General features: G+C 41.2%; 114 protein-coding genes, 1 pseudogene and 1 other annotated feature (1 of these 116 running past the window's edge). Of the genes and pseudogenes, 23 read left to right on the plus strand and 92 right to left on the minus strand.

Going from position 1 to position 115,343, the window contains the following annotated elements; translation table 11 throughout:
- Nucleotides 1-264 precede the first annotated feature (264 nt).
- The gene (locus tag DW152_RS04295) at nucleotides 265-1,395 is read left to right on the plus strand and encodes an ROK family transcriptional regulator (protein ID WP_118288060.1); all 1,131 of its coding nucleotides are present in this window, start codon (nucleotides 265-267) and stop codon (nucleotides 1,393-1,395) included.
- On the opposite strand, the gene DW152_RS13245 is transcribed toward DW152_RS04295, so the two are convergent.
- The 9 genes from DW152_RS13245 to DW152_RS04335 all read right to left on the minus strand — a co-directional run bounded on the left by DW152_RS13245 (nucleotide 1,382) and on the right by DW152_RS04335 (nucleotide 10,694).
- Nucleotides 1,382-1,522: a hypothetical protein gene (locus DW152_RS13245; protein WP_158570018.1), complete on the minus strand. Its 141-nt coding sequence runs from the start codon at nucleotides 1,520-1,522 to the stop codon at nucleotides 1,382-1,384. The two genes, DW152_RS04295 and DW152_RS13245, sit on opposite strands and share 14 nt — an antisense overlap.
- A gap of 104 nt (nucleotides 1,523-1,626) precedes the next feature.
- On the minus strand, nucleotides 1,627-2,781 hold the full coding sequence (locus DW152_RS04300; RefSeq protein WP_118288061.1) for a sugar ABC transporter permease: 1,155 nt from the start codon (nucleotides 2,779-2,781) through the stop codon (nucleotides 1,627-1,629).
- A 12-nt stretch (nucleotides 2,782-2,793) separates the two neighbouring features.
- On the minus strand, nucleotides 2,794-4,344 hold the full coding sequence (locus DW152_RS04305) for a sugar ABC transporter ATP-binding protein (protein ID WP_021861524.1): 1,551 nt from the start codon (nucleotides 4,342-4,344) through the stop codon (nucleotides 2,794-2,796).
- Nucleotides 4,345-4,370: 26 nt separating this feature from the next.
- Nucleotides 4,371-5,513, minus strand: coding sequence for a substrate-binding domain-containing protein (locus DW152_RS04310; RefSeq protein ID WP_118288062.1), 1,143 nt, complete (start codon nucleotides 5,511-5,513; stop codon nucleotides 4,371-4,373).
- Nucleotides 5,514-5,721: 208 nt separating this feature from the next.
- Nucleotides 5,722-6,858, minus strand: coding sequence for an ROK family transcriptional regulator (locus DW152_RS04315; protein WP_118288063.1), 1,137 nt, complete (start codon nucleotides 6,856-6,858; stop codon nucleotides 5,722-5,724).
- 133 nt (nucleotides 6,859-6,991) lie between these two features.
- Entirely contained in the window at nucleotides 6,992-8,017 is a 1,026-nt protein-coding gene (locus DW152_RS04320; RefSeq protein ID WP_021861521.1) for a threonine aldolase family protein, read from the minus strand.
- 203 nt (nucleotides 8,018-8,220) lie between these two features.
- Nucleotides 8,221-8,598, minus strand: a complete 378-nt coding sequence (rplL, locus tag DW152_RS04325; RefSeq protein ID WP_021861520.1) for a 50S ribosomal protein L7/L12 — start codon at nucleotides 8,596-8,598, stop codon at nucleotides 8,221-8,223.
- A 38-nt stretch (nucleotides 8,599-8,636) separates the two neighbouring features.
- Nucleotides 8,637-9,170, minus strand: a complete 534-nt coding sequence (rplJ, locus tag DW152_RS04330) for a 50S ribosomal protein L10 (protein WP_021861519.1) — start codon at nucleotides 9,168-9,170, stop codon at nucleotides 8,637-8,639.
- A 44-nt stretch (nucleotides 9,171-9,214) separates the two neighbouring features.
- Nucleotides 9,215-9,359, minus strand: a sequence feature (ribosomal protein L10 leader region).
- An 87-nt stretch (nucleotides 9,360-9,446) separates the two neighbouring features.
- Nucleotides 9,447-10,694 (minus strand): aminotransferase class I/II-fold pyridoxal phosphate-dependent enzyme, encoded by a 1,248-nt coding sequence (locus tag DW152_RS04335; protein ID WP_118288064.1) that lies wholly within the window; start codon nucleotides 10,692-10,694, stop codon nucleotides 9,447-9,449.
- A gap of 159 nt (nucleotides 10,695-10,853) precedes the next feature.
- On the opposite strand from DW152_RS04335, the gene DW152_RS04340 reads away from it, so the two are divergent.
- Nucleotides 10,854-11,807, plus strand: a complete 954-nt coding sequence (locus tag DW152_RS04340) for a LysR family transcriptional regulator (RefSeq protein WP_021861517.1) — start codon at nucleotides 10,854-10,856, stop codon at nucleotides 11,805-11,807.
- Nucleotides 11,808-11,907: 100 nt separating this feature from the next.
- Here the strand turns inward: DW152_RS04340 and DW152_RS04345 are convergent, their stop codons facing one another.
- The 7 genes from DW152_RS04345 to DW152_RS04375 all read right to left on the minus strand — a co-directional run bounded on the left by DW152_RS04345 (nucleotide 11,908) and on the right by DW152_RS04375 (nucleotide 16,421).
- Nucleotides 11,908-12,642: a DUF975 family protein gene (locus DW152_RS04345; RefSeq protein ID WP_118288065.1), complete on the minus strand. Its 735-nt coding sequence runs from the start codon at nucleotides 12,640-12,642 to the stop codon at nucleotides 11,908-11,910.
- Nucleotides 12,643-12,858: 216 nt separating this feature from the next.
- Complete coding sequence (gene rplA, locus DW152_RS04350) at nucleotides 12,859-13,551, minus strand: 50S ribosomal protein L1 (RefSeq protein ID WP_021861515.1); 693 nt, start codon at nucleotides 13,549-13,551, stop codon at nucleotides 12,859-12,861.
- A gap of 44 nt (nucleotides 13,552-13,595) precedes the next feature.
- On the minus strand, nucleotides 13,596-14,021 hold the full coding sequence (gene rplK, locus DW152_RS04355; protein ID WP_021861514.1) for a 50S ribosomal protein L11: 426 nt from the start codon (nucleotides 14,019-14,021) through the stop codon (nucleotides 13,596-13,598).
- 96 nt (nucleotides 14,022-14,117) lie between these two features.
- Nucleotides 14,118-14,633: a transcription termination/antitermination protein NusG gene (nusG, locus tag DW152_RS04360; RefSeq protein ID WP_021861513.1), complete on the minus strand. Its 516-nt coding sequence runs from the start codon at nucleotides 14,631-14,633 to the stop codon at nucleotides 14,118-14,120.
- Between the two features lie 28 nt (nucleotides 14,634-14,661).
- Complete coding sequence (gene secE, locus DW152_RS04365; protein WP_021861512.1) at nucleotides 14,662-14,859, minus strand: preprotein translocase subunit SecE; 198 nt, start codon at nucleotides 14,857-14,859, stop codon at nucleotides 14,662-14,664.
- Nucleotides 14,860-14,883: 24 nt separating this feature from the next.
- Entirely contained in the window at nucleotides 14,884-15,033 is a 150-nt protein-coding gene (rpmG, locus tag DW152_RS04370; RefSeq protein WP_117537725.1) for a 50S ribosomal protein L33, read from the minus strand.
- A 152-nt stretch (nucleotides 15,034-15,185) separates the two neighbouring features.
- A complete protein-coding gene (locus tag DW152_RS04375) occupies nucleotides 15,186-16,421 on the minus strand; it encodes a threonine/serine ThrE exporter family protein (protein WP_021861511.1) in 1,236 nt (411 codons plus the stop codon).
- 249 nt (nucleotides 16,422-16,670) lie between these two features.
- Between DW152_RS04375 and DW152_RS04380 the strand changes: the two genes are divergently transcribed.
- The 3 genes from DW152_RS04380 (at nucleotide 16,671) to hcp (ending at nucleotide 20,662) form a co-directional block, all read left to right on the plus strand.
- Nucleotides 16,671-17,810 (plus strand): glucose-1-phosphate adenylyltransferase, encoded by a 1,140-nt coding sequence (locus DW152_RS04380; protein ID WP_021861510.1) that lies wholly within the window; start codon nucleotides 16,671-16,673, stop codon nucleotides 17,808-17,810.
- A gap of 1 nt (nucleotide 17,811) precedes the next feature.
- Complete coding sequence (gene glgD, locus DW152_RS04385; protein WP_118288066.1) at nucleotides 17,812-18,927, plus strand: glucose-1-phosphate adenylyltransferase subunit GlgD; 1,116 nt, start codon at nucleotides 17,812-17,814, stop codon at nucleotides 18,925-18,927.
- Nucleotides 18,928-19,096: 169 nt separating this feature from the next.
- Nucleotides 19,097-20,662, plus strand: coding sequence for a hydroxylamine reductase (gene hcp / locus DW152_RS04390; protein ID WP_334294652.1), 1,566 nt, complete (start codon nucleotides 19,097-19,099; stop codon nucleotides 20,660-20,662).
- Between the two features lie 76 nt (nucleotides 20,663-20,738).
- On the opposite strand, the gene DW152_RS04395 is transcribed toward hcp, so the two are convergent.
- The 8 genes from DW152_RS04395 to DW152_RS04430 all read right to left on the minus strand — a co-directional run bounded on the left by DW152_RS04395 (nucleotide 20,739) and on the right by DW152_RS04430 (nucleotide 31,043).
- Entirely contained in the window at nucleotides 20,739-22,622 is a 1,884-nt protein-coding gene (locus DW152_RS04395) for an ABC transporter ATP-binding protein (RefSeq protein WP_118288067.1), read from the minus strand.
- Nucleotides 22,615-24,348: an ABC transporter ATP-binding protein gene (locus DW152_RS04400; RefSeq protein ID WP_118288068.1), complete on the minus strand. Its 1,734-nt coding sequence runs from the start codon at nucleotides 24,346-24,348 to the stop codon at nucleotides 22,615-22,617. Before DW152_RS04400 ends, DW152_RS04395 begins: the two co-directional genes overlap by 8 nt.
- Nucleotides 24,349-24,406: 58 nt before the next feature.
- On the minus strand, nucleotides 24,407-24,910 hold the full coding sequence (locus DW152_RS04405) for a MarR family winged helix-turn-helix transcriptional regulator (RefSeq protein WP_118288069.1): 504 nt from the start codon (nucleotides 24,908-24,910) through the stop codon (nucleotides 24,407-24,409).
- Between the two features lie 322 nt (nucleotides 24,911-25,232).
- Nucleotides 25,233-26,543, minus strand: a complete 1,311-nt coding sequence (grdF, locus tag DW152_RS04410; RefSeq protein WP_118288070.1) for a sarcosine reductase complex component B subunit beta — start codon at nucleotides 26,541-26,543, stop codon at nucleotides 25,233-25,235.
- 14 nt (nucleotides 26,544-26,557) lie between these two features.
- The gene (gene grdG, locus DW152_RS04415; protein WP_117537719.1) at nucleotides 26,558-27,844 is read right to left on the minus strand and encodes a sarcosine reductase complex component B subunit alpha; all 1,287 of its coding nucleotides are present in this window, start codon (nucleotides 27,842-27,844) and stop codon (nucleotides 26,558-26,560) included.
- Between the two features lie 90 nt (nucleotides 27,845-27,934).
- Nucleotides 27,935-28,324, minus strand: coding sequence for a GrdX family protein (locus DW152_RS04420; RefSeq protein WP_021861500.1), 390 nt, complete (start codon nucleotides 28,322-28,324; stop codon nucleotides 27,935-27,937).
- A 568-nt stretch (nucleotides 28,325-28,892) separates the two neighbouring features.
- Entirely contained in the window at nucleotides 28,893-29,882 is a 990-nt protein-coding gene (locus tag DW152_RS04425; RefSeq protein ID WP_021861499.1) for a relA/SpoT domain protein, read from the minus strand.
- 147 nt (nucleotides 29,883-30,029) lie between these two features.
- Nucleotides 30,030-31,043, minus strand: a complete 1,014-nt coding sequence (locus DW152_RS04430) for a hypothetical protein (protein WP_117537718.1) — start codon at nucleotides 31,041-31,043, stop codon at nucleotides 30,030-30,032.
- Between the two features lie 278 nt (nucleotides 31,044-31,321).
- Here DW152_RS04430 and DW152_RS04435 point away from each other — a divergent pair, with 278 nt between their 5' ends.
- Nucleotides 31,322-32,122, plus strand: coding sequence for a LytTR family DNA-binding domain-containing protein (locus tag DW152_RS04435; protein ID WP_118288071.1), 801 nt, complete (start codon nucleotides 31,322-31,324; stop codon nucleotides 32,120-32,122).
- Here the strand turns inward: DW152_RS04435 and DW152_RS04440 are convergent.
- Together DW152_RS04440 and lepB are read right to left on the minus strand one after the other, a co-directional pair.
- Entirely contained in the window at nucleotides 32,088-33,023 is a 936-nt protein-coding gene (locus DW152_RS04440) for a DMT family transporter (RefSeq protein ID WP_118288072.1), read from the minus strand. The genes DW152_RS04435 and DW152_RS04440 overlap by 35 nt on opposite strands.
- 74 nt (nucleotides 33,024-33,097) lie before the next feature.
- Entirely contained in the window at nucleotides 33,098-33,655 is a 558-nt protein-coding gene (lepB, locus tag DW152_RS04445; RefSeq protein WP_117537715.1) for a signal peptidase I, read from the minus strand.
- A gap of 303 nt (nucleotides 33,656-33,958) precedes the next feature.
- Between lepB and DW152_RS04450 the strand changes: the two genes are divergently transcribed.
- From DW152_RS04450 to DW152_RS04495, 10 genes are all read left to right on the plus strand, one after another.
- A complete protein-coding gene (locus DW152_RS04450; protein WP_117537714.1) occupies nucleotides 33,959-34,660 on the plus strand; it encodes a GGDEF domain-containing protein in 702 nt (233 codons plus the stop codon).
- Between the two features lie 4 nt (nucleotides 34,661-34,664).
- Nucleotides 34,665-35,258: an RNA polymerase sigma factor gene (locus DW152_RS04455; protein ID WP_242992918.1), complete on the plus strand. Its 594-nt coding sequence runs from the start codon at nucleotides 34,665-34,667 to the stop codon at nucleotides 35,256-35,258.
- Nucleotides 35,251-35,988, plus strand: a complete 738-nt coding sequence (locus tag DW152_RS04460) for a hypothetical protein (protein WP_021861492.1) — start codon at nucleotides 35,251-35,253, stop codon at nucleotides 35,986-35,988. The genes DW152_RS04455 and DW152_RS04460 overlap by 8 nt, the downstream gene beginning before the upstream one ends.
- Before the next feature lie 28 nt (nucleotides 35,989-36,016).
- Nucleotides 36,017-36,952, plus strand: coding sequence for a transglutaminase domain-containing protein (locus tag DW152_RS04465; RefSeq protein ID WP_243059790.1), 936 nt, complete (start codon nucleotides 36,017-36,019; stop codon nucleotides 36,950-36,952).
- A 64-nt stretch (nucleotides 36,953-37,016) separates the two neighbouring features.
- The gene (locus DW152_RS04470) at nucleotides 37,017-38,063 is read left to right on the plus strand and encodes a type II secretion system F family protein (RefSeq protein WP_118288073.1); all 1,047 of its coding nucleotides are present in this window, start codon (nucleotides 37,017-37,019) and stop codon (nucleotides 38,061-38,063) included.
- 76 nt (nucleotides 38,064-38,139) lie between these two features.
- Nucleotides 38,140-38,478 (plus strand): hypothetical protein, encoded by a 339-nt coding sequence (locus tag DW152_RS04475; RefSeq protein WP_118288074.1) that lies wholly within the window; start codon nucleotides 38,140-38,142, stop codon nucleotides 38,476-38,478.
- Nucleotides 38,478-38,993 carry a DUF4860 domain-containing protein gene (locus DW152_RS04480; RefSeq protein WP_117537710.1) on the plus strand — a complete coding sequence of 172 codons (516 nt, stop codon included), beginning with the start codon at nucleotides 38,478-38,480 and terminating at the stop codon, nucleotides 38,991-38,993. The genes DW152_RS04475 and DW152_RS04480 overlap by 1 nt, the downstream gene beginning before the upstream one ends.
- The gene (locus DW152_RS04485) at nucleotides 38,990-39,499 is read left to right on the plus strand and encodes a PulJ/GspJ family protein (protein ID WP_117537708.1); all 510 of its coding nucleotides are present in this window, start codon (nucleotides 38,990-38,992) and stop codon (nucleotides 39,497-39,499) included. Before DW152_RS04480 ends, DW152_RS04485 begins: the two co-directional genes overlap by 4 nt.
- A 5-nt stretch (nucleotides 39,500-39,504) precedes the next feature.
- The gene (locus DW152_RS04490) at nucleotides 39,505-40,044 is read left to right on the plus strand and encodes a hypothetical protein (protein ID WP_118288075.1); all 540 of its coding nucleotides are present in this window, start codon (nucleotides 39,505-39,507) and stop codon (nucleotides 40,042-40,044) included.
- Nucleotides 40,045-40,061: 17 nt separating this feature from the next.
- The gene (locus DW152_RS04495) at nucleotides 40,062-41,123 is read left to right on the plus strand and encodes a type IV pilus twitching motility protein PilT (RefSeq protein ID WP_118288076.1); all 1,062 of its coding nucleotides are present in this window, start codon (nucleotides 40,062-40,064) and stop codon (nucleotides 41,121-41,123) included.
- A gap of 56 nt (nucleotides 41,124-41,179) precedes the next feature.
- On the opposite strand, the gene DW152_RS04500 is transcribed toward DW152_RS04495, so the two are convergent.
- From DW152_RS04500 to DW152_RS04510, 3 genes are all read right to left on the minus strand, one after another.
- The gene (locus DW152_RS04500) at nucleotides 41,180-42,040 is read right to left on the minus strand and encodes an Ig-like domain-containing protein (protein ID WP_118288077.1); all 861 of its coding nucleotides are present in this window, start codon (nucleotides 42,038-42,040) and stop codon (nucleotides 41,180-41,182) included.
- 81 nt (nucleotides 42,041-42,121) lie between these two features.
- Nucleotides 42,122-42,472, minus strand: coding sequence for an Ig-like domain-containing protein (locus DW152_RS04505; protein WP_118288078.1), 351 nt, complete (start codon nucleotides 42,470-42,472; stop codon nucleotides 42,122-42,124).
- 88 nt (nucleotides 42,473-42,560) lie between these two features.
- Nucleotides 42,561-43,901, minus strand: coding sequence for an MATE family efflux transporter (locus DW152_RS04510; RefSeq protein WP_117537698.1), 1,341 nt, complete (start codon nucleotides 43,899-43,901; stop codon nucleotides 42,561-42,563).
- 194 nt (nucleotides 43,902-44,095) lie between these two features.
- Here DW152_RS04510 and DW152_RS04515 point away from each other — a divergent pair, with 194 nt between their 5' ends.
- On the plus strand, nucleotides 44,096-45,010 hold the full coding sequence (locus DW152_RS04515; protein ID WP_158570019.1) for a DMT family transporter: 915 nt from the start codon (nucleotides 44,096-44,098) through the stop codon (nucleotides 45,008-45,010).
- A 326-nt stretch (nucleotides 45,011-45,336) separates the two neighbouring features.
- On the opposite strand, the pseudogene DW152_RS04525 reads toward DW152_RS04515, so the two are convergent.
- The 3 genes and pseudogenes from DW152_RS04525 to DW152_RS04535 all read right to left on the minus strand — a co-directional run.
- Nucleotides 45,337-45,504, minus strand: a pseudogene (locus tag DW152_RS04525) (ATP-binding protein); the annotation flags it as partial.
- On the minus strand, nucleotides 45,492-46,082 hold the full coding sequence (locus DW152_RS04530; protein ID WP_118288081.1) for a cytidylate kinase-like family protein: 591 nt from the start codon (nucleotides 46,080-46,082) through the stop codon (nucleotides 45,492-45,494). The gene DW152_RS04530 and the pseudogene DW152_RS04525, both read right to left, overlap by 13 nt.
- Before the next feature lie 13 nt (nucleotides 46,083-46,095).
- Nucleotides 46,096-47,463 carry an MATE family efflux transporter gene (locus DW152_RS04535; protein WP_118288082.1) on the minus strand — a complete coding sequence of 456 codons (1,368 nt, stop codon included), beginning with the start codon at nucleotides 47,461-47,463 and terminating at the stop codon, nucleotides 46,096-46,098.
- A gap of 408 nt (nucleotides 47,464-47,871) precedes the next feature.
- Between DW152_RS04535 and DW152_RS04540 the strand changes: the two genes are divergently transcribed.
- On the plus strand, nucleotides 47,872-48,312 hold the full coding sequence (locus DW152_RS04540) for a nitroreductase family protein (protein WP_243059792.1): 441 nt from the start codon (nucleotides 47,872-47,874) through the stop codon (nucleotides 48,310-48,312).
- Nucleotides 48,313-48,368: 56 nt separating this feature from the next.
- Here the strand turns inward: DW152_RS04540 and DW152_RS04545 are convergent, their stop codons facing one another.
- The 15 genes from DW152_RS04545 to DW152_RS04610 all read right to left on the minus strand — a co-directional run bounded on the left by DW152_RS04545 (nucleotide 48,369) and on the right by DW152_RS04610 (nucleotide 59,128).
- On the minus strand, nucleotides 48,369-49,469 hold the full coding sequence (locus DW152_RS04545; RefSeq protein WP_243059794.1) for a PDDEXK nuclease domain-containing protein: 1,101 nt from the start codon (nucleotides 49,467-49,469) through the stop codon (nucleotides 48,369-48,371).
- Nucleotides 49,470-49,494: 25 nt separating this feature from the next.
- Nucleotides 49,495-50,058 carry a hypothetical protein gene (locus tag DW152_RS13790; protein WP_330416720.1) on the minus strand — a complete coding sequence of 188 codons (564 nt, stop codon included), beginning with the start codon at nucleotides 50,056-50,058 and terminating at the stop codon, nucleotides 49,495-49,497.
- A complete protein-coding gene (locus tag DW152_RS13795) occupies nucleotides 49,985-50,467 on the minus strand; it encodes a hypothetical protein (protein WP_199663802.1) in 483 nt (160 codons plus the stop codon). Before DW152_RS13795 ends, DW152_RS13790 begins: the two co-directional genes overlap by 74 nt.
- 472 nt (nucleotides 50,468-50,939) lie before the next feature.
- Nucleotides 50,940-51,467: a type II toxin-antitoxin system PemK/MazF family toxin gene (locus DW152_RS04555; RefSeq protein ID WP_243059796.1), complete on the minus strand. Its 528-nt coding sequence runs from the start codon at nucleotides 51,465-51,467 to the stop codon at nucleotides 50,940-50,942.
- 105 nt (nucleotides 51,468-51,572) lie between these two features.
- On the minus strand, nucleotides 51,573-52,160 hold the full coding sequence (locus DW152_RS04560; RefSeq protein ID WP_118288083.1) for a sigma-70 family RNA polymerase sigma factor: 588 nt from the start codon (nucleotides 52,158-52,160) through the stop codon (nucleotides 51,573-51,575).
- A gap of 311 nt (nucleotides 52,161-52,471) precedes the next feature.
- On the minus strand, nucleotides 52,472-52,720 hold the full coding sequence (locus DW152_RS04565; RefSeq protein WP_002594701.1) for a hypothetical protein: 249 nt from the start codon (nucleotides 52,718-52,720) through the stop codon (nucleotides 52,472-52,474).
- Complete coding sequence (locus DW152_RS04570; protein WP_008789352.1) at nucleotides 52,717-53,442, minus strand: ImmA/IrrE family metallo-endopeptidase; 726 nt, start codon at nucleotides 53,440-53,442, stop codon at nucleotides 52,717-52,719. Before DW152_RS04570 ends, DW152_RS04565 begins: the two co-directional genes overlap by 4 nt.
- 130 nt (nucleotides 53,443-53,572) lie before the next feature.
- A complete protein-coding gene (gene lexA / locus DW152_RS04575; protein ID WP_015530046.1) occupies nucleotides 53,573-54,148 on the minus strand; it encodes a transcriptional repressor LexA in 576 nt (191 codons plus the stop codon).
- Between the two features lie 185 nt (nucleotides 54,149-54,333).
- A complete protein-coding gene (locus tag DW152_RS04580) occupies nucleotides 54,334-54,750 on the minus strand; it encodes a YjdF family protein (RefSeq protein ID WP_117805306.1) in 417 nt (138 codons plus the stop codon).
- 187 nt (nucleotides 54,751-54,937) lie between these two features.
- Nucleotides 54,938-55,147: a hypothetical protein gene (locus DW152_RS13710; protein ID WP_117805307.1), complete on the minus strand. Its 210-nt coding sequence runs from the start codon at nucleotides 55,145-55,147 to the stop codon at nucleotides 54,938-54,940.
- Nucleotide 55,148: 1 nt separating this feature from the next.
- Nucleotides 55,149-56,249 (minus strand): PDDEXK nuclease domain-containing protein, encoded by a 1,101-nt coding sequence (locus DW152_RS04590; protein ID WP_243002124.1) that lies wholly within the window; start codon nucleotides 56,247-56,249, stop codon nucleotides 55,149-55,151.
- A gap of 31 nt (nucleotides 56,250-56,280) precedes the next feature.
- Entirely contained in the window at nucleotides 56,281-57,264 is a 984-nt protein-coding gene (locus DW152_RS04595; protein WP_117805309.1) for a helix-turn-helix transcriptional regulator, read from the minus strand.
- Between the two features lie 38 nt (nucleotides 57,265-57,302).
- A complete protein-coding gene (locus DW152_RS04600; protein WP_117805310.1) occupies nucleotides 57,303-57,623 on the minus strand; it encodes a TfoX/Sxy family protein in 321 nt (106 codons plus the stop codon).
- Nucleotides 57,624-57,658: 35 nt separating this feature from the next.
- On the minus strand, nucleotides 57,659-58,291 hold the full coding sequence (locus DW152_RS04605) for a GyrI-like domain-containing protein (protein ID WP_117805311.1): 633 nt from the start codon (nucleotides 58,289-58,291) through the stop codon (nucleotides 57,659-57,661).
- Nucleotides 58,292-58,333: 42 nt separating this feature from the next.
- Complete coding sequence (locus tag DW152_RS04610; protein ID WP_199608709.1) at nucleotides 58,334-59,128, minus strand: hypothetical protein; 795 nt, start codon at nucleotides 59,126-59,128, stop codon at nucleotides 58,334-58,336.
- Nucleotides 59,129-59,173: 45 nt separating this feature from the next.
- Here DW152_RS04610 and DW152_RS13435 point away from each other — a divergent pair, with 45 nt between their 5' ends.
- Nucleotides 59,174-59,878: a hypothetical protein gene (locus DW152_RS13435; protein ID WP_243059798.1), complete on the plus strand. Its 705-nt coding sequence runs from the start codon at nucleotides 59,174-59,176 to the stop codon at nucleotides 59,876-59,878.
- On the opposite strand, the gene DW152_RS04620 is transcribed toward DW152_RS13435, so the two are convergent.
- The 8 genes from DW152_RS04620 to DW152_RS04655 all read right to left on the minus strand — a co-directional run bounded on the left by DW152_RS04620 (nucleotide 59,857) and on the right by DW152_RS04655 (nucleotide 68,575).
- Nucleotides 59,857-60,405, minus strand: coding sequence for a restriction endonuclease subunit S (locus DW152_RS04620; RefSeq protein ID WP_118288084.1), 549 nt, complete (start codon nucleotides 60,403-60,405; stop codon nucleotides 59,857-59,859). The genes DW152_RS13435 and DW152_RS04620 overlap by 22 nt on opposite strands.
- Nucleotides 60,406-60,417: 12 nt before the next feature.
- The gene (gene xerA, locus DW152_RS04625) at nucleotides 60,418-61,401 is read right to left on the minus strand and encodes a site-specific tyrosine recombinase/integron integrase (protein WP_117805313.1); all 984 of its coding nucleotides are present in this window, start codon (nucleotides 61,399-61,401) and stop codon (nucleotides 60,418-60,420) included.
- Nucleotides 61,402-61,517: 116 nt separating this feature from the next.
- The gene (locus DW152_RS04630) at nucleotides 61,518-62,633 is read right to left on the minus strand and encodes a restriction endonuclease subunit S (RefSeq protein ID WP_118288085.1); all 1,116 of its coding nucleotides are present in this window, start codon (nucleotides 62,631-62,633) and stop codon (nucleotides 61,518-61,520) included.
- On the minus strand, nucleotides 62,626-64,260 hold the full coding sequence (locus DW152_RS04635; protein WP_199608713.1) for an HsdM family class I SAM-dependent methyltransferase: 1,635 nt from the start codon (nucleotides 64,258-64,260) through the stop codon (nucleotides 62,626-62,628). Before DW152_RS04635 ends, DW152_RS04630 begins: the two co-directional genes overlap by 8 nt.
- Nucleotides 64,261-64,271: 11 nt before the next feature.
- On the minus strand, nucleotides 64,272-67,457 hold the full coding sequence (locus DW152_RS04640; RefSeq protein ID WP_199608715.1) for a type I restriction endonuclease subunit R: 3,186 nt from the start codon (nucleotides 67,455-67,457) through the stop codon (nucleotides 64,272-64,274).
- A gap of 17 nt (nucleotides 67,458-67,474) precedes the next feature.
- Nucleotides 67,475-67,681, minus strand: a complete 207-nt coding sequence (locus DW152_RS04645; protein ID WP_008789334.1) for a helix-turn-helix domain-containing protein — start codon at nucleotides 67,679-67,681, stop codon at nucleotides 67,475-67,477.
- A gap of 187 nt (nucleotides 67,682-67,868) precedes the next feature.
- Complete coding sequence (locus tag DW152_RS04650; RefSeq protein WP_002594687.1) at nucleotides 67,869-68,084, minus strand: hypothetical protein; 216 nt, start codon at nucleotides 68,082-68,084, stop codon at nucleotides 67,869-67,871.
- 155 nt (nucleotides 68,085-68,239) lie between these two features.
- Nucleotides 68,240-68,575: a helix-turn-helix domain-containing protein gene (locus tag DW152_RS04655; protein ID WP_002594686.1), complete on the minus strand. Its 336-nt coding sequence runs from the start codon at nucleotides 68,573-68,575 to the stop codon at nucleotides 68,240-68,242.
- Between the two features lie 226 nt (nucleotides 68,576-68,801).
- Here DW152_RS04655 and DW152_RS04660 point away from each other — a divergent pair, with 226 nt between their 5' ends.
- Nucleotides 68,802-69,254: a hypothetical protein gene (locus tag DW152_RS04660; protein WP_008118497.1), complete on the plus strand. Its 453-nt coding sequence runs from the start codon at nucleotides 68,802-68,804 to the stop codon at nucleotides 69,252-69,254.
- Between the two features lie 64 nt (nucleotides 69,255-69,318).
- On the opposite strand, the gene DW152_RS04665 is transcribed toward DW152_RS04660, so the two are convergent.
- The 31 genes from DW152_RS04665 to DW152_RS04820 form a co-directional block, all read right to left on the minus strand.
- On the minus strand, nucleotides 69,319-71,022 hold the full coding sequence (locus tag DW152_RS04665; RefSeq protein ID WP_117805316.1) for a lysozyme family protein: 1,704 nt from the start codon (nucleotides 71,020-71,022) through the stop codon (nucleotides 69,319-69,321).
- 39 nt (nucleotides 71,023-71,061) lie between these two features.
- The gene (srtB, locus tag DW152_RS04670; RefSeq protein WP_117805317.1) at nucleotides 71,062-71,829 is read right to left on the minus strand and encodes a class B sortase; all 768 of its coding nucleotides are present in this window, start codon (nucleotides 71,827-71,829) and stop codon (nucleotides 71,062-71,064) included.
- Between the two features lie 6 nt (nucleotides 71,830-71,835).
- On the minus strand, nucleotides 71,836-72,237 hold the full coding sequence (locus tag DW152_RS04675) for a DUF6075 family protein (protein ID WP_002594682.1): 402 nt from the start codon (nucleotides 72,235-72,237) through the stop codon (nucleotides 71,836-71,838).
- A 13-nt stretch (nucleotides 72,238-72,250) separates the two neighbouring features.
- On the minus strand, nucleotides 72,251-74,581 hold the full coding sequence (locus DW152_RS04680) for a VirB4-like conjugal transfer ATPase, CD1110 family (protein ID WP_002594681.1): 2,331 nt from the start codon (nucleotides 74,579-74,581) through the stop codon (nucleotides 72,251-72,253).
- Nucleotides 74,574-74,939 (minus strand): PrgI family protein, encoded by a 366-nt coding sequence (locus DW152_RS04685; protein WP_015530025.1) that lies wholly within the window; start codon nucleotides 74,937-74,939, stop codon nucleotides 74,574-74,576. The genes DW152_RS04680 and DW152_RS04685 overlap by 8 nt, the downstream gene beginning before the upstream one ends.
- Before the next feature lie 135 nt (nucleotides 74,940-75,074).
- Complete coding sequence (locus DW152_RS04690; RefSeq protein ID WP_002594677.1) at nucleotides 75,075-75,911, minus strand: hypothetical protein; 837 nt, start codon at nucleotides 75,909-75,911, stop codon at nucleotides 75,075-75,077.
- A 73-nt stretch (nucleotides 75,912-75,984) separates the two neighbouring features.
- On the minus strand, nucleotides 75,985-76,347 hold the full coding sequence (locus DW152_RS04695) for a hypothetical protein (protein WP_015512775.1): 363 nt from the start codon (nucleotides 76,345-76,347) through the stop codon (nucleotides 75,985-75,987).
- A gap of 19 nt (nucleotides 76,348-76,366) precedes the next feature.
- Complete coding sequence (locus tag DW152_RS04700) at nucleotides 76,367-78,175, minus strand: VirD4-like conjugal transfer protein, CD1115 family (protein WP_117805318.1); 1,809 nt, start codon at nucleotides 78,173-78,175, stop codon at nucleotides 76,367-76,369.
- Nucleotides 78,162-78,365 (minus strand): hypothetical protein, encoded by a 204-nt coding sequence (locus DW152_RS04705; protein WP_008789327.1) that lies wholly within the window; start codon nucleotides 78,363-78,365, stop codon nucleotides 78,162-78,164. Before DW152_RS04705 ends, DW152_RS04700 begins: the two co-directional genes overlap by 14 nt.
- 12 nt (nucleotides 78,366-78,377) lie before the next feature.
- Complete coding sequence (locus tag DW152_RS04710; protein WP_117805319.1) at nucleotides 78,378-79,262, minus strand: LtrC-like protein; 885 nt, start codon at nucleotides 79,260-79,262, stop codon at nucleotides 78,378-78,380.
- 6 nt (nucleotides 79,263-79,268) lie between these two features.
- The gene (locus DW152_RS04715; protein WP_066517854.1) at nucleotides 79,269-80,063 is read right to left on the minus strand and encodes a PcfB family protein; all 795 of its coding nucleotides are present in this window, start codon (nucleotides 80,061-80,063) and stop codon (nucleotides 79,269-79,271) included.
- On the minus strand, nucleotides 80,047-81,432 hold the full coding sequence (locus DW152_RS04720) for a relaxase/mobilization nuclease domain-containing protein (RefSeq protein ID WP_117805320.1): 1,386 nt from the start codon (nucleotides 81,430-81,432) through the stop codon (nucleotides 80,047-80,049). Before DW152_RS04720 ends, DW152_RS04715 begins: the two co-directional genes overlap by 17 nt.
- Nucleotides 81,423-81,764, minus strand: coding sequence for a plasmid mobilization protein (locus DW152_RS04725; protein ID WP_002594670.1), 342 nt, complete (start codon nucleotides 81,762-81,764; stop codon nucleotides 81,423-81,425). The genes DW152_RS04720 and DW152_RS04725 overlap by 10 nt, the downstream gene beginning before the upstream one ends.
- On the minus strand, nucleotides 81,727-81,885 hold the full coding sequence (locus tag DW152_RS04730) for a DUF3789 domain-containing protein (protein ID WP_087203228.1): 159 nt from the start codon (nucleotides 81,883-81,885) through the stop codon (nucleotides 81,727-81,729). Before DW152_RS04730 ends, DW152_RS04725 begins: the two co-directional genes overlap by 38 nt.
- A 135-nt stretch (nucleotides 81,886-82,020) precedes the next feature.
- The gene (locus DW152_RS04735; RefSeq protein WP_087203227.1) at nucleotides 82,021-82,440 is read right to left on the minus strand and encodes a DUF3846 domain-containing protein; all 420 of its coding nucleotides are present in this window, start codon (nucleotides 82,438-82,440) and stop codon (nucleotides 82,021-82,023) included.
- Nucleotides 82,437-83,399 (minus strand): DUF3991 and toprim domain-containing protein, encoded by a 963-nt coding sequence (locus DW152_RS04740; protein ID WP_055056983.1) that lies wholly within the window; start codon nucleotides 83,397-83,399, stop codon nucleotides 82,437-82,439. The genes DW152_RS04735 and DW152_RS04740 overlap by 4 nt, the downstream gene beginning before the upstream one ends.
- 20 nt (nucleotides 83,400-83,419) lie before the next feature.
- A complete protein-coding gene (locus tag DW152_RS04745; RefSeq protein WP_117805321.1) occupies nucleotides 83,420-90,682 on the minus strand; it encodes a DEAD/DEAH box helicase family protein in 7,263 nt (2,420 codons plus the stop codon).
- A 25-nt stretch (nucleotides 90,683-90,707) separates the two neighbouring features.
- Entirely contained in the window at nucleotides 90,708-90,986 is a 279-nt protein-coding gene (locus tag DW152_RS04750) for a hypothetical protein (RefSeq protein WP_117805322.1), read from the minus strand.
- Between the two features lie 12 nt (nucleotides 90,987-90,998).
- Complete coding sequence (locus DW152_RS04755) at nucleotides 90,999-91,295, minus strand: hypothetical protein (RefSeq protein WP_092071888.1); 297 nt, start codon at nucleotides 91,293-91,295, stop codon at nucleotides 90,999-91,001.
- 161 nt (nucleotides 91,296-91,456) lie between these two features.
- Nucleotides 91,457-95,707 (minus strand): SpaA isopeptide-forming pilin-related protein, encoded by a 4,251-nt coding sequence (locus DW152_RS04760; RefSeq protein WP_117805323.1) that lies wholly within the window; start codon nucleotides 95,705-95,707, stop codon nucleotides 91,457-91,459.
- A 285-nt stretch (nucleotides 95,708-95,992) separates the two neighbouring features.
- Complete coding sequence (locus DW152_RS04765; RefSeq protein WP_117805324.1) at nucleotides 95,993-96,931, minus strand: ParB/RepB/Spo0J family partition protein; 939 nt, start codon at nucleotides 96,929-96,931, stop codon at nucleotides 95,993-95,995.
- Nucleotides 96,888-97,712, minus strand: a complete 825-nt coding sequence (locus DW152_RS04770) for a ParA family protein (RefSeq protein WP_117805325.1) — start codon at nucleotides 97,710-97,712, stop codon at nucleotides 96,888-96,890. The genes DW152_RS04765 and DW152_RS04770 overlap by 44 nt, the downstream gene beginning before the upstream one ends.
- Before the next feature lie 169 nt (nucleotides 97,713-97,881).
- Nucleotides 97,882-98,010, minus strand: a complete 129-nt coding sequence (locus DW152_RS13565) for a hypothetical protein (RefSeq protein ID WP_255601781.1) — start codon at nucleotides 98,008-98,010, stop codon at nucleotides 97,882-97,884.
- Between the two features lie 236 nt (nucleotides 98,011-98,246).
- Nucleotides 98,247-98,426: a hypothetical protein gene (locus tag DW152_RS04775; protein WP_002594660.1), complete on the minus strand. Its 180-nt coding sequence runs from the start codon at nucleotides 98,424-98,426 to the stop codon at nucleotides 98,247-98,249.
- The gene (locus DW152_RS04780) at nucleotides 98,423-99,808 is read right to left on the minus strand and encodes a zinc-ribbon domain-containing protein (protein ID WP_117805326.1); all 1,386 of its coding nucleotides are present in this window, start codon (nucleotides 99,806-99,808) and stop codon (nucleotides 98,423-98,425) included. Before DW152_RS04780 ends, DW152_RS04775 begins: the two co-directional genes overlap by 4 nt.
- Nucleotides 99,809-99,949: 141 nt before the next feature.
- Nucleotides 99,950-100,468, minus strand: coding sequence for a ClbS/DfsB family four-helix bundle protein (locus DW152_RS04790; RefSeq protein WP_055264514.1), 519 nt, complete (start codon nucleotides 100,466-100,468; stop codon nucleotides 99,950-99,952).
- A 54-nt stretch (nucleotides 100,469-100,522) separates the two neighbouring features.
- Nucleotides 100,523-101,125 (minus strand): Type 1 glutamine amidotransferase-like domain-containing protein, encoded by a 603-nt coding sequence (locus DW152_RS04795; protein ID WP_077326061.1) that lies wholly within the window; start codon nucleotides 101,123-101,125, stop codon nucleotides 100,523-100,525.
- A gap of 62 nt (nucleotides 101,126-101,187) precedes the next feature.
- Nucleotides 101,188-101,634: a hypothetical protein gene (locus DW152_RS04800; RefSeq protein ID WP_005330834.1), complete on the minus strand. Its 447-nt coding sequence runs from the start codon at nucleotides 101,632-101,634 to the stop codon at nucleotides 101,188-101,190.
- Nucleotides 101,635-101,846: 212 nt separating this feature from the next.
- Nucleotides 101,847-103,787, minus strand: coding sequence for a lysine--tRNA ligase (gene lysS / locus DW152_RS04810; protein WP_118288086.1), 1,941 nt, complete (start codon nucleotides 103,785-103,787; stop codon nucleotides 101,847-101,849).
- Nucleotides 103,788-103,856: 69 nt separating this feature from the next.
- Nucleotides 103,857-104,339 carry a transcription elongation factor GreA gene (gene greA / locus DW152_RS04815; RefSeq protein ID WP_021859512.1) on the minus strand — a complete coding sequence of 161 codons (483 nt, stop codon included), beginning with the start codon at nucleotides 104,337-104,339 and terminating at the stop codon, nucleotides 103,857-103,859.
- Nucleotides 104,340-104,674: 335 nt separating this feature from the next.
- A complete protein-coding gene (locus DW152_RS04820; RefSeq protein ID WP_243059800.1) occupies nucleotides 104,675-106,759 on the minus strand; it encodes an ATP-binding protein in 2,085 nt (694 codons plus the stop codon).
- Nucleotides 106,760-106,981: 222 nt separating this feature from the next.
- Between DW152_RS04820 and DW152_RS04825 the strand changes: the two genes are divergently transcribed.
- From DW152_RS04825 to DW152_RS04835, 3 genes are all read left to right on the plus strand, one after another.
- On the plus strand, nucleotides 106,982-107,479 hold the full coding sequence (locus DW152_RS04825; protein WP_264291385.1) for an RNA polymerase sigma factor: 498 nt from the start codon (nucleotides 106,982-106,984) through the stop codon (nucleotides 107,477-107,479).
- Entirely contained in the window at nucleotides 107,476-108,759 is a 1,284-nt protein-coding gene (locus tag DW152_RS04830; RefSeq protein ID WP_118288088.1) for an anti-sigma factor C-terminal domain-containing protein, read from the plus strand. Before DW152_RS04825 ends, DW152_RS04830 begins: the two co-directional genes overlap by 4 nt.
- Before the next feature lie 183 nt (nucleotides 108,760-108,942).
- A complete protein-coding gene (locus tag DW152_RS04835; protein WP_118288152.1) occupies nucleotides 108,943-110,037 on the plus strand; it encodes a glycerol dehydrogenase in 1,095 nt (364 codons plus the stop codon).
- A gap of 86 nt (nucleotides 110,038-110,123) precedes the next feature.
- Here DW152_RS04835 and DW152_RS04840 read toward each other — a convergent pair whose 3' ends face one another.
- The 6 genes from DW152_RS04840 to DW152_RS04865 all read right to left on the minus strand — a co-directional run.
- A complete protein-coding gene (locus tag DW152_RS04840) occupies nucleotides 110,124-110,615 on the minus strand; it encodes a DUF2798 domain-containing protein (RefSeq protein ID WP_021859517.1) in 492 nt (163 codons plus the stop codon).
- Between the two features lie 290 nt (nucleotides 110,616-110,905).
- Nucleotides 110,906-113,032, minus strand: a complete 2,127-nt coding sequence (locus tag DW152_RS04845) for a CocE/NonD family hydrolase (protein ID WP_118288089.1) — start codon at nucleotides 113,030-113,032, stop codon at nucleotides 110,906-110,908.
- 22 nt (nucleotides 113,033-113,054) lie between these two features.
- Nucleotides 113,055-113,297, minus strand: a complete 243-nt coding sequence (locus tag DW152_RS04850) for a winged helix-turn-helix transcriptional regulator (RefSeq protein WP_118288090.1) — start codon at nucleotides 113,295-113,297, stop codon at nucleotides 113,055-113,057.
- Nucleotides 113,298-113,715: 418 nt separating this feature from the next.
- Entirely contained in the window at nucleotides 113,716-114,834 is a 1,119-nt protein-coding gene (locus DW152_RS04855) for a sulfate/molybdate ABC transporter ATP-binding protein (RefSeq protein WP_118288091.1), read from the minus strand.
- Nucleotides 114,831-115,307, minus strand: a complete 477-nt coding sequence (gene moaC / locus DW152_RS04860; protein WP_117537598.1) for a cyclic pyranopterin monophosphate synthase MoaC — start codon at nucleotides 115,305-115,307, stop codon at nucleotides 114,831-114,833. Before moaC ends, DW152_RS04855 begins: the two co-directional genes overlap by 4 nt.
- Before the next feature lie 2 nt (nucleotides 115,308-115,309).
- A protein-coding gene (locus DW152_RS04865; RefSeq protein ID WP_118288092.1) for a hypothetical protein crosses the window boundary here: on the minus strand, nucleotides 115,310-115,343 show its end. Its footprint extends 203 nt past the window's final position; the window shows 34 of its 237 coding nt (coding positions 204-237); its start codon lies beyond the right edge, outside the window; its stop codon occupies nucleotides 115,310-115,312.

Raw genomic sequence — 115,343 nt, forward strand, 5'->3', positions numbered from 1 at the left:
TCTCCAGGTGCATACGCAACGATTGCTTTCATTTTCTCTGGTAAATTGCTCATTTCTTTTCCTCCTTGATTCAAATCTTCTTCGTCACTTTTTTAATTTACTTCTGTAAACCTCTTTTACATAAGTGTATTTCTTTTTTCTATTTTTGTCAATTATCACAAATTTACTATTATTTTTTTCATTTTTTATGCACTTTGCACTATCATTGTCCATCTAATTTTGTGATATACTTCCTTTAAGAACGAATTTGAATGAGGTGCGATTATGAGTCCAATGACAACATCTGATGTAAAAAAGAATAACAAGCAGGCACTTCTCCGCCATATTTATGAAAACGAATCCAGTCAGCAACAGGTTTTATGTGAATTGCTGCATCTGAGCCGTCCGACCGTGATCAATCTGATCCGTGAGTGTTCCGAAGAAGGGCTGATTGAGAAGAGCGGCTATTACAAATCCACCGGCGGACGAAAAGCGAATGCGATCGTATTTATCCCGGATTCTAAGATCTCCATCGGTGTCGAGTTACTGCAGGACTCTTATGAAATTACGGCAATTGACCTGTACGGGAATACGATCTGCACGGCATGCTATGAAATTGGTTTTGTCAACGAAGATTCTTATTTCCGGAATATCTGTAACAGCATTACACATTTTATTAACGGAAATAAAATTGACCATAAAAAAATCCTTGGAGTCGGCATTGTACTCCAGGGACTGATTTCTGCAGACGGAACGACTGTCACTTACGGTAAGATTTTAAATTGTACAGGACTTCATATTTCTGTATTTACAGATCATCTGCCGTACCCGTGCAAATTTTTCCACGATGCGGAAGCTGCCGCGCAGTTTGAACTGTGGTCTCATCCTTCTTTGAAGGACTTCATTTACCTGAATATCCGCAGTCATCTAAGCGGTGCACTGATTGTAAACCGTAGCTCTCTTAAAGGCACAGATCTGAAGAGTGGTGTCTTTGAGCATATGACTCTGATTCCGAATGGTCGCCCATGTTACTGCGGCCGCCGTGGCTGCATGGAAACTTACTGTTCTACACAGCCGCTTATTGACGTGACCGGGCATCTGCATACATTTTTTGAAGAATTAAGAAAAGGCAACCGCACTTGTCAGGAATGTTGGAATACCTATCTCCTGAATCTTGCGGCTGCCATTAATAACCTGCGTATGTTTATTGATTATCCGGTACTGATCGGCGGTACGCTCTCTCCGTATCTTACGGAAGAAGATATCGATACTCTGCACCGTTATGCATCTGAAAAATCTGCCTTTCCTACGGAACAGCGTTTTATCCGTCAGGGACAGAATCAGAAAGCGCTCCGATGCGAGGGCGCCGCGATCAGTTATGTCAAAGAATATCTGCATGAAATTATGAATCTGTAGTCTCCCTCACAAGTTCTTCCAGATAACTGTCCGTTTCTTTCGTATTCCATCCCAGATATGCGTCCAGTCCCAGACAATTCAGAATTACATAAATATCTTTTCCGCCAATCCGGTAATAGTCGGACACCTGCTTCAGCGGATCAAAATTTTTCTCCTTATAAAATGCCGGAGTCTTTCTCTTCTCATTCTGAAAGAGAAAGACTCCGGCATTTTATTTCCTATTATTCCGTTTTATGCTTTTCCTGTTTTCTTATTAGAAACTACATCGAAAATTACAGCAGCAAGAAGTACAACTCCTTTTACTACATACTGCCACTGATCTGGCAGTCCGTAAATTGACATTCCCTGATTGATAACACCCAACAGAACGGCACCGACCATAACTCCTCCGACAGTTCCTGAGCCACCATATGCAGAAGCTCCTCCGATGAAGCAAGATGCGATGGCATCCATCTCATATGTATTTCCCATGTTTCCATCTACAGAACCGATTCTGGCAGCTACCAGCAGACCAGACAGACCAGCCAATGCACTCATCAGGAAGTAAGCCCAGAAATACACTCTTCTAGGATCAATTCCTGAAAGCTTTGTCGCCTTCTCATTTCCACCAACTGCATAGAAATAACGTCCAAATACAGTAGATGAAGTAACAAAAGCGAAGATAATTACAACTGCAAGAATCCAGAGTAACATGACCGGAATTCCTTTGAACTGTGAAAGTTTCCATCCATATATAACAATTAATGCATCAATAATGATCAATTTGATTAGCATGGAAATAAATGGTTTCGTTTCATAGCCATGTTTTTTCTTTCTATAATAACTAAAGAGCATACAAGCAGCAATAACTACTGCAACAATTACTGCAACGATCAGAGAGGAAGTACATGCTCTTGGTTTTTCACCTGGCATTCTTAAGTATGAAGAGAAAATATCCAGGAATTTTTCATTTGTAATACCACATGTTTTGGAATCCAGTACCGCACGTGCCAGACCTCTGTATAAGAACATACCTGCCAGTGTACAGATAAACGGAGGAACATGGACATATCCAATTAAAATACCCTGAAACAGTCCGATAACCAGTGCAGCAGCCATTGCCATTATGATCGCAACAACCGGTGATTTACCGGACTGCAATGCTGTTGCTGCCAGCGCAGCGGAGAGACATAAGGTTGCTCCTACTGACAGATCTACGTTACCACCTGTTAAAATACATAAAAGCATTCCACATGCCATTACCATTACATATGCGTTCTGCAAAAGCAAGTTGGAGATATTCTGTGCAAGAATCAGTCTCCCCCCTGTCAATACTGTAAAAAATATAAATACAATAACCAATGCAATAACCATGGTATATTGTTTTAATGTTGACTTCAGTTTCATGCCGTTACCTCCTTAGTTTTCCTTTTCATCATTTGAGGAAAGAATCTTATCCATGATTCGCTCCTGCGTTGCTTCACTGGCTTCTAACTCTCCCACCAGTCTTCCTTCGTTCATAATATAAATTCGATCACACATTCCAAGAAGTTCCGGCAGTTCTGAAGAAATCATAACAACTGCTTTGCCTTCTTTTACCATTTCATTCATAATGCAGTAAATCTCATATTTTGCTCCTACGTCAATACCTCGTCCCGGCTCATCCAGGAATAAAACATCCGGTTCTGCGAACATCCATTTTGACAGGAGTACTTTCTGCTGATTTCCTCCTGACAGGTTACCGGCTTTCTGGAAAATCCCCGGTGTCTTTGTACGCATCCTTTTTACATACTCTTCGGCAACTTTATTCTCTTTATCTACATCGATCACACCAAAGCGATTAGATATTTTTTCCATTCTTGCCATTGTTGTATTCCGTGCAATTGTGTCACTTAGAATCAATCCGTTTGTTTTCCGGTCTTCCGTTGCATATGCCAGTCCATGTAAAATTGCATCTTTTTCATTTTTCAAATGAACTTCTTCACCTCGGATAAACTCCTGTCCGGAAATATGGCTTCCATAATTTTTTCCAAATAAAGACATTGCAAGTTCTGTTCTTCCGGCGCCCTGAAGCCCGGAGAATCCTACAATTTCTCCTCTGTTTACATGAAAGTTCACATGATCTACCATACATTTTTCTGTATAAACCGGATGATAAACAGTCCAGTCTTTCGCCTCAAAAAGTACTTCATCACTAATGTTATGCTCACGCTGCGGATAACGGTTGGACAATTCTCTTCCGACCATTCCCTTGATGATTCGTTCTTCATCTATGTTGTGATCTTTATTATCCATAGTTTCGATTGTTGATCCATCACGGACTACCGTAATCTTATCAGCAACATAAGCAACTTCGTTCAATTTGTGGGTAATGATGATCGCCGTCATTCCCTCTTCTTTGAATTTTAAAAGCATATCCAGAAGCATCTTGGAATCTTTTTCGTTTAAAGATGCTGTAGGCTCATCCAGAATCAGAAGTTTTACATCTTTGGAAAGTGCTTTTGCGATCTCAACTAGTTGCTGTTTTCCGGTTCCGATATCTTTAATCAACATGGAAGACTGTTCTTTTAAGCCTACTTTTTTCATATTTTCATCAGCCTGTTTGTACGCTTCATTCCAGTTAATTTTTCCGAATCTGTTTTTCCGTTCATTTCCAAGAAACATATTCTCCGCAATTGTCATTTCAGGAATCAACGCAAGTTCCTGGTGGATAATTACGATTTTTTTGTCCTCACTGTCATGAATATTATGGAACTGACAAACTTCTCCATTATATACAATATCTCCGGTGTATTCCCCGTAAGGAATCGTTCCGGAAAGAACATTCATAAGCGTTGATTTTCCGGCACCATTTTCACCGACCAGTGCATGAATCTCTCCTCTTTCGACTTTGAGATTTACATTGTCAAGCGCTTTTACTCCCGGATAAAGCTTTGTAATGTTCTTCATTTCCAGAATATAATCAGCCATCTCTTTCTTCCTCCCGTCTCATCAGGTTAATTTGCATTCTTCGGATATCCCTTCTTATCCAGTTTGTAATATCCTGTATCAATCAATTCTTTTTGAAGATTATCTTTTGTGACAACCACCGGAGTCAGCAGGTAAGACGGAACAACCTTTTTACCGTTATCATAAGTCTTTGTATCATACTTACATGAAAAATCCCAGTTGGCTTTTTTTATCAAATTCGCATCTGGTTTTTCTCCATTTAAGATTGCTTTTCCTACATCAATGGCTACTTCTGCTTCATTTGCTGATGTTTTGTAAATAGTCATCGTCTGTTTTCCATCTACAATCTTTGCAAGATTGGCTTCGTCCGCATCCTGTCCGGTAAGCAGTACTTTATTATCTCCGGCATAGTCCGAATCAATTGCCTGAAGTACTCCTAATGCTGTTGCATCATTGGAACATACCACTGCATCCAGTTGTTTTCCTTTGGAATAGTTAGATCCTAAAATATTCTGGAATCTGGTCATCGCAGTTGCCGTATCCCAGGCTTTTGTTGCAACCTGATCAAACTTTGTCTGTTTAGAAGGAACTTTCAGGATTCCTGCATCCAAGTAAGGTTTTAATGTGTCATAAGCACCATTAAAGAAATATGTCGCATTATTGTCTGCCGGATCACCTGCTGTAAATTCAATGTTATAACTCTTTGATTTGTCCTTCAGATCCAGTCCGAATTTGTCAATTACAAATTGTCCCTGCATCTGTCCAACCTTGTAATTATCAAAGGAAACATAATAATCAATTGCATCCGATTCACGGATCAGACGGTCGTATGCAATTACAGGAATTCCCATATCCTTTGCATCTCTTAATACTTGCGTCATAGACTCACCGTCGATCGTTGCTACCAGAAGCAGATTCACATCATCTGCGATCAGACTTTCTATATCCTTTACTTGCTGATCGATCTTGTTATCCGAATAAGTAAGCTCTACATTATACCCGGCATCTTCGAACTTCTTTTTCAGGTATGCACCATCACGGTTCCATCGTTCCAGTGTCTTTGTCGGCATCGCAATTCCAACCGTCTTCTTTCCATCATTCTTCTTTGGTTCCATGATGCCGCTGCATGCGGTAAGCGAGAAGACCATTGCTACTGCCAGCAGTCCTGACAATATTCTTTTCACCTTCATCTCGTTCCTTCCTTTCTTTTCCTACTTTTGTAATTACTTATGAAATTATTTTTGTAAAACAACTTTCATAAGTAGAATATACCTGTATTCTACTTTTTTTTCAATAGCTTTTTGCTTTTTTGTTGAAAACAAACAATACCTTTTTTATTTTTTGTGCACTTTATATAATCAAAAAATGTGCTGAAGCCTTTCGTACTCCGATACATTTTTATATATTTTCTATATATTCATTTGTAAAATGCCATGCGACACCCATCATGACAGCCCGTCTTGGGTATTGACCTATCTTAATATACTCTGCATCTTCCCCGAAAATACTCAGATCAGCAACCATCTCTTTTAATTTCCCCATATATGGCTGCAAATAGTATGACAGAAAACCGCCAAGTACAACATCACAGTCGAATGCGAGTCTTAAATTATTAATACCGACTGCCAGATGTTCCAGAACATCCTCCCAAATTTTCTGATATTCCGGATTATCTTCCAGATCTTCAAAGAATTTATCTATCGTGATTCCCAGCTCTGTGCTCAGTCTCAGTGCACTGCAGTAGGCTTCCAGACATCCTCTCTTTCCGCAGTTACAGATTTTCCCATTAGATTCTACTTTCATGTGTCCAAACTCAGCACTTCTGTGTGAAACTCCGTAAAAAGGTGCTCCATTTAAAAAAATAGCTCCCCCTACTCCTTCTTCCAGGAATAAATACACAAAATCCTTCTTTTTCTCTTCGGCATCCCGCGAAAGCCATTCTGCGACGCCACCACTAATTCCGTCATTTTCAAAAAACAGCGGATATGGAATTTTTTTACGGATCTCTTCTATACGAAAATCTTTTAGTTTTATTGTTGGTGAAAGTATTAGATTCTTGGTATTTTCATCAAATACTCCTGGTATTGTGATTCCGACTCCCAACAGGCGTTTCCGGTCTACATGATTTTCTGTGAGAAATACTTCAAGCTGTTCTTCTGTAATCGCAAATACATCTGAATCTGTCTGATACTCCAGATCTATCTCTTTATATGCCAGTACATTCTGCTTCAGATCCGAGAGCAGAAATTTGAGTTGATTTGCTGACAGCGACACACCAAGCGCCATCTTAATATCCCCCTTTGCCACATAAGCTGCCGGTGGTCTTCCTCCCTGGGATTCTCTGATTTCTGCCATTTCTACCAGACCGGCCTCTTCTAACTCCAGAAGATTCTGGAGCACTGTTGGACGGCTGACATTCAGTGCATTTGCAATTTGTTGCTTGCTGACCGGTTCTTTGGAATAAAAAATATAGCGGTAGATATCATTTCTCATCTGCCGTCTTCTTTCTGTTGCCACAGGTTTTAACTTTTCCAAAACTATATCCTCCCTGTTGTATGACTGCAATTTATTATATACTCCGCAAAAAAACGTGTCAACTTGTCCATTGCAGCCTAGGAGAACGTCCTTTACAGGTGTATCGTTGAAATGTCACATATTTTCTGCAACTTTACAAAGCCGCGATTAATTTATCAACCTCTTCTTCTGTGCTGCTCCAGCTTGTACAGAAGCGCACGCAGATACGTTCTTCATCTACTACATGATCAAATTCATAAGTAAACTCTTCTGCAAGTTCGTCTGCCTTTTCATTTGTCAGAATTACAAATAACTGATTTGTAGGGCTGTCCATGTACAGCGGGATCGAAGCATCGGCAAATCCCTGTTTCAGTTTTGCTGCCAGATCATCTGCATGTTTTGTAAGTTCAAAATAAAGTCCATCTTTAAACAATGTATAGAACTGCACACCGAGCAGCCAGCCTTTCGCAAGAATTCCACCGCTCTGTTTCATGTAAGTGCGAAAATGGTCGCGCAGGTTTTTATTTACAATTACAAGCGCTTCTCCAAATAAAGCGCCGCACTTCGTTCCACCTATGTAAAATACATCCGCGATCCGTGCAAGATCTTCCAGCGTCACATCACATGCACTGCATGAAAGCCAGTAACCAAGTCTTGCACCGTCCACGTACAGATACATATTGTACTGATCGCATACTTTCCGAATCTCTAAAAGCTCTTTCTTACTGTAGATAGTTCCATATTCGGAAGGCGAAGATAGAAATACAATCTTCGGAGCAGTCAGAAATTCCACCTGTCCGTGATCGTAATAATGTGCGGCTGTCTCTCTGACTGCTTCTGCCGTTAATTTTCCTTCTTTCGCAGGAACTGACAATATCTTATGTCCGGTATGTTCAATAGAACCTGCCTCATGGTGATTGATATGTCCGTTTTCTGCACAGATCACACTCTCATAAGGACGTAAGGCAGCAGTCATTACGGTAATATTCGCCGGTGTTCCCCCAACCATAAAATGAATATCTACATCTGCACCGCCAAGATATTTCCGGATCTCGTCGGCTCCTTTCTGACACCACTCATCTTCTCCATATCCCGCATAAGATTCTGTATTGATCTCACCAATCGCCTGAATAATCGCATTATGCGCGCCATGATTGTAATCATTGTTAAAACGTATCATTTGAAAACCTCCTGTTAAGTTTTGTGCTATTTCACTTTTATAACATATTCCTCAAACAAGTTCAACAGAAACTTGTTTGTATCATATTACTCAAATAAGTTAAGTTCAAACTTATTTATAACATATTACTTAAACAAGTTTCATATAAAAAAGAGTCCGCATAATGCGAACTCTTTTTACACTCAGTGTATGAAAACTCAAAATTATTTAAGGTTAACTTCTGCACCTTCACCCTCAAGTTTAGCTTTGATTTCCTCAGCCTCAGCTTTAGAAGCGCCTTCTTTAACTACCTTCGGAGCTCCGTCTACTAATTCTTTAGCTTCTTTTAATCCAAGTCCTGTGATCTCACGAACAACTTTGATTACTTTTACTTTAGAAGATCCAGCAGATACTAATTCTACGTCGAACTCATCTTTCTCTTCTGCTGCTCCTGCTCCGTCAGCTCCTGCTGCTGCAACTACTACACCTGCTGCTGCAGAAACACCAAATTCTTCTTCACATGCTTTTACTAAATCATTTAACTCTAATACTGATAACTCTTTGATTGCATCAATAAATTCAGCTGTTGTTAATTTTGCCATTTTATTATCCTCCATTTTTTAATATTTGTTATAATTGATTACTCCTCTGTCGGAGCTTCTTCTGCTGCTTCTTCAGCCGGAGCAGCTTCGCCTCCCTGCTCTGCGATCTGATTAAGAACACGAGCAAGATTGGTGATAGGTGACTGTAAGCTTCCAAGTAACTTGGACAGTAACTCTTCTCTTGAAGGAACTTTGGAAAGTTCTGTAAGTCCTGCTACATCGTAAACTGTACCTTCAACAACACCAGCTTTTAATTCAAGTGCTTTTGCATCTTTTGCGAATTTGCAAAGGATTCTTGCAGGAGCTGTAGCGTCATCTTTAGAAATTGCGATAGCGCTTGGACCTTCCAAGTGTTCATCTAAAGCTGCAAAATCAGTTCCTTCAAAAGCTCTTTTCATCATTGTGTTTTTACAAACTTTGTAGACGATACCAGCTTCTCTTAACTGTTTACGAAGAGCAGTGTCCTCTGCAACAGTCAGTCCACGATAGTCAACTAAGACAACGCTTGCTGCATCTTTGATATCTTCTGCAATAGCCTGTACGATTGGTTGTTTTAATTCAACTTTTGCCACGAATGGTGCACCTCCTTATAGATTTTGAGTTTTACACCGCCGATAGATAAAAAATAAAACCTCTACATCCTAAGACATAGAGGTTGTAAAGTCATACATTTTGTATCGATCTTTCCTCGGTAGGCGTCTGAATCTCATCCTTACATTCTTGCGAATACCTACTGTCTTCGGCAGTCCTTGAACAGATTATCACACCTGCATGTATTTGTCAATACTTTTTTGTATTTATCCGTTATTTTTTATGACCATTTTTATAATCTGTTTTCACGATCTGTTTTACGCAGATTTTCTCTCTATTTTAAAGGACTTTCTCTGGTCATAACCATCCAGGAACTCTCCCATACGTTTCATCGCATCAGAGAGAACTTCTGCCTGTGGAAGCATAACCAGACGGAAGTGATCCGGTCTGTGCCAATCAAATCCGCTTCCCGGTACAAGCAGAATATTTGTCTCATGAAGCAGATCACTTGCAAACTGCTTGTCATCCGTAATGTGGAACTTATCTGCATCCATTTTCGGGAAGATATAGAATGCACTGTTGTTCTTTACAAATGAAAGTCCGTCAATCTTCTCAAGCTCACGGATCGTTGCTTCTCTCTGCTCGTAGATTCTTCCACCCGGGCGAACCATGGACATCGGTGTCTCCATATCATCAAGTGCAGCCGGGATAACAATCTGTCCCAGTGTATTTGCGCACAAACGAAGAGATGTAAGCTGTACGATTCCCTGTTTGTAATCTTCTGTCAGTGCTCTCGGTCCGCTGATGATCATCCATCCACATCTGTATCCACACAAGCAGTGGGATTTGGAAAGTCCGTTCAGCGTTACCATCGGCACATCATCCGCAAGTGATGCGATCGATGTATGCTCCAGTCCGTCCATTACAAGGCGATCGTAGATTTCATCGGCAAATACCATGATTCCGGCTTCTCTTGCGACTTCAACGATCTGTTCCAGAATCTCTCTTGGATATAACATTCCAGTCGGATTATTCGGATTGATCACAACGATTGCTTTTGTTCTGGATGTGATCTTAGAACGGATATCGTCGATATCCGGATACCAGTTTGCCTTCTCATCGCAAACATAGAACACCGGTTTTCCTCCTGCAAGATATACAGAATTTCCCCAAATTGAATAACTCGGTGTTGGTACAAGCACTTCATCGCCATCATTTAAAAGTGGCATTAATGCAAACGAAACAACCTCACTGACTCCATTACCAATAAATACATCATCAGCTGTTACGCCTTTGATTCCTTTTGATCTGTGATATGAGCTAATCGCTTCACGGGACTGCGGCATCCCCCTGAAATCACAATAGCCTACCCCATCAGCTGTGTGATGCCCCAGTGCATCTTCAATGCTCTTCGGCTGTTTAAAACCAAATGTTGCCGGATTACCGGTATTCAATTTCAGCACGTCGATTCCCTTTGCCTGCATGTTCATAGCTTCAATAAATAATGGTCCTCTGATATCTGAGTGTACATGTTCCATTCTCTTTGCTCTTAAGATTTTATTCATTGTATTCCCCACCTTTATATTTTATATCATTAATTGTTTATCTTTCTCCTGTTTTGTTTATCTTTCTCTTGTTGCTATTATCATAACGCAGTAGTATACTATATTCAAATACTTATAATTATATAAATGTTATATCATTTTAACTATAAGGAGAATTTTATGTTTACGTGGAAGAAATATATTTATGAAGTTTACAGAGAAAAGAGCTTTTCAAAAGCCGCGCAGAACCTTTATATCAGCCAGCCTTCTTTAAGCGCCCGTGTAAAGAAAGTAGAGAAAGAAATCGGGTTTCCTTTGTTCGACCGCAGCACCAGCCCACTGCAGCTTACAGAAGTCGGGGAAGTTTATATAAAAGCTGCGGAAGAGATTTTCCAGATTGAGCAGCGGGTGGAAAATTACATCAACAATCTGACTACACTGAAAACCGGAAGTCTGTCGCTTGGCGCCAGCACGCTCTTCGCCGGTTATGTTCTGCCACCGATCGTCACAGATTTTAAGAAAAAATTCCCTGACGTTGACATCCAGATCACAGAGGGAAATACAACGCTTCTGGAATCTTTGCTCAGCAATAACTCCGTTGACTTCGTAATCGACAACTATCATTATGACAGTACACTTTACAGCCGTGAACTCTACTGTATGGAAAATATTTTTCTCGCTGTCCCACGTCATTTCCGCGAAAACGAAAAGCTTGAATCATACCAGTTATCTCATGAATCAATCCAAAACAAGGACTATCTGAAAGGTACCTGCCCTGCTGTGCCACTGGAACATTTTTCAAAGCTTCCTTTTATCACTCTTGCACCGGGAAATGACACAAGGATCCGTGCAGACAGGCTGTGCCGCGAAGCAGGCTTTCATCCACATATTATTCTGGAACTGGATCAGCAGTCCACCGCCTACATGGCTGCATCCACACAGCTCGGTGCCACATTTATTAGCGATATGCTTGTAAGACAGCTCCCGGCATTTGAGCATTTCGTTTATTACAAATTAGCCGGTGACAGCGCCCACCGTCAGGTTTATTTCTACTACAAGAACCACAAATATAAAACAAGAGCTATGGAAGAATTTCTCTCCATGACTCATCTTCAGAATCTGCCATCTGCATAATTGCCGACTTCATTGCTGTAGCAGAAAGCTACTATACAAAAACAGGCTTGCAAATACTTCATAATAGACTTTGCAAGCCTGTCAGCTTTAATATTCCGTTCTAATGAATCCATCCCTGCTGGAATGCTTTTTCTTTATTATATGCGTACAGTTCAGCATACGTTGCATATACATATGGATATACATAGAAAACACCTGCAATTCCACATGTTATAATAGTTAAAATATCCCAACCAATAAAGGACAGTCCCAGCATAAATGCATTTGCTTTCTCTCCGTCCATCATCTGTTTACTCAATGCAAATGCCTCTCTACTGTCCATACCCGGATTTTCCGCAAGAATATACGGAACCATCAGGTATTCAAAACTCTTTACAATCCCCGGAATGATCAGCAGTAATGTCCACAGGAAAGTATATAAGTCTTTCAGAAACATTGTCTTTACAATATTCAGATAATTGCCAGACTTGAATCCGTCAAAAATTGTTCCGACTGTCGGCGCTGAATCTCTGTTCTGGATAAAGAAGCGGTCTCCACCAACTTCCATTACATTACTGACAAATAAGCTAAACAATACTGCAAGGATAGCTACTACTCCCAAGATGCTGACTGCCATTCCTGCAAGCCCTGTTGGAATGCTCATAATGTAGTCTGTAGCAGATGTTGAACCCGAAAATGTATTCGTCGCCAGGCTCGACACATCTGATGCATTACTGGCTACAGATGTGCCACCCCCTGTAAGTAAACTAACCACAAGCGTTGCCCCGACACACGGCCAGTAATTTCTACGGAAAGCATTCTTTCCATTCATTTTCAATTCTGTGTTTAAATACATAACCCTCGTCCTCCTTCTCATCTTCAGTATGCAGAAACGCTGCAAGCTGTTACATTCTGAAAGATAATCCCATCTTACTATCTTTCGACACGAAACACAAGGTTCTTCATAAATTCTTAATCTTTCCTTCAACGCTAAAACAAAAAAGAGCCTTCGCTCCGCGGATGAACACTTCATCCGTTTTGCAAAGACTCCATGATATTATTCTGCCTTTAATTAAGCAAGTTTCATTGGGTTAACCTTAACACCAGGTCCCATTGTAGATGTCAGAACAACACTCTTTAAGTACTGTCCTTTAACAGCTGCTGGTCTTGCTTTGTTAATTGCATCGATAAGCGTCTGGAAGTTGTCCGCAAGTTGTTCTTCAGTAAAGGATGCTTTACCTACTGGCACATGGATAATGTTTGTTTTATCAAGTCTGTACTCAATCTTACCGGCTTTGATTTCCTGAACAGCTTTTGTAACGTCCATAGTTACTGTACCAGCCTTCGGGTTCGGCATAAGTCCTTTTGGTCCAAGTACACGACCAAGACGACCAACAACACCCATCATATCTGGTGTAGCTACTACTACGTCAAATTCGAACCAGTTCTCGTTCTGGATCTTCGGAATGAGTTCTTCTCCTCCAACATAATCAGCTCCAGCTGCTTTAGCTTCTTCAGCTTTAGCATCTTTAGCAAATACTAAGATACGAACTTTTTTACCTGTTCCGTGTGGCAGTACAACTGCTCCACGAATCTGCTGGTCAGCGTGACGTCCGTCACATCCGGTTCTGATATGAGCTTCGATTGTTTCATCGAATTTTGCTACTGCAGTTTTCTTTACTAATGCTACTGCATCAGCAGCATCATACAGAGTTGCTCTGTCGATTGCTTTTGCAGCTTCAACGTATTTCTTTCCTCTTTTCATTCTAAATAAACCTCCTTGTGGTATTATCGGGAAAACCCTCCCACTTATTCTTCAACTGTTACACCCATGCTGCGGCAAGTTCCTGCGATCATGCTCATAGCAGATTCAACAGATGCAGCATTTAAGTCCGGCATCTTAAGCTCAGCGATTTCCTGAACCTGTGCTTTTGTAATAGTAGCAACTTTCTTCTTATTCGGAACGCCTGATCCAGATTTGATGTTGCAGGCTTTCTTAATCAGAACTGCTGCCGGTGGTGTCTTTGTGATGAAGCTGAAGCTTCTGTCATTATAAACAGTAATTACTACAGGGATGATCATATCTCCCTGATCTGCTGTCTTAGCGTTGAACTGTTTTGTAAATTCAACGATGTTTACACCGTGCTGACCAAGAGCTGGTCCAACCGGTGGTGCCGGAGTTGCTTTTCCAGCAGGAATCTGTAATTTAATGTAACCTTGTACTTTTTTTGCCATTTCAATTACCTCCTTGTGGTGATTGCGGGACTTATGTGTACCCTCCCACATCTTCTTCTAACTTTCGTAATGGGTACAGAATAAATCTCTGTGCTCTTACATCTTTTTAACTTCTGCGAAACCAATTTCTACCGGCGTTTCGCGGCCGAACAGTTCAACATTGATCGTCAGGCTCTGCTTCTGCGGGTTAATCGTCTGAATAACACCAACAGTGTCAGCCCATGCTCCGGCGATAACCTGAATGGTATCTCCTTCTTCAAAATCTACCACAATGTTGTCCTGTGCAATTCCAAGTGGAGCCATCTCAGCATCTGTAAGCGGAACCGGTTTTGATCCAGGTCCGACAAATCCTGTTACTCCTCTTGTATTACGCACAACATACCAAGTGTCGTCATTCATGATCATATGAATGAGCACGTATCCCGGAAACATCTTCTTCTGAGTTGCTTTCTGCACTCCGTTCTTGAGTTCCACTACATCCTGCATCGGAACACGAACCTCCAGGATCTGATCTTCCAGATGTCTGTTTTCAACTGTCTTATCAATGTTGGCTTTTACTTTGTTCTCATACCCTGAATAAGTATGAACTACATACCATCTTGCTTCTGACATAATCTCACCTTTCCTGTTCGTTTCTTAATTAGCCAAGATTGACTAATATATCGATACCATGCTGTACCAGGAAATCAATCAGTGCAATAATCGCGCCCAGAATTGCCGAAGTGATAACAACGGCTGCCGAGTGTTTCACAAGTGTCATCTGATCTGGCCACACGATCTTTTTGAATTCACTGCTAAGACCTTTAAACCAGCTTTTTTTCTGAGTCTTTTCACTCATGACATTCACACTCCTTCTTGGCGATTATTTTGTTTCCTTGTGCAATGTGTGTGACTTACAGAATCTGCAGTATTTCTTTGTTTCCATGCGCTCCGGATGAGATTTCTTATCCTTTGTCATGTTGTAGTTACGCTGCTTGCATTCTGTACATTCCAATGTGATTCTTGTACGCACAACTTCCACCTCGCTTCATATTTCTTAAGTTAACGTGTTGCTGGCAGTTTGCGAGACTGCCTCGTCTTTTTTAGGCATAAAAAAAAGACCTACTTCCATTCGCCATCATAGTATACCATACACCAGGTGAAAAAGCAAGCCTTTTTCTTCTATTATGAATGTTTTCCTATATGATATTCTCTCTTCATAGCCCGCATGATCGTTCTGGATGCCACATCAACGATAAGGAATCCAAAAGCAATTGCCAGACATGTTTCAAACAATACCATCGTCTCGCTGATTGCCATTGCTTTATCATTGCTGGTGATTCCATACATCATATAGTAGAGATTCGGTCCGGGAATCAGCGGGAACACAGACGCAGTCAGGAAGATCGTTGACGGCGCGCGGTTGACTCTCGACATGATAAATGCAAAAAATCCTACGAATACGGCTCCCAGTAAGGTTGCAATAAAGTTACTCGGTCTGATCGCATATACTCCGGCATAAATCGCCCAGGTAAAGAAAGCACCTACTCCGGAATACCACACCTGTCTCCCACGGATCTTAAACCAGAATGCAAATCCAATACAGGCAATCGTACAGGATATCAGCTGGATTGGTATACTGTGATTTAAAATAAAGCCTTCCGCTGATACACCTTTCAGCATGATCATCGCAAGCGCCGTACCGAATGCAATTCCTGCAGCTCCCAGCATCGAATTCATGATATTGATCGTTCCGGAAATGAAATCTCTCTGCAAAAGCTCCCGGATACCGTTCGTTGTGCCAAGTCCACTGATCAGCAGCATAACGATGCCGATCATAATCCTCTCCGGATGACTTCCAAGCCCCATCCGGACAGACTCTATAATGATCACTTCTGATAAAAAAGACAGGATCAGGTTGTAAATCATCAGATTCTCTTCTCTTCTGCTTAACCATCCGCCTACAATAACGATCATCAGCGATACGATCACTGCAACGATTGCATCCGCAAAATTGCATCCAAAGAACACGGCAAATCCGGTTCCGCCCATCACGGCAGCAAAATACTTCGTATATGGTTTCTGCTGTGGTCTTCTCATAACTTCCAGATATTTTTCCCGAAGTTCCTTGTCGTCCGGTTTATTTTGGCAAACATATCTGCACAGATTATTGAGATAATCCAGTCTGTCAAAATTCGTATCTGTCGATTCGATATGACGGATCTGTGTAAGGATCTCTCCATCCGGCGTCTCCACCGTGATCTGAATGTTGCTTGGTATAACAAATACATCATATTTTACAAAACCATAACTCTTACATATTCTATATAAACTGTCATCTATTCGGAAGTTCTCAGCCCCACTCATCAGCATAGCTTCTCCGATATCAAGGATTCCCTGTAGCAATCTCTGATAATCCATTGCATTTCCTCCCTTTCTCAAATAAATCTCTCTATTTTATAATCCGATTTTACCGTATAAATCTAGCACATTTATAACTATTAGACAATAGTAATCAATGATTAACATTTATTGTTTTTATCTATAAACAATTTTCGCTATATTGTCTCTTTTTTCACAAAAATTTTAGTAAAAACATTGCAATACAATTGCGTCTGATAGCAAAAAATTGTATAATTATTTTATCGAGTAAGAAAGAGAGGGCTCACTATGAAACATAATAATATGTTAGCAATGATTTTAGCTGGTGGCAGAGGATCCCGACTGCATGAGCTGACTAACAAAGTGGCAAAACCAGCCGTATCTTACGGTGGCAAATATCGCATTGTTGATTTCCCGCTCAGCAACTGTGCCAACAGTGGAATAGATGTTGTAGGTGTCTTAACACAGTATGAATCCATTCTTCTAAACAGTTATGTAGCTGCAGGTCGCCGCTGGGGACTTGACGCAAAAGAAAGCGGTGTCTATGTACTGCCTCCTCGCGAGAAAGCAGACACCAATCTGGATGTTTACCGCGGTACTGCCGATGCGATTTCACAGAACATTGATTTCATCGACACATACGATCCGGAATATGTACTTGTTCTTTCCGGCGATCACATTTATAAGATGAATTATGCGAAGATGCTGGAAGAGCACAAGGCACACAATGCCGATGCGACAATTGCAGTTATCCAGGTCCCGATGAAAGAAGCTAGCCGTTTCGGTATCATGAACACAAACGAAGAAGGACAGATTATAGAATTCGAGGAGAAACCGGAAAAACCGAAGAGTAATCTGGCTTCTATGGGAATTTACATATTTAATTGGAAACTTCTCCGTAAGATGCTGATTGCTGATATGAAGGATACGGATTCCAGCCATGATTTTGGTAAAGATATTATCCCTACATTATTAAATGATGGCAAATATCTTTATGCATACAAGTTCAAAGGATACTGGAAAGATGTCGGAACGATCGATTCTCTCTGGGAAGCTAATATGGATCTTCTGGATGCCAACAACGAACTGGATCTGGGCGATCCGACATGGAAAATCTATACCGAGGATGTTACAGCTCTTCCTCAGTATATCGGACCGGATGCCGACATCACCCGCGCATTTATTACACAGGGCTGTATGGTAGACGGCGAAGTGAAAAATTCTGTCCTTTTCACCGGTGCAAGAGTCAACCCTGGTGCAAAGGTCATCGACAGCGTACTGATGCCGGGCGTAGAGGTTGAAGAAGGCGCTGTTATCACCCGCGCACTTGTCGCAGACGGTGTTAAGATTGGCAAAGACGCCGTTGTAGGAAGCGCAGACAGCGAACATATTGAACTTGTGTCCAAGCGCGTAAAGGGGGTTGAATAATATGGCAAAAGCATTTGGAATTGTAAATTTTGCGGGAAACCATGTCCGCGTTGAAGGATTGCAGAGTTATCGTCCGGTCGCAGCAGTTTCCTTTCTGGGAAGATACCGTGTTGTAGACTTTCCTATTTCAAATATGAGTAATAGCGGCATTGACCACATTCAGGTTTACGTAAGAAGAAAGCCACGTTCTCTGAACGACCATCTTGGAACAGGAAGACATTACAACATTAACTCTAAGCGTGGACGTTTACATACTTTATTTTCTATGACCGGCAACGAACAGGATCTTTATAATAATGATATTGCAGCATTTTACGATAATATGGAATGTATTGAATCAGAAGATTTCCCATATGTTGTAATCGCTCCAAGCTATATGATCTACTGTCAGGATTATACTGATCTGATTGAGACACACATTGAATCCGGTGCTGATATTACAATGTTATATCACACAGTTGACAATGCCAAAAGCGCTTTCATCAACTGTAATGTTCTGAACCTGAACAAGCAGAAAGGCGTACTGGACATGGAGCCGAACCGTGGAACAGCAAAGACACGAAATATCTCCATGGATACTTATATAATGAAGAAAGAGCTTTTCATTGAACTGATTCACAAAGCGAAGAAAACTTCTTCCTCATATACACTTGCAGATATCATTAACATGGAATGTGGCGAACTTGATATCCGTGGTGTTTCCCACAGAGGTTATTTTGCTGCAATCTCTGATTTTGGAAGTTATTATAATGCAAATATCTCTCTGATTGATTTTAAGACAGCAAGAAGCCTCTTTAGTAAAGACTGGCCAATTTATACACGTACAAACGATTCCGCACCGACACATTATTTTGAAAGTGCAGATGTAAAAAATTCTGTTATTTCCAACGGAAGCTCAATTGAGGGAACGGTTGAACATTCTGTTATGGGACGTGGTTGCCAGATTGAAGAGGGCGCTGTCGTGAAGAATTGTGTTGTTCTTTCCGGCGTCAAGATCGGCAAAGGTGTTCATGTTGAGAATATGGTCATCGACCGCAATGCCAAACTGATCCATACACCAGAGATTATTGCGGATCCGGGTCATCCAGGATATATCAAACGCGATGATACTTTATAACATAATACCAGTGTCAAAAAACTGAAACTACGATGTACTTTTCTAAAACTGAGACATTCACCTCCTGCCGGAGAAATTCTGGCAGGAGATTTTTTATTCCTGTATATTTTCCCCAATTTTACAAATCCTATATTATACTACAAAGAAAGGATGACAACCTATGAATAAAATGTTTTGTTTTCAATGCCAGCAGACCGCTCACAATACCGGCTGTGAAGGAAATGCCGGCGTCTGTGGCAAAAAATGTGGCACTGCAAATGCGCAGGATGCACTCACAAACGCACTGATCGGTCTTGCCCGCGCAGTAAATAAAAAGACACCTTCTGAGCAATCTGACCGACTCGTGCTGAAAGGACTTTTTACAACGATCACAAATGTGAATTTCCATGAAGACAATGTGCGCAAACTGACACAGGAAATACAAGCGGAAAGAAACGCGATCGATGCTTCCGCAGAAGAATATGACATCCGAAATATCTGGGAAAATCATGAGGATATCCGCTCTTTGAAATCTCTGATTCTCTTCGGACTGCGCGGCATGGCTGCCTATGCTTATCATGCACTGGCGCTTGGCTACACTGACCGGGATGTTCTGAATTATTTCTACGAAGCGCTTGCTGTTCTCGGTGAACCGTCAGATACTAGTAAAGAAAACTTCGAAAGACTTCTCTCCTACGTCCTGAAAACCGGAGAGGTCAATTACCGATGCATGGAGCTTCTGGACAAAGCCAATACGGAAAGCTATGGAACTCCCGTTCCGACTGAAGTTCCACTTACGATTGAAAAAGGACCTTTTATTGTTGTAAGTGGACACGATCTTCACGATTTGAAATTGCTTCTGGAACAGACAAACGATACGGGCATCAACATTTATACACACAGTGAAATGCTGCCTGCCCACGGCTACCCGGAGCTTAAGAAATATCCACATCTGAAAGGAAATTTCGGAACTGCATGGCAGAACCAGCAATTTGAATTTCACAACATTCCGGCACCAATCCTGTTCACAACAAACTGCCTCATGCCGGTAAGACAGAGCTACTGCGACCGTGTATTTACCACCTCCATCGTCTCTTACCCAGAACTTATCCACATCGGAGAAGAGAAAGATTTTACACCGGTTATTGAAAAAGCACTGGAATGTGGCGGTTACGGTAAAGACCATCCGATGTACGGCGTCAATGGCGGCAATACTGTTATGACCGGATTTGCGCACGGCACTGTCTTAAAAGAAGCCGGCAGGATCATTAATCTTGTAAAAAACGGGAAAATCCGTCATTTTTTCCTGATCGGTGGCTGCGACGGTGCAGCTCCGGGGCGGAACTACTACACCGAATTTGCCAAAAAGACGCCTTCCGATACATTGATTCTCACGCTTGCCTGCGGCAAGTACCGGATCAATGATCTGCATCTGGGCGAAATAGACGGACTTCCCCGTATTATGGATATGGGACAGTGCAATGATGCTTACAGTGCGATTCAAGTAGCGCTGGCTCTCGCCGATGCCTTTCACTGCAGCGTCAATGAACTGCCCCTGACTCTTGTATTGTCATGGTATGAGCAGAAAGCGGTCTGCATCCTGCTCACACTGTTATATCTTGGTATCCGGAATATCCTTCTCGGGCCTACACTCCCTGCATTTGTCTCACCAAATGTTTTGGAAGTATTAAAAGAAACGTATCAGCTGACACCAATTTCCACACCAGAGGCAGATCTGAAACGCATCCTCGGATAGTATTGCTTCTTCGGAATTCGCCTAAGCAAAAACCTCCTGCCAGAGTTCATGATTCTGGCAGGAGGTTTGCTTTTATTTATGATAATTCCAATTTTCCGGTATAGAGCTGGTAGTACGTGCCCTTGTTCTTAATGAGATCTTCGTGATCACCTCTCTCGATGATCTTACCGTGCTCCAGAACAATGATCGCGTTACTGTTACGGATCGTAGAGAGCCGATGTGCGATCACAAATACGGTACGTCCTTTCATCAGGTTATCCATTCCCTTCTGTACGATACTCTCTGTACGTGTATCAATGCTAGAAGTCGCTTCATCCAGGATCAGTACCGGCGGATTGGCAACAGCAGCTCTTGCAATCGACAGAAGCTGTCTCTGTCCCTGTGAGAGTTCCTCACCGTCTCCGCTTAACAATGTCTGGTAGCCGTGCGGCAGCATTTTAATAAACTGATCTGCATGCGCCAGTTTCGCCGCCTCGTATACCTGCTCGTCAGTCGCATTCAGATTACCATAACGGATATTGTCCATGATTGTTCCGGTAAATAAATGCGTATCTTGCAGTACAATTCCAAGAGACCGTCTCAGATCATCCTTCTTGATCTTGTCAATATTGATTCCGTCATAGCGGATCTTGCCTTCCTGAATATCGTAGAAACGGTTGATCAGGTTTGTGATCGTTGTCTTACCGGCTCCGGTCGATCCGACAAATGCCAGTTTCTGTCCCGGTTTTGCAAATAGACTGATGTCATGCAGAATTACTTTATCATCTTTGTATCCAAACGTTACATCTTCAAAGCGGACATCTCCGGTCAGCTCTGTATATGTCACACTTCCATCTGCGCTGTGCGGATGTTTCCATGCCCACATACCGGTTCTCTCTTTGCACTCAGTAATATTTCCATCTGCATCTTTCTTCGCATTGACCAATGTGACATAACCCTCGTCCTTCTCCGGTTCTTCATCGATCAATGCAAAGATACGTTCTGCACCGGCAAGCGCCATAACAATCGAGTTAAACTGCTGCGCCACCTGCATGAACGGCTGTGTAAAGCTCTTCGTAAACTGAAGATATGATGCCATAACGCCAAGCGTAATTCCTCCGACCCCTGCTACAGAGAGGAAACCGCCAAGAACTGCCGTCAGTACAAACTGTAAGTTACCGATATTTCCGATAACCGGTCCCATCATATTTGCAAATTTATTTGCCTGGGAAGCACTCTCGAACAACGCTTCATTCAGCTCATCAAATTCCTGTTCAGAAATTCGTTCATGGTTGAACACTTTGACAACGCGCTGTCCGTTCATCCGTTCTTCTACAAATCCTGTTACATCCGCAAGTGAATTCTGCTGTTTCACAAAATATTTTCCACTGTTTCCACCGATTTTTCCTGTCACCTTCATCATAATTCCAATCACAACAAATGCAAGAACTGTCAGGATCGGACTTAACACAAGCATGGAAATGAAAGTCACGATGATCGTAAACAGAGACATCAACGCCTGCGGGATTGCCTGGCTGATCATCTGCCTTAACGCATCTGTATCATTTGTGTAAAGACTCATGATGGAACCATTGGTACGCTCGTCAAAATAGCGGATCGGCAGTGTCTGCATATGTTCAAACATATCGTCACGGACACGTTTTAGCACGCCCTGACCGATATAAACCATCAATCTTGTGTATGTGAAGGTCGCCAGCACTCCGGCAATGAAAATGCATGCCAGCACACCAAGCGCCTGATACAGTTCTGTGTAATTCGGATTCTGCTGCCCGATCAACGGAATAATATAATCATCCAGCATAAATTTCAACGACAGTGAAACGGAAATACTTGCTACCGCACTGATCAAAATACAGATAAATACAAGAACGAATCGGAATTTATAAGTTTCTGTCACATATTTCAGAAGCCGCTTTGCTGTCTTGATATCATTTTTAGAAATTCTCTTTTTCTTATTCATCTTCGCCGCCTCCTTTCACCTGTGACTCATAAACTTCCCGATAAATATCATTTGTCTTCAGCAACTCTTCCGATGTTCCGACACCCAGCACCTTACCGTCATCCAGCACGATGATCTGATCTGCATCTTCTATAGAAGAAATACGCTGTGCGATAATGATTTTCGTCGTATCCGGAATCTCTTCCCGGAATGCTTTACGGATCAGCGCATCCGTCTTTGTATCTACTGCGCTCGTTGAATCGTCCAGAATAAGGATTTTCGGCTTCTTCAGCAATGCTCTTGCAATACAGAGACGCTGTTTCTGTCCACCGGATACATTGTTACCGCCCTGCACGATCTGCGTATTATATCCGTCCGGAAATTCCTGTACAAATCCGTCTGCCTGTGCAAGACGGCATACTCTTTTTACTTCCTCTTCGCTTGCATCTTTATCACCCCAGCGGATGTTGTCGTATATCGTCCCGGTAAATAATACATTTTTCTGAAGTACCATGGACACCTGGTCACGCAACACTTTCAGATCATAATCTCTGACATCCACGCCACCGACTTTTACCTGTCCGCCTGTGACATCATAAAGTCTTGGAATGAGCTGAACAAGTGTAGACTTCGCACTTCCGGTTCCTCCGATGATACCGATCGTCTGACCGGATTTAATATGAAGATTTATATCTTTCAGCGACAGATTTCCGCCTTCTCCGGCATAGCTGAAATTCACATGATTGAAAACAATCTCGCCATTGTCTACCGTCTTTACTGCATTTTCCTTATCCTGCATCTCCGGTACTTCTTCCAGCACCTCTGTAATACGGTCTGTGGATGCCTGCGCAATCATGATCATAACAAATACAAATGTAACCATCATCAGTGCACCAATGATCTGCAATGCGTATACAATAATACTGGTCAGTTCTCCTGTCTCCATCTGACCACCGATAATACTCTTTCCACCGATCAGAACAAGCAGGATAACAACTGTATACATGACGAACTGCATTACCGGTGAGTTCCATGCAACAATCTTCTCTGCCTTTGTGAACAGATTATACACATACTGGGAAATGCCGTGAAATTTCTTCACTTCATAGTCTTCTCTTACAAATGCCTTTACCACACGGGATGCATTTACATTTTCCTGCACGGAATTATTTAACACATCGTACTCATCAAATACTTTGATAAAATGCGGATGTGCTTTTTTTGCAATAAATATCAGTGTTCCGCCAAGCACCGGCACTACGATCAGAAACAGTAACGCTGCTTTCTTATTCAGAAGAAGTGTCATCACCCACGATAAGATCACCATGATCGGTGCTCTTGCTAACAGACGAATGCTCATCATATACGCCATCTGCACGTTCGTAATATCTGTTGTCATACGTGTAACCAGTCCGGATGTGGAGAAATGATCGATATTATGGAACGAAAATTCCTGTATCTTATAGAAAATATCATGACGCAGATTCTTCGCATATCCGGCTCCGGCAACGGCTGCCATATTTCCTGCCTGCACACCGAAAAACAATGCCAGCATTGCCATGACCACCAGGATAACTCCTCTCTGTATGATGTAATTCATATCTCCCTGTGCGATTCCCACATCAATGATCTTTGCCATCTCAAGCGGGATCAAAACTTCCATAAAAACTTCCAGAACTACAAGAAGAGGTGCCATGACAGACTGCTTTTTGTATTCTCTGACAGATTTCAACAATGTTTTGTTCATCGTTATCTCCTCCTTTTCATTTTTCTATCTCATAACTTTTTATTGTTTAGCTGTTTTCTTATTTATCTGCTTTCTTTTTTGCTGTTTCTTCTTTTGCCGCCTTTTCTCCTTCGGCAAGGTTCCGATACATGAGATACATAACCTTCTTGCATGTCAGTACATCTTCTTCAGAAATACCTGCGACCAGCATTGCTTCGGTCTGGTGAATGTGCTCCATAATAAATTTGTGCACTTTTTCAGCCTTCCCTGTCGGAACTATCCGTTTCAGCCGGGCATCAGACTCTACTGCTTCACGCGTGATAAATCCATGCTCTTCCATTAATTTCAGTATTCCGGTTGCTGTAGACTTGCGGATACAGAATTCTTCTTCCACATCTTTCTGGTAAATATCCTTGTGCTCAGATTCCAGCAAAATAAATTTGAGCACGTGTCTCTGCATTGCCGTGAGTTCTTCCGTATCATCAAATGGCGTCCCACAATTGTGCCGTTTCATCTGATGAGAAAGTATATGGATCAGCCTTCCCATATGCATCTCTTTGATTTTCTGATCTGGATCCTGCATATTTGATTCCTCCTTGTAATCTATGTACAGACCTGATTATTTGCTCTGATATCCCTTCCCGGTCACACATTTTAATTCCTGCGTAACAGTTAGCCTCTGAATAGTTCGTATGCTAACTGTTCGCATGCTAACTTATTATATGTGTCTTATTTTCAAATGTCAATATATTTTTTCAGGCGGTTTCCTCGCCGCTATAACAAAAAGAGAGAGACAAAAAGAAGTTCTCGTCTCTTCTTTTTGTCTCTCACGGGGCATGTATCTATAAATTTGTTATTGTCTTATAAATTTTACTTCTATTCTTCCAGTCTTCCAGATCTGATTACTAATTTTCAAATACTGTCTGGTCTGTAACTGGTGTCTGAAGTGCTTGCAAAGCCTTCTCAACCAAAGCATCCCTGATTTTATAAGATTCTGCTTCGCCTTCTGTCGGATCACCGAGCGGATACGGGATTCCAATCGCCGGAACGATTCGGTTCGCACCGATCGTGCGTGAAATCGGAACTACTGTACACACATGCACCACCGGGATACCATATGCTTCAATGCCTTTTACCATCGTTGCACCGCAACGTGTACAGGTACCTCAGGTACTTACAAGAATAACTGCATCTACATGATCTTCTACCAGCTTCTTACCAATATCCGTACCGAATTTTGCTGCTGAATTGGTAGCCGTTCCAGTTCCGGTCGTACTTGCAAAATACGGATACAATTTACCAATCTCTCCGTCCTTTTCCTTCTTCCGGAGAACATCCAGTGGAATAACGAGATTTGGATCTTCCATTACAAACTGTCTGTCATATCCACCATGGATTGTTGTATAATCATCCTTTGACATCTTTTCCATTCCCTCGATCGGATACCAGCCAAATTTGGTTGCATTGGATGATTCGATATGATCCGGATTGTCAAGTGGCACGATACCGCCAGAAGTTACAATGGCGATCGTTGCCTTGCTCATATCCTTGATAGCTTCTGCCGGAGGAACACGGTCGAACTTCGGCATCGGAAGGTCTGTGGAAAATTCTTCTCCGGCAATCTTCTTAAGAAGCATCTGGATTCCTCTCTCAGAACCTCTCTCATCCGCAAAATAATTAACACGGATTCCTCTCTCCAGATATCCTTCCTCTGCTGGTCCAAGGATCTCTTCACCTGTCACAAGCTTACGGATCAGATTCACAAATTTCGGTACTGCTTTACGCATTGTTGCTGCAGAATTACCTGTCTCTACGAGAATCACATCCTGACGGAACATATCTGTTCCCGGATTTTCCTTATACATACCGGACACAACCGGAATGCCAAGTCTTTCTTCCACTGCCTTGCATATTGTTCCGCATGCTACTCCATAACGTCCCGCATTAAATGCCGGTCCTGCAACAAATACGTCCGGGTGATAACGTTTCACCATCTCTACAATTGTATCTGTCGCTTCATCCAGATTCTCTCCAAAATAGTTATCACCACAGATCACAGTCGCAACGATCTCATAATCGTCTCCGAGTCCCTGTGCCAGTGCCAGTCCCGGTCCAATGACCTTCTCTTGTACTTCCGGTTCATAATCTGCTTTATCTTCTCCGCCGATACCGCCGAAGAACTGATTCAGATAATGTACAATTCGATATGCTGCCATGTTTCACCCCTCCTTTAGTATCCTTTTGCTGCCAGTTTGTTGTAGCCGTTCGCAATTGTAGATGCGATAATAATCTGCAGTTCTGCTTCAAATGAACCGTCTTCGTTCATACAGCCTGCCCAGCCGCCGATCTGGCTCTCGATATATTCTGTTGTTCCGATTACCTTATCCATTGCCGGGAAATGAAGTGTTGCATTACCCTGTCCACAGGATGCAAGTGCTGTTGCTTCATCACAGGTATCTGCCAGAGAAGCAGATTTTCCATCCTTACCTGGGAACTCATCTGTAATCAGGCAAACTTTCGTTCCGGCTCTTTCTACTTTCTTGCAGTTCATCATCAGATCTGTATCCGGATTGCCATATCCTTCTTCTGTGATCAGCACTCCGTCCAGTCCCATCCACTGACACAGCTTCGCAACCATATCAGAATGACGTTCCTTATCCGCAAGAAATACATTTTCATTCGTCAGAATCACGCCCATGAAATTGAGATCTTTTCCATGATGTCTGTATAAATCTTCAATAACCGGATTGTGCAGATGATGATAGCTGGTTACTTTATCACACGGTGCCACACAGTTACCGGATACGATTGCGCCATCCATGATCTCTGTCGGATACATAAATGTCGGTACGATCTGTTTTGCATCCACTCCATAATAATAAGTATCATGCAACAATCCCTGTGACTGAAGCATATGTACATATCCGATCTTCGGAAGATCCGGGTATTGCTGTGCTTGTTCCAGAATTGGCTTTGTCTCATACACTTCCAGTGTGTCCGGTTCGATATTTCTTGCAAGTTCGCCGAGATATGTTGCAACTTTGAGGCCTGCCATACGTCCCGCACGCTCATAAACATGTGTTTCCAGACCTTCTTTTGGTTCGATCACCACGCACACATTGAGCGTCTTTGAAAACGGACAATAATCTGCTGCCGGTCCGCTCATATCAATGACACCTTCCTGAAATCCTACGATTCGTCCCACTGTAACAACACAGCAGCCGGATAATGCATGTGTTCTTCCACTTCCAACCTGTGGAGACACTTTTCCGATCACACCTGGGAAAATCTCACCGCCACTGACTTTTACACGTGGTTCGATTACGTCTTTTACCGGCGTGATTCTTGTCTTCTCACCCGGTTTTGCAAGTTCCAGATGGCAGCCAATCAATTTGTCATCTTCCAACACAAGGCGTTCTACTTCTTCCTTATTGATAGAAAGCACATGATCATCCACGCAGGACTTGTCACCAAACCGGATATCCTTGATCTCAATTTTACCTAACTCCAGTTTCATACTTCCTTCCCTCCTCATTCTGCTTTACTTTAAAGCTATTTTTATCTCTGTTATAAATACCTTGCTATCGTCTCTGCACTGTCTGCTGCGCTAAACGATCCTTGGCATAACATTCTGAACTATGGATAAATCAATGGTCTTGAAATCATCCTCTACTTTTTTGGGGTAGGAAGCCGGGGACGGTGCTATCTCCTGCCAGCGTCTGTATACTTCCAGACATTTTTCAATCAACAGGATTGCCTTCATCGCATCTTCCCCGCTTCCCGGGTATACAATTACAGAACGATATGGCGTCTGGTTCGGTTTCAGGCTCGATGCCTGCGGATGTGTCAGCAGAATATGGCGGTCATATACCATATCCCGCGTTGCGATCAGAACTTCTTCATACGTCTGTTTTAAAATAACTTGCATCTCATCTTTGTATGCTTCAAACACGCGGTCATTATTCGTAATTATGATTGCTTTCTCTCGTTCGTACATACGCTTTTCCTCTGTAGATATCTATATTACAAGGTATCATTTTTATAAAAATTGTTAGAACAAAGTGCCCTCTGTTCCGCCTTTATATTGTTTTATTCGGTGTGTTTGTATTATAATGTTTTTCTATAAATATAATCTTTCATTTGCTTTTTCTATCAAATTCAATGTAGCACAATCTTTATGTAGTTTCAATGGATTTTCTTAACATTTTGTTATTTTTTTATCTATTTTTACCATAAAATTATTCAAGCAAAAGTGCCGCAGGCACAACGGGCTCGCCTGTTTTGGTCCTCTGGTAGAAATAAATAATCAAAAAAAGTCCTTGACAGAAACTAAAATAATTTCTGTCAAGGACGAGTTCTGCATTGGAAAAAAATATGTATCTCCGGCTTATACCACCCGCGGTGCCGCCTTGATTCACAGCATGACCTGTGCGCGCATGAATGCTTTGATCTCCGCTTCATTGGTTTAGTATGTTAAATTGTTTTTTATAATTTAGCACAACATCACTCTGTTATCAAACTATTTTTATTAAATATGCCGCACTAAATGCACCGCACGCTGATAACTAGTCAATCAGGTCATTCTGATATCTGGATAAATGCTCGTACGGCAGAATCTGACGTCCCCTGTACAGACCACAGCCATCGTTAATCAAACTGTTGTTCACTGCTGCGAACATATTGACATCCAAGTCTTTTAACTCCAGATTGACAAGCCGTTTTCCACGCTCATATGCTTCATCAAAATACAGGTTCTCGCCCTCCGGAATAACTTTCCTTCTTGTACGCTCCTGCTCCTGCTTCTTCTCGTAAGCCTTATGATTTGCCGCACCAATCTCTGCAATATCGTCCATTGTCTTCGTCCGAAGCTGCACTTCCATATAGCTTCGTGAACTGTTATCGTAAAATGTAATATGAAGAGACTGGTATCCACTCTCAATATGATTAGAAATATAATCTCTGTAATACGGGCGGACATTATCATGAAGCTGCTCTGACTTACTCTCCAGCACGCCTCTTGCCGACTCTGCCGAAAATCCCTGTGCTTCCAGAAATCCCGGCAACACATTGGCAATCTGATACAGATACTCGATCTCTTCCTTCTCCCATTCTGCTTCATTTTTCACGTTGCATTTCGGAAGAGAAACTACGATCCGATATGCAATAAAATCACGGAAACAGTTTAATTTTTCTTTTAATTCGGAAATGGTCGGATAGCGCCCGTATTTCTCGTAACATTCATAGACACATTCCACGATATAACCATTGAATTTCTCTTCCGCACGGAGCAGTGATTTGATCCTGCCTTTGAATGTAAATGCAAGAAACGGATATTCCTTTGCCATATATTTGTAAAATTCACGGATCTTCTGCGACTGTGCTGTCAGGAAGTCGTTGTGTTCCAGCATTTCCTGAATCTGGATCAGAAAATTACTGTGGATCAGATCGATCTCATTGCCGGTACGTTTTGCTTCTTTTCTAAGATCTACGATATATTTGTGTAAAATCTTAAAGACTGTATTTCCGGAATATAAATAATCGTTTAATGTTATCATTCGCATCACCTCTTAAACTTATTTCATTATAACAGATGAGCATATGTGTTGCAGTACAATCTTTCTGTAATTTAAGCGTTCAAAAAGAAAGGGCACCACACGAATTTCGTGTAATACCCTTTGAAACGGATTAACTACTATAAAATGTCACTGCAGCATATATTTCTTCAATTGCCGCCGATTGGCAATTCCCAGCTTTTTGTAAACCGCTTTTAGCGTCCGGTTAAGCTGATTCTGTTCAATTCCCATATGTTCGGCAATCTCCACATTCATCCAGCCTCTGTTTGCCAGCATAGCTACTACAAATTCTTCTTTCGTAAGTACACTGAGTTTCCCGCCGACTGCTTTTGCTCCTTCTCCTTTGCTTCTAAGGCCATGCCATTTCTGCCATCCGTAACTGAAACGTTCCATGATCCGGAATATCCGGTCGAATTCTTCCGGCGACTCTTCTTTTATATATTGTTCCACCAGCCCCTGTAAAAGTCCATGATGTTCACCGATTCCTTCCAGCAGTCCATCCGGCTCTGCCAGTTCCCATGCTGCCCGAAAATGCTCTTCGGCTTCTTTCGTTTTCTTCATACTGACAGCGTCCATCGCTGCCACAAGGTGAAGATATATAGACGAAACCGGATATAACTGCGGGCTGAATGCAAGCCCTGTCTCTACGATTCCGCGGGAGCGCTCATACTCTCCCTTCTGATAAGCATCATATGCGATAAAGTAACATCCCCATAACCGCAATCCTTTTGGAAGATCTGTTAGATATTCAAAGATCAGAGGTGCTTCCCAGTCTTCGATATGAAGCAGCACTTTTGCCACACTTCCGGCAAATGCCGCATATGCTCTCTCTTTGCGATCTTCTGAATGAAGCAGCACATCAGCCGTCACTTTCATAACATGTGCACCTGCTTTTGCTGCCTCTACTCCTCCTACCGAAAAATCAGAAAAAATATAGATCAGACATGCCGACATTCTGAATACAAGATCTTCATCCTGCAGATACTTCTCGGAAATTTCTGCCGCCTTCTCACTTTCTCCCCGAAAATAATAAAATTCCGCACGTGCCATTTCCCTGTGTGCAGAATCTTCCAGATTGTCAATGAGAGTTCTTGCTTCACCCGGAACATAGGATGTTCCCATAAACCATAACTTATGTTCCATAATACTTCATCTTCTTTCTGTCTTAATGTTTCACCTTATTTTAAATTTACTCTCTTTTAAATATAATTTTAATTTTCCGCTTTTATGCTTATTTCGGGGCAGATCCCTTTACTGACACTTCATATAATACCAGCAGATTGCTACCTGTTTTGGTTTCCTTGGTATAATAATATTGCATTTTTACATCCCTTGCAATAAAATATAAAAAACGACTTGTTTTCTTTAAAATTTCACTTGCCTTTTATGAACTGGAATCTGCATTTTGGGAAGGGAATTCTATGAATATTGAAAAATATACCATTTGCAGTGCTGCAATTTTATTAGAATATTATGACAACAAAATCCAGTCATTCCTTGAAAACTGCCACGATGATATTCTGTGGCTTGGACCAGCGCATGATCAGATGATCCGCGGAAAAGATAATCTGATAGATGCATTTCAGAAAGAAAAACATGAACTGCGTTTTACTGTTTCAAATCTCGTTGTCTATCCGCTCGACACAGGCAGTCCTTCTGCTCTGGACGTGCTTCTTACTTTTCAGTTGGATACTTTCTGGCCGGATGGCAGTTCAAATCGCGTCCATCAAAGAATTTCTATGCTATGGGCTATGCAAAATAATATCCCACGCATCCGGCTTTGCCACATTTCCAATGCGATTGCCTATGATCCGCGGGATACTATCTATCCTGTTCATTATGCTGAAACCTATAAATCCATGGTTCTATCCGGGCAGATAAAGCACAGAAGAGTTACTTTTCATGGAAAAGACCGCTCCATGATTTATCTGAAACCGGATCTGATTCTGTATGTAGAATCCTGTGGTTCTCATACTCTGCTGCACACTTCGACGCAGACATTTGAATGTGTTGAGCGTCTGTCCGCTCTATGCAAACGCTGTGAACCGGAACTGATCCGCTGTCACGAAAGTTATCTGGTGAACCTGACTTACGTCGCCAGTATCCAGCGTTTCTCCTTTACACTTACCAATGGGGTCTCTATTCCGATACCCGAGAAACGATACACGCATATAAAAAAGCTGCTGGCTAATTTTTCTTCTTCCCCGGAAGTGAAAGAATAATAACTGCACCGATGATTCCTGCAAATCCTAAAAGATCCATGAATTCAAAGGAAACGCCCGTAAATAATACGGATGCAAGTGTTGCTGTCAGTGGTTCTACCGATGCAAACAGACTCGCCCTTGTTCCGCCGATCAGACGCAGCCCTTCCATGTAGCATCCGAAAGAAAGCACGGTTCCCATGATGATTACGACCGTTACGCACAGAAATGTCTGCCAGTCCCATATAATCTGCGCCGTGGTTGTCCACGGTCTTACAATTGGAATCAGTCCGATTCCGCTGATTAACATACCCCATCCAACGATCGCAAATGTTCCGTATTCGTTCATCAGATTACCCGGAACCAGATTATAAAATACGGTTGCAAGCGCAGATGCAAGTCCAAGAAACAGAGTTGTTTTGGACACTGTAAGCTGTGTCAGATCTCCGTGCGTTGCGATCAGTATGACTCCGCCAAATGCAAGAACCAGTGCAATACGCTCTGATACTTCCGGCAATTTCCGGTTGACAAGCGATGTGTACAGCATGATGATAACCGGTGCCACATACTGCAATACTGTTGCGATACCTGCATTTGAATCATCTACTGCCATATAATATGTCATCTGGCAGGCCGCAATACCGATCATACCATACAACATCATCCGGATCACATGTCTTGGATTCTTCCATATGCGGAAAGTATCTTTTTTCTGTTTTGCAACTACTGTGGACAGAAGGAGCAATCCCGCAATGATCAGGCGCACATTTACCAGCCACTGTGGTGTCATCCCTCTGTGTTCAAATGAATATTTTCCAAAAACTCCTGCAAGCCCCCAAAAGACACCGCCTAATATTGTCAAAGCGGTGCCTCTCATCTTCTCACGGCGTTCAAATTGTTCCGTAAGTTCTGTATATCCCATTTTTTCATCCTCATTCTCTCATTGTACTCTTATCTGTTCGGATACTTATCCTATTCGTCAGCATAGCATATTTTTTAAAAGATTCCTATAGACCATCTGATCTTTCCCTTGATGTTTTTTATCTTCACAGTGCCAATTTCTCTGGAATCCCTGGAAACCTCTCGGTTATCACCGAGCACAAAAACCTGCTTATCTTCTACCGTCAGCGGGTAGGTGATCTTATCAGACTTTGCTTCCGTCTTACCGACTGCCTGCGGTGTCGTAACTTCTTCTCCGTTGACATAGATCTTTTCACGGTCAATATTAACGGTATCCCCTGCTACAGCAATCACTCTCTTCACATATACATCCCCGTTCGGCATATCGAGCGCCACGATGTCTCCGGCTTTGTATTCGCTGTTATGTCTCTCATAAATAACTACATTCTTGTCATGCAGTGTCGGATACATCGATTCTCCGTCAACTGTCGATATCCCCATAAAAAAATGGAATAGACCTATGATAACAACAAAAACGAGCAGGAACTGCATTATCACAATCAGTCGTTGTTTCCGGCGTTCTTTTGCTTTTTTCTTCTTCATGACCGGATCTACATCTTCCAGCACTTTTTGCTTAATACTCTCTATCTCCATCTTGTAAAACCTTCTTCCTGTTTCTTTTACCTTCCTTATTATAACGATTTTACCCTTATATCTCAACACCCAATCTATGTGCAAATCTGTGACTGTCGAAATATGGTATTCCCTTATTATTTGTGATATAATATACTAATGATATCAGAGAAATACATTCATATATCATTACATAAACTTAGTTCTGCAGATATATGAGCGTAAAACTCGGACAAGAAGTAACACACGGGGATTTTCAGCCTGAAACTATAGACATAAGCAACACCCGTCAATGGACCTGAATTGAACGGAGGATTCACAATTATGAAAAAGTACACGTCATTCAAGGTTCTCCAGCTTGCAATACTGGCGATCCTTACCATCTTAAGTCTGTTTCTCCTTCTGAAACCAGAAGTGAAACAGTTCGTATTTTCATCCCGCCCTGCCACGATTTTGTTTTTTGTCGTATGGGTACTGTTATTGGTCAGCTTTATTTTCCTGCTGATCGATTTTAACCTTATCTCAACAATTAAACTGAACTATCATAACTTATACGGTGTCGCTTATTCCGATCCGATATCCGGTATGCCAAACCGTTTCAGCTGTGATACAGTCATTGAGAAATATTACGACGAGAAACTTCCGGAGAACATCGGCTGTATTATGATCGATCTTTCCAATCTTTCAGAGATTAATAACCTTTACACACATGCTACCGGCAACCGTCTGTTGAAAGATTTTTCCAATATTCTTTCCACTGCGGCAACGTCTTTATGTTTTGTCGGTCGCAACGGTGGTAATAAGTTTCTTGCAATCTTTGAAGACTGTACCGAGGAAAATATAGATCTTTTTATCCAGCGCATTGAAAACCGGGTTGCCCAGCACAATCAGGCACCGGATTCTATTGCCATTGAATATCACACCGGTATCGCACTGAATCGTAATGAACATCTGGATCAGATTACCCGGCTGATCGCACTTGCAAACAAACGTATATCCAGATCAACGAATGTACAAAGGAGTTAGACGCATGGAACTTGATTATGATTACATTGCAAAACTGGTACGCAAAACGCAGGAAGGAGACAGCGATGCATTTGCAGAATTATATACTGCTACTTATCAGTCGCAGTACCGTTTTGCCTATCAATATGTAAAAGATCCTTATCTTGCACAGGACATCCTGCAGGAAGTTTACATTTTAGTATTAAAGAATCTGGACACACTGAAGAATCCGCGTCTCTTTGTATCCTGGTTGCACCAGATCACATTCCGGATCTGTTTTGACACTTGGCAGAAAAGGAAACGGCAGGAACAGGAACTGGATTATATATCCTCCGGTCAGACATCTGATTTTTCAGAATCTTTCTCGGATATCATGACGAATCCGGAGAAGCATATTCTGAAAAAAGATGCAAAAGCACGGCTGATGCAGGCGATCCAGTCACTGCCTCCACAATATTCGCAGGCGATCATCATGCGCTATTACAATAATATGAGCATCGAAGATATTGCCGTTGCGATGGATTACAGCCGGAGTACTGTCAAACGGCGTTTGCGCAAAGGGCGCAAACTTCTGGAAAACATGCTCCACGAAGAAAAAGGAGGGATTTGTTTTGAATAAAGATTATACTTCTGAGTTAGACCTTCACGCATCTTCTTTTGACAATACAGACATTCCTGCTTTGGATTCGAAGACTGCGAACCAGCTTCTGAACAACGTTTTTAACGCATGCGACATGGAACCGAGCACAATTCCGGTCGAAGTTCTGGAAGACTGGGGCAATTACAAGAAAACGACCTTTGGTTTCGGACGGACGCTGGCCTATCTGTGCACACTGCTTCTGATCTTAATGCCGCTTTTATTCATTAAGCCAACGATTATTGCAGAACGTACCAAAGTAGACTCTGCACAGTCCGCTGTTTACAATATCCGGGTAAAGACACTGCTCCCGATCCGGGAAGTTACCGCTGACCTGGATGGACATCCGGTCGCTTTAACGAAGAAAGATACGCATACTTATACTGCGGAAGTTACTTCTAACGGAACACTGACAATCCATGCAGAAGGCATGAACGCACAGACTTCCTTACGTAGTTACAAAGTTTCCAGTCTGGATACCGAGAAACCGAAACTTCTGGACTCCTACTCCCGTCACGGAGTTGTATATCTGGACGTATCCGACACATATTCCGGTATCAACTACGATGCGATTTCCGGTCTTGTCCCGAAGAGTATCAACAAGAAAACCGGTACCATTTCTTTTATGATACCGAAGCAACCGACAACTATTAAGATTCCGGATAATGCCGGTAATGAACTGGAATTGTTGCTCTCTCCGGTTAAGAAATAACGTACATTTTAAAAAGGAGAATCCCGATATGACTATGAAAAAGACATCACATGCTTTGCCTGTTATATTACTTATCGGGATTCTTCTTTTTGTATTATCCGGCTGTTCGTCTTCCCATTCAAATGAAGCCGATCATTCCGGGCCAAAGCGTGATTCCACGCCAAAAGTATTATCTCCGTCTGCCCCCGGCAAAAAAGTTTACAAAAATAACAGTGCATCCATCGATGCGTCACATATTTCCGAAGGATATATCATGGTAAAATATACCGGTGGCAAATCCAAAGTAAAATTACAGATTGCCGGACCGGATCAGGCAAATTATACTTATCTTCTGAGTAAAGACGCCGGTTATATGGCATTTCCACTCAATGCCGGAAATGGCAGTTATTCACTCAGTATTCTGGAAAATGTAAGCGGAGATTCTTATGCAGTCGCTCTGGAGCAGACCATTTCCGCAAAGATCAAGGATAGGTTTCTTCCTTTCCTCTACCCGAACCAGTATGTCTGGTTCACTGCGAAATCAAATGCAGTAAAAAAAGGGCAGAAACTTGCGGAAAATACATGGACGGATCTGGAAGTCATACAGAATGTTTATAACTATGTGGTGAAACATGTCGCTTACGATAACGCCAAAGCTGAAAACGTTTCTTATGGATATATTCCAAATGTAGATGAAACTTTGAAAACCGGCAAAGGCATCTGTTTCGATTATGCAGCTCTTATGACTTCCATGCTGCGTTCCCAGCGGATTCCGACCAAACTGGAAGTCGGTTATGCCGGTGAAACTTACCACGCCTGGATCAGCACTTATGTAGATGACAAAGGCTGGGTGGATGATATCATCAAATTTGACGGAAAAGACTGGCAACTTATGGATCCAACACTTGCCGCCAGCAACGACAAAGAGTCCGTCAAGAAATATGTAAATGACAAAAATCATTACGTTGTGAAATTCAACTATTAAATACAATGATCGGGTTATGATATACCAGGCATACAAAACTGCTGTAACCCGGAAAGGAGTAATTATGACCGAGACACACACGCCTCTCTCTAATGCCGAGACTGCGGCATTCTGTTCGCAGATTGCTATGATCCTGCGATCCGGTATTTCTTCTATAGAGGGAATTTCTATCATGCTGGAAGATACAACTGAACCAGAAGAGAAGAGATTACTGGAAAGCATCAACACCATGCTTCTGAATACCGGTTCCCTGCACCTTGCACTAGAAGATACGCACGTATTTCCGGACTATATGATCCAGATGGTACAGATTGGGGAACAGGCAGGAAAACTGGATGAAGTTATGACTTCCCTTGCGGACTATTATGAGAAAGAAGCTGCGCTAAACCAGACGATCCACAATGCAGTTACCTATCCTTTACTTATGATCTTTATGATGATCCTCGTCATCCTTGTACTGGTGACAAGAGTTATGCCGATCTTCAATCAGGTATTTGCCCAGCTCGGCAGAGAAATGAGCGGATTGTCACTGGGTATCCTGCGATTTGGTCAGTTCTTAAACGCACACATCGTCGTCTGCGGCATTGTCCTTGTACTGCTTGCTGCCGGCGCTGCTTACCTGTTCTGGACAAAACGTGGACACCAGCTGCTCCTTGGATTTATGGGAAAACTTCACGGCGGCCGTTCTCTTCAAGATCAAATCGGCGCATGTCGTTTTGCAAGTGGTATGGCACTGACTTTAAGCAGCGGACTGACACCTGCGGAATGTCTGAAACTCTCCATTCCACTTATCAAGAAAGGAGCTTTCCGCACCCGTCTGGAAGCCTGCTCCGAAGCAGTTACAAATGGCGAAGATCTGTGCGAAACACTTCTTTCCAATCATATTTTCTCAGGAATTTATGCCAAAATGGCATCCATCGGTTCTAAGACCGGTGTGTTGGAAGAAGTGATGAGCAAGATCGCCGGACAGTACGAAGAAGAGATCGATAACCGGCTCTCCAGAATGATCACTGCGATCGAACCGACACTTGTCATCATTCTGTCCGTGATCGTCGGCATCATTCTTCTGTCTGTCATGCTACCACTCATCAGCATCATGGCAACATTATAATACCTGGTTTCTTAACATGAATAAGAAATCTGTTCCCCGGTAATTGATACATCAAGATAGAAAGGAACGACTAAAGATGTCCCGTCGTTTTATTAAAAACCGGCAAACTTCATATTTGCGGAATGTTCTGATTTCCATCGCTTTATTTCTTGCTATCTTTGGATTTTTCTCATACGGAATCGTATCCGTCCAGAAAGACATGGAGAAAAACGAGATGGAAACGCTGCAGTCTGCCGTTACCCGCGATATCACCCGCTGCTATGCGCAGGAAGGCACTTATCCGGAGAGTCTGACATATTTAAAAAAACATTATGGCCTGACTTATAACTCTTCCAAATATTTTGTGGATTACCAGCCATTGGGCGCCAATATTATGCCTGACGTTACGATCATCCGGAAAGGAGGCGGAAACTAATGCGTTTTGAACGTTCGAGAAAACATATGATAGACTTTATATTTCCGCTGACACTTTTACTTGTATTTGCGGTTTCCGCACTGATCGTATTGCTTCTGTCTGCACGTATTTACGCCGCACAGACGGAACAGGCAGATAAAAATTACCAGACTACCACACCACTTTCCTATATTACGGAAAAATTTCGCGCAAATGACACATACGGCGTTGTATCTGTCGAGAAGCGTGAAGGCAGGGAATGTCTTGCTTTCCACATGCCGGCTGATACTTCTGCTGATAATAACGGAAATACAGATACTACCGGCTATACAACATATCTCTATACAGATGGTGGGTGGCTGAAAGAACTGATCGTACGAGATGACGCTGACGCTTCTCTTAAAGCTGGAAAGAAAGTGATCGAAGCCCGTGATCTGACCGTCACACGAAAGAAAAACGGACTGTACCGCATTATGATAACCGAAAAAAATGGCACACAAGTCAGCCGCCTGCTTGCAGAAAGGAGCCATTCATGAAACAACAGAATCACAAGCGCTCCGGCATCTTTCTGCTGGAAATTATGATCGCCATACTGTTTTTTGCACTGACCGGTGCTGTATGCCTGCGCACTTTCGTCAAAGCACATACACTGAGTACACAGGCTACCGAGACGGAACAGGCACTTTCCCGTCTGGAAGATGTTGCCGGGCTTTTAAATACAATAGACGCGGCAGAGTTAAAAGATGAAAAGACATTTTCAGAGACTCTTGAAAGTGAATTTCCAGCCTGTGAAATGGATGGCAGAAACGCTGTTATTTATTATGATACAGACTGGAAAGCCTGCCTGCCGGAAAAAGCATTCTACCAGATTCAGTTACAGACAACAGATAAAGAAGATTCCATGTGCCATTTTCAGATCAAAGCTCTGCGCCTCGCAGAAAGCACTGCCAGTATATCTTCCAGTAAATCTTCTGAGAAACAGTCAGGCAGGGCAGCTTCTGAAATTACACATTTAACACTAAAGCGCTACGCAAAGGATTGATGATTATGAATACATCAGGTTCAAAACAGAAAAATTTTCCAATTACAAATATCGGATCGGTCACTCTGCTGATGATCTTCATTGTATTGTGTATGATCACCTTTGCAGCGCTGTCACTTTCCAGTGCCGCTTCAGATTATCAGACCGCCCGGAAATCCGCCACTCATGCGCAGGAGTATTACAAAGCATCAGGTCGTGCGGAAGAGACTCTTGCAAAAATCGATCAGGTACTTAAAAACTGTTACCTTCAGACTTCCGATATTGCCGGATATTACAAAAATATCGAACAGCATTATAAAAACAATTCGGATATTACTTTAAAGAGAACTTCGGATTCCCTTACATTGACTTATCAGACGAAGATCAATGATAAACAGGCATTGCAGACACGCCTGCTGATTCTGCATCCGTCTGAGCAGACAGACAAACGCAGCCTCTCCTCTGCAAAAACTACAACTCCTGATCTGTACCGCATCGCTGGCTGGCAGACACTTTCAACTGCAGACTGGAACGGAGACAATTCTTTGAACTTACTTAAAAAATAAAAAGGAGACTTTTATTTATGATAACACTCGCTTCACAATTACTTGAAAAAACGGTAAACTCCAACGCTTCCGATGTTTTTATCGTTGCCGGGCTTCCGGTTTCCATGCGGTTAAATGGCATCATTGTACACGAGGATGAAGAACGCCTGAAACCGAATGATACTGCCGAGATTATTAAACAGATTTACCAGATGGCAAATGAGCGCGACATGCAGACACTTCTTGCTACCGGAGATGATGATTTTTCATTTTCCATTCCGGGACTTTCCCGTTTCCGTGTCAGTGCCTTCAAACAGAGAGGTTCTCTATCCGCCGTCATCCGGGTGATCTCGTTCTCTCTGCCGGATGCAAAGGAGCAGGGAATCCCTCAGCAGATCATTGATTTTGCCGACTTTTCCAAAGGTCTGGTACTCGTCACCGGTCCTGCCGGAAGCGGTAAATCTACAACACTTGCCTGCGTGATCGACCACATCAACCAGACACGCCATGAACACATTATCACACTGGAAGATCCACTGGAATTTCTTCACCGCCACAATAAGAGTATCGTCAGCCAGCGCGAGATTTCTGTCGATACCGTCAGCTATGTAACAGCGTTGCGTGCGTCTCTGCGCCAGAGCCCGGATGTCATTCTCCTTGGCGAAATGCGTGATTTCGAGACGATACAGGTTGCCATGACGGCTGCCGAGACCGGACACCTGATTTTCTCAACTTTACATACGATCGGTGCCGCCAATACGATCGACCGTATCATCGATGTATTCCCGCCGAACCAGCAACGACAGATTGCAGTCCAGTTATCCATGGTTCTGCAGGCTGTTATATCACAGCAGCTTGTCCCTACTATTGACGGACACCAAGTTCCGGCATTTGAAATTATGACGGTAACACCTGCCATCCGCAATATGATCCGTGATAATAAAATCCCGCAGATTGATGGTATGATCTATTCTTCCGCCACACCGGAACTGGTTTCCATGGATGCGAGCCTCTTGAAACTTTATAAGGATGGTACGATCGCCAAGGATACTGCGCTGACTTATGCGACGAATCCGGAGATGTTGAAGCGGAGGTTATAATAATAACAAGGCAGGTCAAATTGACCTGCCTTATCTATTCTCTTTGTTCACTTTTTTTAGTATTTTGTAAATCCGATTTTCTTCATGGAATAGCCGTATTTTCCTAAAAGTTTATCGTAGTATTTGAATGCTGTTTTTGTATAGCTGACTGCTTTTGTCCAGTCTTTTTCACGAGGCTTTCCGCTGTACTCCAGTTCATCATCACTTTCGCTCATCAGATCACCTTCCAGACATTTTGTCAAATTCATTCCCTTACGGTTTCCATCGTAAGATTTGTCAAGCTTTCCTAAAATAAAGATAACATAATCTTCCTTAAGTTTCATATCAATTATTTGTAATTCCCCTGCTTTATCTTTTACGATATCCATCGCGATTGCTGTACCTGTCATCTTGTCCGCTTTTTCGTTCATATCTATATAACTGAATTGCATCTGCCATTTTTTGGGATATGCAATAATATTAATATCTTTTTCATTATTTTTTCCTTGTTTAGAAGTCATGGAAAGCATGTACATTCCATCGCCCTGATTTTTTCCTTTTTCTCTTACCAGATCATACAGCTTTCTCGCACGGTAATTTTCCTTTGTGACAACTGCCACTTTACATTTTAATTTCTTACCTTTTACTTTTGCAGTAATTGTACATTTGCCAAGTTTTACTGCTTTTACTGTTCCTTTGGAACTGACCTTTGCAATTTTCTTATTGCTGCTGGACCATTTGATTTTGGCACTTGTATTCTTCACTTTCAGTTTCGTACTCTGTCCCGGATACATTGCAACACTTGTCTTGCTGAGTTTTGGTTTAACGGCTGCTTTTGCTTCCCCACTCCAGCCGCCAAATGCAAGCATCACCGCCATTGCAATCACCAGTAACCCTGCCGACAGACGTTTCCATACGTTCCTTCTGTTTTCTTTCATGCCTTCTTCCTCCCAATTTGTTTTTTATCTCTACATTAAGAAAAGCCTTCTAATCACACAACTTTTCTTAGAAAGAGCATCTTAGTATCTCTGTTTTGTGACAACCTGCACACGACATTTTAATGTCTTACCCTTGACTTTCGCGGAAATCAGACATCTGCCGGTTCTGACCGCACGCACCATTCCTCTTGGGCTGACCTGCGCAACCTTCGTGTTGCTACTGGACCATTTGGCTCTTGCCCTCGTATTATTCACGGCAAGTTTCTCATTCTGTCCTGCATACATATAGAGGCTGGTCGTATTCAGATTCGGTCTTGAAACACCCCTTGCCTTAACACCGATCCATCCACTCAGTGAAAATGTAACAGCCAGCGCAATTATCAGAATACCGGTTGCAAGCTGCTCCCACCAGGTCTTATTTCCTTTCCACATATTATTCCTCCATTTCTTACTACCCCATATAAAAATTATACTTTACTAAAGAAGCTTTCGTCAATTATTTTCAGACCATTATTTTCTTTTATTGTATTTTTTCAGTCTTTTTAAATGCAGGCATGCGAAAAATCTGTATCAGCAGCGGAATTACCATAATAAACCAGACCAGCGGCTCCGCGAGAATCACTCCTGTATAGCCAAGCCACGGCACCAGTGTAAAAGCAATGATAATTTTCCCAATCATTTCCAGAGAACTGGACACAAGCGGTGTTACATGATCGCCAAGTCCCTGCATCGCATTTCGCAAAATACAGATGATCGTTGTCACGAAATAAAAAATGGTATTGAATTTCAAATAGTTAGTCGCATTCAGAAGCACAATTTTATTGTGCGTTCCTGTTACGAGATAGACAAGGAAATCACCGATTGTATAACTTGCGACTGCAGACATAGCCGACCAGATAAATGTATACAGAAGTGCCACTTTGATTCCCTGCTTTACACGGTCCATCTTGCCTGCGCCCATATTCTGGCCGCAGTAGGTTGCCATCGTCTGCCCAAATACGCTGAACATGATCATAAACATTTCCGACAATTTTCTTGCCGCCGTGTGTGCAATAATAATTTCTTTTCCAAGCTGATTGATTGCCGTCTGCAAGGTCAGCGATCCGATATTGATAAGGGAACTCATAAATCCCATCGACAGACCGGCGCTTAACATTTCCTTTCGCATGGCCGGATTGACATGACAGAAGTCTTCCTTTGACAGGCGGAGAATTTCGTATTTGTGCATCATGTAAAACCAGCAGATAACAAATGCCAGCCCTTGTGCAAGAACGGTTGCGATTGCTGCACCTCTCACACCACTGTGCAATACAACTACGAAAAATAAATCTCCGGCGATATTTAACGCGACCGATACTGCGAGAATGATGAGCGGTGTCACAGTGTCCCCGATGGCACGCAACGCTGCCGCACAGGCATCATATAAAAAGGTTGCAAGCAGCCCGGCTATGATAATAATAATGTAAGATCTTGCCATTGGCAGCAATTTTTCCGGTATATTTAAGAATTGCAGAATTTGTCGCAGAAATGCAAGTCCAAGCACAGTAAAGAATACCGAAATTCCTGTTCCAAGAACTAGCGACTGGGCAAATGATTTCCGCATCTGTTCGATATCTCCGGCGCCGAATTTCTGTGCCGTGATAATGGCAAATCCATTTGACAATCCAAGCAGGAAACCGATAATCAGTCCACTTAACGTGCTCGTTGCTCCGACTGCTGCAAGTGCATTTCCTCCAAGAAAGGAGCCAACGATTCGTGTGTCGGCAAGACTGTATGTCAATTGTAGTAAATTTCCTAAAAAAATCGGTACTGCAAATGTAAATACAAGTACCGATGGTTTTCCTTTTGTTAAATCTTTCATCTTACGCTTCTTACTCTCTTTCGCTCTTTGCTTTCACTTTAATTTAAGTTTCTGTCCTTCGGATATTTTCCGGTCTATTTTAGCACACCCTTTCTGCTCTGTAAAATACTTTTGACCCTAATGTCATGCTTTTGTGGTATGATAATTCCATGAAATACGAATTGCAACACAGATTGATAAGGAAATTAATTAACATGAAAGCACAAACATTATTAAAAGCAAAAAAATATACTGGGATTCTTCCCTTTCTCTCCGGCATCTGCTGGGGCGCTACAGGAATTTTTGTCCGAACTCTGGAAAATGCCGGAGTTGATAATTTCACGATCATCAGCTGCCGTATGCTTCTCGCAGCTCTCATTACAGGCATCTGTATGCTCATCTACAACCGCTCTCTGTTCCATGTAAACCTTAAGGATCTCTGGCTTTTTATTGCGAGCGGCATGATCGGAATGACGGCACTCAGCATTTTTTATAATATTTCGGTTTCCAGCAGTTCTCTGGCACTTGCGGCAGTTCTTCTTGCCATGTGTCCGGTTTTTGTACTGTTTCTGGCGGCAATATTTTTCCATGAAAAAATCACAGGACGCAAAACCGGCTGCGTCATTCTGGCGCTCACCGGCTGCGTCCTGGTCAGTGGTGTATTTGAAAAAGGCGGACTTGCATGGTCTGTCCGCGGCATCGTCTGCGGTCTTCTCGCCTGCTTTTTCTATGCCTCATATAGCCTTGTCAGCAAACGCATGACACAGAAAAACTATCATTTCCTGACGATTACTTTTTATGGTACTTTATTTTCCGGACTGTCCATGCTTCCATTTTCAAATATGCATACTATCCGTGCTTTATGCACACCGGCTTATTTCTCCTATACCGGTGTCATGTTTGTACATGCGCTGATCTCCTCTGTCCTTCCGTATGCGCTTTTCTCGCTTTCCATGCGCTATATGGAAACCGGCAAAGCTTCCATCCTCGCATCCAGTGAGCCTGCTGCCGCTATGATTTTCGGCGCAGTGCTCTACTCCGAGACGCCAAGTCTGCTCTCCGTATTGGGGCTTTGCTTTACGATCGCAGCGGTCGTGCTATTGAATGTACCGGAAAAGGATGTGAAGTAATCAATATCTATTTCTTTATATTTTTGTATTCTATAAACCTACGATTTTATCATCAACCCGAAAGGTTTACACAGGATGTTGTTGAGGGCATTCCCGTTTCAGAAATGTTAAATCGTTCCTTTTATGAAGTCTTTGAAAATGGAGATAAAAAATGGCTTGTTACTTATGCGGATGTAGCGTTAAACGGCAATAAGCATATCCTGCAGGATTATAGTCCGGAAATCGACAAGACTCTGACCATCTACTGTTTTCAACCTGCTAGCGGATATTGTGCATGTGTATTGATTCCGTCTTAGCTTTCTTCTATTTGGCGCATGCGATTACAAAACATCAACAGAAAACTGCCTGATATTCAACTCATTATATATGATATTCTCCATTATATGAGTCATTTCCTGCCGACGGGAACCTATTCTTGCATTTCCAAGTCCAATATCTTCGCAGTAATATTTATTTGGAGAGTCAAAATAGGATTTCCCTTTTACATCATATCGCATTCCATAATTATCTTCTCACACCTGTCATATCCAAGCTGTGAACTGTTCAGGCACAACGTATAATTACTGGCTTTTCCCCATTTCTGCTCGGTGTAAAAGTTATAATTTGTCATACGTCTTTTATCTGTATCTGTCATCATTTTGACAGCTTCCTTCTTTTCAACATTATATAATCCCATGATACGCTGTATTTTTTCCGGCATATCCCCATGAATAAACACATTTAACACATCATCCCTGTCTTTAAGAATATAATCAGCATTTCTTCCAATGATTACACAAGGCTCCTTTTGGGCCAACTTCAAAATAACTTTTCTCTGTGCCTCATATACGATATCTTCTATGGACTTTCCTGTAATGTCACGTCCGGCAAATGCATATGCAAATAAGCCTTTCTTTGGGGATAACTCTGCATTTTCTTTAATATACTCTGGTGACAATCCTGACTGTTCTGCAATCTGTCCAATGATATCTTTGTCATAATACGCAATGCCAAGCTTCTTTGCCACTTCTTCACCGATAAATCGACCACCGCTTCCAAACTCTCTGCTGATTGTAATAATTCTTTTTGCCATTTTTTATTCCTCCTTAATTTAAAACATCTACTTTATTCTTTCTGATTCTCTTTAAAAATACATATCCTACCAGACATGAAATAACCTCAGTTATTGGAAATGCCCACCAGATAAGAGCAACTCCCATCTGACCATTTCTGACAAACGCAGAAAAAATTCCAGCCAGTGGCAGGATAATGATAAGCTGTCTCAGAAGAGAGATAACCAATGATTCAACGCCGCCATCCAGTGCCTGATAAATTCCCTGATAAGCAACATTTATTCCAGCAAACAGAAAGCTTATTGAGATTATCCTCATTGCTCCGATAAAATATTCCCTTGACTGTCCTGCATTGAACAAAGTTGCAAAAGCTCCAGGGAAAATTTCCGTAATTGCAATTCCTAGAATCATTAGTACAACGGTATAGAGCAGTCCATACCTGATTCCATCCTGAATTCTCTTTTTACTTCTCATACCATATGCAAATGCAATAATCGGAGTGATTGCATCTCTAAGCCCAAAGGCAAGGAATAATACAAACTGCTGTACTTTATAGAACAATCCATATGCAGTCTGTGCGGAAGGACTGAATTTCAAAATCAGATTCATCACATATACCATGATAGACATAAGTGCCTGTGCAATAATTGCAGGAAGTCCAATTGCATATATTTCCTTGATTATTCCGCTATCCGGTTTCATATACTTTACATCATGTTCAAATTCCTTATTCAGTTTCATATGAAATACAAACAATAATATTGCAGACGCAACCTGTCCAATAACAGTTGCATATGCTGCTCCCTTCACTCCCATTTCAGGAACCGGTCCAATACCATAAATCATGATCGGATCAAGGATAATATTTACCACTGCACCCACAACCTGACCGATTGTAGAATATAGTGAACGTCCTGTTGCCTGTAAGAGTTTTTCAAATATCGAAAAGAAAATAATTCCAAATGAAATTACGCAGCATATTCTTAAGTAGTCTGTTCCCATTGATATAACTTCAGAGTCAATTGTCTGTGATGAAATATATGCTCTTACTCCGAAAATTCCAAACAACAGGCACACCGCATAAATAATCACCCCAAGAAACAAACTGTTTCCCGCAACTTTTGCTGCTTTTTTACCATTTCCCTGTCCAAGTGTTCTTGCAAGAAGTGCATTTGTTCCCACACCTGTTCCGATTCCAACTGCTACCATGAGCATCTGAACCGGAAATACCAGTGTAAGTGCATTAAGTGCCGCCTCACTTCCTGATCTCATGTTTCCAACAAAGGCACTGTCTACAATGTTGTAAACCGCCTGCAATGCCATAGATAAGATCATCGGTATTCCCATCTGAACCATGAGCTTATTTACCGGCATCTCCTTCATCTTGTTACTTTCTGCCATTTTATAATCCTCCTTGTTTTGCGAAGCAAAATCCGAACCCTTTGGTGAAGAGAGGATTAAGCCTCCCTTTTCTGCATAAAAAAAGTGTGCACTTACCTCATAAGCTGGACTTACGCTGATAAGCTACACACTTTAAAATGCATTATATATTTTCATAATGTGCAACAGCATGCGCACAAAAAAACGAGTAGCAAAACTGGATTTACGCTAGTTTGCCACTCGTTTATAAGTTATTATATTTTTCTTTTTAAAAAATGTCAAACAAAAATTTTCTTGCATTTTTTCTCTTTTATGCATTATAATAGGCACGAAATAAAGAAACCAAGTCGGCTTTTAAAGCGTGAAATCACGAGGAACAGCTTATCCTCACCGATTTCGCGCTTATTTTTTTACCAAACAGGAGGTCACATGAACGCCAAAAACAAACTGGCAGATATCTTCTGTACTTTACCAAAACAATTATTACAGCTATTCTCCGCAAGCCCGGAAATGCTGGTGCTTGGTATTCCGGCACTCAGGATTATTTCCATTTCCTTTGTATTTGCCGCTGTCACAATTTTATGCGGATACTTTGATTCCGGACTAGGAAATGGTATGGTTGATATGAGTGCTTCTGTAGAAAATCTCTTACTGGAAGCAGACGCCCTCGGACTAGGTGCTGTCTGGCTTGGAATTGCTCCTCTGAAAGAACGAATGGAGGCTGTCCGTACAGTATTGAACGTGCCTGAAAATCTGGACGCTTTCGCTATTATTCCATGCGGCTATCCGGAAGCGGTTCATACTCAGCAGGATCGTTTTGACAAGAAGCGGATATACTATGTTTGTAATGACAAAGGCATGAACTCCTGATTTTTTTGTTCAATGACCTTAGATTTTGCAATTTGTGCAGACCGTCTGCACAAATTCTATTCTGTTTCCTTTTCTTCGTTATCCTGCTGCTGAAGATAAAACATTGCCTTTTGGGTTTCAATCTCCGCTCTCAGTTCTTCTTTTGTCGGTAAGTATAATTTGTACTTGGAAGCAAATAATTGTTCATTGCCGTGCATAACAGAATAACGGGCAATATCATCATCTGTATCAGAACAAAGGACAATACCGATTGTTGGGTTATCGCCCTCGCTGCGTTTCAGTTCATCATACATACGGATATACATATCCATCTGTCCTACATCTTGATGTGTTATCTTCTCTGTTTTCAAATCAATAAGGACAAAGCATTTCAGTATGTAATTGTAGAATACAAGGTCGATATAGTAGTCCTGCTTCTCCGTGTGAATGTGCTGTTGCCTTGCCACAAAAGCATATCCCTTTCCAAGCTCCATCAAAAATTTCTGCAAATTGGAAAGAATACTTTTCTCAAGGTCACTCTCTGTAAAATCTGTATTCTGCGAAAATCCTAAGAACTCCGCAACTACCGGATTTTTGATGAACTCCAACTTATCATTCTGATACGGTGCAGTCAGTTCCTTCATTTCACTTTCTACAAGCTCTTTTTTCTGAGTCCCCAGCATACGATAATAATACTGAGAAGAAATGTTCCTCTGCAAAGTACGAACACTCCAAGTCTGTTCTGCGGCTTCTTTCTCATACCAGTCACGAGCTTCAGGGTCTTTGACCTGTAATAATGTTCTATAATGCGACCACGAAAGCAGAACGCCGGATTGTCTACACGCCGTGTCGACAATTTCAGGAAAGGTTTTATAAAACTTCAGACAATGATATAAATTACTTCTATCATATCCTTTTCCATATCGCTGAGTCAGTTCTTTAGAAATTTTCTTTATTACCTCTAGCCCATACTCCGAGCGTTCATCTCCACCTAATTCTTCTTCTGCTATTCTGTAACCAATCAACCAATTTCTCTGCACGAGCAATGTATTGACAGCCTGATATGCAGCTTTTTGTGAGGATTCAATAATCCCACACATATCCTTTAAAATGTCATCGGTTTTAACAAAATTATCCATAAAATTATTTTGACCGATTTTTTCTAATTTATTCTCCATAGCTACCGCTCCTTGGAATTTCTAATTACTTCTTGAATTTATATTTTCCTTTTCCGTAACCGGATACTGGTTCAATAATATCTGCCTTTACCAAATTGGAAAGAAGTTTTGAAGCACCTGAACCTTTCAGCTCAAGAAGTTCCATAACCACACTTCTTCCAAACACCTCATCAAAGCCAAACTTCTCAAAAAGTCTATGGATATGAATCGTCGTTTTTACCGAGAAATCACTACTTTTTTCGGAAAGTGCACTTTCAATATCCACTTTTTTATCTTGAATGTCCACTTTTTCATTCTCAATATCCACTTTTGTATCCCCAATGTCCACTTTTTCTTCGTTCAAAAGTCCACTTATATGAAGTTTTCGATTATGAAGCTCGTTTTTCTCGTTCAAAAGTAGATTTCTGAGAAACGCTTCCAGATACTCTGTTGTTTCGTGAATGCCTTTTTGCAGATTCGTATAATTTGCACGGACAAGTGCATTTCTGAAATACCACACATTTTCTGCAAAAATATCATTGGTTGCAGAGAACCCAAGCGTCTTTAAATATTTGATGAAGAACACTGCCGTACATAACGGTTGCTCCATCAAGCACCCATTCTTTCTTTGTGATGTTGTAATCTCTAATCTTTCCGGCGTGTTTATAAATCCCCTGAAAAAGTTTACGGTGGATAGAGATATACTCATTCGGAGAAAATGAGAACGCTGTTTCGGAAAGAATTTCTGCGATACGGGACGAAACCTTATCCGCTTCTTCGGTACGTTCATCATCAGACAAATGGACAGGTCTTTCTTCATAATAACTGTCGATAAGGGTCTGTGCTTCTTTCATCGTAATTTTACCTTCAATATTCTGAATGGCAGTATCAATCAGATATTTAGATGGTTTGAGTCCGTCCACTGCCTGAAGTCCGATTGCCGTACTCCAAGCATAACCCTTATGAGCTTTATCCGGTTCAGACTCCCTCAAATATTCCTTAAACGGGTCTTTTTCCATATCCACTACCTCGCTTCATAGTCTTATAAGTCAAATCTACATTATTCGCTTTCCTGCATACCTTCATCGGCTTTTGCAATCATCTGTCTGTACTGTTCTTTCACACTTTCCGGTGCAAGTATCTGTACCTTCCTGTAAAATGCTCACTTTTTCTTTACCATTCCATATTATCATAAAACAGCCTATCTTCCAATGACAGAAGTGCCTCTACAACAGTAAAAATCGTTTGTCAAAAAATACACTTTTATGTAAAATACCCACCTTACAATAATCTAGCTTTTTCGAAATTTCTGCTCGATATCGAAAAGTTGATAACGGCATATTACATTCTTTTGCTGCCGTTTTTTGCTCATGGCTGAAAGAATTATTCTGCATCTACGCTGCTGCCACCAATGCCGCACAAACACTGGTTCCTACAGCTCCTGCAAACTGCATAAGCGTATTGAAATAAGCGTAATAATCAAAACAGGAACTAAAAGTACAAAATGTATCTCCATCCTAAAGTCTGGTTTACAATGCCTCCATATGTAAGACCTAATGCTGGAGCGGTTGCTGACACCAGTGCCCCATATCCCATATTGTGGATGTAATCATTCAGGCACTTCGGGCATAGACAACGAATATTTTCTTTCCCCTCCGGCTTGTAAACCCATAGTCCAAAAGTCTTTTTCAAAGTTGCGTTTATCTGCCTGAAAAGTTTATCGTCATCTACCGTACCTATGTATTCACGCAAATCCTCTCTATTGACTGTCCGTATCTGCTCCAGAAGAACCATTGACGGTTTCTTCAGTCCAAACTCCTCGCCGAGAATAATGTGTGATGGCAAATATCTTTTCTTGATTACACTTGTAACCGCTGCAATAATAATCGTTGGAGCATTCTGGTTATAATCGTCTGCCTGAACGACAAGCACCGGACGCTCTCCGCTTTGTACTGAACCACTGTTATCTCCAAAGTCATAGTAGAATAAATCCCCACGACAAATCATTTTTTCTTTCATATGCATAACCTCACAAGAATCTAATTTTTAAAGTGTCATTCGTATCCGGAATGAAATAACCCCTTCACTCATTTGGACAAAGGGTGCTGAAATGCACACCCAAAATCAGAGATTTTCATAAAATTTGATAAAGTTTTTCTTTGCCGCTGCAATAGACTTATCTACGGAGCTGTAATATACTCCCTCCTGCTTTGCAATCGCTCTGGAACTCAGACCGCAGCACACATTCTTCATAAGTCGTTCCCTTTGAAGTGGCTGCAACATTGAAAGTGCTATTCTTGCTTTCCTAATTTCACACTGACGCAATTCTTCTCTTTCCAGTTCAAGCCTTTCTTCCTCTGCTCTTTCAAACGGGTCGTCAAACATAATGGCAAGTTCTTTATGAAACTGTGATGACATTTCATCGTCATATCCATAGCAGTCAAGTGTGCGACTGCGTCTCTTTGCATACTTGTCCTCATTTCGGTTCGCATCGTCAATTACCTCCCCCTGTGCAATGGAAAGATGTACAAACGGAGAATATCTTTCTATAACAAGGGGATACTTCTCCCAAAGCTCTTTTACAGATAATTCCGTAATAATCGCCCATCTTTCATCTCCGGTATAACCGTTATATTCGTATTTAAGGTTTATCAGTTTACAATCCTTTGCAAATAATTCTTCTTGTTCTGTTAATGTAAGTTTGTTTGTCATTTTCGTAATCTCCTTTGAATTTTGAAAAATTGATAAGTTTCAAAATTCGGAGATTACGGGTACTCAGCTATCTGGCACTGCCATACGTTATAAAACATAAAAGTCCTTTCCCAAGTAAGGGAAAAGACCTAATACTGCACGAAGCATAATCGAATAAAACAGCAACAAAAAAAGCACCGTCGAATCTGGACAGCAAAGAATATTTCTATTCTTCACTTATCCGGCTTCGTACGGTGCTTGGTAGTTTAGCAAATAAATTGCTTATCTCCGCTTACTCGATTAGAAATCGTTTCGATATTTACTTATAATCTTCATCGCCTGCAATTCCTGCCATATCCATTCCTACGGATTCTTCGGAAGTAAGCGAGATTTAAGATGTGGACATTCTTGCATTTCTGACACTTCACACTCAAATGTCCGGTTGCGTCTGAAAAAACTCTCTGTATCCTAAACCCGCAAGTCGGGCAGAGAATATCACGCTCTTTCAGGCTTTCTGCTTCTACTCTTGACAGAAGCAACCTCTTTTGTATTTCAGGTGCTACCTGAGTCTGTAATCTCATTGCGAAACACCTCCCAGATTTAACTCATTGGAAATGTACTCAAGGATATTGTGATACTCAAATAGTCCCATATCTCTCAATCTGATAACCAAGGCTGTATAAGATACTCCGATATAAGCTGCCATTCTGCGGATAACTGCTTTATCCTTTGACGTAATGGTATTATCGCCATAAACCTTTATCGGATTTGACTGATTATATTTCGCCAAGGCATTTTCAATAATTCTTCTCGGCATAAGAAGCGAAGCTCCCATTGTATCTGCCTGCCACTCAACAGACGCAAACATCTGAGCCAGTTCCTCTTTGGAATAACTACGCTCACTGTCATACTCTGCATGAAAGCGTCCTTCACTCGGCATTGCATACATCTTACTCAAGATATGATGTGACGCTTCGTGTGCCATTGTAAACCTGCGACGTCCCTGCTCCTTTTCGGCAAGAAGAAATTTATCAAGTACGATGGTATCTTTCGGGAAAACAAAGGGAATAATTTTTCCGTCCTGATGTACCAGCAGTGGTGTTGCTCCATCTGCCAGAAAACCAATCCTGCCTGCATCATCTTCTGCGAAAGAAGCGTATTCAATTCGTAACATAAGAAATTCTGTAATGAAATGTTCTATGTCGATGGATTGAATCACTCGATTGCTAAACTTATTAGCATAAGCTGTTATCAAGCCTTCGCTGATTTCTTCCAACTCGGCTCTTGACATATAAATACTCAAGTTGTGTCCACCTCCGACTCCACCTTGTCCGGCGGTGCAACTCCTCCGGCAAAGTTCTGTTGTATTTCCGCACTATCCAAATTGATTAGATAGCGAATTCCTTCAAGTGTTCTCATTCGTCTGTCCTCTGTTATAGTTCTTTGATGATGTGACAAGCCACACCCTGAATGCAGCACTCATCTACAATGATGTCTTTCATCTTCTTATTTTCCGGATGGAGGATGATTTTCTTATTCTCATCATCTCGGAAGTAGCGTTTCAATGTATTCTGATTATCCACAAGGGCAACTACTATGTCGCCCTCATTGGCTTCTACCTGCTTTTTGACAACCACAAGGTCGCCGTCATCAATCCCTGCTTCAATCATAGACTGACCACTTGCTCTTAATATGAAGAAATCTCCTTTGCCGAAAATAGCAGTAGGAAGTGATACATATTCTTCAATATTTTCTTCCTCATACTGAGGACTGCCACAAGGAATAGAACCCACAATCGGTGTCTGTGTCTGTTCGCCACTGTACTTACGGGTCACATTGGTACGAATCTCCTGCCCGTCGTACTCAATCATATTCTTCTCAGCCATCTCTACCAAGTATTTGTATGCTGTACCTCTGGCAATACCAACCGCTTCAGCAATCTTTGTAGTCGATGGGGATTGTCTGTTTTGCAGGTAATAATCCTCGATATACTTTTTTATCTCACTCATAAGTTCAGGACTCTTGCTTCTCATACCTGCACCTCGCTTTCTTTTCTATCGGAAGCACTCTGCTTTCGATAGTTTTATTATACCTGATACGAAAAATTTTTCAAGTAGGTTTTTCGCAAAAGAAAAGAGGTGTCGCAATTTGCTAACACCTCAATCATTTGCTACTTCCAAAAGAGATAGGGGCATTATCTGCCCCTATGCTTTTCCTTTCGTTTCTGTTGTTTCAAGTCATATCTGCGTTGCTTTTCTGCTTCTCGTTTCTCTTTACTGATTGTTTTCCTCATCAGTTTATGTTCTTCTCGTTGCAGTTGCAAGGCTTGTTGCGACTTTGTTCCAATACCACACTCAACGGTCTGCTTTCGTGCTTCCCTTTGTATTCGTTTTGGATTTGTCGTTTCCTTTCTGACCGTCACATCAACAGCCGGACTGAATTTGAGCTGACTGTAATATTTCAGAACAAATTCCAATATTTCATAATCTTTTGGTTCTGCTCCAAATGTAATCTTGCATACAGATAATTTTTCATCTTCTATATGCTCAAATACACCAACCCAAAATGGGTCATCAAAATACACTGTCAGTTTTCCGATACTTTCGTCCATAACGAAACCCTCCTAAAATGTATTTTGCAAGAACGGACAACCCGGAGGGCAGGTTACTTACCTGAATGTTTTTCAGACGGCTGGGCTACCTACCAGCTCTAACACATCATACGATGTGCATTGCGTTTTTATCCTGCAATTATATAAAGTGCATTACCACACAATATATCTATTTATTATTTTGTAGTTATAAATCAATCTTATTAAAGATAACAGTTTGTCCTTTCATAGATATTTTCTCGACCTTATACCCATATTCCGTAAGCTCCTTTTTATACTTCAAAAAAGAATGGTCGATTGGTATTCCTGCAATCTGTTTAATTTGCTCAAATGTCATCTTTAAAGATGAATTACCATTATCTCTCACATATTCCCATAGCGAATTATATTTGCTCATTCTATTCGTTTTCCTTTTCTTCATTGTCCTGCTGCTGAAGATAGAACATTGCCTTTTGAGTTTCAATCTCCGCTTTCAGTTCTTCTTTTGTCGGCAGGTATAATTTGTACTTGGAAGCAAATAATTGTTCATTGCCGTGCATAACAGAATAACGGGCAATATCATCATCCGTATCGGAACAAAGAACAATACCGATTGTTGGGTTATCGCCTTCACTGCGTTTCAGTTCGTCATACATACGGATATACATGTCCATCTGTCCTACATCTTGATGTGTTATCTTCTCTGTTTTCAGGTCGATAAGGACAAAGCATTTCAATATGTAATTGTAAAACACAAGGTCAATATAATAGTCCTGCTTCTCCGTATGAATATGCTGCTGTCTTGCCACAAAAGCATATCCCTTTCCAAGCTCCATCAAGAATTTCTGCAAATTGGAAAGAATACTTTTCTCAAGGTCACTCTCTGTAAAATCTGTATTCTGCGAAAATCCTAAGAACTCCGCAACTACCGGATTTTTGATAAACTCCAACTTATCATTTTGATACGATGCAGTCAGTTCCTTCATTTCACTTTCTACAAGCTCTTTTTTCTGAGTTTTGAGCATACGGTAATAATACTGAGAAGAAATATTCCTTTGCAAAGTACGGACACTCCAAGTCTGTTCTGCGGCTTCTTTCTCATACCAATCACGAGCTTCCTTATCTTCTACCTGAAGCAAAATACGATAATGAGTCCACGAAAGTATTGCTCCAGATTGTTGCCTCACTGAGGCAACAATCTCTGGAAACATCTTGTAAAACTTTAAGCAACGATAAAGAGTACCTTTGTCATATCCCTTGCCATAACGATTTGTCAATTCTTTTGACAGTTTCTTTATAATCTGAAGTCCATATTCAGAACGTTCCTGTCCGCCAAGTTCTTCTTCCGCAATTCGGTATCCTAAAAGCCAGTTCCTTTGAACAAGTGCAATATTGACCGCCTGATATGCAGCTTTTTGTGAGGACTCAATAATCCCACACATATCATTTAAGATGTCATCGGTTTTAACAAAATTATCCATAAAACTATTTTGACCGGTTTTTTCTAATTTATTCTCCATAGCCATCGCTCCTTTGGATTCCATTTTTTAATTATTCGCTTTCCTGCATATCCTCATCGGCTTTTGCAATCATCTGTCCGTACTGTTCTTTCACACTCTCCGGTGCAAGTATCTGTACCTTGCCATTAAAGCCAAACACCCAACCGAAAAAGGTAGGACTGGCTGATACTTCGGTCTGTACTCTGAAAGAAGTCATATCATACGCAAGGGTTGTCACATCTTCTCCGAAACGGTCAACCATTGTTTTCATCAGGCTGTTATCACACCGTAAATCCACAAGAACTTTTTCGCCTGAGAACATAAAGAACACTTCTTTTGTGAAATTTTCAATATCAAAATCATCAGGCATTGGGATAATGTCCTTATCCAATATCTCAGGTTTTAAAGCAATACGGTCTACCCTGAAATTGATAACCTTGCTTTTCTTCTCAGAATATCCGATAACATAATAATAGTCCCCACACCAGAGAAGTTTATACGGACTGAGCTTATACACTTCGCCCTTGTTCTTCAGAACCTTTTTCTTTAATCCGGTATAATCGTAATACTGGAAAGAAATCTGTTTACATGCGTTGATGGCATCGTTTATAGCGTCAATGATATAATATATCTGCTCATTATCCGGCTTAATGCGATTGACCACATAGTTATTACGCTTCAGCTTTGCCACCTGCCCCGGACTGGTCATCGTATGTATCTTCTCAATCAGAGTTTCGCTTTTCTTCTTTGTAATGAACTTCGATGACTCCACTGCATCTATCAGCAGTTTCAGTTCCGGCAGTTCAAACTTGCGGCTGGCTACAAAGTATTTGCTCTGCGTAGAATGGATAGTAACAATGTCCATGCCAAACTCCTGAAGTGCAGCAATGTCTTTCGTAACAGTAGTTCTATGTGCAGATATTCCGTATTCATCATTCAATATATTGATTAACTGTGTTGTGGAAAGAGGATTTTCTTCATCGGTTCTTTCCAGTAAAATCTTTTGTAAATATAAAATCCTTGGCTTTGTTTCCATAATTTTTATATACCTATCGCTCCATCAATAGTATCTGTCTACTTTTTCTTTTTAGGCTTAGGTGCTGGTAATTCATCGTACATTGCATTAAATAGTCCTGTTAAAAATTTCTTATTATCCACATCTTCTACAAGCAGCATTTCCTTTGCCCCATCATACGGCAATTCATAAGTAGCTGTCGGCATATATGAAATTGCTGATTTTATCGGTTTTACAAGTAATCTGTCATCATAAATTCCGCCGACAATTTTACCACGATAATAAATAATATATTCGCCCATCATCGCACGGTAAGTAATCTTGTCCAATTCTGCCAACTGCTCTAATACAAATTCCAGATATTCTTTACTTGATGCCATTAGTTGTCCTCTGACCTAATTTCATTTTACTCAATTTATGCTTTCTTTATCGGGTGTCTTATTACCGTTTTGCATTTCTCCGGTGCAACTTTTCTTGGGTCTGATAAATAAATTTCGTGATGGCGTCGCTCATCAGTAAAATCATTTACATAACCGTTTTCTTCAAGATATTTATCCATCATTGCCACGGTTGCAGGTTCATCATCAAAAGCTCCTATATGCATTATCTGTACGCACAAACCTTCGTCAATACTCAAGAACTCTGCACCAGAGAAATCCATCTTTTTCTTTTTTGAAGCAGTTTCTACCGCCCAATCAAAATCTTTCTTTGTAATAAAATCAGGCAGACGAATAACAGAAATCCAGTTGAAAGCTGATTTATCGGTATAATCTATACTTTCAACATTGTCCTGCCACCAAAAGCCCTCAAGCGGTGGTACAACATATTCAAAAAATCCTTCTATTTTGTAATCCGTCTTATAGCTCATCTTGAGAGTATATGCAACAGCATACAAAACACCAATAGCAGTTTTATATTCTCCGCCTTCTTCATTAGGATTTCCTTTACCTCTTACCGCTATATAATTTGCCTTTGGAATTGTCACAATCTGCGGCTTATTCTTCGGCATATAGAACTCTTTATATTCTTTCTTAAAATCAAATGCCATTCGTTTATCCTCTCTGAAAAATCATTTTACTTACCTTATAATTTATAAAACACAATTTGTATATATTTCAAATAAAGCTAAAAGGAATAAATCTTCCATTGTTTCTATAACTTCTCCATCGTATCCTCCCGGAGAACCGTATGATTTATCAATGTTTTTATTTTTATTCCCATAGATTGCTGCAAACTCTGCTATAACAGTAACCAACTGGCACGCCTCTATTTCTTTGCAACTTCCAAAACTATATTCCACCGACAACTGCTGAATTGGTGTTTCCTTTTTGTCATTGCTGTTAAACGCATTAGCCAAAACATCTGTAATATGATTTTGATATTCAAACTCTTGATGTGGAATTGGTTTATCAGCATAGTATTCTAAGCTACGAGTAAAATACTTCCCTCCATCGTAAAAAACACTTTTATCATCAGGGAAGCGTTTATTTAGCACACTTTTTATTGCAACCAAACACTTTTCATAAATATTGTACTCACTGACTCGTAAATCCAAATCACAATATTCCAAAATTCTATTTTGAACCTCTTTAGTACAACAGCAAAATTCTCTATACATCTCTCTATTGTAATAAAACAAATCATTATACATCGTGGCTATTGCACATAACGGAATAAGCCCTCTGTCCTTATAATATTTAGAAATGAATGATACTGCTTGTGCTTTTACACTTTCTTGATGACGTTGCTCATCACGCTTGTCCTGCCTTTTTTCAAACCTCTCCATACGGTTGCTTTGTCTTATTTGCAGGACTGCAATAATAACCGTGACTATTAAAGCAACTCCCGCACAAATAATACTTATCCAATCTGAAACACTCATCATATAGGTTCTCCTTCTACTGTAAACGATAATTTAGAGCAGCAACTTATGCTTTTATATGATTATTGGTTTACCCAATTTGATTTTCCTGATAACGACGGCAATCCTTATCAGACTTCCGGTGGGAAAATGGTTTGGAATGATACTTTGAAGCGTAATATTCCTGAAAATTGGAAAGTTCAATCTGTAATTTCAAACTGTTTATCTTCCATAATAAAACCCGGAGTCGAAATCTTTAATACAAAAACATACTTAGCAACAGCCGATGTTAAAGGTACTTCTATTTCAACAGGAACTATTGTTGATTACGACGGTAGAGAAAGTCGTGCTAATATGCAACCAAGTATAAATTCTGTATGGTTTGCTAAAATGAAAAATAGTATTAAACATCTTTACCTAAACAAAGAAATGCAACCTATTATTTCAAGTTCTATTCTTTCAACAGGATTTTGCGGATTACAATGCAACGAAATCAGTTTTGAATATATTGCTTCTTATGTTTCAAATGCATATTTTGAAATTCATAAAGATATGCTTGCTCACGGAGCGACTCAAGAAGCTGTAAACAATGATGATTTAGCAGGCGTTCACATTATTATTCCTGAAGATACAGTTTTACGTGCTTATCACGAAACTACTCAAGCTATATATGCACAAATAAGTAAAAATGTTTGCGAAAATCAAGAACTTGTTAAACTTCGTGACTGGTTGCTACCTATGCTAATGAACGGTCAGGCGACCATCAGCGACTGATACGATAAATTATCGTTTATATGCTCATTCACTGTGATTTTCTTATCAATAACTCGCAAAACCGAAGAAATACCCTTTTGTGTTTTCATATCTGGCAAATCTATGACTAACTGTTTTAATGTTTCGCCCGGTAAATGCTTTATTGTTGTTTCAGTAAAATGACGTCTAAGCAGGTCATTTCTACCTGATAAGAGAAACCAATAATACAAATATTCTACATCCACTAATTCGGTATTTGGTCTTATTCTGTGTAGTGCTTTCTGTATCTTCATATTTGGAAGTTCATCTCTCCAAATTGCACATCTCCCCGGTTCTCCACCTTCACACATTATCAAGTCCCCATATTTTATACCGTATCGTTCTTCTTCGTCTTTTTCAAATCGCATTAAAGAAAGCTTCTCTAAGTCAAAAGAACCCCATCTGACATTTATATTTGCAAGATATGGTTGATATTCGCCTTTATTCTTTTTAGCATCCAACATTTTTCCCAAGCAAGATTCTGTAATTTCATCCATTCTATATTTCATAATCTGCCTCCGTCAGCCTATATATTTCCTGTGTGCAATTTTTACATTGCTTTGTTTTACCATTGCGTACTGCAAGGTCGTGTCTATCTTCCTATGCCCTAAGAGCTGTTGCAGTTGCTCAATGGGCATTCCTTTGTCTATCGCCATAGTTGCAAGGGTACGCCTGAACTTGTGTGGGTGTACCTTGTGCAACCCTAATTGCTTTCCAAATTCTCTGAGTCTTGTTTCTATACCGCCGATTTTCAACCTTTCGTGCGGTGCTTTCAGCGATACAAATAGTGCCGGGTTATCGTCGGTTCTGCTGTTCAAGTAATTTTGCAAATGTATCTTTGTTCTTGCGTCAAAATAGACCACTCGTTCCTTGTTTCCTTTACCGAACACGATGCATTCACGCTCGTTAAAATCAATATCATTTATGTTGAGCAATACCATTTCGCCGACACGCATACCCGTTGAAGCCAACATATCAATCATCGCCAAATCTCTCGGCTCGGTGCAGTTATCTCTCATAAGCTCCAATGCTTCATCGGAGTATGTTTCTTTAATGTTCGTGCCGATTTTGACCTTGTGTATTCGCCTGACAGGACTTTTCAGTATATAATCCTCGTCCTCAAGCCACGAAAAGAAGCTTGAAAGAATGCGGCGGATATTATCAATCGTAACCTTGCTTGATTTTTTCTTTTCCTGATACTTGGTCAGGTATCGTCTTATGTCGTCAGTTTCAATATGCTTTACGCTTTTGCCGACAGTCGCAATCATCATCTCGATAGTTGTTTTGTAGTATTTAAGAGATTTCTCGGAACAGCCCTCAATTCGCTTTGCCGCTAAGAACAGTTCCATATAGTTCTGCTCCGAGATTTCTTTTTCACTTTCAATTTTTGTTACCTCATAATCAAAAAGTGTATGTTGCAATACCTCTTGCAAGCGTTCTGTCTGTGCGTTATTCAAGAAAGGTAACATAGCCTGAACAACATCTGTAATTAAATTTTGTTTCATTAGTCAATTCTCCTTTTATTTAACTTAGAGAACGACTACGGAGTGGGTAGTCCCCTGATTTAACTCTCGCCACCCACAAGAGTTATGGGATGTATGTTAAACGATAATTTACCACATCAATCACTGATGGTAGCCTGACCGTTCATCAACATAGGTAAAAGCCAATCTCTAAGAGATGTTAGCTGTTGATTTTCTCTTGTGTTCTCAGAAATAATATCAAACATCGGCATTACTTGACGGTTAAATGCTTCTAATTCCAGCTTTTCAGGAACATAGATAGGTCTGTCTTTAAGTAAAGGCTTTTGCAAATGCTTCAACCCCGTTCCTTGGAAGAATTTTTGGTCAAGTTCAGGCTTGATTGAAAATAACATTAGGTAGAGATAATCCGACATTTCTGATTTTGCAGAAATGCTCCAAGTATCTGTTGAATAGGCGGCTTTACCAACATAAAATTTAACATCAGCGTTACCGCCGGTATTTAAAAAGCAATTTCTACCGTCAACAAATGGTTCGTTCCATTTCAAAATAGTTGCACCGCTTGTAAAGAATGGATATTCGCCATTTGATGTTTTTGCTTCTCCGACCTGAATAGCTGACTTTTCAGCTTCGGTCAAAATGTCTTTTAGTTTAGCATTAGGCTTTTTTGAGAAAAAATTATGCATATAAATATCATAAGCCATTGCTGATAAATTATCGTTTACCGCACTATTTAAAGCAATTTTCTCATCAAGGCTATTTAAAACTTGAACAATTCTTCTTTGTTCTTCAAGCAATGGATAAGCTATTGGAACATCAGATAAAATATCTGTATTCAAATTAGGCATATTTGTACCTACTGCGTGTGTAACAAGCCATTTTCTAGTTTCTTCTCTATTGAGAAAAAAAGATATAAATTCTGGTTCTACTTCTGATGTTGTTATTCGCACTCGTAAACAACCTGTCCCACATAAAACACCATTATCCTTTTCCTTTATAAAAGCGTGTTTTTCTACATCTCCTCGGCGAGCATATAATATGTCGTTAATTATGGTTTTATATCTTTCAAGTCTTATTGCATCTTCATTAGACACATAATTGATAGATGCATAATTTACTTTCCTATTATCTATGTCTTGTGGCATAACTACTGGGATTCCTTGTTCCACATAATCCGATTGATGTAACTGACTTCCAAATGGTCCCGTAATAATCTCTGATATTTTCCCAAGTGTTGTATATGTCCATTTATTCATATTTTACCTTCTTTAACTGCTCCATAATTTCTGTTTTCAGTTTATCGCCCTCTGCAAAATATTCCTGTAACTTCTCTGCATAAACACTCATACGAGCATTAAATTCGTCCTGTGATAATTCAACATATTCAATTTTCACATCAAAATACTGTCCTGCTGAAAGTGAATATTTCTTTTCTTTGATTTCATCATAGGTAACAGCAACTGAAAAATCATCAACAGCTTCTTTATTAAGGAATGTATCAACAATTTTATCAATCTCAAAATCACGAAGTCTGCGTTTCTGATTATTACCGTCCTTATATTCTTCTCCCAGTTTTGAAGCATCTATCAGTACAACCTTGTCTGTTTTTCTTGAATTATCGAAAAATAATACTGATACATTCGTTCCGGTATTAGCAAATACATTTGACGGCATACTAATACAGCCATAAACAATATGTTCGTCTACAATATGTTGTAGTATTTTCTTTTCTACACCCGACTTTGCAGTTATAAATCCGGTAGGAACTACAATCGCACCTTTTCCGGTTGATTTCAATGAATTAAGAACGTGCTGAATGAACAACGTATAAATTGCCATACTCTCTTTCTTCTTGGCTGGTACTTTCGGAACTCCCGCCCAAAAACGAACAGGCATTGCTGCTATACGTTCTCTTGTATCTGAGAAATCCATCTTAAAAGGCGGATTTGAGACTACATAATCAAAAGTTCTTAATTCCTGTCCATTATCACTCTTATGATATGGAGCAATCAGCGTATCTCCTTGAATTGCGTGGTCAAGAGAAGATACCAAGCTGTTTAGGATAAGATTAAGTTTTAACATTTTATTACTTCGCTGTGAAATATCCTGAGCAAAAATCGTACACTTATCTTCTCCAATTTTGTGAGCAAGAGCCATCAAAAGTGTTCCTGTTCCAGCAGAGGGGTCATAACACTCAATGCTATGTAAATCAGTTGCATTACCAACAAGCAATCTTGCCATAATCGTTGCAATAGCGTGAGGAGTATAATACTCTGCATACTTACCACCGCCTGCGGTATTGTAGTCCTTTATCAGATATTCAAATATATCTGCAAAGAAATCATAATGCTTCTCAAATGCTTCTTCAAAAGAAAAGTTTACCAACTTGTCAACCAAAGCACGGGCAAAAGGTGCTCTTGCTGTATCGTCCGTTACATACTGTGTCAGCTTTTCAAAAAGCGGTATTTTTGTATTCTGAGCAGTCTGAGTTGAAAATATATCAATATTCTTATCTGCTATATCTGTCATCGTGCTGTCAAAGATTAAATCAAAATCGCCCTTTGCCTGCTGATTCCATAAGTTGGCAATAAGATGTTCCGGATTAAGTAATGGAATATCTGACGGTAAACTATCAAAAATATCCAAGCGGTCATCTTCTGACATTTCTGCATAAGCAAGTTCCCATTTTTCAGCATTTTTAAGAACCGGACTTACTTTTTTTACTTCATATCCGAACTTATCATTAAGGAACTTATAAAGGAAAACCTGTGTGATAATTTTATATTCGTTACCATCGTTTCCCATACCATAGGTCTGACAAGTTGCTTTTAAGGCATCTATCAACTCTATGGTTTTTTCTTTTATCGTCTTTATTTCTTCCATTGTGTTCTCCTTTATGCCACTGAATAAGTCTGGTTATACTGGTCAAGATACTGTTTTGTAATCCTGCTCTGTATAAATACTCTATCCTCACGAGCACTCGCTATTCCCAACTTATCAATGCCTGCTTTTATTTGTGTCATAACCGTTCTCTCAAAATATGCGTCTTTCTTCAATATGTCATTTCTGTCATACACTTTCTGGTCAATATCAGACTTAATAGAAAGCAAAACACTCATAATAGACATATCATACTCTGAAACAATCGGCTGTTTATTTGCTGCTTTTCGAGCAAGATTTTCTTCCCTGATTCTTTTATGAACCCTTGCGAATTTCGCATCGCCATTATATTTCCTCAGCAGAACCGTGTTTTTCTTCTGCAATTCATCCAGCTTTTTCAGAATATCTTCCAGTTCTTTTCCTTGCTCCTCAATCTCAGATACACTCTTAGGTTCAAAACCGTGTTGCTTGAAGCGAAGCAAAAATGCTTCCTGCAAAGTAATAAACTCAGGGTCATCAGGGTCGATATTCTGTGTAAAAGCACGAACAGTCTTTTTATACTTTTCTGTTACTGCGTCTTTACCACCGACAATTTTTAATTCTTCTTCACTGATTTTGCTGAAATTAAATGTAATATCCTCCATTGCTTCATTGACAAGCAATTTCGTGGTATCATCACTTGCAAAAAGTTCTTTCTGATTTATGTTATCAATATGATGTTGCACCTCTGAAATCAATGAAGGCAACTTTGTTAATTCCATTTTTGCAAATGTTTCCTTCAATTCATCATCGCCAAAGGTTCTTACCAAATTACAACAGTCACGAGCAGCAATAAGAATTTTTTTAAGTTTAAGCAATTCCTGCTTATCCTCAATCGTAGATATTTCCGAACTAAATTCTTCTGCATTATCTGTGGTGTAGTTAAAAAGAACCTGCTGCACTTCCTGCATTTGTTTAATGAGTTCTGCCGGGTCTTCAATAACCTGTTTGAATGTATCTGTTTCATTTCCCGCACCAACTTCATTCGGGTCATTAAAACGGTTCAGCTCTTTGAGGTATGCTTCATTTGTTTCCTCAAAATTCCTTTTTATATTTGCAAAATCAATGACATAACCATAATGGTTTTCTTTATACGGTCTGTTGACTCTTGTAATTGCCTGCAACAAATTATGGTCTTTCAATTTTCGACCAAAATACAGGCGTTTCAATCTTGGTGCATCAAATCCGGTAAGAAGCATATTGAAAACGATAAGAATATCAACTGTCATATTATTTTTGAAGTCATCAATAATCTTATCTCTTGTATCTTTGTCATCACTATCGTGAAGTATAAGTCCAGCTCGCAAATGACTTTTCATAGAAGCGTCTTTATTAAGTTCTGCTTGAATTTCATCAAAATACGCAAACAGCTTCCTTGCCTGCTCACTTGTTTCACAAATGACCATGCCGCCGAGCGTATTATCTCCCTGAATTTGTCTAAATCTCTTTAGGTCAGAAATAATATATCTAAGCAACTCTTTGACATAGTTATCGTGTTCAACAATCTGACTTTTCTTTACGTCTTTCTTTTCTACCAAAGTTTCAAGTTTTTCGTAAATCTCAGAAAGTCGCTCTTTATACTGAGTTTCTATGTCCTCACGGATAATTTTCAGCGTATATCCATCTAAAATTGATTTGTCATAATAGTATGTATGAATATAATTACCAAAAACTCTCCAAGATTCTCTTTCTTCTTTCAAAAGCGGTGTTCCTGTCAACGCAATCTTTATTGCATTTTTATCTGCATCAAGAAGATTAGCCAAGAATGAGCCTTCTGGTTTATACCCTCTATGTGCTTCATCAATAATAAACACCCTCTGCAAATTCGTTGCATACGCAGGAAGGTCAACTTTTGACCTATCTTCAGCAAAACGCTGTATATTTACTACTGTAATTTCAGGTTTTCCCGTATTTCCCTCTTGTGCTTGATTGTTACGGAACTGCTCCATAAGTTCAGCACGGGAACTTGCCGTTTTCACAACCAATCCACGAGCTTCAAATTCTTCTGAAGCCTGTTTCAGCAAATCAAGGCGGTCAACAATGAAATAAAACTTTGCAACTTTATTTTGTTTGCTGAAATAGTCAGAAAGAACATAAGTAAGATAATACGAAAGGGCGGTCTTTCCACTACCTTGAGTATGCCATATAACACCTGAATTAACACCTTCATCAATCTTACTTCTTACTGTTAAGGCAGCAAACATCTGTTGATAACGCATTATATGTTTCTGCTCAATAAACTCTATCTTGCCATTTATTTCTTTATGAAAACGAACATAGGCAATTCCATATTTTAATATAAATAACAATCTTTCAGGACTGCACATAGATGTCAGTACTCGATTGGTCGGTGTATAGGTATCTAAATTTGTTTGATATTCCGGAGAAGTATGAATAACCTGACAATTAAAGTCAGTCAATATCTTCTTTTCAACAATCGGGTCAATATCCTTATATGGGAAATCTGCATTATAAGGTGCAATATCCAAATTTGTAGGATTTTCTTCTCTGAAACAGTTGAACGGTGCAGACTGTTTTGCCGTCGTACAATAGAATGCCCCCTGAACCGGAACAATACCACCCATAGTGTCATATTCCATATTATTAGAGAAAATCATCAACTGTGTAATATTCAAAAATCTCCTAAATTTTTTATTAGGAAATCTCTTTTGGTTCATTCTCTTGCTTTCTGCAACCATACCGCCGTGATTATTCGGCTTCTTTACTTCAACAAATACAAGTGGAAGTCCATTTACAAACAATGTAATATCAGGTCTAAATTCATCTTGGTCACGCTTACAAGTGAACTCGGCGGTAAAATGATATGTATTATTCTTTGGATTTTCAAAATCCACCAATCTAACAGGCGAAACAGACGATAAACGCTCGTAAAAACTGCGTCCTATATCATCATTATCTAATTCCTGCCTAATAGTTTTCAATGTCTGTTCCGCTTCTCCTGCGTGGGTAGGATTAAGCCGTGCGAACTGCTCCTTGAAAACGTTAATTAAGATATTGGTATCAGGGTCATATACTATGCCTGCCATATCTTCAGTTATTTTCCCGAAATAGGTATAACCAAGGCGTGTCAAATGAACCATTGCTGGCATTTGAACACGGGTAGCTTCGTTAAACATATTTTTCTTACCACTTGCCGCCATCTTCAGACCTCCTCATATCATTCGTCTAATATGACTTCACATACATCGCCAATATCACAATGAAATACTTTGCAAATTCTCATAAGCACATCAAGGGATACTGTTTCATTCTTATTTAATTTTGTTGCAACAGACGATGAAATCTCCGCAGCACGCATTAAATCTTGTCTTTTCATTTGATTATCAATCATAAGTTTTTGAAGTTTGTTGTAGCTTATTCTCATCTGTAACGCTCCTTCGTATTCTCCGTTCCTTTTGGTTACAGTTACTCATTTGACATTATACTATGAATAATCTATTTTTTCAAGATATAGGGATTTATTCGCAACTCCTATCCGACAAGGTGTCACTTTTTACAAACACCTAATACGACTCTTTTAAAGAATAATAAAAAAGAGATGCCGAAGCACCTCAATTATACATTCTATTATTAACATTCAATGCAATCATTGCTATGACCTTTTCTATAGGCGGCTCTTTTCCGTCCGGTGCAACTGCTTTCCAAAAAGCGATTGCTTCCGGTTCAGCACTTTTCATTGCTTCCCGAATGGCAAACTGCATTTCCTCTTTTACTGCTTTTTCGGTTGTTCCATTTTCTTTTGCTATTTGTCTGAAAATGTCGTTCACTTCTACTTCCTCCTATCTCTATTAGTATGTATCTATCACTGACAGTTGTTGTTATAGCATATTTGCTCTGTCGAAGTCCCGAAAAATTTGTCGATAGCTGAAATTTTTTATACTGAAAAAAAGAAAGCTCGTCGATTAGGACGAACTTCTGTGTTTTATGGAAGTATTTGCTTTGACTGCTTCACAAGTGTATCTATGACTTCATAAATTCTGTTTCTATCTTCAGGAGCAAGTTTTTCAAGCTTCTCATTCAGCATAGAGTTCTTGACCGTATATCCCGTTTCCAGAACATCTGTAAGAACCATATCTGATGATACACCTAAAGCATTTACTATTTTTATGAAAGTTTCGAGTGACGGAATTTTCTCTCCACGCTCAACCATACCAATATAATTTGTTGTCAAATCTGTTTTCTCAGCCAAATCTTCTTGGCGTAATTTCCTCGCAAGTCGGAACTTTCTTATATTCTTGCCGATTGTATCGAGCTTCATCACATCACCTCCCTTAGTGTGTTTCCATAACTAATAGTATAGGTTAAGTCGATTTCAAATCACACGCACCCAAAGGAAGTTAAACCAACTATTAGTGATGATTCCCAACTATTTTTATGTTATACTACAAAAGTAGTAATTCACGATTGTTAATGGCGAAAGACAAATCACAACCCAAGAGCCAAGTTAAACAATCTCCATAGAAGAAACTTAGGGGTAAAAAGGAATGGACGAACAAAAGATAATATTCAGTAATCGGTTTGAAAAAGAGAAATTTGAGGATTACAAAACAGATTTGGGAACTGGCAACACAATCACTCCTGACTTTACGGAAGCTGATGATTTTTTGAAATTCATACAGAAGAACCGCAGAAGTGTTCCAAGTAAAGAGCGAATTGCTGACAAGGATAAATTTATCAAAACCGTTTACGAACTATCCAATAGCTTTGAAATTGACGCTGACCTGATAGAATTTGCCGAGGGATATATCGCCAACATCTATGTAGATTATGCCTGCTACACTGGATATATCAAGAAGCTGTTAGCAATTCTTTTTATCCTTGCCGATGATATTTCCTTTTTAGACGGCAGTAAAGAAAATGCCGATATGCTTTTCAGCTTCACTTATCACACACACCATATTTTCCTGAATAACAGAGAAACAACTGATTTCTCATAATGTACCCGATGGCTACTCAACTGAGCAGCCATCTTTTCAATTTTCCAGACACCGTCTGGAATTTTTAATATGCCGGAATACCGTATCCATAGATATTGCTGCTTCCGACTGCGTACTGTCTTTGCTTGCAGGCGTCGCCTGAGTTGCCCTCTACGGTATAAACTGTGCCATTCTCACACTTCTCTACGATACCAACGTGGTCTGTTGTACCGTCGCCTTCCCAATCAAAGAAGATAATATCTCCTACCTTTGGTTCATAAGTGCGGTCTTGCCATTTTCCATTTGACTTAAACCAGTTTGCACCATCCACGCAACCTGCAAATTTCGGAACAAGTCCGCTTTCAATATACCCGCATTTGTCAGCACACCAAGATACGAAGCAGGCACACCATTCCACTCGACTATTAAAGCCGTACCAGCTCCAGTAAGGTTGTCCGCCCTGATTGCCTAGCTGTGTCAAGGCAACCTCAACAATCGCCTGATTACCTCCGGCAGTAAAGGCTCGCCCATACGGATAGTATCTCAGAACGTGAGCCGGATATTGGGTATCTCCATAACTGTCCCAACCAAGCCTTTGTGCCTGCTGAGTGGAAAACTCCACTGCATTGGCATAAGAATAACCGCCATACTTTGTTTTTGCCCAAGAAATATACCCATTACCGAAGTTGTAGCCTTGCAAGGCAAGTTTGATATGCTCCATATCTATCGGACTTTCCACTTCTGCCGAAGTAAGAGCCGCTTTCAATTCCTGAACTCCACACTGGATAGAATATTCAGGGTCTTTAATTCCATTAGGTTCGTGCGGATACCTTGTATTGAAACTTCCCTCTGCTGCCTGCATAGGGTCAAGTCCTCTGCCACCGCTTTCCTGCATCATAACCGCCTTGATAAGTTCCACATACTCAGGAATGCCGTACTCTTTGGCATACTTCTGTATGATGGGTTCATAGGCTTCTACCTCTGCACTTACCGGAGTATAGGAATTACTGTCACTTCCTCCTCCAAACATTGCTACGGCAGCACCAAACAGCACGACAATCATAATAATCAGAACCGCTATCCAACCGCCTGCGGCGATTGCTGCTACAAGTGCTTTTGTCCCTGCAATAATCGCTTTGACTGTCGCAACAGTAGCTTTCGCTGTGGCTTTAACGGTATCTGCTGTGGCTTTCGCCGCTTTCTTTGCCGTCTGAGCCGCTTTCTGTGTTGCTTTGGCTGTTGTTTTTGCTGTTTTCTGTGCTAAAATGGCAGCTTCTTTGGTGGTCTTAATAGAAGTCTTTGCCGTTTGTTCTGCGGTCTTGACCGACCTTTGAACAGTATTGGTTGCACCTTTCGATACGGTCTTGACTGTCGTATTTCCTGCCGACCTTGCAGACTGTTTAATTGTTTTCTCCGTACGCTCCAGAGTTCGGATGCTCTGTTTTCCGACAGGATTGACCGATTGTTTCTGAAGCTGTTTCTCTGCACGCTTGGTCTTGAAATTCTCAATTCCCGTTTTGGCTTTCTGATAATTCTGCCTTGTTTCACGCACACCCCATCTGCCGACTTTATCCGCACGGTATGCAGTTTCGTGAACAGCCCTATCCGTTGCCGCTTCGATTTTATCGGAAGCATATTCCTCTGCGGAATTTTCCGAAGCATTGGTGGAATGTTCTGCCTTATCTTTCGTCATCACATAGGCTTTCTTCATTCGCTCCGTGGCAACTGCTGCCTTATTTATGGTCTTGATTGTACCTTTGCTTGTATCTCTTGTTTTTATATCAGCCATCGGTTTCCTCCTTTCTCGAAAAATAATAGAGAGTGGGGGTTAATCCACTCTCTTAGCGACAACAACAAGCCTGCCATTGTTTCTTGAATATTCACAAGTAGAAAGAGAAATCAGCTTGTCGCCATACTCTGCCGATACTCCGGTATCATACAAAGAAAGTTCCTTGCACTTAGCAACATACGCATCAAACTCTGCCGCATTTTCTGCGTCCGTAAACTCATAATACTTAAAGCTGTCGGAGCTGTTTGTATAAACAACCGTCTTAAAGACTGCAATCACTTCATACTGGTGTCTGTCCGTCAGTGTATCAAAAGTAATAGCCTTATGTTCTTCCCAAAAGCTCTTGTTTCTGTACTTCATCAGTCCCGTAAACATCGAACCGTCATTCATATGGTGTCCGTATATAATGATGTTGTCTGATGGTTTCTGCACATCACAATTTTCCTGCACATACGGGCAGCCATAAGCAGAATAGGTCTTATCAAACTTGTGCTTCAGGTAGAAGTTCGGCTCATTTACAGACTGCACTACCGGATAGTTGATATTGGTATCCTCAACCTTTATCCACCCCACCATATCCTCATTCTGCCGATAGAGTTCAAGATATTCTGCAAGATAGTCCTTATCTTCCGAAAACGTCACGCCCTCATTTTCCTTTGGCGGCTCGTCCTCCACAATCTCCGCAAGGTTATCATAGACTTCACTCTGCTTGGCAGAATCAATGTGATTGCGGATAATAAAGAAGGTGCTTACAGATAACACTACTGTAAGCACCACCGCAATAATAATATAGATTTTTCTGCTCATTTTCTCTTACCTTTCCATATCGTTTCTCTTAGGCGGGGTCAAATCCCTGCAATACTCCGGATACCTCAATTTGATACCCTCCATAAAATACGGAGCATATCCACAACAGAACAGTTCCTCCGGTGTATAGAGGTTTTCCCTGCCTTCTTCTGTGAATCCATTCCAGAGATTAAAGGCAAGGTGGCAGACCTTGACTGTGCCACTTGTCTGCCAACCGCCGTGCATACCTTCCGGTATGATGCAGTCCCTCTTGAAATCAAACATCTTTCCGATGTTCATTCTCGTTTCTTCTGAAATACCCATCACATAGAAAAATGCTCTGTGATAGCAGTCGTTGACTTTGCACTTATCCAGATTTTCCAATACAAAATCTCTGTGTGCAGCATTGCGAAATTGAATTTTAGACATTGTAAATCCCTCCTTACGCTTCGCCTGGCTTAGTCGTCATCAGTTTATAAAGTTTCGTGTTCTTAGGGAATTTGTTTGCAAACGGTACAAGCGAACTTCCCACCTTGATAAGTCCGTGTCCTGCTTCCACATTCGTGATATAGGACATCTGAAGGTCGGAAATATTCAGAAGTTTTGCAAGCTCAAGCCTGTCTGTGGAAGCCTGATTCAGCATAATAATGAACTCTGAGTTTGCAAGCATTGTTCTTGCTGTGTGGCTCTGCAAAAGGTCATCGACGTTCTGGGTTATTCCACTTGCGTATGCACCGTATTTTCTCACACGCTTCCACAAGGTAAAGAGGAAGTTTGCAGAGTATTCGTGCTGGAACAGAAGATAAATTTCATCAATGAAGATAAAGGTGTTCTTACCCTTTGCACGGTTCTGTGTGATACGGTTCAGAATAGAGTCAAGGACAACAAGCATACCAATCGGCATAAGCTGTTTACCCAAGTCAAGAATGTCATAGCAGATAAGGCGGTTATTGGTATCCACATTCGTCTGCTTTGCAAAAGTGTTCAGAGAACCATGCGTAAAAAGCTCAATAGCAAGTGCCAGTTCCTTTGCTTCCGGTTCGTCCTGCTGCAAAAGTTCTGCCCTGAAATCCTGCAAGGTCGGTATATGTCCCTGATAGTCATTCTGCTGATAACTGCGGTACACACTTGCCGTGCAACGGTCAATGATAGACTTCTGCTTTGCTCCGAGATTTGTTCCGCCGATAAGCTGTTCACAAAGGGACATAATGAACTCGGATTTCAGAATGACAGGGTTTGCACCGTCGCCGTAATCCTTATTCATATCCATTGCATTGATGTGATTGTCGGAAGTAGCAGAAATATTGATGACCTCTCCGCCCATCGCATTGACAAGCTGTGAATACTCTCGCTCAGGGTCGATGATAATAATATCTGCGTCTGAAGAAAGAACCTGATTGATGATTTCTCCCTTTGCTGCAAACGACTTACCACCACCGGATACACCGAGAATAAAGGAGTTACCATTCAAAAGCTGCTTACGGTCTGCGATAATCATATTTTTGCTGATAACATTCTGACCGTAATAGATACCGTTTTCGTGGAAAATATCCTGCACCCTGAATGGGATAAATACCGAAAGACTCTCTGTGGTAAGTGTTCTGAAAGCGTCAATCTTTCTTGTTCCAAACGGCATTACCGTGTTGAGTCCATCTACCTGCTGAAATCTCAGTGTTGCAAACTGGCAAAGATGTTTTCTTGCTGTGGTAAGCAATGCTTCCGTATCATTCTCAAGCTGTTCCTTACTGTCTGCTGTAATAACCATCGTGATAACGGCGAACATCATTCTCTGGTCACGGGTTGTAAGGTCATCGAGGAACTCTTTCATTTCTTTCTTCTGCTGCTCCATATCATACGGAACAGTTGCAGAGAAGTTATTATTTGCATTCTGTCTACGCTGCCAGTTCGTAATATTGGTTTCCACGCCAAGCAGACGGTTCTCTGCTTCCTTTACTGCTTCATCAGTCGGAACGGGAACAATATCAATGGACATCATCAGATTTCTGTTCATATCCGTAAGTTCCGCTACCATACTGTCTTTGATATAGGACGCATACTCACGCAAAAAAAGAACTCTTCCATAACGGTTTCCCATCTTGAAATAGTCCTTTTCAAATTCCATTGTGTCAGGGCAGATATAATCCTTAAAATCGTGTCCCTTTTTTCTTGTTTCCTTAATATCAAAGTGGAAAGAGCTTTCCTCTCCCACACGATAAAAGTCGTGGAAAATACGAAGTCTCTCGTCTGTTTCCAGTTCCACGCACTTACTTCCAAGTCTGCCGAAGTGAGCAATCAAATCTGCACCGACACGGGCAAAATAAGTTCTTGCGTCCTCTACACTCTTTTTATTGATGGAAATGGTAATATACTTATCCTGAACAATGGAGTTTGCACCCGTTGCCTTATCAAGAAGCATTTTGTTATATTCCTCTCGATACTCGTCCAGATTATCTCCGGTTGTCGGAATAAGGATTGTCTGTTCAAAATCCAGTCTGTTGAGCCGACGGTTATTGATTGTGATTTTTGTCGTTGCACCACTGTCAAGAGAGTTCAGAAGTTCGGAATATTCAAGGAACATCGCTTCCTTATCCTCACGGCTTGCCACCGCATAGTTAATGTCCGTAAAACGATAAGTCTTTGAATACTTATCCTTTCCCACTTTGAAAATGCCATCATCAAAGATAGCCACTACGGGAATCACGTCCTGCACACCTTTCGGTACAACAAATTTTTCTTTATCCTGCTTAAACAAATTTGTAAGAGTCTTAATCATTTGACTTCAATACCTCCTTCTGCTTCTGTTCAATGCTTGGCTTCATCAGTTCGTAATAAACATTGGTGGAGTGAAATACCAGCTTCTTCGGCATCAAAAACTCCGACTTTATCCACGCATAGATTGCTTTCTCTGCGGTCATACCGTTGTACTTCACAAAGCCAAGTGCCGCAAACGGGGCAGCACCCAAAATGCACACCCACGATACGGTTTCCGTGCCAACATACGGTCTGAGCAAGAAATACAGTCCTACTGCAACGCCACAAGCGAGAACAGAAAAAATGAACTGTCTGAACGACAGTCCAAAAAACATTGACTCTGTATAATTTCTGATTTCTCGGTTAATTTTTACTTCCATATCTGTTTCCTTTCCTGCGGTTTCGGTCGTTCTCCCTCACGCATTTATCATTCAGGCAAAAGACTTTGCCTTTCCGTTTACCGCCATAGTAAACACATTTCTTACAATCTCTTTGGTTCATCTCAAAATCTCTCCTTAAAGTCCCATCATCTCTCGGATAATACGGTCAGACATTTTCACTGCACCGACAAGAACGAGCATATTAAATACCAATTCCCCGATATATGCCCACACCTGCGTAACTGCTGCTGCGTCAGGATTCACTACTGGTGGCGATGAAGCAAATACGGAGAAAATAATACAAGCAAGTACGATGACTGCCCCTTCAAGCAGAACTGCACAATAGCTCTTGATAAAACTCTTGCCGACATTCTGTGTCGGTTCTCCTGCAAATGTGGAAAGCGGTATCGGTGCAAGTGCTGTGTACATATAAAGTTTGAAAAATCTTCCGTACACCGTCATTATCAGAATGAACGACAGCACCGTGATAAATAATCCTCCGATAAGCGTTACCGCCCACAAAGGGATACTCTCAAAAAATCCGCAATCCTCTATGGTCGTTACCATCTCTGCGGGCAAGGTCGTCTGTTCCGGAGTTCCAAATCCGGCAGCATTCATAATGGTTGAAATCGTACCCTGCACAATATTAAATAGTGCAAGCATAAGCTCCATTCCGTATGTGATGACACCTTTCGCCAGTGCAAAACGGACAAAGAGTTTCAGTGCGTGTTCCGGTTTCTTCACATCTGTAAAACTTCCGCAGGTCTTTACCATACCTATCACAAAAAACAATACAAGCAAGGCAAGCCCGATAGCCTGAACTGCACCGTTGATGTCAACGATAACCTTCCAGATATTCCCGCCCTTAAAGTTCTGCGGTGTAGTTGTGATGAGTGTCCATATTTCCGACAGTTTTTCATTCCAAGTTTCAAGGGCATTTTCAAGATTTTGAACTACCCAGTTATCACTCATTCAAAGCACCTCCTTACAATTAAGGGGTGTCCCTTAACTTGGCACACCCCTCGATAACTGTGTAACTCTTATCTTAGCCTGTGATAAGAGTAAGGATTTCTTTCGCAAAAGTGATAATGACACCGCCCGCAAGAGTCAGGAAGCCATTGGCTCTCTGAGAAGGGTCGTGAGATTTGAGTGAAAGACCGACCTGCACGATACCAAAGCCAAGCAAAATCATACCGATGGCACGGATAAGTCCGAAGATAAAGTCGGACAGATTATTGACTACGGTAAGCGGGTCATTCGCTGCAAATGCAGTCGTTGTCATTCCAAGTGCCAACGCACCGACAATGACCATTGTGCAGTAAGCACGGAAGCCTTTCTTAACCTTTCCGGTCATAGGCAGTTTCTTTGTTTCCTGAATGTCAGTTGCTTTTTTCTTAAAAATAGTCATAGTTGAATACCTCCAAAATTTAATTTGTTTGATTGTTTATGAACAGAGCTTCCATCTCCTCATCGGAAAGAAGTTCCCAGTTCGTTTCTTCCATTTCCTTTTCAGGAAGTGTTGCAGGGTCAATGTCCCAAATGGCAATCGAAGCAATATCTTTTGTAACTTCTCCGTGCTTATAAGGACTTGCCTTTCCGTCTGTGGTAAGTACCACATTCGGGTGTTTCATAATGTCATATTTGAAATCCATAATGGGTCTTTCCCCACGGATGAATAAAATAGCGTACTGATTATCGAGCATACGCACCTCATCAGGGGTAAGTAACTCTCTGCCGCTAATCTGATAGTTGGTGGAATAATTACCGCTTCTTCCGGTACTCTTTCCGAACGTGTTGGTATCAATGGTTTCCTTGCCCAACAGCTCCGACACATATTTATGGGTTGACTGCTCATTTCCACCAAGGTAAAGAAATTCATCGCAGTTACCCACAATGCTCTCCCACTGTTTTTCAAACAAGGCTTTAAGCTGTGCCAAGTTCTGTAAGATGATGCTTACAGATACCCCACGGGAACGCATAACCGACAGTATCTTGTCGAAGTCGTCCGGCAGTGAAACATTGGCAAATTCGTCCATCATAAAATGAACAGGCATCGGCAAACAGCCGCCGTGGATATGGTCGGCTGCATAAAACAACTGCTGAAAGAGCTGTGTGTAAAGAATGGATACCAAGAAGTTGAAACTGGAGTCGTTATCCGGTATCAGTGCAAACAGAGCCACCTTTTTCTCTCCGAGTGACTGCAAATCCAGTTCATCGGCAGAAGTAAGAGCAGCAAGACTCTCCAAGTTGAACTTTTCAAGCCTTGCTGCAAGGGTTATCTGTATGGATTTTAATGTTTTGGAAGAACCAGAATGATAAGAGTGGTAATACTTCAAAGCAATGTGGTCAGGATTATCTATCATCAAATCTGAAAACAGATTATCAAGCGGAGAAGGACTTGGGTCGTCCTCGTCCTCAATCGCCCCGGCTCTGAGCATTTCCATTACCATTGCAAAATTCTGTTCTTCCGGCGGTGCTTCATAATGCAGATAAAATACAAGTGCAAGCAGAAGCATTGACGCTGCCGTATCCCAAAATGGGTCATTGCTCTGTGAACCTTTCGGAGTGGTACTCTTAAAAAGATTGGTTACGAGCTTCTGCACATCATTGTCATTCTGCAAATAAACAAAAGGATTGTAACAATGGCTTTTCTCCATTGAAATCAAATCAAGCACACGCACTTCGTAACCTTTCTTCTCAAGAAGATGTCCCGTATCTCGCAGGATTTCCCCTTTCGGGTCTAATATCACATAGCTGTTTCTTGCAGCGTTCATAATATTAGGCTTTGCATAAAATCTTGTCTTACCTGCACCGGAGCCACCGCACACAAGCGTATTCAGATTTCGTCTGTGCTTCTTGGCATTAAGTCCAATGCACACATTCTGAGTCATCAGCTTATTTTCTGATAGTGGCTTTTGTCGGTACTTTTTATCAATGGCTCTGACATTGCCCCATTTGGCAGAACCGTGTTCTTCTCGTCTGCGGTAATTCTTTCTTGTCGAAAAGTAAATCCCGATACCCATTCCATAGCATAAAAGCAAAATGAGGACAGTTTTTAAGCTGTCCCCACATAATTTTATGGAAAATGGATTATCAAAAAGTGTCGCAAGATTGGCTGCTATCTCCGGCAATCCTCCGCTTATGGAAGGTGCAATCAGAAGTGACAGCCATATAACCGGAACGATACCGACAATGGATAAAATAATGGCAGTCTGCCTGTCATTATCTCGCTTCATCTGAGCGTTTCCTTTCAATCACTTTGAACTTTTTCAATGGGGCATTTCCGACTTTTACAAGCAGGTCGTCTACTGCGTCTGCCGACTTACCTTCCTCCATCAACTTTGTTTTCTCATCGTTTAAGGAGCGAATGACAACACCGTGTTCATAATCGTCCAAAGCAATGTGGTAGAGTTTTTCTTTTTCCATATCTGCCCTCCGTTATCTCTCATAGTCCTTTGAACGCTCCTGCTTCTTGCGGAACATTTCATCAGAGATATGACTGTGAATTTCTGCCATTGCATTTCGTGTCTTGGAAAGCTCCGCACGGATTTCTTTCGGCTCTTTGGAAGCCAGTCCCTCCGGAATACGGTTAATTGCAAAATTCTGTGTATCTACGCCATACTTCTTGCAAATCATATATCCGATACACACTGCCTGAAAGCCCATATCCCTGCGGCTGTAACTTTCGCTGTTGATGGAAAGCTGTGCGTGTCCAAGTTCCTGAGCGACACACTGAGCAACTGCTACGCTGTCGCCCACATTACGTTTCACATACAAGGTCTGCTTTTCATTATTATAGAAAGCTGCCATATTCGGATACGGAAGTTCATCGGTTGCCGCAACCTCCACCGGAGATACATCAAGCATTGCCGTGATAAGTGCTTTCGGGTCACGGTTTGCTGATACTGCCGGAGCTTTTCTTCCATTTGTCTGCGTAACATCAAATACCTTTTTGACATTGTAGGAAATACCCGGAGAACCATCTGCTCTTGTGTATTCCACTGGTTCAAGGATAGAAATACTCTTTGCCCCTTTGGTAATCTTCACATTGTCCTTACCCCAATCATCAAAATCTTTAAGCTGTGTCGCCTGCGGATACTGACTGTAAATAAGGAGAGCATTTGCTGCGGAATATCTGTCCATTCGACTCTGCGTATCAAGAAAGTTCTTGAACTTCTCAGGGTCACTCACAATCTCACGGGCAGCATCATCAATCATCTGATAGACTTTTTCTTTTTCTGCTCGCTTCTTTTCTGCATACTCCTCTTTGGATAATCTTGGCTGATTACCGCCAGCCTTTGCGGGTTTGAAATCATTTGTCATAGTGAATTACCTCTCTTTTGTTTTGGGTTTCTTCTTCGGCTGACGGTGTACCGTCTGACCGTTTTTCTGCTGCGGATTCTTGCCGCCTTTCTTAACCTCCGGCTCTTTACGCTCTGCTTCTTTTTGCTGTTTTGCCTGTGCCTTGTAACGGTCAAGTTTCTCTTTGACCGATGGCTTTTCCACTGGCTTTGCAACACCCTTATCAGATTGCGTTTCTACCGGCTCTGAGTTTTGCCTTGACAGAGGGCTTTTGTCTGTTTTGGCGACTGAGGGGTTTGCGTTTGCTCGCTCCTCTTTCTGCATTGGATTTCTGACCGCTTCTTCCATAATGATTTCACTCTTGGATTTAGTCGGCTTTTCTTTCTCAACCGCTTCACGGTCTGCGATAGCCTTCTCTGCTTCACTGACAATCGAAGCCTTATCCACCTTGCCAAGTTCAAATCTTTCAACGATACGCTGAATTTTAGAAGCGTCCTCTGCTCTTGCAATAATATCTACCGGAGCGTTCTCTCCCTTTGTGTTCTTATCTCTGAGGACACAATAAAGAACGCCATAGCGTTTTGCCTGTTCGGTAAACTTCTTCAAATCCTTTTGCGGAATGGAAAAGACTTTCAGCTCCTTGCCTGACTTAATCATATTGGTAAGCCTTGCTTTGCCCTTCGTCTTTTGTTCCTGCTTCAGAACCGATACCAAAAGCAATGCGATATTCTTCGCCGCCGAACCGCTTAATCTTGCAGCAACTTCAAAGCCTTCAAGCGAAAGCCTAACGACCTGCTCTGCTGCGTCACCACCGTTGTTCATAGCGTGATTTCTCCTTTCTCTGCTGTTTTTGTTCCTCTGTTTCGATATGCTCAAGGTTTTCTTCCATAACCTTTGACCTCTCCGCAATATCCTCGCAGAGTTTTACTTCCCGTCGGAGTTTTTTCAATTCTCCATTGATAGAAGCGATTTCATCTTTTGCCGCCTGAAGCTGACCATCATCAATATTTGTTCTTATCTTTTTTCGGAGATGTGTTCTTCCGGCAATCAGATTTTTCATCTGCTCCTCTAAGGAAGTCTTATATGAAAAAAGCTGTTCGTCCGTGGAAATATTTTCTCGTCCGAGCAGCCTTACTTCATCAGTAATCTTATCGAGCTTCATCAAATCATCTTTCAAAAGATAATGAAGCCTTGCGTTATTCTGTTTCTTATACTTTGGCAGATAACCGAGTCTGTAACAGTAATACAGATACAGCCCATAAAGTCCGCCTTTCTTTTTCAGCTTCTGCCCTCTGGTCTGCATACGGTACTGTCTTGGTTTATAAGTCGCCCTCTGGAACGGCTCAATCTCTGCCCATCTGTCACGATTTTCTTTGATACGCTCTACAATCCGGTCATTGGTATAATCTGCTCCGAGATTTTTCAGTCGTATCGGTTTATCGTATCCCTTTGGAATGACCGTCCAGTATTTTCGGCTTGGACTTAGGTTATAGGCATATCCCATTTCCTTGAGAGCAAACTGAAATTCTTTCAGGGTCTTGCTATGGTCGATAGCATAATCAATGGCTTCTTTTGCAACCGAATAGCGTGTCGGCATACCTGCCTTTTCTTTCATCGTCAGATAATCCGACTGCTTACTGCGGTTCGGATTCGGGTCATAGTAAAGTCCGTACTTCTCACAAATTCTGTCTGCAACTTTTCGGAATTTGAACCACGCTTTTTCCTCTCCCCACAAATGTTTGCCATCGACAAAAGAAATAGAGTTGATGACAAAATGGCAATGCAGGTGCTTTGTGTTCAGGTGGGTTGTCACAACGACCTGAAATCTTTTACCCCACACTTCATTTGCAAATTCCATTCCGATTTTCTGTGCCATCTCAGGAGATATATCTGTTTCCTTGAAACTCAAATATCCGTGATAGGCTTGGATACCATCTGTCTTTTGGTACTGTTCCTTAACCGTTATGAACTGGTCACGGGCAATCGCCACATTACAGTTGATACCCTCAACATAAAATTCTCGCTCTGTTTTTTCTTCATCCTTTGCATAAGCAATAACATCAGCAAGAGCCTGATACTGTTTCGGTGAAAACTCCCTTTTGATATTTGCAGAAGTCTTTTCGGGATTGGTTGCATAGTCAATGACCTGACCGAGCCTTTCTGTTACCGACCACAACTTTGTTACTGCCATTTCATTTCGCTCTGATTTGGACGAAGATATGTCCTCTCAATCTCTGACTGGAACTTATTCCACTTTGCAGCTTCATTCTTCAGCATAGGTGCGTCAATGAAACCAAGTGTATTCGCTTTGGCAGCAAGCTGATTGATGTTATTACCGATAGAGGAAAGTTCCCTCATCACATCATAGAAACGGTCATCGGGTTTCTCTTTCGGTTCGTAACCTCTGATAAGTAAACGGATAAGTCCTGCTTCGGAAAGACAAGCCTTCTTTGCCTTTGCTGCCAAATCCTGTGCTTCCTTGCGGTTAAAGCGTACAATCTTCTGAATGTTTCTCTTTCTCATAATCGGTATCTTCCTTTCTCTTTACTCTGCAATCTTTGTTAATCTGGAATAAGCACATCATCGTAACGCCAAGACAACTGCCGAGCAGTGTTCCGGCGGCAATAAGTAATAACTCTCTCAAATCAAGTTCTCCTTTCTCACGGGGTATTAGGGGCAACCCCTAACGAGCCTTTTACCGTTTGGGAAACTGTGTTTATCCAAATGGTCTGCTCGCTAAGAATAAACATCTCCTCCGGGTTGCCCCGTTCTCAGTCTACTATCTCTCATAATCCTTTGATTTCGGCTTAAAAGGTTCAGCCACGATATTGCCGCCCACTTCCTTAGAAAAGCGTTCGGGATACTTGAACTGTTCCTTGTATTTCTTCATCATATCGTCCGGCAAGCTCTGAAAACTCTCACTCTCAGGCGGTGCATAACAGATAAAGAATTTGCCGCAGATAATATCTACCATCTCTTTCTTATCATTGTCCTGCACATAAACTGCACGGTTAAGCGGAAGTCCTCTCATCTTTCCTTCCTCATTACAGATGATTGCAACGTCATCGTCATAGGGCATATATTCCTCAATATTCCCGCCGACAACCTCCTGCATTGCTTCCAGACTGTCGTCGATTACAATTTCCTTCGGGTACTTTTCCGGTTCTACCAAGAGAACTTTAATCTTAGAATCATTCATCGTTCTTCATTCCTTTCGTGTGTTTTTTTATTGTAAATTCCCATCCGCATACAAAGAAAATCGTTGAAGTCCTTACCTGCTTTTGGTGGCTCATCAACGATTTCATACTTATCCGGCAGAATAGTTTTTAAGGTCTGTGCTGCCTTTCTGCCCGCTATATCATTGTCAAAATGGATACGGATTTTCCTGACAGATGGGTTACTGCCAAGATACTTTTCCAGTGCAATCGGCACTTTACTGTCCTCAATTTTCTTTGCCGGAGAATACACCCCGGACAGCGAAACAAAGCTCATTTCTTTCCAATCCTGCCCATTCAACTTCGCAAGCGTGGCATAGGATAACAGGTCTATGGCACACTCAAAGAGGTGTACTTCCTCCAAGTTTTCCTTACCAAGCCGAAAAGAATAATCTTTTTTACTGCCACTGCAATCGCCCATAATCCTACGCTTATTCGTGGAACGGTAGGCTGCATATTTCGGCTCTTTCTTCTCGTCATAGCCTACAAACACAACATTGTGATACGGCAGGCTCTCAAAGATAAGGTCATTAGAGATACAGTAATTGATGATTTCAAAATCTATTCCTCTCCCGAAAAGATACTCTGTAATCACTCTGTTGGAAGCACATTTTTCAGGGAGAAGAAGCGGTTTATTTTCCTCTTTTGGCTGTGGCTTTTCATAGACCGGAGCCTGAATCGCTGTGTGTCCGATAATGGTTTCCACCGCTTCAAGGAAGCTGTAACCTTTGACCTTAATCAGATAATCCAAAGCACTCCTGCCACCGATACCTCTCGACCACCATATCCATTTCCCGTTTGAAATCTTCAAACTATCGTGGGTTCTGGTGCAATAGGTGTTACCTGAAAACTTAACCAGTTCATACGGTTCATAATTTCTCAGGTAGGTTAATAAGTCCATCTGTTTCGCCTGAATGATTAACTCAGGTGCGATAAATGGCATATCGACCACCGCCTTCCTGTTTATCTCTCATACGATTTCTCCTTTCTGCCGCCGACTGCTTCGCCCTCATCAGGCTCTCCGCCGACAATCTCATTTTCCTTTTTATCCATATTGAGCAGGATATTCAGCTCATCAAGTCGGGCAGTTTTTGCCCTCACTTCTTCCTCCTTTGCAAACGGCTTTTCGATTTCCTGCTTCGCTGTTTCAAACTGCTTTTCCGTATTTTCAAGACTGTTTTTCGTATCAGCAAGTGTTTCTTCGAAGCGTTCAATGCCGTTATCTATTCTCACGATATTACCGTGAGCATCGTCGCCAAGCGGTATATCTCTGCTCGTTTCGCCTTTCAGTTTCACAACATAATTACGCTGCACCGTATCAAAATACAGTTCCATTTGAAAGCCACGGTACTCGCCAAGTGGTATCGCATCGGGACTGTTCATTGACTTGCAGGCATTGATGATTGCCTGACCTGCTTCGGCTTTTTCGGAATAAGAAACACCCGATACCATCATTCCAAGCGGCTGCTCGTCTATCGGTTTCGGGTGTAATTTTGCTGTTTCAACATCTTTTGTAAGTCCCTCTACACGGGATTTCAAGTAAGCAATCTGTTGTGGGTAGAACTTGATGACCTTATCCTCCAGTCCGTATTTCTCCGATAAGAAATTGGATTTTAACATCTTTAGCTTCTGCACCTGAATGTCTAAGTCCATCTTTTCTTTGATATATGGATTACCTGTTGCAAGCATTTTTATCTCTGCATAGGACAGTGCGGTTTCATCAATATCCTCTGCCGACCTGACCGGAGATTTGCTCGTCATAATCTGACTTGCGAACTTCTGCTTACCTTCCACAAGCTGATAGAGGTATGCATCAAAGGTCTGCTCTGTTACATAGCGGTAAATATCTACCTGCGGATTTTCATTGCCCTGACGGACAATTCTACCGGAACGCTGCTCCAAATCTGAAGGTCGCCACGGACAATCCACATCGTGAAGTGCGATAAGTTTGTCTTGCACATTCGTTCCTGCTCCCATCTTCTGAGTAGAGCCAAGAAGCACCCTGACTTCTCCCTTGCGGGTCTTTTGGAACAGTTCTTTTTTCTTCATATCCGTGTCGGCTTCGTGTATAAATTTTACTTCACTTTCAGGAATACCTCTCTCAATCAGCTTTTTCCTAATGTCGTTATAGACGGAAAATGTTCCGTCATTCTTCGGCGTGGAAAGGTCACAGAACACAAGCTGTGCCGATTTCTTGTCGGCATTTTCTTTCCATATCCGATAGATGTTATCGACGCAGGCATTGATTTTACTGCCCTCAAAATCAGGCAGCATATCATTTAGCATACGCTGGTCAAGAGCCAGTTTTCTTCCATCATTCGTGATTTTCAGCATATTATCTACGCTTGAATCCACACCGCCGCCACGCACCTGCTCGGCTCTCTCTGCAAGGGAAGCAACCATTTCCTTCTGCATTTCCGACGGCTTTACTGCAATGTTATGGTACTTTGCTTCCGGTACTGGCAGGTTCAACATATCTGCTGTTTTAATGTCCGCTATCTCCTTGAACATCGCCATTAGTTCAGGCAGGTTATAGAATTTTGCGAACCTTGTCTTTGCTCTGTATCCCGTTCCTTCCGGTGTAAGTTCCACTGCCGTAATGGTTTCTCCGAAAGTGGAAGCCCAGGCATCAAAGTGCTGCAACCCATTTTTCACAAGCGTGTTGTACTGCAAATATCGCTGTATCGTATAGAGTTCCACCATACTGTTTGAGATAGGTGTACCCGTTGCAAATACGGTTCCTCGTCCTCCGGTAATCTCGTCAAGGTAACGACACTTCATAAAGAGGTCGGAAGATTTCTGTGCTTCCGTCTGTGCGATACCTCCCACATTACGCATTTTTGTATAAAGATAAAGGTTCTTGTAATAATGGCTTTCATCAACAAAAAGCCTGTCTACACCAAGTTCCTCAAAGGTTACAACATCATCTTTTTTCGTCTGGTCATTGAGTTTATCAAGTTTCTGCTTGATGGATTTTTTTGACTTTTCAAACTGTTTTATGGAGAAGTTTTCCCCTCGGTTTCGCTTGAGTTCTGCAATTCCTCCGGTTATCTCCTCAAGCTGTTGTTCAAGAATTGCCCTCTGTCTTTCAATGGACATCGGGATTTTTTCAAACTGTGAATGCCCGATGATAACTGCGTCATAATCTCCGGTTGCAATCCTGCCGCAGAACTTTTTACGGTTCTTGGTTTCAAAATCTTTCTTCGTGGCAACAAGGATATTCGCCGCCGGATAGAGCTGCAAATACTCTGCCGCCCATTGTTCGGTCAAGTGATTTGGTACAACAAACAGTGACTTGTTACAAAGCCCAAGCCTTTTCGACTCCTGTGCTGCCGCTACCATTTCAAAAGTTTTTCCTGCTCCGACTGCGTGTGCAAGAAGCGTATTTCCTCCGTAAAGGATGTGGGCAACTGCATTTTTCTGATGTTCCCTGAGTTCGATTTCAGGGTTCATACCATTGAAAATAATATGGCTTCCATCATACTCACGGGGTCTGACGCTGTTGAACTTCTCATTATAGAACTTGCAAAGCCTTTCCCTTCGTTCAGGGTCAGACCATATCCAGTCCTGAAATTCCTGCTTAATCATTTCCTGCTTCGACTGAGCAATCGCAGTTTCCTTTTTATTCAGGACAGCCTTTTTCCTACCCTCATCATCTTCGATATAATCAAAGATACGCACATCTTTTAAGTTCAGCGTTTCCTCGATAATCTTATAGGCATTGATGCGGGAAGTTCCGTAAGTGTTATATGCCCTTACATTTCCTTTGTCGTAAGATTTACCCTCAATGTTCCACTCACTCGTAAAAGGAGAGAAGTGAACTTTGATATTCCACTGTGCATATCGTGGTGTTTCAAGCAAATGAAAGATAAACTCCTGCACATCGTCCGGCGGCAGCCAAGTTGCACCAAGTCGTACGGAAATTTCACTTGCAGTCAGGTCTTTCGGCTGCACCTTTTGAAGTGCTTCCACATTGACCTTATAATCTTCCGGATAGAGTTCTGCCGAGTTCTTTGCAATCCTCAGCTTCTCCCTGACATTACCCGAAAGATATTCATCAGCCATCAGATACTTCGGTTCGTAAGAGTTTCCATACTCATAAAGCGGATTTAGGAAGATAACACCCTTCAAATCCTCAAAGATTTCATTCTCCGATTTACCGGAAAGCTCCATCATATAGTCCATATCAATCGTGGCTTTTTCTCCAAGCGATACCGCCAACGCTTCGCTTGCCGTATCAACAGAAGTAACCGGAGTATGCGGCTTAATTGTCCTTTTAGAAAACATATCAGCCTTACGTTCCAGTTCTCCGTCCTCTCCGATTATCTCCAATGCGGAAAGCAGAGAGAATGAACTGTCCTGCGAAAAAGCAGAAGTATTTGCACGGCTGTTAATGAGTCCGTACTTACCTGAAAAGGTATCATAAAGTCTGTTTAATCTCTCCTGCTCCGCTTTGATTTCGCTGTCAGGGTAATCTTCTGTCTGCAATTCAATCAGCGTTCTGACGGAATTTCTAATAGCAATCATACCCTTAATTCGGTTCTCTGCGGTTGCCGATACCTCCACCGGAGTCATACGGGAATTTTCACGATAGTAGATTTTATCGTCCACCACCGTATAGGAAAAGTTTCTCACTGTCGGGTCTGCCGGAATAGAATTATCTTCCTCCTCCAGTTCTTCCTCGGCTTCATATTCCGTGATTTCCCCGTGAATATTTGCGACTGCTTCATCAAGCTGTGCTGCAAGGTCTGCATTTTCATACGGTACACAAGTTGCTTCCATACCGAAACGCCCCGATACCATTTTCATTTCTCCAAGTATCATTTCGGGGTGCTGCACAAAATAAGAGTTCATCTTAATTCCGTTCTCATCGGTATCAAGATGAACCCAATCCGGCTCAATATCTATCAGTCTGTCACGCTTTTGCAGGATAAGAATATCCGAAACGACTTCCGTTCCTGCATTACCCTTAAAGGTATTATTCGGCAATCGAATTGCTCCAAGAAGCTCTGCTCTCTGTGCAATATACTTTCGTACTGCCGAGTTTTCCTTATCCATTGTGCCTTTGCTCGTTACAAGAGCCATCACACCGCCGGGTCTTAACTTATCAAGGGACTTTGCAAAAAAGTAATCGTGTATCAGGAACTTATACTTGTCATATCTTTTATCCGATACCTTAAAATCTCCAAAAGGCACATTACCAACCACTCCATCAAAAAAGCTGTCCGGCAAATTGGTTTCTTCAAATCCTTGTGCCGCAATGGTTGTTTTCTGATAAAGCTGCTGTGCAATCCCTGCGGAAATCCTATCAAGTTCCACACCGTAAATCTTACTGTCCTGCATTGTGTCCGGCAGCATACCGATGAAATTACCGATACCGCAGGACGGTTCTAACAAGTTGCCCTCCTTAAATCCCATCTGCTCCATTGCCTTATAAATAGCTGTGATTACTTCGGGCGGCGTGTAGAACGCAGTCAATGTGCTTTCTCTTGCTGAAGCATATTCCTCCGGTGTTAATACCGAAGAAAGTTCCAGATATTCCGTTGCCCACGCTGAATTATTTTCATCAAAGGCTTCTGAAAGTCCACCCCAACCGACATACTTTGATAAAACAATCTGTTCTTCAGGCGTGGCAAATCTGTTTTCTTCCTGACATTTTTTGAGAAGCTGTATTGCCATAATATTTCTGCGGAAGCGTTCCTTTTTACCAACCGTTTCAACCTCATTTTCTCTGAGATTAAAGGTATGACGGTCTGCCATAGGCACATCAGGGTGCAGGTCAAAGCCTTTGACCTTTTTCTTCTGCTCCCAAGCGGGAACTACCGGCTCAGGCTCTTTATCATAACCGTTTCCTATGCGATACCCCTGCTTATACATCTCATCATAGCTGTCAAAACCTGACTGCGAAGCTACTATCTCTCGATAATCCTCTATCGGCATACTGCCCATATTGGTCTGAACTTCTGTGACTGAAGATTTTTCTGCTTCCGAAACAAGGCTCTGCATTGTATCCTGCGTGCAGTCTGTAAAATCTGGTTTTTCTAAAAAACGGCTTTCTGCTTCCGAAAACCATTCCGTTCCGACATCAGCAAGTGTCTGATTGGCGATACTTCCAAGCCTATCAAAAAACTCATTAGATGTCTGACTGTCTTTTGCTATCTCTGTGATTTCATCAAAATTCAGTATATTTGTGACATACTGTCCTCCGGCTGCACTATCCGGATTATAATAAATCCAAGTAACAGTTGCATTATCCTGATTGATAAAAAAAGCATCGTTATAATCGACAGTTACATTTCTTTCTTCGGTTGGTACTTCTTTTACAATCAAATGCTCATTCATTGGATTTTCACGCACTTTTTCATCAAACTCTATGTGTGAAAATTCCTTGTTAAACAACGGCATATCATAGTCATAGAGCATTACTCTCTCGTCATCAATAGATAAAATTTCATACTCAGAAGCACCGATATACACCTTATCGCCAAGATGATATTCATACTCCACATCTTGCGGCATTTCCTGTTCTTCAGGCTCTTTTTGGGCTGGTACGGTGGACATCACTTCACGATTTTCAACCTGTTCTGCTACTCTTGCACGCTTCACTTCCTGCTCAGCGAGCCATTCAGGATAGTTCCACCATTCTTTTTTATTCAGGTATCTGTCATCGCTGATAAGGCGACCAATTTCCTTTGCAACCTCCGTCCAATTCATACGAATCTCTGGTGCATTTTCCTCATAACCTTTTCGGATACGGACACCCTTTGCATCGCAATCATAATTATAGTCCGAAACACCACCTGCGTATGTTCCTCCGCCAGTGCCATACTCTTTTTTTAGAAAATCGGCATTTTCTTTAAGCGATAAACTCTTTTGATACTGCTCATAAATACGGTACTTTCCATTCGCAAAGCCGCTTCCACTCGCAAGATAATTATCTATAATTTCTTTTGGAATAGAAAAAGCAGAGGTTGTTTGTTCCTCTGCTCGTTCTTGTATAAAGGATAATTGCCCGCCCATATCCGGCAACGGTTTTATATCTTCTAAGCGAATATCACTTCCGCTTTCACGATTTCCTGTGCCGAGCTGCGAAGGGAGTTCATCAGACAAACCCATTTCATCATATCCTCTGCTTTCATCTGTTCGGTCACTCCCTCTTTCTGTGCCATCTGGTTCAGGATTGTTTCCTCCATCTTGCTGGCTCTCTGTTCCACTTCCGCCAAGTGCTGTGTCAGTTCGCCCCTCGTCAGGAGATTGTAGTAAAGGACTCTGTGATGTTCCTTCAGAAACTTTCTCCTCATCTGAGCGTATCTGCCCAAAGTCACTTCCGGCTGCTGTGGAAGTTTCAGGTTCGGAAGGCTGTAATCGCCCACCATTGTGTAGGTCAGTTCGTTCATTGTCCAAACTCCTTTCGTCGTTATTTTCAACCTTATTGTATTCATTTCTGTCCTGACCGACAATTATGCGATTTTGACGGTTAAGTGCGGTAATTGTTTTAGACACTTCCGTCAATCCCATTTCTGCAATATCACTGGTAGCAAAGCCAAGTGCATTGAGTGTTTCCTGCGTATTGAAGTTGGTAACATCTCTGAAATCATCAAGTTCAAAATAGCCGTCCGTATCAACACCAAGCCTTGACATCATCATATATGCCACACTGTTTGCTACGACATTTTTATAAATGGAAGCCACAATATCATTGTCTACTTCCTCAAGGAAACTGACTTCGGTTGCATAGTAAAGGTCTTGCAGATAATCAGGAATATTATCCTCTGCCGCATTTCTTGCAGCTCCCATAATTGCTTCGGCAAGACTGCTCTTATTCTCAATCTCTCCGAAAGTGCTTTCCAATGTTTCAATCACATCTGCTTCGTATTCCTGACGCATATCCCAAATCGGGACTGTTCTCGAATATTTGCTTTCGTGGGTGTCTGAAATATCAAAGTAATGCGTCAGTCTTTGCCTTGTACGGTTCTCATCAGCAAAAACAGCAATACCTCTTGCACCTCGGTTGACCCATCTGCCAAAAATTCTGTTCCACTGCTCTATCTCAAGAACCGCTGTTGCATCAGGTCGCTGTGCATATACAAGAAGCTGCTCGTCATAGCGTAACTTATAATTTCGGCAAGCCGAAGCCAAGAATGCCTGCCAGTTCTGAGGATTTGATACAACCGTTTTGCAGGTGCGGTTGTAAAGCTCAGAAATAAGGTCATATTTTCGTGCCATTACCCTTGCACCTCCTTATCGTTTCTTATCTCTGCTCCTGCATAGCAGGCTCTTTCTTTTCATTGTTACCTCTGTTATTTTTTACTGCTTCATCAGAACCTCCGCCCAAATATGAAAAGAGTTTACCAGACTTTGTATTCTTCTGAAGTTCCATAATCACACCCATATCGGGAATAGTGATATTTGGAATTTTCAGGATTGCTTCCATATCAAGCTGCTGCAACTTTTTCTCCGTATCACAACCGGAGTCAAAGAGTTTATTCAGCACCTTGACCTTATTCTGAAAAGTTGCTTTGTCTTTCACGAAAATACCTCCTTAACCAATGTTGATTACAATAGAAATACCGCCACTTTGTTCTTCTTTCTGCGGATTGCGTGAATACTCAGGAAAAAGGGACTGTACTCTCTGCCTTGCCCTGCGTATGGTTTCAAAGCAAGGAAGTCCGTATGCTCTGTAATTAAATACAATATCTTCAAGCGGAAGTTTTCCGGCAGGAATATATCCGTATCGGTTGTAATAATGCAGAATGAGAAGCATATCATCATACCTCGACATCGGGCATTCCTTTAAGATTTCAAGCACTCGGCTCTCAACCGTTTTCTGTTGTTTCATAGTGTTCCTCCAAAAAAAAAAGGGACAGAGTTTTTTATGCTCTGCCCCGACTGGTTAATATTCGGTTATTTCTTACTTCTTACGGTTTTTAACCTGAAGAAAGATAAAGCCGCCAACGATAACGGCGACTAATGCGATAGCGATAATTGTCTTTGCTTCCATTACTCGTTACCCTCCTTTTTCTTCTTTTTGTGTGCAACAACAGAAGTTACGGCGATACCGACAGCAGAAAGTCCGGCAAGGACATACCAAAATTTCATATTGGTATCATCTCCTGTTTTCGGAGTATCCCTTAATTCATTGTGCATTTTTACGACGGCTGTTTCATCAAGTTTGATAGTAACATTCTGGTCGGCAGGTGTGATATATGCGGCAGACGCATTGTTAGCCACCTCTGATACGGTATATTCGCCAATACGAAGTCCCTCAATCACGATTTCGCCGTTCTTATCTGTTTCAAATGTCATATCATAACCATTTGCTCCGGTTACTCTGAACGCAAAACCTTTGACCTTACCGTCCGAAGATGTCTTGACGATTTTCAGTGTTCCACGCATAGCTTCATTGATGAATCCAACGCCTGCCTTATTCTCAACGGAATAAGTTGTTTCGTCCTTTTCAATGAAAACAGAGTATTCTCCCTTATCAAGCAGGAAGCCCTCCGGTGCTTTTGTTTCACGGACAATATATTTTCCGTAAAGCAACTCTTTCATCTCATAAATTCCGGTTTCAGTTTCTTCAAGATTTCCGATAAGTTCATCGCCATCATCAATCTTTCCGTTCTCATTGGTGTCCTTATATACCTCAAAGGTTGCACCCGTAAGCTTGTTATCTGGATATTCAGCGTCCACTTTTGTGAGTCTGATATTGCCGTGAACATACTCATTGACAATCTCGATTTCAACTACCTGCTCGGCTTCACTGATATTGACCTCATGCGCTTTTTCATCAAGAACAAATCCCTTTGGCTGCTCGATTTCTCTTACAATCCATTTGCCATAAGGAACTTTTGCAAAAGAAAAACTACCGTCTTTTGCAGAGGTAGTCGTCATAAGTGCAGTATCCTTTGTAAATTCTGTTTCTTCGGCTTTGAAGATACCGATAACAGCACCCTCAAGTGCTTCTCCATTCTCATCAATCTTCTTACCTGATACAGAACCATAGATAAGTTCATTCTTGATTTCTTTTCCGTCATTCACTTTTATTTCAACCGTTGCGGTATCCTGACCTGCGTATTCAAATGCAACCGGATATTTCGTATCTGAGAGAACATAATGCTCATCGGTTGCAATCTCTTTGACATAGTATTTGCCAAACGGAAGGTCTGACTTCATATCAGCAGTTCCATTTTCATTTACACTGACAATCTCAATCAGTCCATCAGCCGGAATAACTGTACCGCTTGCAGATACAATATCTTCTGCGGCATAAAGACCAAAGCTGATATTTTTGATTTCTCCGTTGTCGCCAATACCAAATGTCTTATCCTTTTCAATGGCTTTTGCAAGGCTTACCTGCACTTTCTGTCTTTCGTTATAGAATGATGTGGAAGTTTCGGTAACAGATATATTCTGACCTGCATAAGTAAGCTCAACCGTATGTGTTTCGCCACTGACTACCATTCCGTAAGGTGCGGTAATTTCCTTGACCTCGTATTTTCCGAGATAAAGTTCTTTGCTCTTAACAAACCCATTGGAGCTTGTTGTGATAGTATCTACCACTTCGCCCTTTGAATAGCGGAGTGTACCGTCCGGTGTACTAATATCTTCCGCAGCACGGACTTCATAAACTGCACCCTCAAGTCCTGCCACTTCATAAACAGGCTGATAGATAACATCACTGTCCTCAGAACCACTTACATTGACACCGCTAAATACTTCTCCGGTCTTTTCAACCATGATAGTACCTTTCTGTGCCATATTCGGCTTATTGACTTTCACAACAGTTACGCCGCCTTCCTCTGTGGAATTTTCTTCGGTAATATCAAAATATACCGGAGTATCATCAAGTACATATCCATATGGAGCTTGTACCTCTACGATAGAATATCCCTTGCCGTAATCCAGTTTCTCAGGTGTGACAAGAGAACCATTTGCGTCGGTATAGAACACATCAATCGTGGTTGGTGTCGGATAAGTAAAGGTCATTTTGACCTGATTGCCCTGCGGGTCGTAAATCTTAAATCCTGCTCCTGCATACGGAATACTCTTTCCGCTTTCTGCGTCCACCTTGACTACATTGACAAAGCTCTCGAAGTTACGGTTATTGATAAGATAACGGTAGGTCTGTGCGTTCTGTGAAATGAACACATCAAAATCATCCATCATCTCTCTGCCTTCCCAACCGGAAGTCTGGTGTACGGTATAAATACCATACGGCATATCTTTTGTCTGACCGAAGCCATTTTCATCGCAAACGATAGTATCTCTCTCGTCTTTATTGGCTGCGTCATAGCTTCCGGCAGATTTCAAATAAATCTCAAAGGAAGCACCCTTTTCAGGAGTTTCAATCTTTGTTTCTCCATCATCAGTGTGTTTAATGATAGCCACGTTACCTTTGATTACCTGCTCGGTTACATCATTGGAAGTAAGGTTGTGTTCCACCTCATAAAGTTTCGGGTCTGCACCTACCTTGTGAATGGTCTTATCAAGGAGATAGCCTTCACTCGGTGTAATTTCACGGATTGTCCAGTCGGTATCACAAACATATTCTTTGGTAGTGAACTGACCGTTTTCATCAGTAACATACTTATCAACAAGCGTTTCTCCCTTATAGATACCGTAAACTGCTCCTGAAAGTTTGGCATTGCCCTGTGCTTCGCCTTTCTCTGCGTCGCTCTTTGTTACTGTTACAGTAAATTTCTTCAAAATATTGTTGAAGTTTCTTGTGGTTACTTCTTTCCACTTCACTGGTGCAGTCTGATTTTTCGGCACAACATAACGGATAGCTGTGTCTACTTCTTCAAGGGTATATGGTTCAGAACCACTGATAAGCACATCTTTAAAAGTTGCCACACCGTTATTGTCTGTAACTGCATACTGGTCAACAGTATCACCGGAAAGAGAAGTACCGTAAAGATGGAACTTCACACCTTCAACAAGGTTATCTTCTGAGGACTTCACTACCTGAAGGTCGCCACGCTTCAATTTGTTATTGAAAGTGACCTTTGCAACCTGCCCTGCCACAACAGTAACTCTATGTGTTTCCTGCGGCTCGTACTTATCGTATGCCTGCTCGGTTACAGTATAGATACCCGGCATAAGGTTATCAATCTGGAACTTACCGCCATTAGCTGTTGTAACCGTCTGATTGATACCGTTTCCGGTAATCGTGAAGTTAATACCGTCAACCTTGCCGTCCTCACTGGTCTTTACAATCTGACAAGAACCATAGCTGACTTTCATCTTCACATAACCGTTGATACTGTCGCTTACTTCCTGAGCATAGCTGACAACATCCTGCACACTGGAATTCTGACCGTGTTTGCCCTCTGACCATACAACCACACCTCTGCGGACTGCATTTTTCTTGGTTGCGGTAATGGTAAATTCCTTACTCGGTGCTGTATCCATAGAAACCGTAAGTTTGTTACCATTCACTGAAAAACTTACTCCACTGATGTTTGCCTTGAAATTATATTTGGACAGCACATTATTGGAATCTGTCAGAGTAGTTGTGTACTTGCTTCCGTTCCACTCAAGTTCTATTGTCTTTGCCGAACCGGATGATTTATTACAAAAACTCGGTATGGTCGCATGGTTCTGTACACTCTGCACCATACTGTTGTAATAACTGAAAATCTTATTGCGGAGCGGATGCTTTGCATTGATGACATCTTTCACATTGCTGCAACCACTGGCTGCTACATGATTGAAGTTCGCATCACGCTCTCCGATAACAGTTTCCCAGATAAGAAGCTGTGTAGCATAAGCCTGTGCAATGCTGTTTGCTGCCGCTTCATTCTGTGACCTCCAAGAAGTCGAGATTCTCCCACGATAGCCATACTGTAAAATACGACCAACGAAAAGACGTATTTCATCTCCGGAAATAACCCCATTGGCTGCAAGGTTATTAAAATAATTTTCGTCATACTTATTCATTGTCTGACCGACCTTGAGCGAAATTCCCGGCTCAATACAATAAGCAACATTGCCTGAGTATGAGCCAATAGCCTTAAGATTGGTAAAATTGGAACGTCCGGTATGCCAACCATTTTTCAAGGTCAAATTGCTGTGTCCCCATACCCCATCGTAATTAGCATCGCCATCACGAGGGAAATCGACCATATAAACATCGGCTTTTTCTCCCGAAGCAGCATATGCTGTTGTCGAGCCAATGCCTGCAAAAGTGGTCACACACATAAGGGTCGCCAAGAAAAGCGACGTGACTCTTTTGAATTTTGACTTTATCATTGCGTTTCCTCCTGTAAAAATTGAAAAACACACCGTATCTCTACGATGTGCCTTTGTGGATTTTCTCTTACGACAAGATTTACCTGCCGAAAAACAAATGCGGATTTTTCGTTAATTTTTCATTTTACCATACACCTCCAGTCCGTTCATATTGTGCGATTGCCCCTTAGAGATAGACATATACTTTGAGATACTTATATTCAAGTGAGATAATATATATCGTTTTCGGTAGGTAGAAGTATAACTAAGGGGTTAGAGTGTGAGAAAGGGGAACTGTAACTCCGGCTATCTGCTGTCACGTTCTGCACGATTACGCAAAAACTTGTTGTAATGCTCCAATGCTTTGCAAACAAAATCCTCCGTCTGACTGACGGGAATGTTTTTCGGGATAAGCTGTCTTACTCTGTCACCCCTCAACACGATTTTTTCCTTTTGGTTCGGCTTTTCCTCAGACATAACAGCGTGGATTGCTTCGGTTGTAAGGTTGCCCTCGTTGAATAACTTTCGCATACGGATTGTCTGGTCGTGTGACGGGGTAGCATCATTCAGGTCGATTTCATCAACCACATCACGCTGGCAATCTTCATCAAGATAGGAAAGCTCTACGGCAGGACGCATTTTAATACGCCCCTCGTCAACAAATTCAAGCAGTTCAGAAACAAGGTTTGTCAGACGCACATATCGGTGTATCTGATTTCTGCTGTCCCCTGTTTCCTGTGCAATTTGTTCATCGGTTCGTAAATTCGTCCCCACTGGGGACACATTTTCTTTTCTTGGTCTGCCTGCTTGTCTTTTCATTGCTTCCAAACGCATTTTATACGCAAAGGCTTTTTCACTCGGCAATATCTCTGACCTCTGAAAATTACTCTCAACCATTAAAATGGTCGCTTCATCTCTGTTCAGGTCTACAATCTCACTTCTCAAGGTTTCAAATCCTGCCAGTTCACAAGCTCGCTTTCGTCTGTGTCCTGAAACAAGTTCGTATCTGCCGTCCTCTTTCTGCCTTACCGTTGCCGGAGTAATAACCCCTCTTTCCTTGACACTCTCCACAAGCTGCATCATATCTTCATCGTCCCTGACCTTAAACGGATGGTCTGGGAAATCATCAATCAGCTCTAACGGAATATCTCGGATTTTTGAAAGCTGTTCTTCATCTCTCTGTGCCTGCGTGGTAAATAAATCATCGAGCTTCGTGAGAGTGAAGTCGCTCTTTCTTCCTGCCATCGGCTAACACCTCCTTTGTAAATTCAGCGTATGCCTTAGACACTGTGCTGTTTGGCTCATAAGCATAAATGCTTTTGCCTTTGGAAGAAGTTTCAGCGGCTTTTACGGCAATCGGGATTTGTGTTCGATACATTCTTATCTGATTACCGAAATTCGCCATGAGTGCTTCCACCGTACTCTTTGCAAGGTTTGTTCGGCTATCCACCAAAGTAAGCAGCATACCGTCTATCTTAATATCCGGATTGATATACTTCTTTACTTTTGAAATGGTCTGCACAAGCTGTGTCATACCCTTTGCCGGCAAATACTGAGCCTGAACCGGAATGATAACACTGTCTGCCGCCGATAAAGCATTGAGAGTAACCATACCAAGTGAAGGCATACAGTCTATAATTACATAATCATATCTGTTTTTCACTTGACACAAATAATTCTTGAGTGTAGTTTCTCTGCTCATTGCGTTTACAAGGTTAAATTCCATTGCTGAAAGCTCAAGGTTTGCCGGAACAAGGTCAACACCTTCTTCGTGATGCAGGATACCAACCATAGGGTCTGTCATCGTTTCATTGATTACATCTGTGAGTTTTGTTGCAAGCGTGATACCCAAACCGTCTGTATCCTGCCAACCAAGACAAGTTGTTAAATCGCCCTGCGGGTCTGCGTCTATGAGCAATACTTTCTTGCCCTGCATTGCAAGCCCGACTCCGAGATTAACTGTTGTGGTGGTCTTTCCGACTCCGCCTTTCTGGTTACATACGGAAATCGTTTTGCAGTTTGACACTTCTTTTTGCCCTCCTTTCTGAAATTCATAGCCACCGCATTATGGCTATGTACCTGACCGACTCATTTCCTAATCGGTCATAGCAATATTTGTTCTCAACACCCCTTGCCAAGCAAAATGCTTATGGGAAGTCACTAAGGAACAGACTGCTTATCTGTATCATAGGATTCTAACCTCTGCCGGGTACTCCGCCAGCTCCGTAGAGAAGTATCATTATCATTCTGACTGTCATCGCCATATCAGGAGCAACCTGATACTCATAGCCGGAATTCTCGCTATTCTGAAATACAGAAATCACGGCGTACCTGCTAAAGTGGCTATCATCAGAAATAAAGTCTTAGTGAATGACTTATTCAATTTTCAAGCGAAAAGGCTTCCGTTTTTGCTATCTGGAATGAACCCCTTCACTCATTTGGACAAAGGGGTATGAAATGCACACCCAAAATCGCCGCTTTTCCGAAAATTTTTTTGAAAAATTTTTTGAAATAAAAAAAGCCGCCTGCTCCGGTTAGGAAACAGACGGCAAAACACGTTCTAAATGTATTCAATTTTCAATTTCTTTTTCTTTGCTTCAAGCACTTTGCAGAGGACATCATCTACTGCATCGGTGTATCGTCCCTGAGCTGCTAAATTGTTCTTCAGTTCAATGAGCGATTGTATCACTCGGCTTCGTTCTTCTTCATTTAAGTATAGATGATAGGTTTTCTCTCTCATTGGCTGTCCCTCCATCTTTCAAATGTATTTTTGATTATCTCTACATCTTCCTCTGTATCAGAAGAAATAAATATATGTACGTTCTGAAAAGCTCTTTTTAGGCTGTCGGCATAATCCAGTTCAGTGCCTTTCATCGGCAGTTTAATCAGTCTTATTCCTCGTTGCTCACACATATATGCTTTCATTATTTCTATATTCTCGTCAGCACTTCCTGACTCAATAGCCAACTTTTCTGAAGGTATGTATGTTTCAAGCGGAACTCCAAGCAATCGGTCAGAACCAAGTTCTGCTTTCAAACCTTTCTTATTAGAATAATAGCTGACAGCCAAAGCAGGAAATAGAGATAAATATTCTTGCTCACAAATTCGGCAGCCTTTATTCAATATCGTCCTTTCATTTATCTTCATACTCCATGAATGACCGTGCCTGCATTTCCACCACGCTCTCTTTGCTGAAGTTCGTGATACCTCTGTCGGCTTCAATTTATTCTGTTCATAATCCCATTCACTGAGAAGCTGACTGTCCGTTGTCGCCAAATCATTATATCCGGCAAGGACTTCTCTCTCTGCACAAACGGGGCATACCGTACCTTTCACACGGGCATTGACAACGGATTTCCACTCATTACCGCATTTTCTGCACTTCCACCAGACGTTTTTCCTCGACTTTGCATTTACTTCATCAGGTTTCAAAGGCAAGTTCTTCTCCGACCACTCCGAAGCAATTTCAGGGTGTGTTGTCTGCAAATCGTTAAACCCTTTCGAGAATATGTACCCACTGCAATACGGGCATTTACTCCCACCGGAACGGGTAGAAATAAGGGTGTTCCACTCTCTGCCGCAATCCTTACACTTCCACCACGCCTTACGATTGGCAAAGACCGTAACCTGAGTTGGAAGTAACGGATAATTTCTGTCCGACCACTCGGCAGCTATATCCGGCAGAAGCGTTGCAAGGTCATTAAATCCTGCCAACACTTTATTATGAGAGCAATACGGGCAACCCGTTTTATTTATTGTCCTGCTTTTAACGACAGCTTCCCACTCGTGACCTTTTTTACATCTCCATATCACTTTCTTATGAGAACCAATAGAAACCTCTGTCGGTTTTATCTTATTCTTTTTTGACCACTGCTTTGCCAGTAACGGCTCTAATGTCGCCAAATCGTTAATACCTGCAATCACTCTCGCACCGGAACATATCGGACATTTTTCTCCATTAGAACGAGCCTTAACGCTTGTTTGCCATTCGTGTCCGCAAGTACCTTTCCACCATACTTTTTTATTTGAACCAAAGGTAATATCATCAGGTGTAAGCGGTAAATTCTTCTCCGACCATTCCGTAATAAGCTCTGGGTGTACTTCTGCTAAACTGTTGTTCATAGCCAAACCTCAACCTCCTTGTGCTTAGAGTATATGAAGTTTTGGCTTTATCTTGTAGTTTGCGAATATCCGTATAAATAGAAAAAGCCCTTTGGGAAAGGGATTTCTCCTCTCTCAAAGGGCAAGTTGGCAAACTGGAAGTTATAGTGCAATCTTTTTCCATTTTCTAATCTTGGTTCTAAAAGTTCCGAACGGAGCAACTGTATTAACATGTATGAATTTGTATACTTCCCAGACAGCTGTTTTAGTTGCTTCGTCAGCCCATTTTCTCATATGTGGTTTAAATAATTCTTCCTCACTCAGAGAATCAATCATTACATAAATAGAGTTGATATTCTCATTCAATCTGTCTTTCAATTCTTGCAGTGACAGCTGAGCATACGTATCTGTGAACCATTGATATAATTCGCCAAGCTGATTCCACTTAAAATTATCCGAAGGAGTTTTGACAGGAATACCCTTTCTTTCGTCTGATTCCCATTTAATAACAAGAGTTGTCCAGCCAACCTGATAAGCAAGATTTTCTGCCGGAGTTCGATCGACCTCATCAATTCTCTTATCTTTTAAATGCTCCGGAATATCATTAAATTCTGAAATATACTTTGCAAAGCTTTTATTTATCTCGTTTTTAAGCTCGTCTTTATTCTCATATGTTCTCAATAGTCTATCTCCTCAGCTTCCGATTTTCCAGTTTCAAAAAAAGGATTTTTCAAATTAGTCTTTGCAAATAACCTTTGAACCTTCACCATCAATTACAATTCCCTGATGGTTGTTAATAGGGCATAGATTCAAATCCGAAAATTCAGTCATTATTTTCTCGGTAACTTTCTTAAATGGTGCTGTAAGATAATGCGGAAGAACATAGAAATCAATCAAATCAAGCCCTGCATCATCTTCTTGTGAGTAGTCCTCCGGCTTTTCATCCATTTGCTCGATATATTGGATGCTTGGAGCGCATATAATCGCACCTGCCGATTCACCAATCATCAGTTTTCCCTTTGCCAATTCTTTTTTCAACAGCTCATCCGTTCCCGTTTTACGGAGCTGGTCTATAAGGAAAAAAGAATTTCCGCCGGTAAAATATATCACATCCGCATCTTCAAAAACAGACTGTATCGTTGAATAAGCCTCCGTTGAAATATCAATTTCAGTTACGATTGCTCCCAACTTTTTGAATAATTTTCGAGCCGAGCCGACATAACCGGTGTAGCCTTCACGCAGCGAAGCTGTTGGAATAAATGCGACTTTTTTATTTTCAATTTCTTCCTTTATCAGACTTCCTACACTTGAAAAGTGCGAACATAAAAACAGTTTCATCAATATTCTCCTTTATATATAAATTCTAATTTTCCAATTTAACAAACTTGAATTTGTAAATATCATTTTACATTTTTATATGAAATCACAATATGACTTGGTGCAAATAATACTGATGCAATAATCAATAGCACTGACCTACTCATAATCCCACTAAATAAGAACAACATTGAAGGAATAATAGAAAGTGCTAATGCTCTGAAAACGCTGTTTTTCTTAAAACATATAATCCAAATAGCACAATAAAGCATTACCAATATGGTATCTACAATCAGATATAGTGCAAATGCTTCGTCAGACCACCACCCGAACCAAGTTCCCGGAATATTGATTATCATGAATCCGAAACAACCCAATCTCCCTACTTGTTCTGTGACCTCAACATATTTATTATTCCACTTATTATCAAATCCATCTTTGCACTTAATCGCAAATACAACATTGGGTATCATAATGACTGCAATAAAAATCAGCCCAAAAACATTAAACCATTCCATATTATCTACCATCACAAACTCTGATTTGTATTTCTGTTTGTTTTAAAAATGGGCAACTCCGATTGGAATTGCCCACTCATTGCACTAATTATGCGATTTTTTCTTGCTTGCACCGATTTCTGCATCAATTGATGTAAGTTTGATGTAAATCGCTGTTTTTTTAGTTTTTTATCAAATGAAGTACGTCCCGTCTATTCGGTAAAACGGTACATCTTTACATCATCTTAATAGAGCTTTGCACCTGCTGGAATGTGGTCATCAACCATCAGAAGATGAAGCTTTTCTTCGCCTTCTTCTTCATGAATAGCACTGAGGAGCATACCGCAAGAGTCAATGCCCATCATAGCTCTCGGTGGAAGATTTGTGATAGCAATAAGAGTCTTTCCAACCAGTTCTTCCGGCTCATAAAAGCTATGAATACCGCTTAAAATGGTTCTGTCTGTGCCTGTTCCGTCATCAAGAGTAAACTGTAACAGTTTCTTTGACTTCGGTACTGCAACACACTCTTTAACCTTTACCGCACGGAAATCTGACTTGCTGAATGTATCAAAGTCTACCATTTCCTCAAATAAAGGCTCTACCTTTACCTTAGAAAAATCAATCTTTTCAGACTCAGTTTTTACATTTTTTTCAGGTGCTTCAGAAGCTGTATTATTTACATCATTTTTCTTATTTACACCATCTAAGGACTTCATTGTCGGGAATAATAATACATCACGGATTGCTTCTGCGCCTGTAAGCAGCATACACATACGATCGATACCAAATCCGATACCACCTGTAGGCGGCATACCGATCTCCAGTGCGTTCAGGAAGTCTTCATCTGTTGTGTTTGCTTCCTCGTCACCCTGTGCAAGCAGTTCTTCCTGTGCTTTGAAACGCTCTCTCTGGTCGATTGGATCATTTAACTCAGAGTACGCATTTGCCATCTCCCATCCATTCATGAAGAACTCAAAACGTTCTACATAATTCGGGTCTTCCGGTTTCTTCTTTGTAAGTGGAGAAATCTCGATCGGATGATCCATAACAAATGTTGGCTGTAACAGGTGTTTCTCAGCATACTCCTCAAAGAAGAGGCTTAAGATATCACCTTTCTTATGTCTTGCTTCGTATTCGATATGATGCTCGTCAGCTAACTTCTTCGCATCTTCTTCTGTCTCAACTTCATTCCAGTCGATACCTGCATATTTCTTAACAGCATCGATCATTGTAATTCTTTCAAACGGCTTACCAAGGTCGATCTCGATTCCTTTGTAAACAATCTTAGTTGTTCCGAGAACTTCCTGTGCAACATGACGATACAGGTTCTCTGTCAGATCCATCATTCCATTGTAATCTGTATATGCCTGGTATAACTCCATCAGCGTAAATTCCGGGTTATGTCTTGTGTCCAGGCCTTCATTACGGAATACACGTCCAATCTCATAAACTCTCTCCATACCACCGACAATCAGTCTCTTTAAGTACAGCTCCAGAGAAATACGAAGTTTCAGGTCTTCGTTCAGTGCATTGAAATGTGTCTCGAACGGTCTTGCTGCTGCACCACCGGCATTCTGTACCAGCATTGGTGTCTCAACTTCAAGGAATCCCTGGCCATTCAGATAATTTCTGATAGATGCGATAATTTTGGATCTCTTGATAAATGTGTCACGTACTTCCGGGTTCATGATCAGATCCACATATCTCTGACGATAACGTGTATCTGTATTGGTCAGTCCATGGAATTTTTCCGGAAGGATCTGAAGACTCTTAGATAACAGTTTTACAGCAGAGGCATGAATAGAAATCTCTCCTGTTTTTGTTTTGAAGACTTCACCTTCCAGTCCTACGATATCTCCGATATCCATCTTCTTGAAATCTTTGTATTCTTCTTCTCCAATGCTGTCTCTTGCAACATAAGACTGAATGTTTCCACTCTGATCCAGAATGTTACAGAAAGAAGCTTTTCCCATAACACGTTTCTGCATGATACGTCCCGCAAGTGTTACGTGTTTTCCTTCCATCTCTTCATAATTGTCTTTCACATCAGCAGCGTGACATGTCACATCATACTTTGTAATCTCAAATGGATTCTTTCCATTAGCCTGTAAATCGGCGAGTTTCTCTCTGCGGACTTTCTTTAACTGATTTAAATCCGGTTCCTGTGTCTTCTTCTGCTCTCCCATTCTTTTCTCCTTCCCTTTTATGCGACTAAACCCCTCAGTCTCTGAGGGGTTGGATTGTCATCTTCTAAATTAGTTTGAGCGACTGATATCCAGTACACGGTACTGCATAATTCCTGCCTGTGTCTCTACTTCTACGACATCGTTCACTGTCTTACCGATCAGAGCATGTCCTACCGGTGACTCATTGGAAATCTTACCTTCCAGACTGTTAGCCTCTGTAGAACCTACAATCTTGAATTCCATCTCTTCATCAAATGTAATATCAAATACTTTTACAGTACATCCAACGTTGATTTTATCATAATCTACTTCATCTTCTACAACAACTTCTGCATTCTTTAAAATGCCTTCCAACTCTTCGATTCTTGCTTCTATGTCTCTCTGCTCATCTTTTGCTGCATCATACTCTGCATTCTCAGACAGGTCTCCCTGCTCTCTTGCCTCTTTGATTTTTCCGGCAACTTCTTTACGTTTTACAACTTTCAGATTCTCAAGCTCGTCTTCCAGCGCCTTCAATCCTGCATAAGTAAGTAATCTCTTCTTTGCTTCCATTATGCTTTTACTCCTTTTCTTTTATACTTGCAACTTTGGTATACATATTCATAAATCTGTTATTTTTATTCATTATTCTGCCTGTTCAGGCACAAATAAAGACACTTTCACAATTTCATTATTATATAGAAAGTTCCTGTTAATGTCAATATTTTTCTTTTCTAATTATATGCTCTTTATATTCAAATTAAAACAGGAATAAACATCCAGCCATGTTTAATATATCTCGTCAATAGGCTGTTGATAATTAATTGTTCCTTTTCTTTTTTCCGTATCTATACTAAGCCTTTCCTTTTCGTTCTGTATATTTCTTTTTCCTATATCCGAACATCACTCTACTTTTTATTATCACAACATTTTTGAATGGTTAATATAACTTTTTTCATATCCAATGGCTTTGCGAGATGTGCGTTCATTCCCGCTTCCATGCTTCTTCTCGCATCTTCCGCAAATGCGTTTGCTGTCATCGCAATGATCGGAATCGTCTTAGCATCTTCCCGGTCTAACACACGAATCACACGAGTTGCAGACAGTCCGTCCATTACCGGCATCATAATATCCATTAGGATTGCATCAAATGTTCCTTCCGGTTTTTCTATGAATAAATCTACCGCCTGTTGTCCATCTCTGACAATTGTAACGTCTGCTCCTGCTTCTTTCAATTGTAATTCTGCAATTTCCGCATTTAATTCATTATCTTCAGCGAGTAGCAATGACAACCCATCAATCGTTCCATCAATCGGAAGTTCTTCGGATTTTTTCACCTCAGATTCCTCTGCCAGCTCAAAAGGAAGCGTGATCACAAATATACTGCCGACTCCTTCTCTGCTTGAAACTTCAATCGTTCCGTTCATCTTATCAATAAGTGATTTTACAATCGCCATTCCAAGCCCCGTTCCTTTGTAAATACTTCTCGCATCGGAATGTTCCTGTGCAAATGGTTCAAATATATGCTCCAGAAATTCTTCAGTCATTCCGATTCCCGTGTCAGAGATTGTCCACTGGTATGTTACAATGCCATTTTCCATGCTGGCACAGCGCATTTTCGTCGTAATTCTGCCACCAAGTGTATTATATTTGATTGAATTACTGTATATGTTCAGGAAAATCTGGCGAAGATGCAGAGCGCTTCCATATACATATGGATATTTCACTTCGTCCATCGACCGTTCATATTCTAATGTAATTCCTGCCTCGGACGCACGCAGATCAATCATATTCAGAACATCCTGCGAAAGCTGATGAAGATCAAGTGCTTCATGCATCAGGTTCACTTCTCCATTTTCCAGCTTGCTCATCTGTAAAATGTCATTGATCAGCGATAACAGATGATTTGCTGAAATCATGATCTTCTTATAATTCTCTTTTACCAGTTCTTTATCATTTTCGTGTTTTTCATTAATACGGATCAGCCCGATAATTCCATTTAACGGAGTCCTGATATCGTGACTCATGCGCGACAGGAAGCTTGTCTTTGCTACATTTGCGCGTTCTGCTGCTTCTTTGGCTTCCCGAAGTTCTCTCTGTCTGCGCTCATCTTCTGTGACAATTGCCGTAACATCACTGTGATAACCGCCTAACACCTGTTCTTTTTCTCCTTTTTCATAACATGCCCCACCGCAACGCACATAGATCATGCCCTTATCCGGATGCTCCCATTGATAAGTATTTTCTGAAACATTTCCATCCAGCATTTCCTGCACACTGTCCTGCACAGATTGTACTGCTTTCTCCGGGATACGGGAATACCAGAAATCATAAACTTCTTCCTCTGATAAAAACTGTCCCTCGATTCCAAGTACCTCTTTCATCTTCGGATTTGCATACATCCGCGGCTTTTTTCCTTCCATTAGGCGGATATACCATATTCCAAATCCTGCAGTTTCCAGAATATTGTTTGTATCCTGCAGTTCACTTTTACTCTTTTCCTGTGCTTTAAATGCCTGCGCTATTACAATATTGATAATGATAAGCGCCGCCATAAGTGCCAGACCTAGGAGCGCCGTTGTCCCCGGAACGCTCACATTGGCTTTCTTTAACGGATATGTCACCGCAAGATTGTAATTTTTATATTTCTCACTAACCAGATAATTCCATTCTTTTTCAATCTTATCTGTCTTCTTTAACCGGACTCCTTCCTTCTTCGGAAGCGGAAGAAAACTCGCCCCGTCATCTTCCCATATGTAAATTGTCATTGTCTCTGTGAATGGCATTTTAGAAATAAATTCTGTAATGTCCGCTCCATCACCAGCATTTTTATCAATTACAGATTCCGCCTGGTCCAGCACCATACTGCATGCCATTCTGACACTTTTTTTATTCATATTTATCTGCAATTCCACACTTCCACCCAGAATAAATACAAATATAATAAATACAATAAAATTAACCTTTCCTGCGCTCACATTTTTCCGAAACATGTGAAAACCTCCCATTTCATCCTCTCTATCTTCAATGTCATTTTTTATCCATATTTTAGACCAAAATTCAGTCTTATTATACCATAAAATGATACCCCCAAAAAATATTAAACAAAATCGTTACCTCTTTAAAGCAAAATTGTTATATAGTTAAGAAAGCTACGGATATCTCAAGTATGAAAGTGAGGGGGTGAGGATCTGAACAAGTATTTACTGGAACAACTGTATAAACGCTACTACAGAGAACTGTATCTTTACATCTATTCACTCAGTTCAAACTGCACTGTAACTGACGATATTTTGCAGGATACATTTTTAAAAGCCTGGCTTTCGCTGAAGGATTCTCACACCAATATGCGTGCCTGGCTTTATATGGTAGCGAGAAATCTTTACTACAATTATTATAAGAAAGCAAAAACTCTTGCATCACTGGAGGCAATCCATACAGAAGATGTAGCTCCTGTTTCGGAATATTTTATCAAGAAGGATGTTCTGGAAGAAATTTTACAAAAAGAAGGGACAAAACAGCTTTGGGAAGCGATCCACCATTTAAAAGGACAGCAGAAAGAAGTCATTCTTTTACAATATTTTGGAGATTTTTCCCAGAAAGAAATTGCCGCCATGCTACGACTCACTACCGGCAGCGTGAAAATGCTTGCCTATCGTGCGAAAAAAGAGCTCAAAAAATATCTTATATCATATCAGGAGGGAACAAGATGACTTATCGTGAATTAATTGAATTATATAAAGCCGGCGAACTTGAGCTGGAACAGCAAAAAAAAATAGAACAGGACATTGAGCGTCAGGAAGCTATTGGTGATTATCTTTATGAAAAAGAGGAAATTCCGGAATTAAGCGATGTATTTACGGAAAAAGACGATACCGATTTTATCAAAGTCGTCAACCGCTCTATCCGAAGTGCTTTCCGCAAACTTGGACTCGCTGTGCTTACAGTCACACTTGTACTGGTGTTATTTATACAATTTTGCCTGCCGTCAGTCGTTTCCAGATTTTATTATAATCCTGCCAAAGAAGCCAAGGCCGGTCAATCCACCCAGACACAGTTCAGCCGGGATATGGCAGCTTACACAGAACTGTTTCTTCCGGGTAAGCGCAGAGTTTCTGCCACTGTGGAAGCAAAAGGATATGGCGATTATAATTTTACAATTCCACAGACTTTCAGCATGACCGGAACGATGACAGATGTCTCCGGTTATATTACACGCGGAAAAATCCATTACTATGACAGCAATGTTTTAAAAACGCCAGTCGGCAATTCATTTTTCTGGAATCAGGCAGATGCAAAGTCAAAAACCTCTTCTGCTTCTGAAAATGTTGCATACATGGAAAAAGTTGCAGATTTGAAAGAAGACGAATCTATTTCCACAAGCGCCGGTGGAAACAAAGAAGATTCAAAAGCTTACATCAAAGATCTGGATTCACGTAAAATGTACTTAGCTTATGTATCTCTGGAAAATATTATGGATTATCCTTCTTTTGCAAAATATATTCAAAAGCAGAAGATCAACGAAGTATGGTGCGGTGTGCAGACAAATGCATTTGATTCTTTAGATGGTGATCCATCCTATACACTCCATACCCCAAATATCGGTTTCGTATGCAATCCTTCTTCTTTCAGTCCGATTGTATGGAATGATAAGAAATATCCTAATTTATTTCCGGGATGTAAGATCAATAAAGATGGCTGGATTGATGAAGCAGATAGTGCAATTAAAAATCTATACAAAGGAAAATATGCGAAGCAGCATTTTCTGAGCCTTTTAAATTACCTTACCGATCAGGAAAAATTTGTACAGATGATGTCCGAATCCGGTAATACCGGAACTTTTAATGCCGGAATACTTGCACAGGCGAAATCCTATGTGAAGAAACACGGACTTCACATCTATGGATACGCAACCGTTACGGATAAAGAAACTCTGGAGGAACTGATTAATCAGAAAGAAGTCTATTCAATCTATACAGAAGAGATGCAGTAAAACTAAATTTGGGACGGGGATTTTCTAGAAAATCCCCGTCCCAAATTTAACACTTTATCACATTAAACTCATTGTTATTTTTTTAATTAATATGTTAAAAAATTATCACACTTTTTTGAAATTATGCTATACTATAGACGGCAACAAAAAGATATATATAATTTCAGGAGGTAACTGATCATGATGGAGAGACTTAGAGCAATGCGTGAACCACTCAAATATGTACAGGGCAGAGATGCACTTTTGAAGTTTCAGGAAGAAATGGGCTATATGGGAAAAAGATGGTTATTTGTCTGTTCCCGGAGCGGATATAAAGCCTGCCACGATAAAATCGAGCAGAGTTTTGGAGATTTAGACGACTACAGACGTTATGAAATTTTCGGCGGCATTTCCAGCAAAAGTGAAATAGCCAAAATGCAAGACATTGTAAAAGAAGACAAAATAGACACTGTTGTTGCTGTCGGAGGTGGAAGTGCAGTCGATACAGCAAAAGCAACTGCATACTATTCAGGAAAACATATCGTTATTGTTCCTACGGTTGCTGCAACTGATGCACCATGTACCGGACTTTCCGTTATTTACAACGACGATCATAGTTTTGATAAATATTTATTCTATCCTACTAACCCGGATGCAGTCATGGTTGATACGACGGTCATCGCCAATGCGCCGGTAAAATTCCTCATTGCAGGAATGGGCGATGCACTCGGAACTTATTTTGAAGGTCGTGCTTCTATCCGTACTGAATCTGCCAGTCTGGAAGGTACTGGAATCACAAGAGCCGGTCAAGCACTTGCAAGATTGTGTTATGACACACTTCGTGAATATGGTAAACAGGCTGTAGAAGCATGCAAAGTACATGCTGTTACTCCTGCTTTGGAGAATATTGTAGAGGCAAATGTATATCTTTCCGGTGTTGGTGCTGATAATGTAAACTGTGCCGCTGCACACTCTTTCTACAATGGTGTAACTTCTCTTGGAATCGCACATGCCGACCACGGCTGCTGCGTTGCACTCGGAACATTGGTTCAGCTTATTCTGGAAGGTGTTCCAAAAGAAGAATTTGAAGAAGTTCAGAATTTCTGTATGGAAGTCGGTCTTCCTGTTACACTTGAAGAAATTGGAGTTACTGCTGCAGAACAGGTTGAAACAATCGCCAAAAATGCTTGTGTACCAGGTGAAACCATCCACAATCTTGCCGGCGACGTACAGCCGGTTGAACTGTATGATGCTATCCTTCAGGCAGATGCAATGGGTAAACTCGCACTTGGCAAATAATATAATCATACATTAATAAACGGGGCTGGCGCTTTAATGATTACTAGCGCGACAGCCCCGTTGTATTTCTTAATTATAACATTTCTCTATGATTCCGCACCTACTGCATCTGATGCATTTTCCTTTTCCGGAAATAATTTTCCAAAAATAAAACGAATACACGGTCCGCAGTAAAAAATCTGCCAGAATAATGCAACCGGGAAATTAAAAAATGTTGTTTCAAACCATGTTGCAAGCACATTTGCTCCTGCATTTTTGAAAAGTACTGTCGCGATCAGACTCATAACCGGACACATAATGCATACGATCATTGCAGAAATTGCAAGCACGATTACAATCTGTCTGTCCTTCGGTGTCACAATACGGAACGCAAGTGCATGTGCCATCTTATCTACTACAAAGAACTCCAGTAAAAATGCAACCGGCCACATGATTTTCATTTCTCCAAAAGCCATCAGGAAAATTTCATTGCTCATTCCACCCATGTTCAGTGCGATATTGTAACAGACCATGACGTAGACCATCAAAAATGACATCATCAGTGTAAAAAAAATGTTTTGAAATAAAGTTTTTGGCATTGTTTGTTCTCCTTTTCTCTCATAAATTCTTAAAATGGGTACAAAAAAGACACTTGTGTTGTTCGTTAATCAAGCATACACTTGTGTCGTTTCCAATTAATACCAAAATCTTTATTTATTTTTCATACGGTTAATTATTCTAACAAATTCCCGTCGAAAATGCAACTCTCAACTCCAAAATATTCTTTGATTTTTACCAGGAAAGCATTATCTTACTTTCCTGGCATCTCTTTCATTTACATCTCATCTTATAACACATCATCATAACATATCTAAGACAATCGCTTCTGCTATTTCAGAGTTAATGTTCTGTCCTCTGCTGCTTTTGTCACAGGTACTTCCGCTTTCACAGATGCATTATCGATTGCAACACTGTAAGTCTTATGGATCAGGCAGTTTACCGGATCTTCTGTTGCAATTACAATCGCAAGGCTATGTCCCGGCTGCACCGTATATCTGGTCGCATTCAGATAAATGTTATAATCGTGATATTCACCCTTTTTAAGTTCAATACTGTTCTGCGCTGTCTCCGGTTCGTATCCTGCTTCCGGGTTACACAGGTCTGCAAATGCTCTTGTGATCACACGGTATTTTTTATGTACTGTCTTAAATTCAGCTTCATCAAATGCCGGAAGATCTCCGCCATTTACAATGCCGCCTTCTTTTACGACCTCTACCGGAACAATATTTCTCTCCGGATCAACTGTCTGAATGCTGTCAAATTCCTCATCACACACATCGCAGAGAAGAACTGCAACTTCCACATCATCCATCTTACCGGAAATTTTTGAGTTTCCAAGCTTCATCGTAAGTGTATCTGCATCATTTCTGTTCTCCGGATGGAAATCGCATTCCGCATCTCCGTCTTTTAATGCAGCTCTCATCTTCAGGCACACAGTACCCTGCACTGTAACAGCTTTCTCAAATGGTGCTGTCACATAACGTTTGCCCATGTTGGTAGATGTAATACCCATCACGTCATCGAAGTTTTCTGCACTGATTCCGGCTTTCTCCCAGTCTGTATCGATCACTGCCTCTCCTGATTCAGCGCTGTTAAGCTTCATGCTGTCACTTACGAGCCATGACTTTTCTGTTTCCCACTTCTTCTGATCATAGTTCGTCTGTGCCAGAACTTCCGGCATCTCTTCTGCATCATTTTCCACATCAAACAGATAATGAGAAATCCATTTATTTACAACGTCATCATAGAATTGACCATCGAGCAAAATACCGTAATTTTTATTCGGCATAGTCGGTGTGATATGTGGTCCCTGATGCACGATTGTCTTCACCGTCTGTCCTGCCTGTTTGAAAGAACGGTACATCATTTCAAACTGTTTCGTTGAAACATTCTCATCATTCAATCCCTGTACGATCAGAGCGCTGCATTTGATCTTCTCTGCATTTAAGCGATAATTTCCGCTTCCCCAGAACTCCGGATCATAGTCAAATCCACATTTTAACTGCTGCAAACTTAATTCGTGATGAAATGCGGCGATATCATCCAGCTGCTTTTCGGATAATGTCTCGTCATTATAGCGGCTGGAGCAGTAGTAAGCCAGAAAACTATTTAACATCTCTTTTGGCCAGTAACGCTGTGCACCCTGCATATTCTGCTGTGTGTACCAGTCTGCGATTCCTGCAACCGGAACGATTGTCTTAAGACCTTCCACACCGGTTGTTGCCACTGCAAATGGCATTGTTCCTGCATAAGATCTTCCAGTCATGGCAACTTTTCCATTGCACCAGTCTGCCTTTGTCTCGGTTGTTCCTGTGCGGTCTGCGTAAGCAGTGCGGTCTCCGTGCAGCCATTCTACCACACATTTGAAAGCATCTCTTTCAAAATCTGAACCGACAAAATTAAATCCATCTGAGCCGAGTGCACCAAATCCTGCGCTGACAATCACTGCAAATCCACGCACAAGATAATAGTTGAAATTCTCTAAATTCTCGTAAACCATACTGTTGTTGTTCCCTTTATCCGGGTAATACCAGTCAGACGGATCTGCTTTAAGTGCCAGTTCCATTGCACTGACAGAACCAGTCGGTACACGCGGATCTGCCTTGTGATTCAACTCTTCCATATCAAATTTGCGGTATTCCTTCTCCGCTACATCTTTCATATGCTGATATCCGTCTTCCTGCACACCGGCACAATACGGACGCGCCTCGAATAAAGCAGGTGCTTTATAATTTCCCTCTACAGCACTTCGCGGAACTTGGATCAATGCTTTGACAAGATCTCTTTTTCCGTCTCCGTCCATATCATAATCGGATTCAACATAAACACAATATCTCACAGTATCAGATGTCTTCGCATCGTATTTTTCTCCGCTTTTCCCATCGGTAAATGGAAATACTGGCTGAGCCATTCCATTTTCAAATACCGGTACTTTACTGTAACACTTTTCTTCCATTGTAAAACCTCCCAATGACAAATCATACCTTTTTATGATTTTCGTATTTTTTCTCCAGACTGCTCTTATAGTCTTCGCCCCAGTCTTTCATGGCATCCAGGATCGGCTGCAGGCTCCACCCAAGTTTCATCAGGGAATACTCAACTTTCTGCGACACACTTCCAATTGATTTCTTCAATTCACCGAACCGTTTCGTCCCGGTCAGCAAATCTCTCAAGATCAGCACTTTCCATTTATCTCCATTCAATGTCAGCGTTGTCTCTATCGGACATGCCGGCTACGTCTTTGCATTTCCCTGTACACTCATATACTTAACCTTGCTTTTCCTGTATCCAATTATGCAAATCGCTCTGTGCTTTGCACTCACGTAATCCTTCTCCGAATATTCATAATCCTTGAAGTTTTCGCTACATGCTTATGATAACACATTCGATTCTTTTATCCAATATTCCCATCTGTTTTTCCATCACCTTCTTAAATTTTTTGTATTTCAGAGACTCCGATTTTCCTTATAAACACGCAATCGTTTCCTCCAGGGCACTACACCACTTAATTGTGTGTACTTGTCGGAGAGTGCCTTCCCCAATAAAATAAAACCAGATTCAAGCCAGACACACATGCGTCCCGGCGCATAATCCTGATACAACGCAAATTAACAGAAAGTACTTACAACACTCTGATATTTATTTTAATAATAATATCTTCTCCTCCGGGAGATAAAGCCATGCCGGGAGGCCTCGCTCTTCCAGCATTTTCCACTGGTCGCGCTGCACAAACCAGCACACATTTTCGCTTGCTTCTGTTTCTACATTTTCTTCCCGGCATTTCTCGGATATCCGCAGAAAAAATCTGTGCTCAAATGGAAGTTTTGCTACACTTTCAATTTTCACCGGGATCCGGTTGTTATTCAAATTTTCATTCGCTTTCTCCTGATTCCGCTTTCCTTCATCTGAAATCTCATCCCACACCGGCACAAAGTCATGTGCGCGGATTCCTATGTACTGGATTTCTTCCGATATCTCCTGCTTCAGTGCAAGACAGATTTCCCATGCCGGCACCTGTAAATGATGGGCATCTTCACGGATTACTTTCGTGATATTTTTACACCCGGTCAATCTCGCTGCTTCTTTCCACTCCGGGTATGCAAAAATCTCTTCTGTCTTTCCGGCGCATACCACTTTTCCCTTGTCTATAATGACAAGTTCTTCACTGAAACGATAAATCTCATCCCTGCTGTGAGACACTAAAATAACCGTACCCGGATAATCTTCCAGCATTTCCATCAGTTCCTGCTGCAATTTATCTTTCAGAAATTCATCCAGCGCTGAAAATGGCTCATCCAGCAAAATCGCATCCGGTTCATATGCCATAATTCTTGCCAGCGCCACTCGCTGCTGCTGCCCGCCGGACAGTTCCCCCGGAAGTCTGTTTCCCAATCCGGTCAGCTGGAATTTCTCGATCATCTGATCCGCAATTTTTTCCTGCTCTTCCTGGCTGCATCGAAGTCCTGCCATAATATTTTTCCGCACAGACATCGTCGGAAACAGCGCATAATTCTGAAAAAGATAACCAATCTTTCTCTTCTGCGGTTTGATGTTAATCTTCTGAGTGTTGTCATACAAAATCCGCTCTTCCAGTACAATCTGCCCCTGATCCGGTGTCTCTATCCCCGCAATACACTTTAATGTCATACTTTTTCCACAGCCACTTGCGCCAAGGATGCCGATTCTTTTGCTATTACTTTTCACATGCATATCCAGATGAAATCTGCCCAATGTTTTCTGTATGTTTATCTCAATCATTGTCTCTCCCACACTCCACTTTTGCCACCGGATTTGCGCAGCAAATGTACTTCATTTATTTCCATTCCCTTATCCACTGCCTTACACATATCATAAATCGTAAGCAAAGCGACATTTACCCCGGTCAGCGCTTCCATTTCCACACCGGTCTTCCCAGTTGTCTTCGCTGTGCACCTTGTCTCAATTTCAAAAGTATTGTCATTGAAGATAAATTCCACTTCCAGTTTACTTAAGTTTAATATGTGACACAGCGGGATCAGCTCGGAAGTCTTCTTAGCGCCCATGATTCCGGCAATACGCGCGACACCAAGCACATCTCCCTTTTTCATATCATCATTTTTTACTTTCAGGTAACACTCTTCCGACATCCGTATCCGTCCGGACGCTGTTGCCTCCCTTACTGTATCTTTCTTCTCGCTAACATCCACCATAACGGCTTCACCCTGCTTGTTAAAATGTGTAAAATCACTCATCGTTACTCTTCCTTATCTTTCTTTAACATATCTGCA

This window comes from Dorea sp. AM13-35, from assembly GCF_003473885.1.
Classification (GTDB): domain Bacteria; phylum Bacillota; class Clostridia; order Lachnospirales; family Lachnospiraceae; genus Dorea_D; species Dorea_D hominis.

What these genes read in the sequence shown, in the direction of transcription:
- DW152_RS04295 (WP_118288060.1), top strand. Translation starts at nt 265, where the DNA reads ATGAGTCCAATGACAACATCTGATGTAAAAAAGAATAACAAGCAGGCA.
- DW152_RS04300 (WP_118288061.1), bottom strand. Translation starts at nt 2,781, where the DNA reads ATGAAACTGAAGTCAACATTAAAACAATATACCATGGTTATTGCATTG.
- DW152_RS04305 (WP_021861524.1), bottom strand. Translation starts at nt 4,344, where the DNA reads ATGGCTGATTATATTCTGGAAATGAAGAACATTACAAAGCTTTATCCG.
- DW152_RS04310 (WP_118288062.1), bottom strand. Translation starts at nt 5,513, where the DNA reads ATGAAGGTGAAAAGAATATTGTCAGGACTGCTGGCAGTAGCAATGGTC.
- DW152_RS04320 (WP_021861521.1), bottom strand. Translation starts at nt 8,017, where the DNA reads ATGATACGTTTTAACAATGATTACAATCATGGCGCGCATAATGCGATT.
- rplL (WP_021861520.1), bottom strand. Translation starts at nt 8,598, where the DNA reads ATGGCAAAATTAACAACAGCTGAATTTATTGATGCAATCAAAGAGTTA.
- DW152_RS04335 (WP_118288064.1), bottom strand. Translation starts at nt 10,694, where the DNA reads ATGAATAAAATCTTAAGAGCAAAGAGAATGGAACATGTACACTCAGAT.
- DW152_RS04340 (WP_021861517.1), top strand. Translation starts at nt 10,854, where the DNA reads ATGTTTACGTGGAAGAAATATATTTATGAAGTTTACAGAGAAAAGAGC.
- DW152_RS04345 (WP_118288065.1), bottom strand. Translation starts at nt 12,642, where the DNA reads ATGTATTTAAACACAGAATTGAAAATGAATGGAAAGAATGCTTTCCGT.
- rplA (WP_021861515.1), bottom strand. Translation starts at nt 13,551, where the DNA reads ATGAAAAGAGGAAAGAAATACGTTGAAGCTGCAAAAGCAATCGACAGA.
- rplK (WP_021861514.1), bottom strand. Translation starts at nt 14,021, where the DNA reads ATGGCAAAAAAAGTACAAGGTTACATTAAATTACAGATTCCTGCTGGA.
- nusG (WP_021861513.1), bottom strand. Translation starts at nt 14,633, where the DNA reads ATGTCAGAAGCAAGATGGTATGTAGTTCATACTTATTCAGGGTATGAG.
- secE (WP_021861512.1), bottom strand. Translation starts at nt 14,859, where the DNA reads ATGAGTGAAAAGACTCAGAAAAAAAGCTGGTTTAAAGGTCTTAGCAGT.
- DW152_RS04375 (WP_021861511.1), bottom strand. Translation starts at nt 16,421, where the DNA reads ATGGATTATCAGAGATTGCTACAGGGAATCCTTGATATCGGAGAAGCT.
- DW152_RS04380 (WP_021861510.1), top strand. Translation starts at nt 16,671, where the DNA reads ATGAAACATAATAATATGTTAGCAATGATTTTAGCTGGTGGCAGAGGA.
- glgD (WP_118288066.1), top strand. Translation starts at nt 17,812, where the DNA reads ATGGCAAAAGCATTTGGAATTGTAAATTTTGCGGGAAACCATGTCCGC.
- hcp (WP_334294652.1), top strand. Translation starts at nt 19,097, where the DNA reads ATGTTTTGTTTTCAATGCCAGCAGACCGCTCACAATACCGGCTGTGAA.
- DW152_RS04395 (WP_118288067.1), bottom strand. Translation starts at nt 22,622, where the DNA reads ATGAATAAGAAAAAGAGAATTTCTAAAAATGATATCAAGACAGCAAAG.
- DW152_RS04400 (WP_118288068.1), bottom strand. Translation starts at nt 24,348, where the DNA reads ATGAACAAAACATTGTTGAAATCTGTCAGAGAATACAAAAAGCAGTCT.
- DW152_RS04405 (WP_118288069.1), bottom strand. Translation starts at nt 24,910, where the DNA reads ATGCAGGATCCAGATCAGAAAATCAAAGAGATGCATATGGGAAGGCTG.
- grdG (WP_117537719.1), bottom strand. Translation starts at nt 27,844, where the DNA reads ATGAAACTGGAGTTAGGTAAAATTGAGATCAAGGATATCCGGTTTGGT.
- DW152_RS04420 (WP_021861500.1), bottom strand. Translation starts at nt 28,324, where the DNA reads ATGTACGAACGAGAGAAAGCAATCATAATTACGAATAATGACCGCGTG.
- DW152_RS04425 (WP_021861499.1), bottom strand. Translation starts at nt 29,882, where the DNA reads ATGATAACATTAAACGATTATTTATATTCCGGAAATACAGTCTTTAAG.
- DW152_RS04430 (WP_117537718.1), bottom strand. Translation starts at nt 31,043, where the DNA reads ATGGAACATAAGTTATGGTTTATGGGAACATCCTATGTTCCGGGTGAA.
- DW152_RS04435 (WP_118288071.1), top strand. Translation starts at nt 31,322, where the DNA reads ATGAATATTGAAAAATATACCATTTGCAGTGCTGCAATTTTATTAGAA.
- DW152_RS04440 (WP_118288072.1), bottom strand. Translation starts at nt 33,023, where the DNA reads ATGGGATATACAGAACTTACGGAACAATTTGAACGCCGTGAGAAGATG.
- lepB (WP_117537715.1), bottom strand. Translation starts at nt 33,655, where the DNA reads ATGGAGATAGAGAGTATTAAGCAAAAAGTGCTGGAAGATGTAGATCCG.
- DW152_RS04450 (WP_117537714.1), top strand. Translation starts at nt 33,959, where the DNA reads ATGAAAAAGTACACGTCATTCAAGGTTCTCCAGCTTGCAATACTGGCG.
- DW152_RS04455 (WP_242992918.1), top strand. Translation starts at nt 34,665, where the DNA reads ATGGAACTTGATTATGATTACATTGCAAAACTGGTACGCAAAACGCAG.
- DW152_RS04465 (WP_243059790.1), top strand. Translation starts at nt 36,017, where the DNA reads ATGACTATGAAAAAGACATCACATGCTTTGCCTGTTATATTACTTATC.
- DW152_RS04470 (WP_118288073.1), top strand. Translation starts at nt 37,017, where the DNA reads ATGACCGAGACACACACGCCTCTCTCTAATGCCGAGACTGCGGCATTC.
- DW152_RS04475 (WP_118288074.1), top strand. Translation starts at nt 38,140, where the DNA reads ATGTCCCGTCGTTTTATTAAAAACCGGCAAACTTCATATTTGCGGAAT.
- DW152_RS04480 (WP_117537710.1), top strand. Translation starts at nt 38,478, where the DNA reads ATGCGTTTTGAACGTTCGAGAAAACATATGATAGACTTTATATTTCCG.
- DW152_RS04485 (WP_117537708.1), top strand. Translation starts at nt 38,990, where the DNA reads ATGAAACAACAGAATCACAAGCGCTCCGGCATCTTTCTGCTGGAAATT.
- DW152_RS04490 (WP_118288075.1), top strand. Translation starts at nt 39,505, where the DNA reads ATGAATACATCAGGTTCAAAACAGAAAAATTTTCCAATTACAAATATC.
- DW152_RS04495 (WP_118288076.1), top strand. Translation starts at nt 40,062, where the DNA reads ATGATAACACTCGCTTCACAATTACTTGAAAAAACGGTAAACTCCAAC.
- DW152_RS04500 (WP_118288077.1), bottom strand. Translation starts at nt 42,040, where the DNA reads ATGAAAGAAAACAGAAGGAACGTATGGAAACGTCTGTCGGCAGGGTTA.
- DW152_RS04505 (WP_118288078.1), bottom strand. Translation starts at nt 42,472, where the DNA reads ATGTGGAAAGGAAATAAGACCTGGTGGGAGCAGCTTGCAACCGGTATT.
- DW152_RS04510 (WP_117537698.1), bottom strand. Translation starts at nt 43,901, where the DNA reads ATGAAAGATTTAACAAAAGGAAAACCATCGGTACTTGTATTTACATTT.
- DW152_RS04515 (WP_158570019.1), top strand. Translation starts at nt 44,096, where the DNA reads ATGAAAGCACAAACATTATTAAAAGCAAAAAAATATACTGGGATTCTT.
- DW152_RS04530 (WP_118288081.1), bottom strand. Translation starts at nt 46,082, where the DNA reads ATGGCAAAAAGAATTATTACAATCAGCAGAGAGTTTGGAAGCGGTGGT.
- DW152_RS04535 (WP_118288082.1), bottom strand. Translation starts at nt 47,463, where the DNA reads ATGGCAGAAAGTAACAAGATGAAGGAGATGCCGGTAAATAAGCTCATG.
- DW152_RS04540 (WP_243059792.1), top strand. Translation starts at nt 47,872, where the DNA reads ATGAACGCCAAAAACAAACTGGCAGATATCTTCTGTACTTTACCAAAA.
- DW152_RS04545 (WP_243059794.1), bottom strand. Translation starts at nt 49,469, where the DNA reads ATGGAGAATAAATTAGAAAAAATCGGTCAAAATAATTTTATGGATAAT.
- DW152_RS13790 (WP_330416720.1), bottom strand. Translation starts at nt 50,058, where the DNA reads ATGGAGCAACCGTTATGTACGGCAGTGTTCTTCATCAAATATTTAAAG.
- DW152_RS13795 (WP_199663802.1), bottom strand. Translation starts at nt 50,467, where the DNA reads ATGGAAAAAGACCCGTTTAAGGAATATTTGAGGGAGTCTGAACCGGAT.
- DW152_RS04555 (WP_243059796.1), bottom strand. Translation starts at nt 51,467, where the DNA reads ATGAAAGAAAAAATGATTTGTCGTGGGGATTTATTCTACTATGACTTT.
- DW152_RS04560 (WP_118288083.1), bottom strand. Translation starts at nt 52,160, where the DNA reads ATGACAAACAAACTTACATTAACAGAACAAGAAGAATTATTTGCAAAG.
- DW152_RS04565 (WP_002594701.1), bottom strand. Translation starts at nt 52,720, where the DNA reads ATGAGATTACAGACTCAGGTAGCACCTGAAATACAAAAGAGGTTGCTT.
- lexA (WP_015530046.1), bottom strand. Translation starts at nt 54,148, where the DNA reads ATGAGTGAGATAAAAAAGTATATCGAGGATTATTACCTGCAAAACAGA.
- DW152_RS04580 (WP_117805306.1), bottom strand. Translation starts at nt 54,750, where the DNA reads ATGGACGAAAGTATCGGAAAACTGACAGTGTATTTTGATGACCCATTT.
- DW152_RS13710 (WP_117805307.1), bottom strand. Translation starts at nt 55,147, where the DNA reads ATGAGCAAATATAATTCGCTATGGGAATATGTGAGAGATAATGGTAAT.
- DW152_RS04590 (WP_243002124.1), bottom strand. Translation starts at nt 56,249, where the DNA reads ATGGAGAATAAATTAGAAAAAACCGGTCAAAATAGTTTTATGGATAAT.
- DW152_RS04595 (WP_117805309.1), bottom strand. Translation starts at nt 57,264, where the DNA reads ATGGAAACAAAGCCAAGGATTTTATATTTACAAAAGATTTTACTGGAA.
- DW152_RS04600 (WP_117805310.1), bottom strand. Translation starts at nt 57,623, where the DNA reads ATGGCATCAAGTAAAGAATATCTGGAATTTGTATTAGAGCAGTTGGCA.
- DW152_RS04605 (WP_117805311.1), bottom strand. Translation starts at nt 58,291, where the DNA reads ATGGCATTTGATTTTAAGAAAGAATATAAAGAGTTCTATATGCCGAAG.
- DW152_RS04610 (WP_199608709.1), bottom strand. Translation starts at nt 59,128, where the DNA reads ATGATGAGTGTTTCAGATTGGATAAGTATTATTTGTGCGGGAGTTGCT.
- DW152_RS13435 (WP_243059798.1), top strand. Translation starts at nt 59,174, where the DNA reads ATGCTTTTATATGATTATTGGTTTACCCAATTTGATTTTCCTGATAAC.
- DW152_RS04620 (WP_118288084.1), bottom strand. Translation starts at nt 60,405, where the DNA reads ATGAAATATAGAATGGATGAAATTACAGAATCTTGCTTGGGAAAAATG.
- xerA (WP_117805313.1), bottom strand. Translation starts at nt 61,401, where the DNA reads ATGAAACAAAATTTAATTACAGATGTTGTTCAGGCTATGTTACCTTTC.
- DW152_RS04630 (WP_118288085.1), bottom strand. Translation starts at nt 62,633, where the DNA reads ATGAATAAATGGACATATACAACACTTGGGAAAATATCAGAGATTATT.
- DW152_RS04635 (WP_199608713.1), bottom strand. Translation starts at nt 64,260, where the DNA reads ATGGAAGAAATAAAGACGATAAAAGAAAAAACCATAGAGTTGATAGAT.
- DW152_RS04640 (WP_199608715.1), bottom strand. Translation starts at nt 67,457, where the DNA reads ATGGCGGCAAGTGGTAAGAAAAATATGTTTAACGAAGCTACCCGTGTT.
- DW152_RS04645 (WP_008789334.1), bottom strand. Translation starts at nt 67,681, where the DNA reads ATGAGAATAAGCTACAACAAACTTCAAAAACTTATGATTGATAATCAA.
- DW152_RS04655 (WP_002594686.1), bottom strand. Translation starts at nt 68,575, where the DNA reads ATGAAGCTCGATACAATCGGCAAGAATATAAGAAAGTTCCGACTTGCG.
- DW152_RS04660 (WP_008118497.1), top strand. Translation starts at nt 68,802, where the DNA reads ATGGACGAACAAAAGATAATATTCAGTAATCGGTTTGAAAAAGAGAAA.
- DW152_RS04665 (WP_117805316.1), bottom strand. Translation starts at nt 71,022, where the DNA reads ATGGCTGATATAAAAACAAGAGATACAAGCAAAGGTACAATCAAGACC.
- srtB (WP_117805317.1), bottom strand. Translation starts at nt 71,829, where the DNA reads ATGAGCAGAAAAATCTATATTATTATTGCGGTGGTGCTTACAGTAGTG.
- DW152_RS04675 (WP_002594682.1), bottom strand. Translation starts at nt 72,237, where the DNA reads ATGTCTAAAATTCAATTTCGCAATGCTGCACACAGAGATTTTGTATTG.
- DW152_RS04680 (WP_002594681.1), bottom strand. Translation starts at nt 74,581, where the DNA reads ATGATTAAGACTCTTACAAATTTGTTTAAGCAGGATAAAGAAAAATTT.
- DW152_RS04685 (WP_015530025.1), bottom strand. Translation starts at nt 74,939, where the DNA reads ATGGAAGTAAAAATTAACCGAGAAATCAGAAATTATACAGAGTCAATG.
- DW152_RS04690 (WP_002594677.1), bottom strand. Translation starts at nt 75,911, where the DNA reads ATGAGTGATAACTGGGTAGTTCAAAATCTTGAAAATGCCCTTGAAACT.
- DW152_RS04695 (WP_015512775.1), bottom strand. Translation starts at nt 76,347, where the DNA reads ATGACTATTTTTAAGAAAAAAGCAACTGACATTCAGGAAACAAAGAAA.
- DW152_RS04700 (WP_117805318.1), bottom strand. Translation starts at nt 78,175, where the DNA reads ATGAAGCGAGATAATGACAGGCAGACTGCCATTATTTTATCCATTGTC.
- DW152_RS04705 (WP_008789327.1), bottom strand. Translation starts at nt 78,365, where the DNA reads ATGGAAAAAGAAAAACTCTACCACATTGCTTTGGACGATTATGAACAC.
- DW152_RS04710 (WP_117805319.1), bottom strand. Translation starts at nt 79,262, where the DNA reads ATGACAAATGATTTCAAACCCGCAAAGGCTGGCGGTAATCAGCCAAGA.
- DW152_RS04715 (WP_066517854.1), bottom strand. Translation starts at nt 80,063, where the DNA reads ATGAACAACGGTGGTGACGCAGCAGAGCAGGTCGTTAGGCTTTCGCTT.
- DW152_RS04720 (WP_117805320.1), bottom strand. Translation starts at nt 81,432, where the DNA reads ATGGCAGTAACAAAGTTGTGGTCGGTAACAGAAAGGCTCGGTCAGGTC.
- DW152_RS04725 (WP_002594670.1), bottom strand. Translation starts at nt 81,764, where the DNA reads ATGAGAAAGAGAAACATTCAGAAGATTGTACGCTTTAACCGCAAGGAA.
- DW152_RS04735 (WP_087203227.1), bottom strand. Translation starts at nt 82,440, where the DNA reads ATGAATGATTCTAAGATTAAAGTTCTCTTGGTAGAACCGGAAAAGTAC.
- DW152_RS04740 (WP_055056983.1), bottom strand. Translation starts at nt 83,399, where the DNA reads ATGCCATTTATCGCACCTGAGTTAATCATTCAGGCGAAACAGATGGAC.
- DW152_RS04745 (WP_117805321.1), bottom strand. Translation starts at nt 90,682, where the DNA reads ATGGCACGAAAATATGACCTTATTTCTGAGCTTTACAACCGCACCTGC.
- DW152_RS04755 (WP_092071888.1), bottom strand. Translation starts at nt 91,295, where the DNA reads ATGAAACAACAGAAAACGGTTGAGAGCCGAGTGCTTGAAATCTTAAAG.
- DW152_RS04760 (WP_117805323.1), bottom strand. Translation starts at nt 95,707, where the DNA reads ATGATAAAGTCAAAATTCAAAAGAGTCACGTCGCTTTTCTTGGCGACC.
- DW152_RS04765 (WP_117805324.1), bottom strand. Translation starts at nt 96,931, where the DNA reads ATGGCAGGAAGAAAGAGCGACTTCACTCTCACGAAGCTCGATGATTTA.
- DW152_RS04775 (WP_002594660.1), bottom strand. Translation starts at nt 98,426, where the DNA reads ATGAGAGAGAAAACCTATCATCTATACTTAAATGAAGAAGAACGAAGC.
- DW152_RS04780 (WP_117805326.1), bottom strand. Translation starts at nt 99,808, where the DNA reads ATGAACAACAGTTTAGCAGAAGTACACCCAGAGCTTATTACGGAATGG.
- DW152_RS04795 (WP_077326061.1), bottom strand. Translation starts at nt 101,125, where the DNA reads ATGAAACTGTTTTTATGTTCGCACTTTTCAAGTGTAGGAAGTCTGATA.
- DW152_RS04800 (WP_005330834.1), bottom strand. Translation starts at nt 101,634, where the DNA reads ATGGTAGATAATATGGAATGGTTTAATGTTTTTGGGCTGATTTTTATT.
- lysS (WP_118288086.1), bottom strand. Translation starts at nt 103,787, where the DNA reads ATGGGAGAGCAGAAGAAGACACAGGAACCGGATTTAAATCAGTTAAAG.
- greA (WP_021859512.1), bottom strand. Translation starts at nt 104,339, where the DNA reads ATGGAAGCAAAGAAGAGATTACTTACTTATGCAGGATTGAAGGCGCTG.
- DW152_RS04820 (WP_243059800.1), bottom strand. Translation starts at nt 106,759, where the DNA reads ATGTTTCGGAAAAATGTGAGCGCAGGAAAGGTTAATTTTATTGTATTT.
- DW152_RS04830 (WP_118288088.1), top strand. Translation starts at nt 107,476, where the DNA reads ATGACTTATCGTGAATTAATTGAATTATATAAAGCCGGCGAACTTGAG.
- DW152_RS04835 (WP_118288152.1), top strand. Translation starts at nt 108,943, where the DNA reads ATGGAGAGACTTAGAGCAATGCGTGAACCACTCAAATATGTACAGGGC.
- DW152_RS04840 (WP_021859517.1), bottom strand. Translation starts at nt 110,615, where the DNA reads ATGCCAAAAACTTTATTTCAAAACATTTTTTTTACACTGATGATGTCA.
- DW152_RS04845 (WP_118288089.1), bottom strand. Translation starts at nt 113,032, where the DNA reads ATGGAAGAAAAGTGTTACAGTAAAGTACCGGTATTTGAAAATGGAATG.
- DW152_RS04855 (WP_118288091.1), bottom strand. Translation starts at nt 114,834, where the DNA reads ATGATTGAGATAAACATACAGAAAACATTGGGCAGATTTCATCTGGAT.
- moaC (WP_117537598.1), bottom strand. Translation starts at nt 115,307, where the DNA reads ATGAGTGATTTTACACATTTTAACAAGCAGGGTGAAGCCGTTATGGTG.